The sequence below is a fragment of the Tatumella sp. JGM118 genome (genome assembly GCF_018257515.1).
GTDB lineage: Bacteria > Pseudomonadota > Gammaproteobacteria > Enterobacterales > Enterobacteriaceae > Tatumella > Tatumella terrea.
This window is the reverse complement of sequence record NZ_JAERJR010000007.1, coordinates 57672-156111: the sequence shown is the minus strand read 5'-3', so window position 1 is coordinate 156111 and position 98440 is coordinate 57672. Positions and strand designations below refer to the sequence as shown.

The window sequence follows — 98440 nt, the reverse complement described above, 5'->3', positions numbered from 1 at the left end:
GTCGTTAGCTCAGTTGGTAGAGCAGTTGACTTTTAATCAATTGGTCGCAGGTTCGAATCCTGCACGACCCACCAATTTCAGGAAAAAGCCCCCTCAGGGGGCTTTTTTCGTTTCTGCCCCCGGGGATCCTACCGGTCATTCAGCTGGCGGGTCTTGCGCTGCGATCTGTGGCCGCCGCAGAGCCGGCATCCGTTTCTGCAACTCATACTCTCTCTGCAAAGCACACTGTCCCTTAACGGCAGGTTCAGCGGGGTATTACGGGTATAATAGCGCAGGCTCAGGCGTTTCTGTGGTGACAGCACGCTGCTCTCCGGCCGGAACAGAATCTAATACACAGGCAAATTCCCCGGCCCGGAAAATCCTCTCTCAGGAGGGGGCCTGCTTTTCACGCTGAATCTCTTCGCGCTGTCGTGAAAATATCTGCCGGAAATCCGGGGGGAGTCGGGATAATGCGGAACCCGTGCGGCTCACCGGCCTGTTTCTGCCTCCCTCCCTGTCACTCAGGGGCCGCTAAGTCCGTGAATGAGTCTCTCCGTTAAGACTGTCCTCCGTGGCCGGGTATCTGCTGGCGGTCCTCCCTGTTATGGGCACTGTACAGATACCCTGCGGTCAGCAGGAAGGGGAGCACAGGGCCGGGAGTCCGTTCCTGCCTGACAACCCGTCGTCTGCGGAGAGAGGCTCTTTCGCCTCCGTCGCCGGAGCTGCGTTTATGGCTTTGCCGTCGCTTTCTTATTTTCTTCCGCCTGCCAGAGCAGCATGACGGCATAACTCCGCCAGGGGCTCCAGACCAGCGAGCGTTGTTCTGCAGCGCGCGGTGTCAGTCCGCCGAGGGCTTTACGCAGCGCAATGTCTTCTTTAGGAAACGCATCTGTCAGCGAAAAGGCCCGCATCGCAATATATTGTGCCGTCCAGGGGCCAATGCCGGGTAATTCAGTCAGCAGTTGCGGCCCCCGGAATTGTGGATCGTGTTGCAGTTCTCTGAACAGGCCGTTCCGGGTGGCGTCCGCCAGCGCCAGAATCGCGTTGATGCGGCTTCCCACGATACCCAGAGAGCCGATATCGTCCGCGGTCGCTCCGGTTAAATCCTCTGCTGTCGGCGCGAGGCGGCTCAGCTCAGGGAAGGGGGTAACCACCGGCTGTCCGAACCGGGCCGCCAGCCGCTGACTCAGTGTCGTCGCTGCCGCGACGGTGACCTGTTGCCCGAGGATAGCCCTGACTGCCAGTTCAAACGGGTCAAAGCAACCAGGCACCCGCAGACCGGGGTTTTTCAGAACCAACGGCGCCAGCAGAGGATCCCGGGACAAATGATCGGCTATCTGGTCCGGCCTCGCACTCAAATCAAAAAGTTGCCGCAACCGCTGCAATAACACCGGTAACACGGGGGTCAGTGAGTGGCTGAACTCTACCCTCAGACAATGTTGCCGGGGATCATCCCCCACGCGGATCCACCCCCGGCACTGGCCAATCGCCAGGGTGCGCAGGTAATACTCACCGTCTATCCACTCAACCTCTTTAATACTGCGCCTGGCGAGAAAACGGAGCAGGGCAGACCATGCAAAAGGCGGCCGATAAGATAACCGGACTTTTTCCGTCTGATGTTGCTGCGGATCCGGCAGGGCAGGCAGACTTTTTCTGAAGGCTGTCGGGGCCAGATGATAATGTGTCACAAACGCGGAATTGAACTGACGGATACTGCCGAAGCCACTGCTAAATGCAATGGACGTCACCGGTAGCCGGGTCTCGGTCAGCAATTGGCGGGCAAGTTTTAGTCGCCGGCTCTGACGTAATTCCTGCGGGCTTATCCCCAGTTGCTGATGCAGAATACGCCTGAACTGACGTTCACTGAGCGAAAAGCGTCTGGCTATTTCCGGCAGATGACTGTCGCTATCCAGCAGACCGGCTTCAATAGCATCAATGAATTGCTGGCAGAGTGAAGCCGCCTGGTCTATCGGTGCGTTGCCGGGGGCGAGCTCTGGCCGGCATCTCAGGCAGGGCCGGTAGCCGGCTTTTTCAGCCTGTTCAGCATAGCGAAAAAAATGACAATTTTTACGTAAGGGCTTACGCGCCGGGCAGACCGGCCGGCAGTAAATGCCGGTTGTCCGTACGGCGACATAAAATAGTCCATCAAACCGGCTGTCCCGGCTGACCATCGCCTGATAAGCACTCTCTTCATCATTCATGGTTCTCTCCTGTTCAGGCGCTCAGCGTATAAGTATAACGCCTGACTGGCTGGCGGTTTCCGGACAGGGAAACTAAATAATCCGCTGTCCGAAAACCGCCGGTGACCCGGCGCGAACGTGGCATAATGTTCAGCATCGTGCAGCGCAGGGAGATGTTATATGTACTATTACAGATTATTGCTGACACCGGTCGGTGAACTGACCCTGATTGCCGGGGAGCAGGGGCTGGCCGCTGTGGCCTGGGAAAATGAACGCCCTTCACGCATCCGGGCATTTCCTGAATTACGGGTCACGGATCATCCGGTGCTGGAACGGGCAGCACAGCAGTTAACAGAATATTTTGACAGCCAGCGACAAACCTTTGATTTACCGCTACAGTTTGAAGGCACAGCTTTCCAGTGCGAGGTATGGCAGGCATTGAGAGAAATTCCCTACGGTGAAACGCGGAGTTATCGTGAGATAGCCGGGCGTATCCATCGCCCGAAAGCCATGCGGGCGGTCGGCGCAGCCAATGGCAGAAATCCGCTATCGGTGATCGTTCCCTGTCACCGGGTCATTGGCGCCAACGGGAGTCTGACCGGTTTTGCCGGCGGACTGGAGGTTAAGCAACAATTACTCTCGCTCGAGGCGAAGAATTACCTGACGCACGTCAGTTAATTCAGGAGGTTCATTCCCGGGGCGGTGTTTAATTTATAAAACAAAACTGTGTTATCAGTAAATATTGTGGCATTATCCGGTTTCTTGGTTTTTTATAGTAAACAATCGGCGTCCGGCGTCACCCGGAGGAGAGAGGATGGATTTTTTCAGTATTAACCATTTGCTGGTTCATATTCCTATCGGCCGGGGAGGGTATAACCTCTCCTGGATTGAAGCGATAGGAACGCTCTGCGGTTTACTTTGTATCTGGCTGGCCAGTAAAGAAAAAATTATTAATTATCTTTTTGGCCTGATCAACGTCACTTTGTTTGCACTGATTTTCTTCCAGATCCAACTCTACTCCAGCCTGTTGCTGCAGATCTTCTTTTTCCTGGCCAATATTTATGGCTGGTATGCCTGGACCCGCCATGCGGCCGGCAGCGATCCCACCTTATCTGTCCGCTGGATGTCACGCCGACAGACACTGGTCTGGCTGGTCGTTGTGGTGATTGCTATCGGCTTACTGACCCGCTTTATTGACCCCGTTTTCGGCGCTCTGTCTGCCACCATGGTTAAGTTGCTTCAGCTGGCCGGTTTCAGTGTGTCGGTACCCCCGTTACAGCCAGACGCCTATCCGTTCTGGGATGCCTGCATGACCGTTCTGTCGGTGGTTGCGATGGTATTGATGACCCGTAAGTATGTGGAAAACTGGCTGCTATGGGTGGTGATCAATCTTATCAGTATCGGTGTCTTTGCCCTGCAAGGGGTGTATGCGATGTCTCTGGAGTATGTCGTACTGACCTTTATTGCTTTAAATGGTTGCCGTTTATGGATAGCCAGTGCGCGGGAACATCATTCCCGCGCGCTCAGCCGCCCTTAATGATGTAACGATCCCTCATAGTCCCGGGAGTGGTGGTGATCATCATTCCCGGACTCCGCTTCGGTGCCTAACTGACATTCCGGCTGCGTACATTCCTGATATTCCAGCTGTACCGTCGCATGGGTGATTGAATAATTTTCTTTAAGCCAGTTATGGATACGGCCGAGTAATGCATCCTGCTGGTAATTCGGGATAACTCTGGCATGCAGCGTCAGAAGCGTTTTTTCGCCCACCTGCCAGAGATGAACGTGATGAACATTACGTATTTCCGCAATATTCAGCGTCAGCTGCCGGCTGAGTTTATCAATATCAATGCTGGCCGGGGCATGTTCCAGCAGTTCACGCAGACTGTCGCGTATCAGCTGCCTGGCGCTATTCAGCACCAGCAGGGATACCAGAATCGACAAAATCGGATCAAAGGGTGTCCATCCGGTCCATAAGATCAGTAAGGCGGCAACAATCGCCCCGGCAGAGCCGAGCAGATCACCCAGCACATGCAGTGCCGCGGCCCGGACATTAAGATTTTCTTTTCCCTGCCCCTGCTTCAGAAGATAAAAACAGAGAATATTTGCCAGTAATCCGGCCACGGCAATCCCCAGCATCAGCCCGCCGGCCACCGGTTGCGGGGAGCGAAAGCGCAGCAGAGCTTCCCAGACAATCAGTAGAATGATCACCAGTAACGCGAGGGCATTAACAAAGGCCGCGACGGTAGTCAGCCTCAGTAAGCCAAAAGTCTGATGTTTTTCCGGAGTGCGCTGTGAGAAGTGGGTCGCCAGTAATGCCAGTAATAAGGCGCCGGCATCGGTCAGCATATGTCCGGCATCGGCCAGTAAGGCCAGAGAGCCTGAGAGCCAGCCGCCAATGACTTCCACCAGCATAAACAGCGTGGTGACGATAAAAGCGGCCAGTAACCGGGAGCGGTTAACACTGGCAGGGGCGTGCTGATGTGAATGAGCCATAGGAAAAATTCATCCTGGTGGTGGTTATTGTTACCCTGTCCGGCCCTGAAGACTCGCCAGACAGCCTGTAATAAGATGTTATCAGTATGGCATAGGTTGCCCGGACCGGGTGGCGGTGGCAGGGCCATCCGGGGGGTTGTTTAACACCTGTGAGTGGTTTAACAGTCAATCTTCTTTAAAGTGAGCAGAATAGCAAGGTTAAAGCTAATTTACTCTGACCGCGCTGCAGGCTAGAGTGATAGGGATTTTCTACATTCATTTTTTTTGGAACCGTTATGAACTACCAGAATGACGATTTAAGGATTCGGGAGATTAAAGAACTGCTCCCGCCAATAGCATTGCTGGAAAAGTATCCGGCCTCTGACGCGGCGGCGGCGACGGTTTTTGAATGCCGTCAGGCCATCCAAAAGATTCTGCAGGGAACGGATGATCGCTTGCTTGTGGTGATCGGTCCTTGTTCAATCCATGACCCGCAAGCGGCTCTGGAATATGCCAGTAAATTACGAAAGTTGCGCCAGCAACTGTCGGGTGAACTGGAAATTGTTATGCGTGTCTATTTTGAAAAACCTCGCACCACCGTTGGCTGGAAAGGATTGATCAATGATCCGCAGATGGATGGCAGCTTCCGGATTAATGAGGGTCTGAGAATTGCCCGTAAACTGTTATCAGACATTAATGATACGGGCTTGCCAGCCGCCGGTGAATTTCTGGATATGATCACCCCGCAATATCTGGCAGATCTGATGAGCTGGGGGGCTATCGGTGCCCGCACCACCGAATCACAGGTGCATCGTGAGCTGGCGTCCGGACTGTCCTGCCCGGTCGGGTTTAAAAACGGTACCGACGGTACGATTAAAGTCGCTATCGATGCGATTAATGCCGCCGCTGCGGGGCACTGCTTCCTGTCAGTGACTAAATATGGCCATTCAGCGATCGTCGAAACCTCCGGAAACCAGGACTGCCATATTATCCTGCGTGGCGGTAAAGCACCGAACTACCGGGCGTCTGATGTGGCAGAGGTCCGTGAGGGATTAGTCCGCGCCGGTCTGGATCCAAAAATCATGATCGATTTCAGCCACGCCAATAGCTCTAAGCAGTATCAGAAACAACTGGAAGTGGCGACGGATGTTGCCGGACAAATTGCCGGCGGGGATCAGAGCATTATGGGCGTGATGATCGAAAGTCATCTGGTGGAAGGGAATCAGAGCCCGGAGGCCGGAACACTGGTGTATGGCCAGAGTGTCACCGATGCCTGCATCGGATGGGAGGCTACCGAACAGGTGTTACAGCAGCTTGCACAAGCGGTTCGTACCCGTCGCGCAGAGTAATGCCGGGTTAAAAAAAACGGCCGGAGCATCCGGCCGTTTTATCAGAACCTGCAGAGGCCTGAGAAATTATTTTGCTTTACCCTGATTAGCCACCGCCGCGGCTTTCGCTGCGATTTCATCGGCATCACCCAGATAGTAACGTTTCAGTGGTTTAAAGTTTTCATCAAACTCATACACCAGAGGAACACCGGTCGGGATATTCAGCTCCAGAATTTCATCTTCAGACATTTTATCCAGATATTTGATCAACGCGCGCAGAGAGTTACCGTGTGCGGCGATAATCACCTTCTCTCCGGTTTTCAGGCGCGGCAGAATAGCGTCTTCCCAGAACGGGATCACACGTTCAATGGTCAGTGCCAGGCTTTCTGTGGTCGGGAGTTGCTCTTCGGTCAGGGAAGCATAACGCGGGTCATGGCCCGGGAAACGTTCATCGCTGCGCTCCAGCTCCGGCGGAGTCACAGCAAAACCACGGCGCCATTGTTTTACCTGCTCATCACCGTATTTTTCGGCGGTTTCCGCTTTATTCAGCCCCTGTAAGGCACCGTAATGACGCTCATTGAGACGCCATGATTTTTCAACCGGCAGCCAGACCTGGTCGAGTTCGTCGAGAACACTCCACAGCGTGTGGATCGCACGCTTAAGCACAGAGGTATAGGCGAAGTCGAAACTGAAACCTTCTTTCTTCAGTAATTTACCTGCGGCCTTTGCTTCTTCGCGGCCTTTATCAGACAGGTCCACATCGTACCAACCGGTAAAGCGGTTTTCCTGATTCCACTGACTTTCGCCGTGGCGTACCAGAACAAGCTTAGTTACTGCCATCGCTTAACTCCTTAATGCTTTTAACGTTCTATGATTATGGAAACTGTGTCTGTGCCGGAGACAGGCCGGACAATAGGACTTTACCATAGCGGAAAACAACGGCCGGTGTAAGTCCGGAGCGGGTTGTCCGCAGTATATTTCGTCAACGGGCTATGCAGGGATCAGCTGATAGCGGGTGACAGAGTGCAGTTTTTCACCAGGCTGTAACCAGCAATCCGGTTGCGGCCATTCAGGGTGATTAGGCGAATCCGGCAGGAACCCAGTCTCCAGGGCGATCCCCTGATAATTCCGCCAGGTTCCCTGACGTGCCGGTGTACCGTCTAAAAAATTCCCTGAGTAGAATTGTAAGGCCGGGGCTGAGGTCGCGACCGACAGACTCAGCTGATTATCCGCGGACCACAGTCGTGCCGCCTCTGTTAAGTGATTTCCCTGATGACTGAGCAGATAGCCGTGGTCATATCCCCCGACGGTCTGCTGATCGGTATCCTTCAGAAAATCATCGGCGATCGTTTTTGGCTGACGAAAATCAAACCCGGTGCCCTCTACCGGGTGTAACCCGCGTTCAGGAATACCTTCACGGGTAACCGGTAAATAGTGATCTGCCTCTATTTTTAACCGATGTTGACGGGCATCACCTTGACATGCATCAAGGTTAAAATAGGCATGATTCGTCAACGCGACCGGACAGGGCTGATCCGTTTCAGCCTGATAGGTAATGATCAATGCATTGTCATCCGTCAGTTGATAGTGCACCTCTGTCGTCAGATTACCGGGAAACCCCTGATCCCCGTCCGGGGAGTGCAGACGATAACGCACCTCTGTCGGGGACTGACTGACTATCAGCCAGCGGCGGTGGCTGAACCCTTCCGGGCCGCCATGCAACTGGTGAGGAGGCTGGTTCGGGGTCAGGGAATGCTGAGTCCGTGTCAGAAAAGACTGAGCAATCCGGTTCGCATAACGGCCCACACAGGCCCCCAGATAAGCCGACTGCTGCAGATAATCTGCAGGGGTCGCGCATCCGAGAAGGGCTTCACGTACACTGCCATCGCTCAGAGGCACTCTGGCGGACAGCCAGGTGGCCCCCAGATCCATAAAGGTGACATCCATCCCATTGGCATTCCGTAATACCGTCACCCGTAACGGCATGCCGTCGGGGCCTGACGCGTCGTGTGTTAACATTCGCCGGCTCCTTCTGAGGCATGACAGACATAAAACGTTTCTTTAATGCCGGTTCTGGCTTCGTACTGTCCGGCAACGGCGTTACGGACCTCTTCCACCTTATGCTTAGGGATCAGCGCAACCACACAGCCACCAAATCCCCCCCCGGTCATCCGTACACCTCCTTCGTCACCGATCACCGATTTCACGATTTCGACCAGCGTGTCTATCTGCGGTACCGTGATTTCAAAATCATCCCGCATTGAGGCGTGAGAATCGGCCATCAGACGTCCCATAGTGACTAAATCACCCTTGCTGAGTGCTTCGGCAGCATCCAGGGTACGTTGATTCTCGGTCAGAATATGGCGGACGCGCCGCGCCACGACCGGATCGATATCTGCGCTGACGGCGCTGAACCGGGCAAGCGTCACATCGCGCAGAGCCGGCTGGTTAAACAACCGGGCACCGGTATTACATTGCTCTCTGCGGGTGTTATATTCACTGCCCACCAGAGTGCGTTTGAAATTAGAGTTAATAATGACCACGGCCGCGTTTTCCGGCATCGGTACGGCGCGCGTCCCGAGAGTACGGCAATCCAGCAGCAGGGCATGATGCCGTTTGCCCAGCGCGGAAATCATCTGATCCATAATGCCGCAGTTACATCCGACAAACTGGTTCTCGGCTTCCTGACTGATCAGTGCGATCTCCGACGGCGTGAGTGGCAGTCCCCATAATTGCTGTATGGCCGTTCCCGTTACCACCTCCAGCGAGGCGGATGAACTGAGCCCGGCCCCCTGTGGCACATTCCCGCTGATGACCATGTCCATGCCGCCGAATCCGTCCTGCCGCTGACGCAAATGGCGGAATACCCCCCGGATATAGTTGGCCCAGATAGGTTCCTGCACCGGCACTATCGGATCATCGAGAGAAAACTCGTCCATCGCATTGTCGTAATCGGCAGCGATGACCCGCACCCGGTTATCCTGACGCCGGGCACAACTGATCACCGTCTGGTAATCGATAGCGCAGGGGAGCACGAAGCCATCGTTATAGTCCGTATGTTCACCAATCAGATTAACGCGACCGGGTGCCTGAAACGTGCGGTCAGGCGAATACCCAAACGCCTCTCTGAAAAGAGTGACTGTGGTTTCCTGTAGTTGCATATCAGTTTGCCTCCCTGTAATGAATATCGCTCACTGCCCGTAATTGTCCGGCAGCCTGTTCCGGGGTTAAGTCCCGTTGTGACTCGGCCAGCATTTCATAACCGACCATAAATTTACGCACGGTGGCCGAGCGCAATAGCGGCGGATAGAAATGGGCATGTAATTGCCAGTGACGGTCAGAGTCACCGGTAAACGGTGCGCCGTGCCAGCCCATGGAATAGGGGAATGAGCACCGGAAGAGGTTATCATAGCGGCTAGTCAGTTTTTTCAGGGCCATCGCCAGATCACTGCTTTGTGCCGCAGATAATTCGTTCAGACGTAAGACCGCGGTTTTCGGCAGCAGTAAGGTCTCGAAAGGCCAGGCGGCCCACCAGGGAACCACCGCCAGCCAGTGCTCTGTTTCCACCACAGTCCGTTGTCCGTCAGCCAGTTCACGTCTGACATAGTCCAGTAACAGCGGGGAACCCTGTTTTTCAAAATACTCGCGCTGCATACGATCTTCCTGCAACACTTCATTGGGCAGGAAACTGTTAGCCCAGACCTGACCGTGCGGATGGGGGTTTGAGCATCCCATCGCGGCGCCTTTGTTTTCGAACACCTGAACCCAGGGCCATGACTGTCCCAGTTCGCGGGTCTGTTCCTGCCAGGTACGGATAACTTCCGCAATCGCGTCAGTGGATAACTCCGGCAGCGTTTTACTGTGATCCGGCGAAAAGCAGATCACCCGGCTGGTGCCGCGGGCACTTTCACAGCGCAGCAGAGGATCCCCGTTTTCCGGGGCCTGCGGGGTATCGGGCATCAGGGCGGCAAAATCATTGGTAAACACCCAGCTACCGGTATAGTCAGGATTTTTTTCTCCGCCGATACGCGGGTTACCTGCACACAAAAAACAGTCCGGATCGTGGGCGGGGAGTTTTTCTTCTGAGGGCGTTTCCTGTGCCCCCTGCCAGGGACGCTTAGCACGATGCGGGGAAACCAGTATCCATTTACCGGTCAGCGGGTTAAAGCGGCGGTGCGGATGATCGACCGGATTAAATTCAGACATAATATATTCCTGAGAATGGCCTGGCGACAGGGTCAGAAAAGCCTGCCTCTGATAAAGAGTATAGGCTGGATTGGCGATCAGTGTGGATCAATGTAAACGTTTACACAAGAAGGATTACTCTGTTTTTAGCGATTTTTGCCGGTGCCGGTGAGTGGGGGATAACAGGGATGAGAAAACGACGGGAAGGGGGTTCCCGCCGTCGCCGGGTCAGGAAGCCAATGTCTCCTGCAGATAAGTGTAGCGTTGTCCGTCAGCCACAAAGCTCAGACGGTGGGTAATACAGTCCGGGGCATCTTCGGCATGGTGGGAGACAAACAGTAATTGCGTACGCCCCTCACCGATCAGGATATTGATGAACCGCCGAACCAGTTGCCGGTTAATCGCATCCAGTCCCTGTAAGGGCTCATCCAGAATCAACAATCGCGGATGTTTGACCAGCGCCCTGACAATCAGCACTAAACGTTGCTGTCCCCAGGACAAACTGTGGAAGGGTGCATCCCCCAGAGCATTATTCATGCCCAGTAACGCCAGCCATCCGGTGGTGAGTTGCTGCTGCCGGTCAGATACCGCTTCATATAAGCCGATAGAGTCAAAGAAACCGGACAGAATGACGGTTCTCACCGACGCACTGACCCGGTATTCCAGATGCAGGCTGCTGCTGACATACCCGATATGCTGTTTAATATCCCAGATAGTTTCACCGCTGCCACGGCGGATACCAAATAATGTCAGATCATTGCTGTAGCCCTGCGGATGGTCACCGGTGATCAGGCTAAGCAGGGTTGACTTACCTGCCCCATTCGGCCCGATAATCTGCCAGTGCTCTCCCGGACTGACCTGCCAGTTAAGACCATCAATCACCGGTTTATCTTCCCACGAGACCCGGCCATTACGCAGAATAACCGGGGGGATCACGTCCTGATCACTGTGCAGCGTGGCGGGGTTATCCGGCGGGGGTAAGGCCACGGAGCTCAGATTCTCACTGTGCGCCAGCTGGGCGACCAGCGCCTCTGCCAGCACCTGCTGACGGGGGCCGGTATAGCTCAGGGTGCATTCTGCCAGAACACCGACATGATCAATAAATTCCGGAATATCTTCGAAACGATTCAGTACCAGAACTAACGTCGTCCCCTGCATATACAGACTGTTCAGTAACCGGGTCAGATTCTGCCGGGAAAGCACATCCAGGCCATCGAAGGGTTCATCGAGCACCAGCAGATCCGGCCCGGCCATCAGTGCCTGGCAGAGGAGGGTTTTACGGGTTTCCCCGGTGGACAGAAATTTAAAGGGGCGATCCAGCAGAGACCGGATCCCCAGCAGGTCGCTCAGTTGCAGGCAACGGGCCTCATCCTGCACACTGTCCATGATAATTTCGCGGGTTAACCGCCCCTGATCGTTCTCCCCTTCACTGAACAGATCGGTATTACTGCGTTGCCACTCATCGGCCACCAGTCGCGAAAGCTGTTCCAGTGACAACCGGGTCACCCTCTGGAAGTCGCCGGTCAGTTCACCCCTTTCCGGCGGCAACTCCCCGGCAATGGCTTTGGCCAGTGATGATTTCCCGCTGCCATTAGTGCCGACAAACGCCCAGCTCTCACCGGCGCGGATATTCAGTTGTTCAATCTCAAGCGTCCGGTGTTTACCTAAACGGAATGAGCCTTGCGAAATATGCAATGATGCCATGTTGTATACCATTTTACGCACTGTTTTACACAGTTGTATCCGGCAGACTGGCGGATGTCAAACGTTCAGGTTACGCGATTATCGTCACCGCGAAGATTAATTCAGGCTGGCCAGCAAGGCATTGGCGGCATCAAAACTGGCCCAGGCGGACTGGCCGGCGGTAAAACCAGTGTCTCCGGGCGGCAGAGTGGCGCAGAGCGCCTCGCCATTTGCTAGTTGCATCAGAATTTCGGACCCGGCGGGGCCGGGGGTGATAGCGGAAATCGTGACCGGAAACTGATTTTCCTGCGTCGTCGGGCGGTGATGGACGTTCAGCCAGCGCGCCTTAATCAGTACCAGCACCTCTTTATCCGGTGTCAGTTGTAACCGTTCACCACTCCCGTGGGTAATCGTCACCTGCACACGGGTCTTTTGATCACCCAGTAATACCGTGATCGTTTCCAGCACACCGTCTGTATGCCGATCGGCCACGGTACCGAATAACTGATTACGGGCACTGGTTTGTAGCGAAAAGCGGGAGATGGCACCCAGCAGACTGTTCAGAGGCAGGCCGTCTTCCTGTAGCACATCAAACGCTTTCTGCTGTATCTGTTCCAGTAACTGATATAACTGCAGCATCCGTCGGCCATAGACGGTGAGGTGGGCACCGCCACCGCCTTTCCCCCCGGCAACCCGTTCGACAATGGTCTGTTCCGCCAGGGTATTCATAGCATCAATCGCATCCCAGGCGGTCTTGTAGCTGATGTCTGCCAGCCTGGCCCCCCGGGTGATGGAGCCGGTCTGTTCGATGGCCAGCAGCAGCCTGATGCGCCGGGGGTCGGCAAACAGTTTGTTACTGAGATGGATGACCAGAGAGATATCTGCCTGCATGATAATTCCTTTCCGGGGTTCACCTGACGCGTATCATCGGCGGAACAGGCGAGCGGCCGGGGAGTAATGAAATATAAAAGCACAAAAAGCAATGGGCATTCGTCGGGGCAGCCGATAAACTACCTCTTTTGTAAACAGACTGAGGTTCATATGCTGGAACTGCTGCAAAGCCTGTTGATGGCCATTATTATGGTGCCGGTTGTAACGGCCCTGATTCTGGGATTAATTTATGCACTGGGTGAGTTGTTTAACCTGATTTCAGGTTCCCGTCGTAATGATGACCAGGCGTCTCATTCGACGACCCACTGATTGACACGATGCGACCTGTCCGCAGGGGGCAGGCCGCCTCTGTAAACCGCGCGGCCTTATAACACCTTCTGATAGATTGCCCCGGCAATCGACGGATGATCGTTATCACCAATCACCCAATCGGCTCTGGCTTTAATTGCATCATCCGCATTCCCCATCGCCACCCCAAGACCGGCACTTTCCAGCATACTCAGGTCATTATAGTTATCACCGAACGCAATCACATCCTGCATGGAAAACCCCCGACGGGTCAGCCACTGCTGCAGACGTTTTCCTTTACTGTTCCCCTGCTGAGCGATATCGACCTGGTCCACCCAGGACCATTCACAAGTCACGCCGGCTTCGTCGGTGATGTGCTGCACAAATGCCTCCAGTTGCGGTTTATCCTGATGAGACAGGGCAAATTTCCACAGCCGCTCAGCCTGACGTGCCGCCTCACTCAGTGAAGGTACCTGACGGAACACCGGCCGCTGTGCTTCCGGCAGGGTTTCGCCCCATGCCCGTGTACGAATGACGTGCGGGGTAGGTTGCTGGTAAAGCATGGCATCATCCGCATACAGCAGGCCCGTAATATTGTATGCCTCCAGGCTGCGGATGATCAGCTCTGCCTGATCGGCAGTCATAGGATCATTGTCTGACACCCGCTGCTGAGGATAATCATACAGATAGGTACCGTTGCAACAGACCGCCGGAGTGGTTAACTGCAGTGCCTGATAAAACGGATGAATTGCACTGTGATGACGGCCGGTGGCAAGAATAATTTCGACGCCGGACTGCTGTGCTTTGTGAAGCGCTTCCAGGGTTTCCGGCAGGATAGTTTTTGCGGAATTCAGTAACGTCCCGTCCAGATCGAGGGCAATAACGCGATAGCTCATAAAATCTGTACCTGCAGATGATGTGTTTCACAGAGTTTAACCCGGTCACGAAGGGGCTACCAAAAAAGAGGGCATCAATAAATCATTTTTTGCTCTGGCATATTGCGATAGAGTGGGGTAAACCCGAAAAAGACATATTCCAGGTAAGGAGAATACATGCAACAAGTTATTTATACCGCCAGCCCCGAAAGTCAGCAAATTCATGTCTGGCAACTCTCTGAGGCAGGAGCGTTGACTTTATTGCAGGTGATTGATGTCAACGGGCAGGTACAGCCTATGGTCGTTCATCCGGATAAGCCGGTGCTTTATGTGGGTGTGCGTCCCGAATTTCGCGTTATCGCTTATCATATTGGCGCGGAAGGGCGTCTGACCGAAGCCGGTCAGGCGGCACTTCCGGGCAGCCCGACCCATCTTTCCACCGACCACCAGGGTAACGCTCTGTTCACCGCGTTTTATCATGACGGGTTAATCAGTGTCACTCCGCTCGATGGTCAGGGATTGCCGCAGGACGTGAGTCAGGTGATCAGCGGGCTGGAGGGTTGTCACTCCACGAATATCAGCAACGATGATGCTCTGCTGTTTGCTCCGGCCCTGAAGCAGGATCGCGTCTGTGCTTTCCGCTGGAACAGTGAACATCAGCTGACCGAGCCTGCCAGCGCAGAGATCCCTACAGTCGCCGGTGCCGGCCCACGTCATATGGCGTTTCATCCGGCCGGGCGCTATGCCTATCTGGTGAATGAACTCGACAGCACGGTCAGCGTCTTAAAACTGACCCCGCAGGGCGCAGAAACCGTGCAGACTCTGGATATGATGCCTGATGATTTCGATGAGACGCGCTGGGCGGCGGATATCCATCTGACCCCGGATGGCCGCTTTCTTTATGCCTGTGACCGTACCAGCAGTACCATCACCGTATTCTCTGTCAGCGCAGACGGTGCAGTCCTGACCATTGAAGGACACCAGCCGACAGAAACACAGCCCCGTGGCTTTAATATTGACGGTGAAGGCAGGTTTGTGATTGCTGCCGGGCAAAAATCGCATCATATCGAAGTCTATGCCATTTCTCAGCAGAATGGCCTGCTCACGCCTCTTAACCGCTATGCGGTTGGCCAGGGCCCGATGTGGGTGACGCTCTATTCGCCGGCGGTGGCTTAGTCTCTGACTCCGGCCTGCGATGACGGCCGGGGAGGTTAGCGGAGGCACCGCCAGCACAGGCTGGCTGTTCCTGCCATTCCCGGCTGACATTATTCCGAAGGGCTTCTTACGGTGAAGCCCGTTATACTCCCGCCAGAGCATCCTCTGTCCTGTCTTACCTTCAAAGAATAAACGGTCCGTCGCTTACCCTCTGCCGTTATCCCGGCAACCCGGTGACCGTATTTACGGTTTGGCAGCAGATCTCCGTGGTCTGCTGAGGGGCTCTGACAGATAACGCAGGGCCGGACCACCGGTGACTGGCGAACCGGGGGCCTGCAGTGCCCGCTAATTTTTTGCATGGCCCGCCCTGTGTTGGTTTTGCCGGCATCCCATCGTGGGTGAATACCGCTACCGGCGGTTGATGCGGGGGCGGCATCGGTGATCCTGCTGACCGGAACGTGCCAGAGGGCGGGGTCTCGCAGGGCGGAAATATCGCCCTGCGGGGGGATGAGTCAGGCGCTGTCAGTCACTGAATAACTCAGGATGTTCGACGGCATTACGGATAGCGGCGGTCAGTTGAGCCAGTTCCTGCGGCTGAATAATATAAGGGGGCATCAGATAAATCAGCCGACCGAACGGACGGATCCAGACCCCCTGATCCACAAAGAATTGCTGAATTTCGGCCATTTTTACCGGCTGATGACATTCCACCACCCCGATGGCACCCAATACCCGAACATCTGCGACCTGAGGGTGACTTTTCAGCGGCATCAGATTAGCACAGAGCTGGCGTTCAATCGCCGCCACCTGTGACGACCAGTGACCTTCTTCGAGCAGTTCAATACTGGCACAGGCGACAGCACAGGCCAGCGGGTTCCCCATAAAGGTCGGCCCGTGCATAAAGCAGCCGGCAGGGCTGAGGCTGATTTTTTTCGCCACCTGCTCACGGGTCAGGACCGCAGAGAGTGTCATTGTGCCTCCGGTCAGTCCTTTCCCCAGACATAGAATATCCGGGGTAATTCCCGCATGCTCGCAGGCAAATAACCGGCCGGTCCGTCCAAACCCGGTGGCAATTTCATCGGCGATCAGTAATACCCCGTAATGATCACACAATTCACGCATCCGCCGCAGATAGCCGGGATGATAAAACCGCATGCCCCCGGCCCCCTGCACAACAGGCTCCAGGATCACGGCGGCCAGAGAAGCATGGTGAACCTTAAGTAACTGTTCAGCCTCATCCATTTCCCCGTCCTGCCAGCAGCCATCGAAACGGCTTCGGGGAGCCGGAGCAAACAGATGTTCGGGCAGATAGCCCTTCCATAAGGCATGCATCGAATTTTCCGGATCACACACCGACATCGCGGCAAAGGTATCCCCATGGTAGCCATGACGAATGGTCATAAATTTTTTACGCGGCTGGCGATCACCTCTGTAAAACTGGACGGCCATTTTCATCGCGACTTCCACGGCTACTGAGCCGGAATCGGCCAGAAAAACCTTATCCAGTCCGTCGGGAGTGATACGAACGAGTTTCCGGCTCAGTTCTATGGCGGGCAGATGGGTGATACCGCCGAACATCACGTGAGACATCCGGTGTATCTGATCTGTCATGGCCTTGTTCAGGCGCGGATGATTATACCCATGGATCGCCGCCCACCAGGAGGACATTCCTTCTGTCAGCGTACGGCCATCGGCCAGTGTCAGGGTCGATCCCTGCGCTGAGACCACCGGGTAACAGGGCAGGGGATCGATCATGGAGGTGTAGGGATGCCAGATGTGTTGACGATCAAATTGAAGATCTTCGGCTGTTAACATAGACTTGTAAACCAAAACTAAAAGATTTAGTTTACAAGTATACGCATAATCATCGTGGTTGTTAACTATCCGGAGCATGTCATGTCACAACGCTGGACCTTATCCCGCGCGAACGCACTGTTTGAAAAACCCTTCCTTGAACTGATGTTTGAGGCACAACAGGTCCATCGGCAACATTTCGATCCCGGTAGCGTGCAGGTCAGCACGTTACTGTCGATCAAAACCGGTGCCTGCCCTGAAGACTGTAAATACTGCCCGCAAAGTGCCCGTTATAAGACCGGACTCGAATCCGAAAGACTGATGGAAGTGGAGGAAGTTCTGGCATCGGCCCGCAAGGCCCGCCAGGCCGGATCCGGCCGGTTCTGCATGGGGGCGGCCTGGAAGAACCCAAATGATCGGGATATGCCTTATCTGGAGCAGATGGTCGCCGGGGTAAAAGCGATGGGCATGGAAACCTGTATGACGCTGGGGACTCTGACCCCGGCACAGGCGGAGCGGTTAGCCGGGGCCGGACTGGATTTTTATAATCACAATCTGGACACCTCTCCGGAGTTTTACGGCAGTATCGTCACTACCCGCAGTTATCAGGAGCGCCTGGATACCCTGGGGACCGTCAGAGATGCCGGGATCAAGGTCTGCTCCGGCGGGATCGTCGGGCTGGGCGAAACGGTGAATGATCGTGCCGGGCTGCTGGTTCAGCTGGCGAACCTGCCGGTCCCGCCGGAAAGTGTCCCGATCAATATGCTGGTGAAAGTGAAAGGCACACCGCTGGCCGATAACGACGATGTCTGTCCGTTTGATTTTATCCGCACTATCGCGGTCGCGCGCATCATGATGCCATCCTCCTATGTCCGACTGTCGGCAGGCAGGGAGCAGATGAATGAACAGACACAGGCCATGTGTTTTATGGCCGGCGCAAACTCCATCTTTTACGGCTGTAAATTACTCACTACCCCGAACCCTGAAGAAGATCATGATATGAAATTGTTCCGGAAACTGGGGCTCAGAGCGGAGCAGAGTGCGACCGGCCAGGGGGATGTGGCCCGGGAAGAGGCACTCCGGCAGGCAGTGCTGGCCGCCGATACTCCGATGTTTTATAACGCGGCGGCGCAATGAGCTGGCAGCAACGCCTGAGTCAGGAACTTCAGCAACAGCAGGAGGCCGGGCTCTGGCGGACACGCCTCCCGGTCACACCGCTGTCCGGAGGACGGATCCGTGCCGGCGGGAAAGAATTTCTCCATTTCTCATCCAATGATTATCTCGGGCTGAGTCATCACCCGGAAATCCTCTCGGCCTGGCAGCAGGGGCTTAGCCAGTGGGGCGCCGGGGCCGGCGCTTCCGGACATGTCACCGGCCATACTCCGGCTCATCAGCGGCTGGAATACACCCTGGCCGGATGGCTGGGCTTCCCGCGGGCGATACTGTTTCAGTCCGGATTTGCCGCGAATCAGGCCCTGATTTTTTCACTGGCACAAGGCCAGGATCGGCTACTGGCCGACAAACTGATGCATGCCTCGTTGATTGAGGCCGCGCATCTGAGTCCGGCTACCCTGCGTCGTTTTCGTCATAATTCGCTGAGCAGCCTGACGCAATTACTTCGTACGCCCTGCGACGGAGAAACACTGATCGTCACCGAGGGGGTGTTCAGTATGGACGGTGACCAGGCACCGCTGGCCGGACTCCGGCAACAGGCCGACCGCTCGGGGAGCTGGCTGGTCGTGGACGATGCTCATGGATTAGGAGTTTGTGGTCATCAGGGGCGCGGGAGTTGCTCACAGCAACAGATCCGCCCGGATATCCTGGTGGTGACTTTTGGTAAGGCAGTGGGCATCAGCGGGGCCGCTATCCTTTGCGGGGCAGAAATGGCGGACTCCCTGCAGCAAAAAGCGAGACATCTGATTTACAGTACGGCAATGCCTCCCGCACAGGCGGTCGCCATCGAAACGGCACTGAGTCTGGTGGCCAGCGGTGACGGGCTGCGGCAGAAACTGCAGCAGAATATTGCCAGTTTTCGTCAGCTGGCGGCAGAGCTACCCTGGCCGCTGGCGCCGTCAGAGAGCGCCATTCAGCCGCTGATCATCGGCGATAATCAGGCGGCTCAGCAGCTGGCGATGGCTCTGCGCCAGAGCGGGATCTGGGTGAATGCGATACGGCCTCCGACCGTTCCGCCAGGCAGTGCCAGACTACGGATAACCCTTTCCGCCGCCCATCAGCCGGAACAGATCAGACAATTAGCGGAGCAACTGTATGCAGCGGCCCGCTGACACGCGTGACCCTCAGGCCCTGAGCAGGGATAAAACCGCCATCGGCCGGGCTTTCGGCCGGGCGGCAGCCACTTACGATAGCTACGCAATACTGCAGCGTCTGTGCGGGGATCGGCTACTGGAAATCGCACCGCTTTGCCCGCCAGGCAGGGTACTGGATGCCGGATGTGGCAGTGGCTGGTACAGCCGGTATTTTCGCCGTCAGGGGCATTTTGTCACTGCACTGGATATTTCATCGCAGATGCTGGCCTTTGCAAAAAAACGGCAGGCCGCTGACGGCTATGTGCAGGCCGATCTGGATGCCTTACCTTTCAGGCAAGGCAGTTTTGATCTGGTGTGGAGTAATTTAGCCTTGCAGTGGAGCAGCGATTTGCAGCAGAGCCTCGGCCGGTTAGTGTCTGCATTAGTCCCCGGCGGATGTTTACGCTTTTCCACGCTGCTGGCGGGCTCGTTACCGGAGGTCGATCTCGCCTGGCAGGCGCTGGATGGCAGCACACATATTAACCGTTTCCTGACCAGAGAGGCCGTTGAGCAGGCGACGGCCGGCTACGGAATTTCGTTGTCCGCTGAAACGGTCACATTACATTTCCCGGATGCGAAATCCGCACTCTGGTCACTGAAAGGGGTGGGGGCCAGCCATCTCCATCAACGGAGCAACGGCAAGGCGTTAACACGGCAGCGTCTTGCACTGCTGGATGCGGCCTGGCCGAAAGATGGTCAGGGCTACCGGTTAAGTTATCAATTACTGTATGGAGTCAAAGGATGAAAAATTGCTGGTTTATTACCGGAACCGACACCGATGCCGGTAAAACGGTGGCAACCTGTGGATTATTACAGGCAGCCACTCAGCGGGGCTGGCGGGCGGCGGGCTATAAACCGGTAGCCTCCGGGTCGGAGATGACCGCGGAAGGTTTACGTAACCGGGACGGGCTGCTGCTGCAACGTTATAGCCTGCCGGGGCTGCGCTATGCTGAGATTAACCCCCTGATTTTCGGCGAAGCAACGTCACCGCATATTGTCAGCCAGGCAGAGAACCGGCCGATAACCGCACAGGCTATGTCGGCAGGCTTACAGCATCTGAAAAAGAGCGCGGACTGGATTGCCGTGGAAGGGGCGGGTGGCTGGTTTACCCCGCTGGGGGAAGACTTTCTTTATCCCGACTGGGTGGCTCGTGAGCAGCTGCCGGTGATTCTGGTGGTGGGGATGAAGCTTGGCTGTATTAATCATGCGCTACTGACCGCCCGGGCGATAGAGGCTTCAGGACTGGTCATGGCGGGCTGGATAGCCAGCAATGTACAGCCGCCGCAATACCGGCATCAGCCGTACCTGCAAACTCTGATACATTCTCTTCCGGCTCCTTTGCTGGGAGAAATACCCCACTTTACTGACGACCAGGCGATTTCATCCTGTGGTCAGTATCTGGATCTGCCGGAAAGTGTCAGGTCAGCCACTTATTGATCATGCCCTCATCCAGCTGGGCAACCCGGCCGGTGGCAACATTCCGCCCGCGATGCAGTAATAAAAAGTAGTCCGCAACGCGGCGGATAAAGGAGATCCTTTGCTCAAGCAGCAGGATGGTCATACCGTACTGATGATTCAGGCAACGCAACAGGTTGCCCATATCTTCTTCCAGCCAGGGCGACATACCTTCCGTCGGTTCATCGAGGATCAGCAGCTTAGGTTGTAATACCAGGGCCCGGGCCAGGGCCAGTTGCTGCTGCTGGTCCAGAGAAAGATCCCCACCGCGCTGGTGACGCAGGTCATAGAGATGCGGGAAAAGGTCAAAAATCATCGGTGGGATCGCCAGCGGTCCGTTACTGCGGGCCGCTTTCAGGGCAATCATCAGATTATCTTCCACGCTCATCTGGGAAAAAATATGGCGGGCCTGAGGGACATACCCGATGCCCATTCCGGCACGTTGTTCTGAAGGTTGCAGATTCAGATCCCGGGGCGGGGCATTTTTTTCCTGCCAGGTCATGGTGCCGCTGTTGACCGGCAAATAACCCATAATGCAGTTAACGAGGGTGGTTTTACCCATCCCGTGCTGACCGAGCACAGCAGTGCATGAGCCTGGCATCAGATCCAAATCCACATCCCAGAGCGTATGGTTTTGGCCGTAAAATTGATTGATTGCACGTAAACTCAGCATCTGTTGAACTCCTCTCGTAATAAACAAGGCCTGGCGAATAGACATGGGCTAACCGGTAGTCCATGCCATCCTTCCCTCCGGCGACAGCTTCACTCTAACCAAGCAATAACCGGGCCAGTTTTTACAATCACCGAAAATCGGGTGCCAGCCTGAGAGGGCAAGGGCTGCACTGCGGCTGACTCAGGGTGACGGGGCAGGTTAATAAAGGGTTGCACTTTGTCGGTGCCTGTATGCGGGTATGGTGGTGCAGCAAAAAGGTGAAAAAGAGATAAAATCTGAGTCAGGGTGCTTGACTGTAGTCAAAAATAACGACCGGGTCGCCATGACTGATGCTTTTAAACCCGTCGTATAAGGGTAAAAAAAACTTAAAAAAAAATTTTTTTACCGGCATTTTTGGCCGCAAATACTTTATGCACAGCAGGCCCCCTCTGGGCTAAAATCAGTTATCCACCATTCCTGTGGATAACTATGTGCATTAGCATCGTAAAACAGCGCTGACGCAAGGAAATATGCGGGCTGGCATCAGGCTGGCTGTAAACCGGGCTTTTATTATTATTCTTATCTATTCAACTAGTTAATTAAAAGCAAGCCTTCGGGGATCGCCTCCCGGAATTCTGCCATGGCTTTATGACAATCGCTTGACAAAAGGTAAAGGAACAAAGTTCCGGTGGATAACCTGACCGGCGGGAATTTCAGCAGGGATAACGGTTTGTTTTACAGGTTAGGCTGTTAAGTTTTTTTTAACATAACTGGCTGGATATACAGTACAGGAATTGGCATATTTTCCGTCAGCGGGTAAAATAGTAACCCCGCACCGTCAATCGCAACAGGCAGGCAAACGATGAGCAAAGTGTTTAAACTCCATTCTGAATTCAGTCCCTCCGGTGACCAGCCGGACGCTATCCGGCAACTGGAGGAAGGTCTGGAAGACGGTCTGGCACATCAGACCTTGCTCGGGGTCACCGGATCAGGCAAAACCTTCACGGTAGCCAATGTTATTGCAGACCTGAATCGCCCCACCATGGTACTGGCCCCGAATAAAACGCTGGCGGCACAATTGTATGGTGAAATGAAAGCGTTTTTTCCTGACAATGCGGTGGAATACTTCGTCTCCTATTACGATTATTATCAGCCGGAAGCTTATGTTCCCAGCTCGGATACTTTTATCGAAAAAGATGCCTCGGTGAATGAGCACATCGAGCAGATGCGCCTGTCCGCCACTAAGGCCTTGCTGGAACGTAAAGATGTGATTGTGGTGGCCTCGGTCTCGGCTATTTATGGTCTGGGTGACCCGGATCTGTATCTTAAAATGATGCTGCATCTGACCCGGGGGATGATCATCGATCAACGCAGTATCCTGCGCCGGCTGGCAGAACTGCAGTACACGCGTAATGACCAGGCATTTCAACGCGGGACCTTCCGCGTGCGCGGGGAAGTGATTGATATTTTCCCGGCGGAATCGGATGAGATTGCCCTGCGGGTGGAGTTATTTGATGATGAAGTCGAACGGTTATCGATCTTCGACCCCCTGACCGGGCAGATTGCACAGACGATACCGCGATATACGGTCTATCCGAAAACGCACTACGTGACCCCGCGTGAGCGTATTGTTCAGTCGATGGAAGAGATTAAAACGGAACTGGCTGACCGGCGCCGGGTGTTACTGGAAAACAATAAGCTGCTCGAAGAACAGCGTATTGCACAGCGTACCCAGTTCGATCTGGAAATGATGAATGAGCTGGGCTACTGCTCCGGGATCGAAAACTACTCGCGTTATCTTTCCGGGCGGGGGCCGGGTGAGGCACCGCCGACCCTGTTTGACTACCTGCCTGCAGACGGTCTGCTGGTGGTCGACGAGTCCCACGTGACTATTCCGCAGATAGGCGGTATGTATCGCGGGGACCGTGCCCGTAAAGAAAATCTGGTGGAGTACGGTTTCCGACTCCCGTCAGCGCTGGATAACCGGCCACTGAAATTTGAAGAGTTTGAAGCTCTGGCTCCGCAAACTATCTATGTTTCTGCAACGCCCGGGGCCTATGAGCTGGAGAAATCCGGCGGGGAAGTGATCGAGCAGGTGGTTCGTCCGACCGGATTGCTTGACCCGATCATCGAAGTCCGGCCGGTGGCGACTCAGGTGGATGATTTGCTCTCTGAAATTCGTCAGCGGGTCACCCTGAATGAACGGGTTCTGGTGACCACGCTCACCAAACGTATGGCCGAAGATCTGACCGAATATCTGGAAGAGCACGGTGAAAAGGTACGTTACCTGCACTCGGATATCGATACCGTCGAACGTATGGAGATTATCCGTGACTTGCGTCTCGGGGAGTTCGATGTGCTGGTGGGGATTAACCTGTTACGCGAAGGGTTAGATATGCCGGAGGTGTCTCTGGTCGCGATTCTGGATGCGGATAAAGAAGGCTTCCTGCGTTCGGAACGTTCATTGATCCAGACCATCGGACGCGCAGCACGTAATATCAATGGTAAGGCCATCCTCTACGGCGACCGCATCACCCCATCGATGGCCAGGGCTATCGATGAGACCGAACGCCGTCGTGAAAAGCAGGAAGCCTGGAATGCGGAACACGGCATTGTGCCGACCCGGCTGAACAAGAAAGTCACCGATATTCTGGAGATGGGCCAGTCGGCCGGCAAATCGAAAGGGAAATCACGGGACAAACAGAGTGGCCGTCGTCCGGCCGGCGATGGCGGCGAGTATGCGGCCTTAACGCCACAGGCAATGCAGAAAAAAATCAGCGAACTGGAATCCCGTATGCAGCAGCATGCGATGGATCTTGAGTTTGAGGAGGCGGCACGGGTCCGTGATGAATTACACGAACTCCGTGAACTGTTTATCGCGACCTCTTAACCTCACTCCGGCCTCCGGGTCATCAGCTGATGGCCTGGACGGCTTTTTCCAGTGCAATATGCAGCAACTGGCGATCATGGCGGTAGCGAATATCTCCGGCTTCCAGCGGATGGCGGATGATTTTTCGCCCATCCAAAGCCACCGTCTCGGTGGAGGGGCTGACCACCACGGCATCGATCACCCGACGGCCAATGACCTGCTCCATTTTCATCAGTTTATCGGCCACACTCAATGTGCCGGCAGGGCTCATTTCCCGGCCGAGATTACCGATAAAGATCATCGGGGCGGGGGTGCGCCGGAGTGCTGTGGCCATCTGCTCAAGCAGCAGGACCGGCATCAGACTGGTATAAAAACTGCCAGGCCCAATCAGAATCAGGTCGGCTTCGGCAATGGCACTGACGGCTTCACGGGTTGCCGGAACCTGCGGACAGAGTTCAAGGGTCGCAGGGGTTTCTGTCATGGCATCAATGGCGGTTTCGCCGTACACCGCATTCCCTTCGCTGTCGCTGGCGACCAGGTCGACCGGTTGTTCTGACATGGGGATCAGCAGGGCATCCACCTTCAGAACATTGCGGATGAGGTTAATGGCTTCCAGCGGGCGCACACTCAGATTATCCAGCGCTTTCAGCATCAGATTACCGAGGTTATGGCCCGCCAGTTCTCCGCTACCGCTGAAACGGTATTCAAACATGGCAGAGGCAATACCGGGTTCGGTGATCAACTGGTTCAGGCAGTTTCGCATATCGCCCCAGGCGATACCGCCTTCGGAACGGCGGATCCTGCCGGTCGAACCTCCGTTATCTGTGGTGGTCACTATCCCGGTCAGTCTGGAGCCGAGGAATGAGAGCGAGGACATCACACGGCCTAACCCATGTCCTCCACCGATAGCCACAACACGATCCAAATCTGCCAGCGTGCGGTTCATAACACTCCTTAAATGCGCTGCCATCCTGAACGGCAAAAGTTTTGCAGAATAATGGGTAGGATAAATCAACATCTTCGGTTATGCATAGCATGATGAACAGAAGATAAATCTGTGTTTATGCTGTCTGACATCAATCGCCTGCGGATAAACGGCATGGTGCAGATCGTGCATTCGCGCTAGAATTACTGACAGACGATTATCTGTACGGATAATTTACACTCAAAGCCCGTCTGACCTAAGTGTCTTTGCGAATACGGCGGTCGGGCCGCAGTGATAAACTGCCAGGGTGTGGGAAGAAATGACCGCATCTCCCGACTTGGAAAGGTGTTCCTGTGTCTTCGTTAATTGATACCTTTGACAGGCGTTTTTACTATCTGCGTCTGTCCGTGACCGATGTCTGTAACTTTCGCTGTACCTACTGTCTGCCGGACGGTTACCGGCCGCAGTCTGTCCGTAACAAGGGCTTTTTGTCGCTGGATGAAATCCGCCGTGTCAGCCGGGCCTTTGTGGCGGCCGGGACGGAGAAGATCCGCCTGACGGGGGGGGAGCCCTCATTACGGCGGGATTTCACGGAGATCATCGCTGCGGTCAGGGAAAATCCCGAACTGCGCAAGATAGCGATGACAACCAACGGTTATCGGATGCAGCGAGACATTCAGCAGTGGCGTGATGCCGGACTGACCGCCGTTAACGTCAGCATCGACAGCCTGGATGCCCGCCAGTTCTATGCCATTACCGGGCAGGATAAACTTCACCAGGTGATGAGCGGGATAGATGCCGCCTTTGAGGCCGGCTTTGCGCAGGTTAAAGTTAACACTGTGCTGATGAAAGATCTCAACAGCCATCAGCTCCACACGTTTCTGGACTGGATAAAGTCACGGCCGATTCAGTTGCGCTTTATTGAACTGATGGAGACCGGTGAGGGGAGTGCATTGTTCAGAAAACATCACGTCTCCGGAGAGGTTATCCGTCAGCAACTGCTGCGTCTGGGCTGGCAACTGCAGGTCAGAGCAAAGGATGATGGCCCGGCACAGGTATTCTCACATCCGGAGTATCAGGGCAGCATCGGTCTTATCATGCCGTATGAAAAAGACTTTTGCCTGAGCTGTAACCGGCTGCGGGTCTCGGCCATCGGCAACCTGCATCTCTGTCTGTTCGGTGAGCACGGAATACCGCTGCGCGATTTACTGGCAGATGATCAGCATCAGGATGAATTACTGGCCAGGATCCGTCACAGCCTCGGCCGGAAAAAACAGACCCATTTTCTGCATCAGGGAAATACCGGAATCACGCAGAATCTGTCGTTTATTGGTGGATAGTCAGGAGAGACAGAATGAGTAAATCCCCGCAAGCGTTTGTGCCGTTATCCGTGGCGGTCATGACCGTCTCCGATAGCCGCGATGCCTCGCAGGACAGTTCCGGTGACTATTTAGCCGGAGCCGTCCGGGAGGCGGGCCATCAGGTGGCAGAACAGCTTATCTGTCCGGATAATCGTTATCACCTCCGGGCGGCTGTCTCCCGCTGGATTGTCAGTGAGCAGGTGCAGGTCATTATTATCAATGGCGGCACCGGCTTTCACCCTAAAAACAGTACGCCAGAGGCCATCGAACCTCTGCTCGATCGCCCCATCGAGGGGTTTGGTGAATTATTCCGGATGGTCTCGTATGAAGACATCGGTGCGGCTACCCTGCAGTCACGGGCACTGGCGGGCCTGGCCAATCAGACACTGATCTTTGCGCTGCCCGGTTCGACCAGTGCCTGCCGTCAGGCCTGGGAGCGGATTATCTGCTCACAGATCGATGCGACCACCCGCCCTTGTAACTTTGTTTCCCAGCTTAAGAAAATCTGATTATGTCCCAACTCACCCATATCAACCGTGCCGGCGATGCCCATATGGTCGATGTCTCGGCCAAGTCTGAGACAGTACGTGAAGCACGTGCAGAAGCGTACGTTTGTATGCATCCGCAGACCCTGCAGATGATCATTGACGGAAGCCACCACAAAGGCGATGTCTTTGCCACCGCCCGGATTGCCGGTATCCAAGCCGCCAAGCGGACCTGGGAGCTTATCCCCCTCTGTCATCCGCTGATGCTTAGCAAAGCAGAGGTCACTCTGACCCCGTTACCGGAGAGTGCCCGGGTGCATATTGAGGCCGTCTGCCGGCTGACCGGGAAAACCGGCGTGGAGATGGAAGCGCTCACTGCGGCGTCCGTCGCTGCACTGACTATCTACGATATGTGCAAAGCCGTGCAGAAAGATATTGTGATCGACGGCGTGCGGCTGGTCAGTAAAACCGGCGGTAAATCCGGCGATTTCAGGGCAGGTGAACATGATTAATGTGTTGTTCTTTGCCCGTGTTCGTGAACTGGCCGGATGTTCAGATCTCGGGGTCGCGGCCGGTTACCCGGATGTTGATGCCTTACACCAGCATCTGGTCGCCCGGGATGGGCGTTTCGCACTGGCTTTAGAGAAAGAGAAACTGCTGGTGGCCGTCAATCAGACCCTGGTACCGTTCAGTCATCCCCTGAATGACGGGGACGAAGTGGCTTTCTTTCCGCCTGTGACCGGAGGTTAAACGGTGACGAGTCATACCATGATCAGGGTCGGGGAAGCACCGTTCTCCGTCGCCGACGTTTACCAGTGGCTGTCCGCCAGTGATGAGGACGGGGCTATCGTGACTTTCACCGGAAAAGTGCGTAATCATAATGCCGGTGACAGTGTCGCGACCCTGACACTTGAGCATTATCCGGCAATGACAGATAAAGTACTGCACGAGATTGCCACCCGCGCACGGGAACGCTGGCCGCTACAGCAGGTCGCCATTATTCATCGGGTAGGGTGCCTGGCGCCCGGCGATGAGATTGTGCTGGTCGGCGTCAGTTCCGCGCATCGCAGCAGTGCTTTTGCCGCAGCCAGTTACATTATGGATATTCTGAAAACGCAGGCCCCTTTCTGGAAACGGGAAGCGACTGCGCAGGGGGATCGCTGGGTGAGTTCACGGGAAAGCGATGCGCAGGCGGCCAGGCGCTGGGATGAGTCCCGGTGAGTGTGTTATCTGTGGTTCCGCCAATCCGCTCTCTGTGGCCGTCATTACCGGGGTGTGCCGGTCTGCGACGTTACCCTGTGCTGTTATGCGCCGCACTCCTCACCCTGGCAGGTTGCAGCCAGCATCAGCCCTCCGTCCCGGCCGAAAAACCCGCAGTGGTGAAGGCCCGGGTGCAGCACTTACTTCCGCCGGCGGCCAGAGATAAAGCCGGCTGGTCGGAAGATATTTATCAGGCCTTCAGTCATCAGAAACTTTCTCCGTCAGCACAAAATCTTTGTGCGGTGATTGCCGTTGCCGGACAGGAGTCCGGGTTCAATGCGGACACACCGGTGAGTGGTCTGCCCGCTATCGCGATGAAAGAGATTTATCGCCGCGCTGCTGCACTCTATATCCCGCAATTTGTGGTGGATACGGCCCTGAAAATCCCGTCGCCGGATGGGAAAAGCTATGCACAACGTCTGCATTCGGTGCGCAACGAGCAGCAGCTGAGTGCCATTTTTGATGACCTTATCGGCACGGTGCCGATGGGGCAGCGGTTATTCGGCAATCTGAATCCGGTGCATACGGCCGGTCCGATGCAGGTGAGTATTGCTTTCGCCGAACAGCATGCTGCCGGTTATCCGTGGCCGGTGGATAAAACACTGCGTCGTGAAGTCTTCAGTCGCCGGGGCAGCGTCTGGTTTGGTACACTGCATCTGTTGGGCTATCCGGCTGACTATCCGTCGATGATTTATCGTTTTGCCGATTATAATGCCGGCTGGTATGCCAGCCGGAATGCAGCGTTCCAGGCCGCCGTAATGCAGTTAACCGGCCGCCGGCTGGCATTGGATGGTGACCTTATACGTTATGACGGTGACGGGGTCGGCAGCACGGAAAAAGCGGTACTGAGTCTGCAGGGCCGTCTGGGGATCAGTGCTTCCTCCCTCCGTCATCAGCTGACTCTGGGGGAGGACCCTGAGTTTTCCCAAAGTGACGTCTGGAAACAGGTCTTCCGGCTGGCGGATAAACAGAATGGCCGTGCACTGCCGCGGGCCAGATTGCCCGGCATCGAACTGGAAAGCCCGAAAATTACCCGTCAGCTGACGACAGCCTGGTATGCTGAGCGGGTAAATACCCGTTACAGACAGTGTCTGGCGCGGGAATAACCCTTCACTGGCGCAGTCACCGTGATTTGTGCCAAACTTAAGCACCGGTTTAATTTAGTAAAGAGGTGGAGCATGGAGCGATATCAACGTCAGGATAATTCAGCGTTACAACGGGCCGGTTCCGGCCTGCAAACTTATATGGCTCAGGTCTATGGCTGGATGACCTGCGGGCTGTTACTGACGGCGTTTGTCAGCTGGTTTGCTGTCAGAACTCCCCGCGTCATGGAGTTTGTATTCTCCAGTCAGATCACCTTTTTTGGCTTGATCATTCTTCAGCTGGCGGTGGTTTTTGTCCTCTCCGGCATGGTGCATAAGATGAGCGGGGCACTGGCGACCGGCCTGTTTATGCTCTATTCGGCGCTGACCGGACTGACCATGGCCAGTATTTTTCTGGTGTATACCTATTCATCGATTGCCAGCACTTTCTTTGTCACTGCCGGCATGTTTGGTGCCATGACTCTGTATGGCTATACGACTAAACGTGATCTCAGCAAGATGGGCAGTCTGTTGTTTATGGCGCTGATCGGCATCCTGGTGGCTTCTCTGGTGAACTACTGGCTGAAGAGCCCGGCGTTAATGTGGGCAATTACCTATATTGGTGTGGTGGTCTTTGTGGGGCTGACCGCCTATGACACCCAGAAACTGAAATATATGGGTGAGAATATCGATATTAACGATAAAGAAAATCTTCGTCGTTACAGTATCGTCGGCGCACTGACGCTGTATCTGGACTTCATTAACCTGTTTATGATGTTGCTGCGTATCTTTGGTAATCGCCGCTAATTGATGTTCATTTTGTGCCGGGGCCTTAGGGCCCCTTTTTTATTGCCCGTTTTCCACGGCGACAGGCCGCAAAACACCCCCCTGGCGTTATTCCGGTCCGATAGCATTCCGTGTATTCCGGGGGATCAGCGGCTGCGTACAGCGATAAAAAATATTCTGCTGCAACACACTGAATTCAGGGGCTTCGGGAGGCATAACTCACTGCCGAAATTTTGCATAATTGCAAAAAATTCAAAAAAAGTGATTTTTGTGGCATAATGCCACACCTGAGTAAATGCCGGATAAGCAAAAACTGGTGTCTGAATCACAAAAAAACACCCGTAAAAATTAAAAAACAGGCTCTTTTTTTAAAACTGGATTAGTCTGAATAATCCTGACCGGCGATGCCGGTGTGCATGGGCGGCTTAACAGTCTGCCAGGAGAGAAAAATGAAATGGTCTAACCGTGTTCAGATTATCACTGGGCAAACCTGCTTCCATATTGCAATGCATCTGAGTGTTGTTGTGTTCCTGATTTGGGGATGGAAACACCGGTTATTAGCTGAAGTCAGCGCGGGTCTGGTGGCGGCTTACGTCATCGTTCTGGTCGCGATGATGGTGACGCAGCGTATCGCACGTCTGCGACTGATTGGCGATTATCTTGAAGAAGCCAGCACCACGTATTACTTCGGTGCGGCAATGTTAACTCTGTTGTTACTGTCCCGTGTGGTCCACAACCCTTTACTGGTGGGTGCGCTGGGAGTTGTCATGCTGGTCGGTCCGGCCCTGATCTCCTTACTGGCTAAAGAGCCGGTGCGTCACACCGAAAATAAACGCAGCTAATCTTTCTTACTGACGGACAGTTTACTGTAGCCGGGACGGGTTTTTACAGACCGGTGCTATTGATAGGTAATGGCACTCGCGCAGTGCCCCTAACTCTGGTAGACTGCCCGTATTATGCATCGTAGTTTTTGCCACTGACTCATCTCTGAGTCACATAACACTACCCCCTGAAAACTGCGCCGTAAATTTACGGTCAGGGCGTTCCGGAGTAACTATTTCCCATGTCTTTTGAATCTCTCGGCCTTAGCGCCGACATCCTGCGTGCTGTCAGCGAACAAGGCTACAGTGAACCTACACCTATTCAGCGTCAGGCGATCCCTGTTGTGCTGGCAGGGGGGGATTTACTGGCAAGCGCTCAGACGGGTACCGGTAAAACCGCCGGCTTTACCCTGCCAATGCTGCAACGGTTATCCACCACCCCGCCGGTGGCTAAAGGACGTCGTCCCGTACGCGCCCTGATCCTGACACCGACCCGTGAACTGGCGGCTCAGGTCGGGGAAAATGTGCGTGAGTACAGCCGTTATCTGAACATGCGCTCACTGGTCGTCTTCGGCGGGGTCAGCATTAACCCACAGATGATGAAACTGCGTGGCGGGGTCGATATCCTGGTCGCGACCCCGGGCCGTCTGCTGGATCTTATGCATCAGAATGCGGTCGATATTTCTACCGTTGAAATTCTGGTACTGGATGAAGCTGACCGGATGCTGGATATGGGCTTTATCCATGATATCCGTCGGGTACTGGCTAAATTACCGCCACGCCGACAGAACCTGTTGTTCTCAGCCACCTTCTCAGATGAGATCAAAGCGCTGGCCGAAAAACTGCTGGATCGCCCGTCCCTGATTGAAGTGGTGCGTCGTAATACCGCGTCTGAACAGGTCAGTCAGCAGGTTCACTTTGTGGATAAAAAACGTAAGCGGGAACTGCTTTCGTATCTGATTGGTCGTGATAACTGGCAGCAGGTGCTGGTATTTACCCGTACCAAGCACGGGGCTAACCATCTGGCCGAACAGCTGAATAAAGACGGTATTACGGCGGCAGCTATTCACGGTAATAAAAGCCAGGGTGCCCGTACCCGGGCACTGGCTGATTTTAAAACCGGCGCAGTGCGTGTACTGGTTGCGACCGATATCGCGGCCAGGGGAATTGATATCGAAGAACTGCCTCATGTAGTGAACTACGAACTACCGAATGTGGCGGAAGACTATGTTCACCGTATCGGGCGTACCGGCCGTGCGGCATCGACCGGTGCTGCCTTGTCACTGGTGTGTGTTGATGAACATAAACTGCTGCGTGATATCGAGCGTTTACTGAAGCGTGAAATCCCGCGTCTGGCGCTGCCTGGTTTTGAGCCGGATCCGTCTATCAAAGCCGAGCCCATCCAGAATGGCCGTCAGGGAGGACGTGATCGTCGTCCGGGTGGTGGCGGACAGGGGCCCCGGGGTCAGTCTTCCCGCAAACCTGGCGGTGATAACGGTAAACCCCGGATGAATACTGGCAGCCCGCGGCCGCCACGTCGTTCGCAGGGGCCGAAAAAGACCGAACGGACCTGATAACGATGCGGGTATTACTGGCGCCGATGGAGGGCGTGCTTGATTCTTTAGTCAGGGAACTTCTTTCAGAAGTGAATGATTATGATCTGTGCATTACGGAGTTTCTCCGGGTGGTGGATCAGTTATTACCCGCAAAATCGTTTTACCGGCTGTGCCCGGAGTTGCATCATCACAGCCGGACCTCGTCCGGCACCCTGGTCAGGATCCAGTTGCTGGGGCAGCATGCCGGCTGGCTGGCCGAAAATGCGGCTCGTGCGGTTGAATTAGGATCTTACGGGGTGGATCTCAATTGCGGTTGTCCTTCCAAAATGGTCAACGGCAGTGGTGGTGGTGCTACCTTACTCAAAGATCCCGATGTGATTTATCAGGCCGCTAAAGCCATGCGCGAGGCGGTACCCGCAGAATTACCCGTCACGGTAAAAGTCAGGCTGGGCTGGGATTCGAGTGCGCGATGCCTCGAAATTGCCGATGCCGTTGCCAGCGCCGGTGCGACAGAACTGGTGGTTCACGGCAGGACGAAAGAAGACGGTTATAAGGCGGAGGCCATTAACTGGCCGGCGATAGGTGAAATCCGTCAGCGTTTATCTATTCCCGTTATCGCCAATGGTGAAATCCGCGATCATCAGAGTGCCATGCAATGTCTCCGGGTGACCGGATGTCATGATGTCATGGTGGGCCGCTGGGCGCTGAATGTGCCGAATCTTAGCCGTGTCATCAAATATAATGAGCCGCCGATGGCCTGGCCGCAGGTAGTTCAGCTGCTGAATAAGTATTGTCAGCTGGAAAAGCAAGGGGATACCGGGTTATATCATCTCGCACGCATCAAGCAGTGGCTGGGTTATCTCCGTAAAGCGTATCCGCAAGCCAGCGAACTTTTCAGTGATGTCCGCCCTCTGGCGACATCGGGGCTTATCGCCTCGGCGATCGCGCGGGCAGCCGATAGTCTGTGCTGAAGACAATGCGTTTTACGGTTGTCGTATTACGCCATCAGACGCTATGATTAAAGGATTCACCCTCAATCTCCGGATGTTTTACTTATCATGGCTGAATCTGCAGTGCTGGGCCGGACTCAGTTAAACCTACGTATTCTTTCTGTCGTTATTTTCACTTTCTTCTGCTATCTGTCTGTCGGCTTACCCCTGGCGGTACTGCCCGGGTTCGTCCATCATAACCTCGGCTACAGTTCCTTTATTGCCGGTATCATTATCAGTTTGCAGTATTTCTCTACCCTTATCAGCCGGCCGCAAAGTGGTCGCCTTGCCGACAGTATCGGGCCGAAAAAAGTCGTGATGCTGGGCCTGGTGCTGTGCGGAATGAGCGGCGTGATGACGATTATCGCGGCTATTCTTGCCGGCCGTCCGATGCTGAGCTTACTGCTGCTGGCGGCGGGGCGTATTTGTCTGGGGTTCGGCGAAAGTTTCAGTAGCACGGGAGCAACCCTGTGGGGGATGAATCTCGTCGGTCCGGTACATACGGCGCGGGTGATCTCCTGGAACGGGGTGGCGACCTATCTGGCTATGGCGATTGGCGCACCGCTGGGGGTATTACTCGATCAATGGATGGGGATCAGTGGCTTTGCCGGACTGGTGGCACTGATGGCCGTGCTGGGTTTTGTCTTAGCCAGTAAAAAGCCGGCCATTATCGTGACCGTCGCTAAACGTGTTCCCTTTAGCCAGGTCTTCCGGCGGGTGTGGATTTTCGGGCTGGGACTCAGTGCCGGCACCATTGGTTTCGGGGTGATTGCGACCTTTATCACGCTCTATTTCGGTAGCCGGGGATGGGGCGGAGCCGCGGTGACGCTGACCCTGTACAGCCTGGGATTCACCGTTATCAGGCTGGTATCGGGCAATGCTATCAACCGTTTCGGGGGACTGAAGGTTTCACTGATCTCCTTTCTGGCGGAAGGGGTCGGGCTGTTTCTGCTCTGGCATGCGGATTCGGTACTGACCGCCGATATCGGCGCTTTTCTTACCGGCTGTGGTTTCTCGCTGATATTTCCAGCGCTGGGCGTGGAGGCGGTGAAACAGGTTGAACCTCAAAGCCAGGGGGCCGCCCTTGGAACTTACTCTGCCTTCCTGGATTTCGGTCTGGGGATCACCGGACCGGTGGCGGGTCTGCTGATGAATTTCGCCGGGATCCGATCCGTCTATCTGGCGGCAATGCTGGTGGTTGCCGGAGGGGTAGTGCTGATGATCCGCTTACTCCGGCGGGATATCATCAAGCCGGTCTGAGGCATTTTAAGCAGGCCGGACAGGCGGCGTCAGAGACAGGTTGCTGTCTGCCCCGGAACTCCGCATCAAGCTCTTTTCGTCCCTCATTGGGACCCCCTTTTGATTTCCTGTTGAACCTTTGCAGTTGCCAGACCGCAAGGTGTTTTAAAAATCAAAAGGGGTTTTTATATACGGCCCAAAGCTGAAAGCTTTACGGAACCCCCAGCCTGGCTGGGGGTTTTCTGGATACAATAAAAAGCCCCGCCAGAGCGGGGCTTTTTATCAGAACTTAGGGCAGGGCGTGGAGGATTTATCCGGCCGTTGCTGCCTGAGGCTGCTCCGTGATCACATTGGCACCCTGTGGAGTATTCGGTGTCAGCGGTTCTTCTTTAGGCTGTGCTTCAGAAGTCTCTGCCACCGGTTGAGGTGTCGTGTTTACCGCATTGCCGACGCCATTAATTTTTACCGGCATTCCGGAACGCGCTTTCAGTGCAGCATTCAACACATTCTGGTTAATCCCCGGGTCGGTCAGCATTTTGCTGATGGCCGGTGTAAGGGTTAACGGCACTTCCGCGTTGGAGGTAAACTGCGCTTCGGTGGTAGACAGCGGGTTATGCACTTCAATATAACGCGACCCGTCAGGCTCTACTGCGACTTTGACGGGCTGATCGATAAATTGCACACGGGTACCTACCGGCACATTTTCAAACAACCATTTGATATCGTCAGCACGCAGACGCACACAACCGTGGCTCACGCGTAAACCGATACCGAAGTTAGCATTGGTGCCGTGAATAGCGTACAGGCGACCAATATAGAGCGCATACAGACCCATCGGGTTATCCGGTCCGGCAGGGAAGACGTCCGGCAGGTTCTGGCCATTAGCTTCATATTCTGCATGCATTGCTTTTGTCGGTGTCCAGGTCGGGAAAGGACGCTTATGCTGCACACTGGTCACCCAGTTCAGCGGGGTATCTTTACCCAGTTCGCCGATACCGATAGGCAGAACCACGACACTGTGCGTGCCTTTCGGGTAGTAGTAGAGACGCATCTCGGCGCTATTGATCACAATACCTTCGCGCGGTGCATCCGGCAGGATCAATTGCTGAGGGATGATAAGTTTGCTGCCACCGCGCGGCAGGTAAACATCTACCTTCGGATTGGCCTCCAGCATATTACTCAATCCCATCTGGTATTGAGAGGCGAAAGCTTCCAGTGGCAGTTTATTGTCCTGCGGCAGAGTGAGTTCAAGGTTCTCACCGATAAGACTGCTGTTTGCCGGGGGCAACGGATAAAGCACGGCAAATGCAGAGTGGCTGTAAGCCACTAAAGCCAGTGCGAGTGATGCGAACGCGCGAATGCTATTTTTCATATTTATTCAGTATATTAGTGCCTGAAGCGGGCGTGTTAATAGTAATGTACGGGGCCGTTAATAATCGCTGGCTGCACAGTATATGCGCTTAAACGAATCTCCGGAACCTGCATTTTATAGCGGAGCATTTTACTGCAGAGCGTCTTCCGTCAAACACCCGGTTACTGCTGTTTCCGCTGTTTTAAAAAGCGTATCCCTTTCCAGACTATGTACAACACCACGGCCAATCCTGCAACCCAGAACAAAGGTTTCAGATAGTTATCCAGTTTATCGAGCCATGGAGCGATTAGCTTTCCGGCAAAGTATCCCAGACTGACGAACAACATCGCCCAGACAAAGGCGCCGATCACATTAAAAATCAGAAAACGGCGCGGAGACAGCTGGCTGGAACCGATAATAATGGGGCCGATGATCCGGAAGCCATACATAAAACGGACACCAATCACAAACAGGCTGGGATGACGATGAATAAGCTGTGTGGCTTTTTCCACTTTATCCTGATGGTTTGTGAACCTGGAAATAATTCGGGTGCCATAACGCTTTCCTAGCCAGTAGAGTAACTGGTCACCAATAATGCCGCCAGCCATCGCCGCCGCGACAACGCCGGCAAAATGTAATAATCCCTTATGGGCTGCGACGCCCCCAAGCAGAACAAATGTTTCACCTTCCGCGACACAACCTATCAGTAGCGCAAGATAACCATAGTGTGAAATCAAAGAGTTAATATCAATATGCAACGCTGAGGTCCCTGTATTGTTCAACGGTAAGGTAAGTTTACACGGCATTTCGTTCCGGTGCGATGATGTTCCCGGGATCACGCGGCAGTAAACCGGCTAATTTTGTCAGACTTACTTACAAATTCCGTGGTCCTCAAATTTCCGTTACTTTAAGTTTTTTTGTGATGATCAGCGTATGATGCTGCCGCCAGCTAACCACTCGATAATACCGGGCGGCGGCCTGTGTCTGCACAGTCATAAAAAACATCACGGTATCATTAATAACATGTCTTTAAATTTACGCCATTCTTTACTTATTTTTGCATTAATTTCACCGGCGACCCTGACCGTATTGCCTGCGAGTGCTGAGCGCAGCACTCCCGATGTCAATGCCGCGCTGCAGCCCCGGATAGCGTCCGGCAGTGCGATGGTGCTCGATCTTAAAACCAATAAAGTCCTCTTTTCCAGCCATCCGGACCGCGTCCGGCCTATCGCCTCCTTAACCAAACTGATGACCGTTATGGTGGTGCTGGATGCGAAACAGCCGCTGGACCAGATCATTAATGTGGATATCAGCCAGACACCGGAAATGCGCGGTGTGTTTTCGCGGGTGAAACTGAACAGTGAAATCAGTCGCCGCAATATGATATTGCTGGCGCTGATGTCGTCAGAAAACCGTGCAGCGGCCAGCCTGGCGGCACACTATCCCGGAGGATATCAGGCCTTTATCCGGGCGATGAACGCTAAGGCGCGCACTCTGGGGATGACGCAGACTCACTATGTGGAACCGACCGGGCTGTCGATACACAATGTGTCTACGGCGGCAGATTTGGTGAAATTACTGAAAGCTACCGAAAAGTATCCGCTGATCGGTGAACTGAGCCGGACCCCGGAAGATACCGCAATCTTCAGTCATCCGTCGTACGCACTGCCTTTCCGTAATACGAATCATCTGGTTTATAATAAAACATGGGACATCCGGTTAACAAAAACCGGTTACACGGATGAAGCGGGGCATTGCCTGGCCATGCGCACAGAAATTAATGGCCGGCCGGTGGCATTAGTGGTGCTCGATGCTTTCGGAAAATATACCCATTTTGCTGACGCGAACCGCATCCGTAGCTTTCTGGAAACCGGAAAATCAGCGCCGGTACCGGCGTCTGCGCTGGCGTATAAGAAAGAGAAAGCGTTATAACATGTCCGGACATGCCGGGTACCCTGCCCGGCGTGTTTTCCGTACCATTCCGATGGCATGTCCCGGAATAATTCACTACAACTGATTCTCTGATCATTTTTGACAACTTCACCGTAATCGTTCCGGGGTATAAGGTCATTATGCGTATTTTCCCGACCCTTCTCAGCGTTATGTTACTGCTGTTCACCTGTCAGTTTTCTGCGATTGCGCTGGCTGATACGACGGATTCTGCACAGGCAGAGCCGGCTCCTCATATCGATGCGGGCCGTGAACTGGCTAAAATGCAGGTGATCCTCGATAAAATTAAGGGCCAGGTCTCCGGGTCGACTCCGGATGTCACCCTGAGCCAGCTGAATGATATGGCACAGGACCTCTCGGACAATGCCAATACGCTGGCCCAGAGCCTGCAGCCCCAAAGCCAGAAAATAGATGCACAGCTGGCGGTGCTGGGTCCGGCTCCCGCACCGGGCAGCGGTGTGAAAGAAACCGCCGATGTCACCAGCAAACGACGGATACTGGGAGAGCAGAAAAAAACACTGGATAACCAGATAAAGCAGGCGACCGCGCTGAAGAACGGTGCGCTTAACCTGTCTGCGCAGATCCTTAACCTGCGCCGCGACCAGCTAAGAACACAGCTGGCCCTTAATTCCGGCAGTATCCTGTCGGCAACGTTCTGGCAACCCCTCTATGACAGCAATTCTTTTGACCAGGAAAAATTAGAGCGCTTCGGTCAGGAATTACTGGATACCGCCGCGCTTTCATGGAGTCCGGATGCGCGGATCGGCACCATTTTCTGGGTACTGGCCGCAATACTGGTGATGTATCCGGGACGCCGTTATGCGGAAGAATTTCTCGCCTGGGTCAGCATCCATAAGATGCCTGAAGGGCGTCTGAGGCGCAGTTTTCTGGCAACCGCCATCGCCTTAACCACACTATTGGCCATCGTACTGTCATTTAACTTTATTGCGCTGGCGTTTACCCGTAATGAAACGGCCGGTGACGATGTGCAGGAGTATGTGTCACGACTGGTGCAGCTGAGTATTATCTGCGGCCTGATTGCAGGGCTGGGACGTGCCTTCCTGTCCACACGGCGACCGACCTGGCGTCTGGCGAATATCAGTAATGGGGTGGCGAATGCATTGAAGCCTTTTCCGACCCTTATCGCTTTGATGGTGTGTATTTTCCAGGCGATGGAATCGTTTAACTACACTGTCGGTACCAGTGTCAGTACCACCATCTTCGGTAACGGGCTGACCGCGCTGGTGATTGGTCTGTTTGCGGTAATGATTGTGATACGTATTAATCGTACCCGCCGCCGGATTCAGAACGATGATACACCCGCCGAAACACGTTCCACCCTGGCCGGAGTCATTGAACTGTCGCTGTTCCTGGCCGGAGTGTCTATCCTGGTGGCATTACTGATCGGTTATGTGACTTTCGGGCGTTTCCTGAGTTATGAGGTGGTTTGGATTGGGATCCTGCTCAGCTCTTTTTATCTGCTTACCCGCCTGACGACAGACAGTTGCGAGGCAATATTCTCCACCGGAAATGCATGTGGCCAGCGCGTGCAAAGTACACTGGATATTGATGAGCGCTATTTATATCAGATAGCCTCATTATTATCGGCATTACTGAAATCCTTTCTGGTGTTATTGCTTATCTTCGCGTTATTGAATGGCACCATCTCCTCGACCTCTCCGACTGAAATGCTGCAAAAAGCGATTGCATTCTGGGGCGGGAAAGGGCTGGAAAAACTGAATATCGTCCCTTCGCAGGTGGTCACAGCCGTGATTCCGTTAGTGGCCGGCATTTATGTTCTGCGGGCGGTCCGTCGCTGGCTGGATCAGGATTTCCTGCCCAAGACCGAAATGGACAAGGGGATGCAGGTTTCTATCATCACCTTGTTTACCAATGTCGGTTATGTGCTGGTGATCCTGCTGGCGCTTTCGGTGATGGGGGTGCAGTGGAATAAACTGGCCTGGATTGTCAGTGCGCTGTCGGTCGGTATCGGTTTTGGTTTACAGGAGATCGTTAAAAACTTTATTTCCGGTCTGATTCTGCTCACCGAACGTCCGGTAAAAGTCGGCGACCTGGTGGGGATCAGCGGTTATGAAGGGGATATCCGTCGTATCAATGTCCGGGCGACCGAAATCCAGCTCTCGGATAAATCGACGGTAATTGTCCCGAACTCACAGCTGATCTCACAGAATGTCCGTAACGCCACGATGGGAAATGCCGAGGGGGTAGTGACCATCCCGCTGGTATTCCCGCTCGATATTGATCCGGTGAAAGTGAAAGACATTTTACTGGGAGTTTATCAGGATAACGAACGTATCCTTGAAACTCCGGCACCGTCGGTCAGTTTTAAAGATCTTTCCGCCCAGGGGATCTCACTGAGTGTGACCGGGAATGTGGCTACGCAACGGCAGATATCCTCGGTGAAAAGTGAGTTACTGTTCGAAATTCTGGTGCGGTTACGCCACTCCGATGTACCGTTATCTTCTCCGCAGACGATGGTTATCGAACAGAAGAAAGAGTCGTTAATCCCCGGACCGACGGAATAACCGGCTATCTCTTTGATCGGGCTTGCAGTTCAGGGGCCCGTTCACTCCCCGTAATACGCTCTGCATGCTATCCTTTTCAGGACCGACCCTATCCCGGTTCAGTATAACTCTGTGCCGGTCCCTGACAGCTGCCCGTCTCTGAGAGCCTGACTATGAAATGGTTTTACCCGTTACTGGCGATAAGTTTTTCGATCCCTGCCGCATTGGCAGCCAGCCCCGCAGGCTCCGGTGTCCCGGATGAACAGGCACGGGATGCGTTTGTCACCCGGCTCCTGTCACAAATGACACTCAATGAAAAAATTGGTCAGCTCAGACTGATAAGCGTAGGCCCGGATAATCCGAAGTCTGCCATCCGTGACATGATCCGCCAGGGGCAGGTCGGGGCAATTTTTAACACGGTTACCCGACCGGATATCCGTGCGATGCAGGATCAGGTGATGCAGTTGAGCCGGCTGAAAATCCCGTTATTTTTTGCTTATGATGTGGTGCATGGACAGCGAACGATATTTCCTATTCCGCTCGGTCTGGCCGCCAGCTGGGATGTGAATGCGGTAAAAACCGTTGGCCGTATTTCAGCCTACGAGGCGGCGGATGACGGGCTGAACATGACATGGGCACCGATGGTGGATGTCAGCCATGAACCCCGCTGGGGCCGGATGTCGGAAGGATTTGGCGAAGATACCCTGCTGACTGCGCGGATGGGGCAGGCGATGGTGACCGCCATGCAGGGAACCAGCCCCGCCGACCGCTATTCGCTGATGACCACGGTGAAACACTTTGCACTCTATGGGGCCGTCGAGGGCGGACGGGAATATAACTCGGTCGATATGAGCCCTCAGCGTATGTTCCAGGAGTATCTGCCTCCTTATAAAGCGGCTCTGGATGCCGGCAGTGGCGGGGTCATGGTGGCACTGAACTCCATAAACGGGGTTCCCGCCACGGCCGATGGCTGGTTATTAAAAGATATCTTACGTCAGCAGTGGAAATTTAAAGGCATCACCATCAGTGACCATGGTGCCATTAAAGAGCTGATTCAGCACGGCGTCGCCAGTGACCCTGAGGATGCGGTCCGTATTGCTATTACGTCCGGCATTGATATGAGCATGAGCGATCAATATTACAGCCAGTACCTGCCGGGGCTGGTCAAAAGCGGGGCGGTCACCCTGGCGGAGATCGACGATGCTACCCGCCATGTTCTGAATGTGAAATATGATATGGGGCTATTCAGTGACCCTTACCGGCATCTCGGCCCGGCCAAAGATGACCCGGCAGATACCAATGCAGAAAACCGTCTCCATCGTCGTCCGGCCCGCGATGTCGCCGCTGAAACCCTGGTATTGCTGAAAAACCGGCTGGATATCCTGCCGTTGAAAAAGCAGGGCACGATTGCGCTGATCGGACCGCTGGCAGACAGTCAGCGGGATATTATGGGGAGCTGGTCAGCCGCCGGGGTGGCAGGCCAATCGGTGACCTTACGTCAGGGAATGGAAGAAGCTCTGCAGGGGAAAGCGACGTTACTCTATGCTAAAGGCTCAAATATCACGGACAACCCGCAGGTACAAAAATTTCTGAACAGCTATGAACCTGCGGTGACGGTAGATAAGCAATCCCCGCAGCAACTGATAGAGAATGCGGTCGATATGGCGCGTAAAGCCGATGTGGTCGTGGCTGCGGTCGGTGAATCTCAGGGGATGGCCCATGAAGCCTCCAGCCGCAGTGACATCCGTATTCCGCAGGCCCAGCGCCAGTTACTGGATGCCTTAAAAGCCACAGGGAAACCACTGGTGATCGTGCTGATGAATGGCCGGCCTCTGGATATCAGCCATCAGGCCGATCAGGCCGATGCGATTCTGGAGACCTGGTTCAGTGGTACGGAAGGGGGCCATGCCATTGCTGATGTGCTGTTCGGCGATGTGAATCCTTCCGGAAAGTTACCGGTAAGCTTCCCGCGCTCTGTCGGACAATTACCGATATATTATAACCATCTGCCCACCGGCCGACCGTATAACTATCTGCATCCTGATAAATATACTTCACACTATTATGACGCGATCAATGGTCCGCTCTATCCGTTTGGGTATGGCCTGAGCTACACCACTTTTACCGTCTCTCCGGTCACACTTTCAGCACCGGCTTTCAGTGCCGGAGGCAGTCTGCAGGCCAGCGTGACGGTAACCAACACGGGTAAACGGTCCGGAGCGACCGTGGTTCAGATGTACCTGAATGATCCGGTCGCCAGCCTTAGCCGTCCGGTCGAGGAATTAAAAGATTTCCGCAGAATACAGCTCGATGCAGGGCAGTCACAGCGTGTCAGCTTCAGGATTACCACGGACGAGCTTAAGTTTTGGGACCCGCAGATGCACTATGTGGCAGAACCCGGAAAATTTAATCTGATGATAGGACTGGATTCGGTCAGAACGCAGAAAACAGTCTTCACCCTGCGCTAATGTATCGCCGGCCCTGCGCCGGCGGTCTGTTTCCCCTGATGAGACGGCAGGAGAGGTATGATCCGTAACAGAATTGCCCGGCAGGTGTCGCGTCTTAACGGCTTGTCACTGAATGAGTTTGACCTCAGCCAGCCGCCCGGCGATCCGGGATTATTCGGCCCGGGGAGTATGGTCTGGGAAGTTCATGGCGACTTTCCCTCCATGCTCTGTGGCGGGATAGCCGCGCTGCTTCTGCAGATGCAGCATCCGCTGGCACTGGCCGGCGTCCGGGATCATTCGGACTTTCGGACTGATTTGTTCGGGCGCTTGCGCAGGACCAGCCAGTTTATTGCGGTCACCAGTTTTGGTAACCGCCAGGATGCCTGCACTCTGATAGAGAAAGTGAAAAAAATCCATCGGTATGTCACCGGGAAAGACCCCCGGGGGCGGGAATACCGGGCAGATGACCCGGCGTTGCTGACCTGGGTCCATGTCGCCGAAACTTACAGTTTTCTTGCCGCTCACCTGCGCTACAAAAACCCGTTGCTGAGCCGTGAGGAACAAGACCGCTATTACCGGGAAGCGGCACTGACCGGACAGGCGCTGGGAGCCACGCATATTCCGGTGACAGTCACAGAAGTGGAGGAATATCTGCAGGCGATGCGGCCTCAGCTCTGTATTGATGAGCGAACCTGTGAAGTCAGCCGGTTACTTTTTTCGGCCCCGGCACCCTCTGTCGCAGCCCGTCCGGTCATGGATATTATGCTACGTGCCGGAGGCGATCTGCTGCCTGAATGGACATCGGTGCCTGGCAGGCCACCGGCCAGCCGCTTAAGGCGACAGATGACACGCTACAGTATGCAGGGGGTGGCGGCGCTGTTGCGCTGGGCAGTGACCGACGGGGCACGCGCTAAAGCGATACGCAGGGCAGCGTTATCGGCTGAGGGATGATGATTCACTGCATGCTGACAGCAGTGTATAATCATTAAAGATTTTTTAAGGAATTCTTATGTCAGCGATCGAAGTTATTCTTGTCGATAAAAACGATACTCCGACAGGAAAAATGGAAAAACTGGAAGTGCATGAAAAAGGATTATTGCATCGCGCGGTGACCGTCTATGTCTTTAACCGCAAAGGAGAGTTTCTGCTCCAGCGTCGGGCGGCCAGTAAATACCATTGCGGAGGGTTGTGGAGCAATACCTGCTGCGGTCATCCTTTTCCTGGCGAAGGGACGCAGCAGGCGGCAGAACGGCGTTTACGTGAAGAAATGGGGCTGAGCCTCTCTCTGCACCCGGTGTTCGAGATTAGCTACAACATGCCGTTACACAATGGTCTGACGGAACATGAATACGGGCATATTTTTTTCGGTATCACTGACGAGCCGCCGGTACTGAATATTGAAGAGGCTGATGCGTGGCGATACAGCAACGTGAAGGCGCTGCAACGGGAAATGGCCGCCAGTCCTGAGCGCTTTACCCCCTGGTTTATTTATACGTTGTCAGAGGCGATTGCCCATCACCCCACCTTCATGGCTGCGGACCCGCCTTGTGACTCCTGAAGACGGGGCAGGCCCGGAACTTACGGGGGTCAGGACCTGAGAATAATGGTATAGCCTACCAGCATCAGGCCGCCCATGCCCCCGACAGCCAGCAGCAGGAAAAGAAAGGTAATGCCGATTTTTTGCCAGTTCATGTCCGTGCTACTCCGTTAACAGAAAAAGAGACTCCCGGGCCAGGATGATCGGTCTGCACTCTTTACCGTAACGCGGCAGAGGAAGACGCTGACCCGTGAAGTGCTTCAATCTTATAACCACTCTCCTGCCATTCTGCCAGCAGATTTTGCTGTCCCCGGGTGAGTGGATTATCGGTCCATAAAAAGATCTGCATACGGGGTAACAGTTGCGGGTCAGTCAGCTTGAGTGGTTCAGCCAGCACCGTCACCCGCCAGTTTTGTTCTGTTAAACGCCAGCTTTCGAGCCACAGACGGAGGCGGTCACGGTTAGACCAGCCGATAAGCAGGGCATCTTCACCGGCACGTTTACGCGTGGCTGCCAGCGAAAAACTGACATAATCGATCAGAACACCATCCAGTAAACTGCTCATATAGGCGGCCGTATGCTGGTTCAGCATCAGCCTCTGACGGACCGGAAGAAACACCTGGTCTATCAGTACGCCCGCCGGGTTATCTTTCCCGAGAGAATAAATCCACTGACGCAAGCGTGCCGGGTGATTATTCCGCAGTACAGACAGCAGTTCATCCTGACGTAATGCCCACTCACTGCAGGTCTCGGTAGCTTCTCCCTCCAGTAATGCTTTTACTTTGGCGGGCGGTAATCCGCTTTCAATCCAGCGTTTAATTTCCAGTATTTTCTGCCGGTCCGCTTCGCTGTAGAGACGGTGGCCACCGGGCGTCCGGTGCGGCGTAATCAGGCCATAGCGCCGCTGCCAGGCGCGTAAGGTGACCGGGTTAATGGCACAATCTCTTGAAATATCACCGATTGTGTAATACTCAGACTGGGACATATCGTAGTTATCCTGACACAGATCCGGTAACTATTATAATCTAACATGCGCGATGAAAAAAACTATTGCGTCCATCCCCGGCAGAACAATCGCACCGGACGACACAGTGAATTGCGGGCAAATTTACTCTCAGGACTGCCGTCAGGCGCCATACTGTGTAAAAATACAGGCTGATTCTTCTGGCAGATGGTCGTTATGGTTCTGACACCCGCATTAAAATTACAAATCGGTGAATGGTATAAATTGCTACAGACACAGGTCGCCGATTTTATCCCCCGTCTGCCACAACGTCAGATGATTGCTGAAGTGGCAAAAACGCTGGCGGGGGAAGACGATCGTCATCTGGTGATTGAAGCGCCGACCGGTGTCGGTAAGACTCTCTCTTATCTGATCCCGGGGATCGCGGTTGCCCGATCAGCAGAAAAGAAGCTGGTGATCAGTACGGCTAACGTCGCCCTGCAGGATCAGATCTTTGATAAAGATCTGCCGCTGTTAAAAAAGTTTATTCCGGACCTGACGTTTACGGCGGCCTTCGGGCGACGCCGGTATGTCTGTCCGCGCAACCTGGCATTCACCACGGCTGAACCGGACACGCAGGGAGATTTATTCCTCTATCTGGAAGAGTCAGCGGGGACCCGGCCAGCCATTTCCGGTGAACAGCAGCAACGGGAACAGAAGGTCTGTAGCCGGCTGGAAAGCTCCCTGAAATCCGGAGCGTGGGACGGACTCAGAGACCATTGTGATGAACAGATCGATGATTCGTTATGGTTACGGCTGTCGACCGATAAAAACAGTTGTCTGGCTCACCATTGCCAGTGGTATAAAGAGTGCCCGTTCTTCCTGGCCCGCAGGGAAATAGAGCAGGCAGAAGTGGTCGTCGCCAACCATGCCCTGGTGATGGCGGCACTGGAAAGTGATGCGGTTCTGCCCCCGGCGAAAGAGATGTTGCTGGTGGTCGATGAAGGACATCATCTGCCAGAAGTCGCGCGGGATGCACTGGAAATGAGCAGTGATATTTCACCCGCCGGCAGTGCGCTGCAGCTGGATCTGTTTATTAAATTTATCGGTACCCTGCGCAGCTGGTTTACCTTTAAATCGCCGCCGCCGCTGGCAAGCCCCGGAAGACTGGAAGAGCACTGTGGCGGGGTCCGGCAGTTAATGCAGGAAATGGCGGAAGAATTTATGCCGCTATTATCGGAGGTATCGCAGGGGAAGGCAGAACACCGCTTTATTCTGGGGGAATTACCGGAAGAAGCGACCGCACGCTGTCAGCAATTATTTAAACTCTGTGACGGGCTGCGCGGGTTATGTGAATATCTGATCAATGCCCTCGGTGAAATGACCGGCAAACAGGATATAGTCAGGATCCATCGGGGGTTATTACAGCTGAACCGTTTTCAGGGCTGGTTTGAATCGCTGAGTAAATTATGGTGGCTGGCGGGGCTGAACCAGTTGTCCGGGGCACCGGTATCAAAATGGCTGACGGCAGAATGGCTGGAAGAAAAATGTCATCTTTTTTTCCATTGCGCCGGTATCCGGGTCAGTGAGCAACTTGAAAAACTGTTATGGCGTAAAGTCCCCCATGTTATCGTGACCTCTGCAACATTACGCTCACTGAACAGCTTTCGCCGTTTCAGCGAAATGTCCGGTCTGAAAGAGTCGGCCGGGGACCGCTTTGTTACCCTCGACTCTCCGTTTAATCATCTCAGTCAGGGAAAATTAGTGATCCCTGAAATGCAGTATGAGCCGCGACTGGCAGAGGAAGCGTTGCACATCGCTGAAATGGCGCGTTATTTCCGTCAGCAGGTCAAAGAGAAAAAGCATACCGGCAGCCTGGTGCTGTTTTCCAGTGGCCGGGCCATGCAGCAGTTCCTGGCCCATGTGACCGATTTACGGCTGATGCTGCTGGTGCAGGGGGATCAGCCCCGTTCCCGTCTGATCGCACTGCATCGGCAACGGGTCAGCGAAGGTCAGCAAAGTGTGCTGGTCGGGTTGCAGTCTTTTTCTGAAGGACTTGATTTAAAGGGGGAACTGCTGACCCAGGTACATATTCATAAGATAGCGTTTCCGCCCATCGATAGTCCGGTGATCCTGACCGAAGGCGAATGGCTGAAAAGTCAGCAGCGTTATCCGTTCGAAATCCAGAGTCTGCCAGGCGCGTCCTTCACTCTGATACAGCAGGTGGGCAGGCTTATCCGTAGCCATCAATGCTTCGGCGAGGTGGTTATTTATGACCGGCGATTATTGACCAAAGCCTATGGGAGCCGCTTACTGGCAGCCTTACCGGTTTTTGCTATTGAACGACCGGAAATTCCGCCCCCGGAATCGGAGCAGACTGTCAACCGTCGCGGAAAACTCTCCGCGGCACCGCGTAAGAAAGCGGTTACCCGTCGCCCAAAGCGTTAAATTTTACAGACCATGACCTTCAGTGATCACAGGCAGGAAAACAGGATGGATATCACCCGTATAGTTAAAGAAATCGGGCGGGGTAAAAATCACGCCCGCGATCTGGATGAGTCAACCGCCTATCAGCTCTATCAGGCAATGCTGAATGATCAGCTGGATCCGCTGGTCCTGGGTGCCGTATTAATTGCACTGAGGATCAAAGGCGAAAGTGAGGAAGAGATGCGCGGATTTTACCGCGCCTTGCAGGAGAAGTTGCCCCGGCTGAAGCCACCGAAAAACCGGCCGATACCGGTCGTCCTGCCGAGTTATAACGGTGCCCGGCGTCAGGGAAATCTGACACCGCTGCTGGCCTTATTACTCGAAAAAGCCGGTTTTCCGGTGTTTGTGCATGGTATCAGTCACGATCCGACCCGTGTCACCAGCGAAGCCGTTTTTGCTGAGCTGGGTATTTTTCCGGCGGGAAGTCCCGAAGAGGCACAATCATTACTCGACCAGGGCAATATTGCTTTTATGACCATCGACGGCTGGTGTCCGGCCCTGGCCGGTCAGCTGGCACTGCGCTGGCAGCTGGGATTACGTAACAGTGCTCATACACTGGCAAAACTGGCGACACCTTTTGCCCCGGCAGAGGGACTGCGTATTTCTGCCGTCTCGCATCCGGAATATATCGCGAAAGTAGCGACATTTTTTCATCAGTCAGACGCGCCGGCCTTATTACTCAATGGTTGCGAGGGGGAGGTTTATGCTAACCCGCAACGCGGACCGGCACTGTATTCAGTGGATGGCCGCCATCCGCTACCGGAATTGCTGAGTGAACGTCAGCCTGAAGCCAGTGTTTCTCTGCCATTGTCTAAATCGGCCGCAGATACTGCCCGCTGGATCTCGGCAGTGCTGGCCGGGGAGCTCCCTGTCCCGCAACCTCTGCGATTACAGGTGGCCTGCTGTCTGGTGATCAGTGGACAATGTGCCGGTGTGGAGGAAGGGCTGGCCAGGCTCCGGGCCTGCGGATACTGATCCCCCGGAGATTTCCGGTCATGCGATGGCAGTTTTCGCCTGAGCTTACTAAGTCACGCAATAAATGATGAAACGGTATGATTAAAAAAAATAAAAAGACGACGCTGCATCCCCGCAACCGCTATCAGGGAAAATATGATTTACCTCTGTTGTGCGAACTCAACCCGCAGCTGACTCCGTGGCTGACAACGACACCGGCGGGAACAACCTCAGTTAATTTTGCCGAGCCTGAGGCGGTCAAAGCGCTGAATCAGGCGTTGCTGAAGCAGTATTACGACATCAACTGGCAATTGCCGGAAGGTTTTCTCTGCCCGCCGGTGCCCGGAAGAGCAGATTACCTGCATTTTCTGGCAGATTTATTAGCCGCCGATCTGCAGGGCACGCTGCCGGCCAGCGCCGATGTTTTAGATATCGGGTGCGGAGCGAACTGCATTTACCCGCTGATTGGGGCAGCGGAATACGGATGGCGCTTTACCGGTTCGGAAATTAATCCGCAATCATTACGTTCCGCCAACAGTCTCATTGCGGCCAACCCCGGGTTACAGCGCCTTATCCGCCTGCGGCATCAAAAAAATGCGGGCAGGATATTCGGTGGCATTATCCATAAAAACGATTTCTTCCATCTGACCCTCTGTAATCCTCCGTTTCATCGTTCGGCGGAAGAATCGTTGCAGGGGAGCGAGCGTAAACTGAAAAACCTTGGGATAGATAAAGAAAAAGGGCTTAACTTTGCCGGACAGCACCATGAACTGTGGTGTGAGGGCGGAGAGCGGGGCTTTATCGGCAATATGATCCGTGAGAGTCAGCAATTCTCGTCTCAGGTTGTCTGGTTCAGTACGCTGGTCTCAAAGCAGGAAAACATCAAGCCGCTGAGCGGGTTATTACGGGATGCCGGGGTGGAAGATTTGCGGGTTATTGAGATGGGACAGGGGCAGAAGCAGAGCCGTCTGCTGGCATGGAGCTATCTGACCCCTGAAAAGCGGGCGAAGCGCTTACGTCACCGTCCCGCCTGAGGCTTGCGGATATCACTCAGCAAGAGCGATATCCGCGACTGTTACTCAATTATTCGATGTTTGATTCGATAAACCACAGGAATTTATCCAGGTCGCGGGAGGCAGCAGTGAAGATGTCAGCAGTATCTTCATCCGGCACTTCGGTGATGGCTTTACGCACATCATTCGCGACCAGCGCATAACGCTCTGCCAGTGCATGCAGGTGTTCCTGTACGCTATGTGCATTCAGCGGATAGCTTTTCAGTGGGGTTTTATCGGCCACAACCTGTGGCGTGCCCAGAGCGATGCCCCCTAATTGCACAACACGTTCTGCAACAATGTCCTGGTGATCAGTAATGGTGGTACGGAAACCATCCAGCATTTCATGAACGCCAATAAAGTTTGCGCCACGCATATTCCAGTGTGCTTGTTTGGTGATCAGAGACAGATCAATGAGCTCAATCACTACGCGGTTCAGGATGCTGATGGTCGCCAGTTTGTCTTTATCGCTGACATCATTGCGGGTGTAAATCAGATCAGAAGCCTCAGTTTTGACCAGTTTTGCGGTACTCATAATATGATTTCCTCTCTTAGTCGATGTTGCCAGTTCGATATTGAATGTGCGAATAAGTATAGCAACTGCTGATGACTTTGCACGGTGGCGTAACCAATCGCTGTTATCGTTCTGAACAATGGCGAATAAGAGAGGAGAGGGCGGTCGTCAGGATTTCGCCGGTTTGACCCGCACCCGTCGCAGTCGATTCTTCGGCGGTTGCATGGTTAACGTCGACCCCGCAGAGGCGATGATAATGGCAGATAACCCCAGCCATTGTGGCAGGTTCAATGTTTCCCCGAGGAAAATCAGTCCTGACATGGCCGCAACGACCGGCTCAAGACTCATCAGCGTACCAAAGAGTCTGGCGGGCAGGCGGGTCAGGGCCATCATTTCCAGAGAATAGGGGATAGCATTAGAAAGCAGTGCCAGCAGCAGGGCCAGCGGGATGATTTCCCAGTGCCATAAGCCACTGGCCGCAAAGGTCAGCCCCGCCGGGACATAGATAACTGAAGCAATCAGAGACCCCGCCGCCACGGTGGCTGCACCGTGTTCGATACCGGCTTTCCGGCCGAAGACGATATAAATCGCCCAGCAGGCCCCGGCACAAATCGCCAGTAAGGCCCCTAAAGGGTCGATATCTGAAATCCCGTGTTCCAGCGGCAGCAAAAAACCTAACCCGGTGACGGCGATAACTATCCAGAAAAAATCGGTCGGCCGCCGGGAATTAGCCAGCGCAAGGGTCAGTGGCCCCAGAAACTCCAGCGCCACCCCGACCCCTAGCGGGATGGTGCGTAATGCCAGATAAAACAACATATTCATCCCGCCAAGCGCCAGGCCATAAAAGACCAGCGGGCGACGCTGCTCTTTTTTGAAACGCAGACGCCAGGGCTTAAAGATTATCCATAGCATTATCGTCGACAGCCCTAACCGGAGTGCAGCCACCCCTGGCGCACCGGCTATCGGAAACAGATGTTTTGCCAGCGAGGCGGCCCCCTGTAGTGACATCATGGCAATTAATAACAGGGCGATCGGGAAAAGCAGGCTATTATTCTTTTTATTGTCGAGCGGGGACATCGGGAGAAATCCTGTATGAAAATAACGGAAGGTGATACTGCGCGGCAGTTTATCTGAATTAAGGATAAACGCACACTGATGTCTGAATAAAATGCTATGATTTTCGTTTGTTTTTTAAGCGTTTCTGAAGGGTTAGCCTGAAAATCTGTGCGATAAGTTTAGGAATATCCCTAAAGATCTAAAAAAGCACAAAATAATTACGGGGCTGTTACAGCCTCAAAACAGCTTAAAATCATAGGATTATAGATGACTGGTAACTTTCTGTTACACGAAACGATCTGTTAGACAATAAAATCAGGGCAGAGTTTCCCACTATTTTTTGCTATATTTTCGTCGTTGTCAGGAAATAAGAAGTCGTTTCACATTTGAGGTGATTATGAAAAAAATTGCATGTCTTTCAGCACTGGCTTGCGTTCTGGCAGTATCTGCTGGTTCAGCAATGGCACAAAGCACAATTACTGGTGGTTACGCACAGAGCGATTACCAGGGTGTTCTGAACAAAGCTAACGGTTTCAACCTGAAATACCGTTACGAAGATAGCTCTAACCCACTGGGTTGGATCGGATCTTTCACTTACACTGCGAAAAACCGTACTGTAGGTGACGACTACCAGAAAGGCCAGTACTATGGCTTCACCGGTGGTCCTGCTTACCGTCTGAACGACTGGGCTAGCATCTACGGTGTTGTTGGTATCGGCTACGGCAAATACCAGCTGAATGACCAGACTCAATACCATAAACAAGATACCAGCGATGTTGGTGTTGCTTACGGTGCAGGTCTGCAGTTCAACCCAATCGATAACTTCGCCGTTGATGTTGGTTACGAGCAGAGCCGTATCCGTAGCGTTGACGTCGGTACCTGGATTGCAGGCGTAGGTTACAGCTTCTAATCTCGCCCGACACATCCTGTGTACATCAAAAAACGGCCCGACAGGGCCGTTTTTTTTTTAGGCTCAAGCGGTTAACCCCCCGTTGTTCTCTGTCGGCCGCCGTTCCTGCCGCAGAAATACCGTCGTTTTATTTTGTCCCGCGGGAAAATAACCGGTGTCTCTTCCGCACCTTATACATCAGTATGCTCCGGGCCGCATCCGGCCATTGCCTGGCGTCTCTTTTACTCTGTCAGGGACAACACCGTATCCCGGTAGCAGATGATGCAGGCCGGACTATTGTGTCGTTTTAACTGACTCCTGAACCAGGGAACCGTTAGCGGACCCGGTTTTTACGTAAGGACACTGCCTGTTCGACAGCCCGTCCATGGCGCGGGCCGGTTTGACTGAATGACTCTTCATAAGCCGCTGATGAACAGTACAGAACCCCTGCCTGTGACAGGGGGGAGTGAGGGCCGTGGGGGGCGTTATCTCAGAATCAATTAGTCGTGTAAATGGCAGGAAAAAATCACCGCAGGCTTAATCGTTGTCGTGCGGCGGGTCAGACGCTCCAGCAGAAGCTCTGCCAGCATCAACCGCAACCGGAAGGGAGAATGGCGCAGTAAGCATGCAAGCAGAGCCGTTTTACTGAACCCATCGACGCTGGTCTTCAGATGACGCTGACAACCTGTGCAGTGCGTTGTGCATTTCATATATAACCCCCTTGCGGAAACAAACCCGGTGTATCGGGAAGAAGACCGGTATCAGTCAGAACGTATCAATACGTTATTCTTACTGACAGGTATAGCATTGGCTATATGATTTAGCCATGGCTATTCAGGAAAAATTTGAGCTTCTTCTCAGCTGGTTTACAATGTGCAGCAGATTACCGGCATCTATTCAGTGATTGCCTGGGTCATAAAGAGGAAGTTGAATGAATCATCGAGCGAAAAATACGGTTTCCCGGCCGGGGCCTATTAAAGATGTCGAAGAACATGTTGAAGGGTTCCGGCAGGTCAGAGAGGCTCATCGCCGTGAACTGATCGATGATTATGTTGAATTAATCTCAGATCTGATCCATGAATTTGGCGAGGCCCGCCAGGTGGATATGGCTGCCAGACTGGGGGTATCGCAGCCGACGGTTGCCAAGATGCTGAAGAAGCTGGCCAGTACCGGTCTGGTAGAACAGGTGCCTTACCGCGGCGTTTTTCTGACGGCGGAAGGTGAAAGCCTGGCGGAACAAAGCCGGGAGCGTCACCATATTGTAGAAAACTTTTTGCTTTCTCTGGGCATCAGTGCCGAAATAGCACACCGGGATGCCGAAGGTATTGAGCATCATGTCAGTGATGAAACGCTGGAGATATTCAGAGCTTTTTATCAGTCATCGACCCGCAATATCTGAATCAGATATCAGGATCCTGCCTCTGTGAGTCTGCCGGGGCGGGCGGGCAGCCCCGGTTTATTACAGAATGGAGGCCGGGGGGAAACAATGTTTCCCATTATTTTCTTCTGACCGTTTACTGCAGTTGATTATACCTCTCTGATTTACCGATAATTACGCGTTACAGGTTATGTTGTAACCACCGTAAGTCTTCCGCCTTTACCGGGAATATCACTGTCACTGGTGGGGGAATAATTTAATCGTGCAGAATCGTGACTGATAGCGTTAATCCTTCGGTATTGCAAACGATTACCTGCAAAATCAGATTATTCACTGAGAGTGCTAATTATAATCCCGTTTTTTTTATACTGTCATAAGTTGATTAGAAAAGAAGATTTAAGTAATTAAACGCATCCGGAGGTCACGATTATCTTTTCCGGAAGTTTCCTCACGGGGATGGGCTTTCGGAAGTTACTTTGCCATCGGCGGGTGTTCACGGATAAATCATCCCACTGTTAAGTTGTCGTTAATTTTTATTCAAGGTGTAACCGATAATGCTAAATTAAGCATTAATATTATATAATCAGGACCAGGCTATTTATTTTTTTATTTAGATTAGGTAATCTCAGCGACACTGTTAATTGTACCCGGTTAAGCAAGGAAAATATGATGAGTGATGCATTTAAAGTTCTCAACAACATTCGTACTCTGCGCGCTCAGGCACGTGACCTGGCATTGAGTGATCTGGAAGAAGTTCTGGAAAAACTGACTGTCGTAGTTAATGAACGCCGCGAAGAAATTGAAGCTGAACAAGCGATGAATCGTGAGAAAGAAGAAAAACTCACTAAGTACCGTGAAATGCTGCTGGCAGACGGTATCGATCCTAACGAATTAATCGGTGCTGCTGATGTCAGCAAGAAACGTGTGAAACGTGCACCACGTCCGGCGAAATATAAATACACCGATGAAAATGGTGAAACTAAATCCTGGACCGGTCAGGGCCGTACACCTGCAGCTATCAAAAAAGCACTGGACGAAGGCAAAAGCCTGGATGACTTCCTCATCTAATCCGCTTTAAACTCCTTGTTAGTGGGAGAGCCAGTGACGTATTGTTACTGGCTTTTTTGCTTTTAACGAGTAATCTACCAGGCTATATAAATTAGCCGCCCCGGCACCACAGGTAAGGGACCTGTCCAGCGTACAGGTCATACAAGGATGCTTTAATTGCCGGGCTTGCAACAGGTTCCACCACGCTATGCCAGCCATTGTGGCTGCTGGCATATTTTTTTCCTGAGTTTGATTCATTGATAAGGCTATCCCGTGTTAGTAACCAGTAATGTGACGATGCAGTTTGGCAGTAAGCCATTGTTTGAAAATATCTCTGTAAAATTTGGCGGAGGGAATCGTTATGGTTTAATTGGTGCCAACGGCAGCGGTAAGTCGACGTTTATGAAAATCCTTGGGGGCGATTTGCAGCCATCGGCAGGTAACGTCTCTTATGATCCTAATGAGCGGATTGGTAAATTACGCCAGGATCAGTTTGCTTTCGAAGAGTTTACGGTACTCGATACGGTCATTATGGGCCACACCGAACTCTGGGAAGTAAAAAAAGAACGTGACCGCATTTATTCTTTACCTGAGATGAGTGAAGAAGAAGGTTATAAAGTCGCTGATCTTGAAGTGCTGTATGGTGAAATGGATGGTTATACTGCGGAGTCAAGGGCAGGGGAACTGTTATTAGGCGTTGGCATTCCCGTAAGCCAGCATTACGGTTTAATGAGTGAAGTTGCTCCGGGCTGGAAATTGCGTGTGTTATTAGCCCAGGCACTGTTCTCTAACCCGGATATATTGTTGCTCGATGAACCGACCAACAACCTGGATATTGATACTATCCGCTGGCTTGAGCAGGTTCTGAACGAGCGTAACAGCACCATGGTCATTATTTCACACGACCGTCACTTCCTGAATATGGTGTGCACGCATATGGCGGACCTGGATTATGGTGAGTTACGTGTCTATCCCGGAAATTACGACGAGTATATGACCGCGGCGACCCAGGCCCGGGAACGTCTTCTGTCTGATAATGCGAAGAAGAAGGCCCAGCTTGCAGAACTGCAATCATTCGTCAGTCGCTTTAGCGCGAATGCGTCCAAATCCCGTCAGGCAACATCACGTGCTAAACAAATGGATAAAATTAAGCTGGATGAAGTTAAAGCTTCCAGCCGCCAGAATCCATTTATGCGTTTTGAACAAAATAAGAAACTGTTCAGAAATGCACTGACAACAGAAGCATTAACTAAAGGCTTTGATAAAGGCCCGCTGTTCAATAAGCTGAATCTGTTACTTGAAGTGGGTGAGAAAGTGGCCATTATTGGTGCGAATGGTATCGGTAAAACGACACTGCTGAAAACACTGATGGGTGAGCTGACGCCGGATAATGGGAGTATTAAATGGTCTGAAAATGCGCAGATCGGTTATTACGCGCAGGACCATGCCTCTGATTTTGCAAATGACCTGACGGTTTTTGACTGGATGAGCCAGTGGAAACAGGAAGGGGATGATGAGCAGGCGGTACGCAGTATTCTGGGTCGGTTACTTTTCTCTCAGGATGATATTAAAAAGCCTGCGAAAGTATTATCCGGGGGGGAAAAAGGCCGCATGTTATTCGGTAAGCTGATGATGGAAAAACCGAACGTGCTGGTGATGGATGAGCCGACAAACCACCTGGATATGGAGTCTATCGAATCCCTGAATATGGCACTGGAGATGTACGAAGGTACGTTGATTTTTGTCTCTCATGACCGTGAATTCGTCAGCTCGCTGGCAACACGTATTATTGAGCTCAAACCGGAAGGGGTCACAGACTTCTCCGGAACCTACGAAGATTACCTGCGTAGCCAGGGCATTGTGTAAACAGGGCATTTTGTAAACGCCTGTCATGTGAAAACGGTTGTCTGTGTACAGACAACCGTTTTGTTATGCAGGGTCGGTACCGCAAACCTCACAGAGCGGATCCCGCCGGACACTGAACTCCCTGAAGCGGGTTACCATGGCGTCTATCAGTAACAGCTTGCCACGCGGACTTTCCCCGTAGCCGGTCAGGACCTTCAGTGTTTCCATGGCCTGCATCGTTCCTACCATTCCTGCCAGCGGAGCCATTATCCCGGCTTCGACACAGCTAAGCCCCTGATCGCCAAATAAGCGGCTGATACAACGATAACATGGCTCGTCGTCGTGCCAGCGAAACACCGAAAGCTGACCTTCCATACGAATAGCCGCCCCGGAAATCAGCGGGATTTTATGGCGGTAGCAGGTACGGTTCAGGAGTTCACGGGTCGCAACATTATCGCTGCAGTCCACCACCGCATGATGATACTTCACCCGCTCATCCGCATTCTCTTCGGCTAATGGCTGGTCATCTGTAATGAGCCTGACAAAGGGATTCAGCTTTGCCAGGCCGTTAAGCGCAGAGACGGTCTTTGGCATGCCCAGCGTTTCATCATTATGCAGGATCTGTCGTTGCAGATTAGAGACTGAGACAGTATCAAAGTCACACAATGTTATTTCGCCGACCCCCGCGCTGACAAGGTAAGGGGCAACAGCACAGCCTAAACCCCCCAGTCCGACAATCAGTACCCGGGAAGCTTTTAGCTGTTCCTGCCGCTCAAAATCAAAATCTTTCAGTACGATTTGCCGGTTGTAGCGGAGGATTTCTTCATCGCTGAGAGTCACGTCCATTCAGTCGTCCAGCAGGTAATTAAAGGGTTCAATCCGGACGGTTTCCCCTTGCTGAACATCGTTCCGTTCACGTTCCAGCACAATAAAGCAGTTGGCTTTTATAAATGAACTGAACACATGCGATCCCTGATGTCCTGCCGGAACGACCTGTAACCGGCCCTCAGCATCGGCGGAATAATATCCGCGCTGAAAATCCATCCGCCCCGGAGTCTTACGGATAAAGCTCCCGGCAGTTGCCTGCAGTAAGGCTGAGGCTTCTTTGTGGTTAAGGCCCATCAGGGTGTTTAGCATCGGCTGAACCAGTTGACAGAAGGTGACCACGGCGGAGACTGGGTTACCCGGCAGGCCACAGAACCAGCTTTCAGACAGACGGCCAAAAGCGAAAGGCTTGCCCGGTTTCATCGCCAGTTTCCAGAAGGTCACAGATCCTAAGGCCTCAAGCATATCCCGTGTGTAATCGGCTTCACCGACCGACACGCCCCCGGTACTGATGACAACGTCTGCCTGACGGTCCGCTTCTTCAAAGACCTGACGAAGTAATTGCGGATCATCGGCAACGATCCCTAAATCCACTACCTCACAACCCATTTTTTCGAGCATAAGACGAATGGCAAACCGGTTTGTGTCATAAATCTGCCCTTCCTGTAACGATTCACCGACCGGGACCAGCTCATCGCCGGTAGAAAAAATCGCAACACGCAGCCGGCGCAGCACGCTGATTTCTGCAATCCCCAGCGAGGCCAGCAGCGGAAGCGATGACACACCCAGCCGGACGCCCGCATCCAGTACCGGTTGCCCGGCACGGATATCTTCACCGGCGCGGCGAATATTTTGTCCCGCGGCGACATCGGCAGTGATCACGATACCGTCTTCGCGGGTGTCGGTCTGTTCCTGCATCACGACGGCATCGGTGCCCGGTGGCACCGGCGCACCGGTCATGATCCGGATAACGCTGCCCTGTGGCCATTCGCCGGTAAAGGCTTTACCGGCCAGCGCTTTTCCGGCAACGGCAAGCGGGGTGCCAGGTGACCGCAGGTCAGAGAGGCGAACGGCGTAACCATCCATTGCTGAATTATCAAAACCTGGCACCGCAATCGGGGAGATCACCGGTCCGGCAGTAATACGACCTGTGGCATCATTCAGTGCAAGACTGAGTTTGTCCCGAATCGGGGTCAGAGGACGCTGAATGAGTTGTAATGCTTCTTCCGGAGAAATCAGTCCGGAGGTAAAAGGTTCCATAGTGGCTCCTGCCTTAGTGAGTGCTATCAGAGCATCGGGCAGTGCGGGATCACGCACGCCGATCAGTACAGAGTTTAGGGGGAGAATAGCATTTTAAACCTCTGTCGGGACCAAAAATCGTGCCGCTGTTCCCTGTGAACGTTACCGATACTCCGCTGATAACAAGCCTGCCAGCACGCCTGTGCGGTCAGTCACGTGACTTCCGCGCAGAAGGCTCAACATACGTCCGTCTGCAGGGTGAATGTAATATCGCTGCGCCTGCAGGCTGCCGACGATGATGACTCTGGTATCAATGTCCCGGTGATGGAGTGAGTATCGGCGCTCTTCCGGTGGGTAAATTCACGCCTTAAAGCGATAACCTGCTCAGTCCGAAAAAAACTTGTTGTGCATGATCATTCGTCAGCGGGTATCTGAGGTTAAGGAGCCTTCTCCACGCGTACCGGAAGTATTTTCGCTACGGTCATCGCTATTCGGGTCATCAGAGGGGATGGCTTTATTGTCGGCAGACGGGATAAACCGGTGGATACTCTACGGTATTTCTGTATGACTCTGACGGGAGGCCTGATTTCTGCAGCACGGCGGCATGCGACTATGATCTACATTCGCCCGCGTCATCCGTCATACCATTTTTAGTGCCAGGGACTGACAGGGGCACGGTTTCCTGCGGGAAATGTGTGACCCGGAAAGACGGTCAACAGTAAATAATGGTGGTGAAGTATACAACCACGGGGTGCTTATGCTATTGATAGTATCGGGAACGAAATCAGTAGATTAAATTGTCAATCTGCACCGTTCTGCAAGGCGCCTGTTACTGTAAAGACCGGGAGCCTTTACATCCTGGTGAGTGTCTTACCGGTTTAACAACATTGGGGTTCCGGTTGCGAAGGTCAGTTCAGTCACCTGTCTATACGTTATATTTTTGAGCAAACAAGGACGGACTGTTAATGGTACATCAAACACGTCACTTTTCCCGATCCCGTGCGGTAATGGTTGCGCTGCTGCTGGTGGCACCGGCAATGAGCTACGCTGAGCAACCCTCTGATGCCCCGGCGTTAGATGCGAAGGCATGGATCCTGATGGATTATGCCAGCGGAAAGGTTCTCGCTGAATCTCATGCCGATGACCGGCTTGACCCGGCCAGTCTCACCAAAATGATGACCAGTTATGTGGTGGGGCAGGCATTAAAAGACGGTAAAATTAAGTCCACCGACATGGTCTCCATTGGTCAGGATGCCTGGGCAACGGGGAATCCTCAGCTGCGCGGTTCGTCACTGATGTTTCTGAAACCCGGTGATCAGGTGTCTGTCTCTGACCTGAACAGGGGAATTGTTGTTCAGTCAGGAAATGATGCCTGTATCGCGCTGGCGGACTATGTCGCTGGCAGTCAGAGTGCATTTATTGACCTGATGAATAACTATGTCAAACGACTGGGACTACAGAATACCCATTTCTCCACCGTGCACGGACTGGATGAACCGGGTCAGTACAGCACTGCACGCGATATGGCGTTAATCGGTCAGGCACTGATCCGTGATGTGCCGCAGGAGTATGCGTTAAACCAGGAAAAAGAATTTACGTTTAATAAAATCCGCCAGCCTAACCGCAACCGCCTGTTGTGGAGTACCGATCTGCATGTCGATGGGATAAAAACAGGCTATACCTCAGGCGCCGGAAATAACCTCGTTGCCTCGGCGACTGCCGGTGATATGCGACTTATTTCTGTGGTACTGGGCGCGAAAACCGATGCCAGCCGCTTCCGTGAAAGTGAGAAGCTGCTTAACTGGGGCTTCCGTTTCTATGAGACCGTATCTCCGCTGAAATCGGACAAACCTTTTGTGCAGCAACGGGTCTGGTACGGAGATAACCGGATGGTTAATCTGGGGGTAATCAATAACACCGCCGTGACCATTCCCCGCGGACAGATCAACAACCTGAAAGCGTCCTATACGCTTAACTCACCGGTACTGGAAGCTCCGCTAACCCGCGGTCAGGCCGTGGGGACGGTTAATTTTCAGCTGAACGGTAAAACGATTGAGCAGAAACCTCTGGTGGTGATGGACGAGGTCAAAGAGGGCGGCTTTATCAGTAGGATCTGGGACTTTATCAGCCTGCAGATCAACACGTTGTTTAAACGCTGGTTTGGCTAAACTTACCGGCCGGGCGACGGGGTTACCGTCGGCCCGGCCAGGTTATCAGTGACGCACCCAGCCTTTTTTAATTAACGGGCCGAACACAAAACGATAGACATCGCTGGCGAAAGACAGAAAACGGTCGCCATAAATACTCCACCCCAACTGAGATGCCACGCAACCGAGCATCCCGACCAGAAATCCTCCCAGCATATCCAGCGGCCAGTGAACCCCCAGATACACCCGTGACCAGGCGATAGCGATACCGATGGCCAGTAATACGACACCTGACCAGAGTCTGTGCCAGAAGATAAAGGCCAGCGCAAAGGTAAAAATAATGGTGCCGTGATCGCTCGGGTAGGAGCCATCTGCACTGTGACTCAGAAACTGATAGCCCAGGCCGACAACAAAAGGTCGCGGATGAGGATAGAAAAAGGCCACCACGGTCGCTATGGCCAGCGCGTAGATCAGTGCCGTGCCGGTTTTCAGTACCAATACCCGCTGCCGGGAAACCTGGTTGTCCGGGCCCCATAACCACAAGCCGACAATCAGTAGCGGAACAATGGCAATCAGGTCTCTGGCGAAAAACAGTGCCAGTTGAATCAGTGCGTGAGGGGAGTCGGGTGTGGCATTAATCCATAGAAACAGAATGTGATTCAGGTGTTCCATTGTTTTGAGCGATCCTTATGGGCAGTCAGCGCGGGCAATTTGTTACAAATTGACGTAAAGCATACAGTGAAGAGCTTAAGATTTGCTTAACAGGATAAAACAACGTCATAAAAAGTAAATAATCCGGTTCTTATTTCTTGTGTATCTGTGCGTTAACACCTGTAACGCACAAAGCGTTAATGTGGCAGCCGCGGATGATGAAGGGAAAAATAGAGAATAAAAACAGTGGACTACTGTGTTATGGCGGGGTAAGCAAAGGCACCCGTCGTGAGGCAGGGTGCCTGAAGAGCTCGTGGCGGGAAGCGTCAGTTAATCAGTGGCCAGATAAGCACAATCAATGTCCCGGCCAGGGTCAGCAATACGTTTGCGATGGCATACGTCCCGGCATATCCCAGTGCGGGAATGCTGCTGCGTGCGGTATCAGAAATGATTTCCATCGCCGGTGCACAGGTTCTAGCCCCCATTAATGCCCCGAACAACATGGCTCTGTTCATCCGCAAAAGATACGCCCCCACCAGGTAGGTGATCACCACCGGAATAAGACTGACCAGCAGACCGCAGGCCAGCATTTCAAGCCCGTCTCTGCCTAACCCCTGATTAATTCCGCTACCGGCACTCAGCCCGACGCCGGCCATAAATACCATCAGCCCGAACTCTTTCACCATCGTCAGGGCGCCCTGCGGGATGTAACCGAAAGTCGGGTGGTTAGCCCGTAAAAAGCCCAGCAGAATGCCTGCAAACAGTAATCCGGCGGCATTACCGATGCTGACATTAAAATTACTGAACTGGAAAGTAATCATCCCTATCATCAGCCCGACAATAAAGAAGGCACAGAAGGCCAGTAAATCGGTCACCTGGCTATGGATCGCGATAAAGCCAATCCGATCGGCAATACTTTTTACCCGTTTGGCCTCACCGCTCACCTGCAGGATATCGCCTTTGTTCAGCAGGATTTCATCATCTATCGGCATTTCTATCTGGTTACGGATCACGCGGTTCAGAAAGCAGCCATGATCTGTCAGTCTTAATTTACCCAGTCTTTTATTCACGGCATTGTGATTTTTCACCACAATTTCTTCGGTCACGATACGCATATCGAGGAGATCGCGATCGAACACTTCCTTGCCGTGGCGGAAGCTGGGATCCAGCCTGGCGTGTGCATCCGGATATCCCACCAGAGAGATATCGTCACCTTGTTGCAGTACTGCATCCCCGTCGGGATTAGCCAGAATACCATTGCGACGGATCCGCTCTATATAGCATCCGGTATGACGGTAAATCCCCAGTTCCCGGAGGTTCTTACCGCCGGTCCATTCGACCAGTTCCTGGCCCACACGATAAGCCCGGATCACCGGTAAAAAGACTTTACGCTGGCTGTCTGCATCCAGTCCCCGTTCACGGGCAATCTGTTGCGCGCTGGTAGGTAAATCCTGGTGCTGTAGTCGCGGCAGGTAGCGGGCACCGAGAATAAGACTAACCAGTCCCACCAGGTAGGTCAGGGCATATCCCAGGCTCAGATGATCCTGCATCAAATTCAGCTTACTGCCCTCTGTAACACTTTGGCGTAGCGTGTCACCAGCGCCGACCAGAACCGGAGTGGAGGTCATTGAGCCTGCGAGCATACCTGCCGTCAGTCCGATATCCCAGTGGAATAACCGGCCAAGGCCGAGTGCCAGCACCAGTGCAGTAACCACCATCACCAGTGCCAGCATAAAGTAGTTCTTACCGTCACGGAAAAAGATAGAAAAGAAGTTAGGCCCGGCTTCCACGCCGACACAGAAGATGAACAGCATAAACCCGAGGCTCAGTGCATCGGTATTAATAGAAAAGTGTTGTTGTCCGAGCAGTAAAGACATGACCAGTACCCCGATAGAACTGCCTATCTGGATACTCCCGAGGCGGAGTTTACCCAGGCATAGCCCGAGAGAAAGGACGACAAATAATAACAAAACGTCATTGGAGCTCAGGAGGTTGGCGACGTTAATATTCACAAATTGGCTTCTTATCCGCAAAGGAACGAGATGAGTAAATACCTCTGAACGCTGGCGCTCAGCGGCAGATATAAAGTCAGCATTCTAAACGCATTTTCGGCAACAGACTATGACGGGAACATGAAAAAACCGCGGGAAGGATAACGCGCCCGGGAAGCGGCGCGCATATTGCAGAGAGATTACTGAAACAGACCCAGGTGCTCTTTGGCATAGGCTTCAAATTCGGTAAAACCACCGACATGTTGCTGATCAAGGAAAATCTGCGGTACGGTTTCTACCGGTTTACCGACGGTTTTTTCCAGGTCAGCTTTGGTGATCCCTTCCGCATGGATATCGATGTAGCGGTAGCTGAAGTCTTCGCGATCTTCGGTTAACTTTTCGGCAAGGTCTTTAGCGCGAACACAATAAGGGCAACCCGGACGACCAAAAATAACTGCAAACATGGCACTCTCCTGAGTGATTTAGAGAAAAACAGATAACAAGCCACTATGATGCCTGTCTTCAGTATGAAAGGAAAACAGGAAATCCCTGTTGCTTTGAATGTTACTATCAATCGACAACGACTGGCGATGCCGGGCGCACAACCGGTTAACAGGAATATAAAGAGATGTCTGATACTACACGCCTGCCGCGATACCTGATTATTGCCGAACTTGCCGGAGGTGTTCTGGTGCTGCTGTCGATAGTGCTGATTAACAGCCACGGCCGCCTGACCGGGGGAGAGGACAGCCACATGCTGGCAAAAATCAGCCTGACAGCCGGTATCCTGCTGATCCTGCCGGCAGTGATCACACTGGGTTACCGTACGCTCCGGGCGATACTGGCGAGTTCACCGGCAAAGAAATAATACCCCTCTAACTGCAACAGAAAGGAGATACTTATGACCCCGACGATCGACCTGTTACGCCGGCATCGTTCAATCAGGGCGTTTACTGACCGTCAGATCAGTGATGAAGAGCGTCATGCGATCTTTTCGGCAGCTCAGTCTGCCTCCACCTCCAGTTTTTTACAGTGTTCATCTATCATCCGGGTGACGGATCCGCAAAAGCGAAATCGTTTGTCCGAACTGGCGGGGCCTCAACCCTGGGTGAGTGAGGCGGCGGAGTTTTGGGTCTTTTGTGCTGACTTTAACCGCCACCAGCAGATCTGTCCTGAGGCCGGGCTGGGGCTTGCGGAGCAGTTATTGTTGGGTTGTGTTGATACGGCGCTGATGGCGCAGAATGCGATGGTGGCTGCGGAGTCACTGGGGTTGGGCGGTGTCTTTATCGGCGGTTTGCGCAATCATCCTCATGAAGTGACCGATCTGCTCTCATTACCGCGTTTTGTGCTGCCTCTGTTCGGGCTGTGCCTGGGCTGGCCGGATGCCGACCCGGAGGTGAAGCCCCGGTTGCCGCTGAGCCTGCTGGTGCACGAAAACAGTTATCAGCCGATGGATAGTCAGGTGCTGGCCGGCTATGACCAGCACATTCAGGAATACTATCAGCAGCGGGGCAGTAATAGCCGCCAGGAAAGCTGGAGTGAGATGATCCAGCGTATGATTGTCAAAGAGAACCGGCCGTTTATGCTGGACTTCCTGCATCAGCAAGGCTGGGCGACACGTTAACGTGTGATTCAGCTCCGCTACGCAAGGACACCCCTGCGCCACGGAATATTTTCCTCCGGGGGGCAGGGGGAGTGATAAATACAACAGTTAACAGATTTTCGGGCGCTGAGGATCACAACACCGGCAAATGTTGCGTTACAGGGCGACGAAATTATTCACCGGTCATAGCGTTACAGGGGATTTTTGCGTAATCTGTTGCGCCTGATGATTAAGCCGGAAAAAAATGATGGACGCTCTTGTCACACCTGACCTTGAAATGCTGCGCGACTGGATGGATAAAACCACGATTGAATGGTTTGAATGTGGCAGCTGTCAGGCTCTGCACTTATCTGCAATGCAGAACATTGATGGGGTGTTTGATGCAAAACTGGATATTATCGACAATGTGATTCTGGTGACCGTGAGTGCCGAAGTCAGATCGTCAGCACTGCTTACGCTGGTGGGGGAAATTTCCCAAATCAATGCCAGTTCGCTGACGGCAAAATGTTTTCTGGATATTCAGGATGACAGTTTACCCAGGCTCATCATCTGTCAGTCCCTTAGCATCGGCAATGGCCTGGCCTTATCCCAGTTCTCCTTTTTTATGCAGCAGAGCGAAGAGCAGTTATCCATGATCATCATGGAGCTGGCGGCTAACCATTTACTGGTCACCGCTGAAAACAGTGCTTCCCTGCATACTGCACAACCGCTGTTACACTAAAGCTCTGCGCGCACGGGGCATTCCATTGTCATAGACCGTCCGGCCCGCCGCCCCGGGTCCTGGCTCCGCAGTTTTTCGCGGGCAGGCAATCTGTGCACGAATTTCCCCGGCCTGCGGAAAGCCTGCCTCGATAGAATAAGCTGAATCTTCAGAGCTGCCAGTCGCGGGCAGGCAATCTGTGCACGGGTCATGCTGCTATGGGTCTTAAGGGTCCGGCGGCTATTCACTCTGTTATTCACCCGCAGAGGTGACGTGTCTGTGCAGCTCTGCGGAATCCCGGGCTGATAACGGGGCCGTATAAAATCGAAAGGTAGGCCTGAAGTGATAACGGGATCCCGCCCGCATTTTTGTTGCCACTTATCCCCTGGTCATCAGGTTAAAGGATACACTCCGCCGGAAGTATTTTTGCACTGACCGTAACCCTAAACCGGCTTGCCACGGTCACGTTAACCTGGCGCAGGGAGGATGGTAAAAACGGGGGCTGATGGACGGTATTGACGTAAAATGTGCCTCAGCCCGTCACCCGACACGATACTTTTCTCTCATCCCGGCAGGCCCGGATGAGTCTTCGACGGTCTGTAAAGGAGGTACAGCAGATGCCAGGATCCAAGGTCTTTCTCCCGCAGGCTATCCCGGCCCCGGTGCTGGCCGCCGTCATCTCGATTATTGCTACGCGTTTGTTTAATTTGCTGATGCTGGTACTGCTGTTCAGGTCCGACACGGGCGGCACTCTGAGCGAAATACTCCGTCTTAGCCTGCTGCCGGATTATCGCTTACTGTTTATGCTGATGGGCGGGGTATTTCTGTTCGAAGCGGGGAGTGTACTGATGCTGCTGAGGGGAAGCTACCGCTGGCGGACTCTGTTTATCTGCTGTCAGTGTCTGGTACTGTTACTGATCCTTTTCAGGGGCCGGGGCGAGGGCCTGTCGTGTTTGCCGGGTATCGATCCTGCTGACAGCCACCATTTCGTCCGGCATATCCTGCTGCAGAAGATACCCGATTTATTGATTATCCTGTTGTTATGTGTACCTGCCAGCAGTCGTGCCTTCTTCAGACGGGTCCCGGGGCCGGCGGCTGGTCACGGAGAGCAGGAGAGATAACTGCGGGGCCGGAGGTTTCCGGCCCCGCAACGGAAGGTCAGCTACGACGCTCAAAACGTAATGCGTAATATTCCAGACCCCGCAACAGCAGAGTCAGGAGCCCGTTAACACACAGGTAGATGATCCCTGCGGCCACAAACACCGACACATCGTAGGTACGCCCATACAACAGTTGCCCTTCACCCATGACATCCATCAGCGTGATGGTATAGGCCAGTGATGTGCTTTTAAATATCAGCACGACCTCATTGGAATAGGCCGATAACGCCCGTTTAAAAGCGTAGGGCAGCAGTATTCTCATGGTCTGATGACGGCTCATCCCCAGCGCAGCACAGGATTGCCATTGACCTTTCGGGATGGCTTTCACCGCACCATAAAAAAGCTGTGTCGTATACGCGGCACTGTTCAGCGAGAGTGCGAGAATGGCACAAAACCAGGGCTGAGAGAGCAGGGACCAGAGCCATGGGTAGTGCTCTAACTGCGGAAACTGCCCGGGGCCGTAATAAATCAGGAAAATCTGTACCAGCAGCGGTGTCCCGGTAAACAGGGTAATATAGATATTCACCACCCGCCCCGCCAGCGGCTTTTTCAGTGCAAGGATCAGGGTGAAGCCTACCGCCAGCACCAGAGCTATCAGTAAAGAACTGAGCGTCAGGAACAGGCTGGTATGCAGACCTTTCAGTAACTGAGGAAAGTATTCTGCCATTATGCAGACTCCTGGTCGAAACGGGTCGCACGTTGTTCAATTCGCCGTAAAATGTACTGACTGAACAGCGTGATGATCAGGTAAATGGCGGCCGCCAGCAGATACCAGGTAAACGGTTGCTGGGTACGGGTGGCAATACTTTTGGTCTGTAGCATTAAGTCATTAACGCTGATCAGCGAAACCAGCGCAGTATCTTTCAGCAATACCAGCCACTGGTTACCCAGTCCCGGTAAGGCATGACGCCACATCTGCGGTAAAATCAGCCGGTAGAAGATGGTGAATTTTTTCATCCCCAACGCCATACCGGATTCACGTTGCCCCGCGGGAACGGCTTTCAGAGCCCCGCGCAGGGTCTGGGAGGCATAGGCCGAATAGAGCAGCGCCAGAGAAATCACACCGCAAAGAAACGGGCTGACATTAAAATCAGTGATATTCATCTGAACATGCAGCCGGGTCACACCGAGCGGGATGTCAAAACCATCGGAGAGCGTCAGCAGCAACTGGGAAGATCCGAAATAAATCCCCAACACCACCAGGATCTCCGGCAGACCCCGCAGTAATGTTACCAGTACTGTCCCGGGCCAGGCGAAGATCTTAAAACGCAACGATTCCCAGCCGGCGAACACTATCGCCAGTAACAGCCCGAGCACTAATGCGCAGACGGCAAGGCCGACGGTCATCCCGGCGGCGCTTGCGAGTGGAAATAACTCACTCATTGGCGATTACTGCTGGAACCATTTGTGGTAGATGGTCTGGTAAGTGCCGTCGGCTTTCACTTCGGCCAGGCCCTGATCCAGTTGTTTTTGCAGAGCAGAATTCCCCTGACGGACCGCAATCCCTAAACCGGTACCGAAATAGTCTTTATCGGTGACTTTATTACCGACACTGCTAAGTTTGGGATCTTTCTTCAGCCATTCATTCACCACGGCAGTATCACCGAACACGGCATTCACTCGACCGTTTTTCAGGTCCAGCATCGCGTTCTGATAGCTGTCATAAGGCACCATGGTGATCTCAGGATGCTTATCGGTAAGGTATTTCTGATGTGTCGTGCCGTTCTGAACCCCGACGCGTAAGCCTTTTAAGGCGGCAATGCTGGCAACTTTGCCTTTCTGTGCAATAAATAACGCGGAGTTATCGTAATACGGTTTGGTGAACAGCACCTGTTTTTCACGATCAGGTGTGATATCCATCCCGGCCATAACCACATCATAGCGACGGAATTTCAGGCCCGGGATCAGGCTGTCAAATGACTGGTTAGTGAATTCACAGGTGGCATCGATCTTTTTACAAATCGCATCCGCCAGATCAACATCAAAGCCCTGGATTTTATTATCGGCCCCGACAAATTCAAACGGAGGATAAGAGGCTTCGGTCGCAAAATGTAAGGTTGTGGCTGCGGAAGCACTCAGGCTGGCACCGGCAAACAGGGCGGCTAAAAGAATTTTTTTCATAATGAGTCCCGGATTAATGTGAAAGATAATGTGCGAACTGAGGGGTCTGCGGGTGAGTGAAACGACTGGCATCACCCTGCTCAATAATATGTCCGTTTTCCATGTAAACCACTTGGCTTGCCGTCTTACGGGCAAATTCCACCTCGTGGGTCACGATAACCTGCGTAATATTGGTCCGTGCCAGCTCGCGAATAATATCGACGACCTGTCCGGTGATTTCCGGATCCAGCGCGGCGGTAGGCTCATCGAAAAGCAGCACCTGAGGCTCCATCATCAATGCCCTGGCAATAGCAACACGTTGCTGTTGCCCCCCGGAGAGGTGCAGGGGAAAACGATCGGCAAACGTGCTGAGTTTAAGACGTTCAAGCAGTGCGCTGGCGCGCTGACGAGCCGCCGTTTTATTCAATCCCAGCACACGACAGGGCGCTTCCGTCAGGTTCTGCATGACGGTCAGATGAGGCCACAGATTGTACTGCTGGAATACAATACCGACATTACGCCGTAACTCACGAATAGCCTGCTCAGAGGGCTTATCCCGGAAGTTAAAGCGGTTACCGGCGATGGACAGTTCCCCGGTACGCGGCATTTCAAGCAGATTGAGTACCCGCAGGAGCGAGCTTTTACCCGCACCGCTTGGGCCGAGCAAAACCATCGTTTCACCCTGCGGACAATTCAGTCCGATATCAAACAGTGCCTGGTGATCGCCGTAAAAGCAATTTATCCCGTTTAGTTGAATACTCATGCGTAAAAATTGAATAGTAATAAAGTAGGACGAATAGTAACGTCGCCAGCATAGTTATGCAATTCCGGGCGCTGGAAATTTATTTAAATACGCGTCAGAGTCAAAAAAGCAGCACAAAATTTTGTCAGTCAGCGGAGGCTTGCGTATGCTTTAGCCTGTTTATTATCGCTTTTTGGCGGGGACGCATGAAAAAAATCTGGTTATGGAGTGTACTGCTGTTAAGCGGTTGCCATTCAGGCACCGGAGACCCTCAGGTGTTTACCGTCGATCATCATCTGAATGCCCGAAGCCAGGAACCACGGGTGAAAATGGTCGTCATTCACTATACGGCTGAAGATAATGCCAGCTCACTGCGCCTGCTCAGTCAGGGGGATGTCAGCGCACATTATCTGATAACCTCCCCCGATGGAAAGTCAGCCCCCGCGGTGACCGTTTATCAGCTGGTGCCGGAATCCCGTGTTGCCTGGCATGCCGGCGTGAGTGGCTGGCGCGGCTATACCCATCTGAACAGTATTTCGATAGGTATAGAGCTGGTTAATCCCGGGTATTACCGCAAAGGCGGCATGACGACCTGTACCCTTTACCCGCCATCGCAACTCTTAGCGCTGGAAAGCCTTCTGCAGACGCTGGTGAAGCGTTATGCCATCACTCCGGTGAATATCGTCGGCCACAGTGATGTGGCACCTTCACGAAAACAGGACCCCGGCCCCTGTTTTCCATGGCACAGTCTGGCAAACGCCGGGCTGGGTGCCTGGCCGGATGCGGGGACTGTCTCACAGTTTCTGGCAGGGCGTTCAGCCAGAGCCCCTGCAGACCCCCGGGTGCTGATAGCGTTACTGTCCCGTTATGGTTATCCCGTCACCGATCCTGCCTCACAAAGTGAACAGACCCGGCTTATTCGCGCCTTTCAGATGCATTTCCGGCCGGCAGGGGTGACCGGCAAAGCCGATGCTGAAACCGAAGCTATTGCGCGGGCATTGCTCAGTAAATACGGCACCCTGCACTGACGCGGCCGGGCCGGGGCTATTGCTGTAAAAAGGCCTTCCAGGCCTCGACGACTTTCTGAAGTGCCGGGCGGGGGGTATTCAGGTGAGTGACCAGACGCGTGCCGTAGCCAAAGCTGATACGAATATTCCGTGCATCCATCCATTGCTGTAACGGTGCAATCTGTGCCTCCGGCAGGCCGATAAACAGCATATTTGTCTGCCGGCTAATGACTTCGATACCGAGCTCCGTTAATTCAGCCGCCAGCCAGCGGGCGTTTTCGTGGTCTTCAGCCAGTCTCTCCACATTATTGTCGAGCGCATAAATCCCTGCGGCGGCCAGAATACCGGCCTGGCGCATCCCGCCTCCGGTCATTTTTCGCCAGCGACAGGCTTCTTCAATAAACTCGTGACTGCCGCAGAGCAGGGACCCGACCGGTGCCCCCAGACCTTTTGACAGGCATATCGACAGCGTATCGCAGTACCGGCTTAACGCGTCCAGTGGCTGACCACTGGCAACAGCCGCATTAAAAATCCGCGCCCCATCGGTGTGTAAGGCCAACTGATGCTGACGGGAAAAAGCAAAGACTTCGGCCAGCCAGTCAGAAGGCAGCACTTTTCCATGATGAGTATTTTCGATGCTGATAAGGCGGGTTCGGGCAAAATGAATATCACGGGGTTTAATGGCCTCACGGACAATGTCCAGCGGCAGGGTGCCGTCCGCATTTTCCATCACGGGCTGGGGCTGGATACTACCTAACACTGCCGCGCCACCGGCCTCATAGCGATAATTATGGGCATGCTGCCCGGCAATATATTCGTCGCCCCGCTGACAATGGCTGAGCAATGCCACCAGATTCGCCTGAGTTCCGCTGGGAAAGAAAAGGGCCGCCTGCTTACCGCTCAGTGCAGCGGCTTTTTCCTGTAGCGCGTTGACTGTCGGGTCATCACCGTAAACGTCATCTCCTGTCGCGGCTGAGGTCATTTTACGTAACATTTCAGCCCCGGGCTGGGTCACTGTATCACTTCGTAAGTCAATCACATCAGGCTCCGTCGTCAGTAAAAAATCAGCAGGCCGGCCACTGTCCGTTGCCGGCCTTACCCTTTTACCGCAGCCAGTTCGTTTTCGCCAGACCCATCACCTCATTCCCGCGGCCATTAATGATGGCCCGGATCATATACAGACTGAAACCTTTCGCCTGCTCAAGTTTTATTTTCGGCGGGATCACCAGTTCATCACCGGCGGTCGTCACGTTCACCAGCACCGGGCCCGGATGATCAAAGGCCTGTTGCAGCGCATCGGGCAGGGCAGACGCTTTCTCCACATTAATCCCTTTGATATTACAGGCCGCCGCGATGGCAGCGAAATCCGGATTGACCAGTTCAGTACCATCGGTCAGAAAACCGCCGGCCTGCATTTCCATGGCAACAAACCCCAGGACACTGTTATTAAAGATGATCAGTTTTACCGGTAAGTTATGTTGCGCAATGGAAAGTAAATCGCCCATCAGCATGGCAAACCCGCCATCTCCGCACAGAGCTACCACCTGACGCTGCGGGTCGACCGACTGAGCCCCCATTGCCTGCGGCATGGCGTTGGCCATCGAACCGTGGTTAAACGACCCCAGCAGGCGGCGGCGACCGTTCATTTTCAGATAGCGGGCCGCCCAGACGGTCGGGGTACCGACATCGCAGGTGAATACCGCATCTTCACTGGCCAGCAAACTGATCTGGCTGGCCAGATATTGCGGGTGAATGGCTTGTTCGTCATCAGGGATCGCTAAATCATCCAGGTCCCGGCGCGCATCCTGATAATGATTAATGGCCCTGTCGAGATGTTTCCGGTTCTGTTTTTCCTCCAGACGGGGAAGCAGCAGCATCAGCGTGGCTTTCACATCCCCCGTCAGCGGAAGGTCGACAGGGCAGTGTGCCCCCAGGCTGCCTGCAGAAATATCGAGCTGAATGATTTTCGCATCGGTGGGATAGAAAGCGCGATAAGGGAAGCGAGTCCCCAGCAGCACCAGCGTATCGGCTTTCTGCATGGCCTGATAGCCGGAAGAGAAACCAATGAATCCGGTCATTCCGACATCATAAGGGTTATCGTATTCCAGATGCTCTTTGCCACGCAGTGCATGCACGATGGGGGCTTTCAGCTTTTCAGCCAGCGCGGTCACTTCGGCGTGTGCACCCGCACAACCGCTGCCACACATTAGCGTGATATTTTCGGACTGATTCAGCATGGCGGCCAGCGTTTCGAGCTGTAACAGCGGAGGGACGGAGATCGGCGCTACCGGCGGGTACCAGGCGGGTGTGGCTTTTTCCGGCGCCGGCTCCAGGGCCACATCGCCGGGTAAAACGATGACGGAGACGCCGCCTTCCACGACAGCTTTTCGCATTGCAATGGCCAGCACCTGTGGTAACTGCTCCGGATTCGTCACCATCTCACAATAATGGCTGCACTCCTGAAAAAGGGATTGCGGGTGAGTTTCCTGGAAATAACCACTGCCGATTTCGCTGGAAGGGATATGCGCCGCGATGGCCAGCACCGGCACCTTGTTGCGGTGACAGTCAAACAGTCCGTTAATGAGATGCAGGTTACCCGGGCCGCAGGAGCCGGCGCAGACCGCGAGCTGGCCGGTGATCTGAGCTTCAGCACCGGCGGCAAAGGCGGCGACCTCTTCATGACGGGTGGACATCCACTCAATGGTCCCCAGCTTATTCAGGCTGTCACTGAGGCCATTCAGGGAGTCGCCGGTGACTCCCCAGATACGTTTTACACCGGCAAGTTCCAGACTTTTTATAAGAAATGACGCAACCGTATTTTTCATTACTGACTCCCTGGAATAAAACCGGTCCGACCGGGACGGTTATGAGTACGAATAATGAACAAAATTGTAGCGTATCTGGCAATAATTGCCCGGAAAAGCGCGGAACGTGATCGTTACCGGCGCTCAGGCGGAAAAGAACGCGATCATGATCGGAGCCAGCAGACTCATAATAAAACCATGAACGATCGCCGCAGGAACAATCCCGGATCCGCCGGCGCGTTGCAGTACCGGCAGGGTAAAGTCCATGGAGGTCGCGCCGCATAATCCCAGTGCTGTCGACCGATAACGGCGGATAAGCAACGGGATCAGCATCATTGAGATCAGTTCCCGTAACAGATCCACCAGAAAAGCGCTGTTACCAATCACCGGCCCGAACGCATTGGTCATTAAAATACCGGACAGAGAATACCAGCCGAAACCACTGGAAAGTGCCAGTCCGGTTTTCACCGGTAATCCGAGCAGCAGGGCGGCGAGTATTCCTGCGGGCAGAGAACTGACCAGCACGATGGCCGCGACGATCACGCCCTGACGGTTAAACAGGATTTGTCGCAGGTTCATACCACTGCCACGTAACTGGATACCTACCAGTAACAGCAGCAGTAACAGGGCATATTCCCCCGCCCGGGTGGCATTTTGTAAGACCGGCCAGTGGGTTAGTCCGATAAGAAATCCGGCAATCACAACACCGCACATTTTCAGTGAGTCCAGAAGCATATGCAGCCGGGAAGGTAGCGGGCCGGAAGCATGAGCAGCCGGTGAAGGGACGATACGGTCAAATAATCTCAACGCCAGAAAATTACAGACTAAAATGCAAAGAGCGCAGATCAGAGTGATCCGGACAATCACCATCAGGTTCGCGGTCAGATTGTCCACGAATGCCAGGCTCACTCCCATAAATAACAGAATAATGTAGACCATGCGGGTCAGTGCGTAATTCGCGGCTTTCAGAATACCGGGACGCCGTACAGGCAGCAGGTAACCCGCAACCAAAGGAATGAGAATAATGAGTAAACCGGAATACATAAGAAGCCCAGCAAAGGTAATTATCAGAGAATCAGGTTATCTGATTGATATTGGTCAGTAAATAAAATACTGATGGCTGTTTTCCGGCCTGTTAGTTTTTTCTTATGGAGTCGAATTCCCCGATGATGCTGAAACAGATCGAGATCAGAAACTTTCGCGGTATCGCGTTTTTATCTCTGTCCTTCCGCCAGATTTCCCTGCTGATTGGTGAAAATGCCTGGGGTAAATCCAGTTTACTGGATGCGCTGACCCTGATGATGTCGCCTGCGGCCGGGAGTTCATGCCTGACAGAGAACGACTTTTTCCGCCCGCAGGACGATGAGCCTGCCAGGACCTGTCTGATCGAACTGACTTTCGGACCAGAGTCCCCTGACGGCAGTCTGCCGGCAACGTTAGCAGCGCTGCTGCCTGCAGATCCTGCCGTTCGCGGGCTGCGTTTCAGCTTCAGTGCCTGCCGGACAGCGCAGGGGATGACTCAGGGTTTTTCCTTTCCTGACTATCCTGACGTAACAGAATCCGTGGTGTATCGGTTGATACAACATGTCAGGGTGTTGTGTCCGGTGCTGCGATTACGTGATGCCCGCTTCAGCCCGCCGGGACTTGCCGGGTCAGCCGGTGGAGAGGGCGTCCGGGCTGCTGAGTTACCCCTGGCGGGGAGGGCACCGGAAGGAGAAACTCTGCAGGGAGCGGAGGTGCTGCAACAGGCGCTGAGTCTGTTGTGCCGGTTATCCGGACATTACTTCCATATCCGTACCGGGGGAGTATTATCTGAATTGCCGGTATCAGCGGAGAAAAACGATCTGCTCTGGCAGCAACTGAATACACTGAACCGGAAACTGGCCAAAACCGCCCGGCAGGATCGGGCGCCGATCCTGCGTGCCCTGCTGATGTTACTCGCCGGTACGCCCTCAGCCGGAACCCTTCCGGAGGGTGCCCGTCCGTTGATCCTGCTCGAAGACCCGGAAACCCGTCTGCATCCGATGATGCTATCGATGGTATGGCAGTTTCTGGCACTGTTACCGGCACAGAAGGTGGTGACCACTAACTCGTCTGATCTGGTCTCTATGGTGCCACTGGAGAGTATTTACCGTCTTGACCGGTACCAGCAAATCACCCGCTGCTGGCATATTCCTGATGAAGGCATGTCCCGCGATGAGTTGCGAAAAGTGACCTTCCATATTCAGGTGAATCGCCCGACGGCGCTGTTTGCCCGTTGCTGGCTTCTGGTGGAGGGAGAAACCGAAGTCTGGCTGATTAATGAACTGGCCCGGCAGACAGGGTTTTCTCTGGCGTCGGAGGGGATCCGCGTGGTTGAATTTGCCCAGTCCGGGCTGAAGCCACTGTTACGGTTTGCGGCACATATGGGTATCCGGTGGCACGTTCTGACGGACGGGGATGAAGCAGGGGCGAAATACGCCGCCATCGCGACCAGCCACCTGACAGATCAGCAGGCGGAACGGCATCATCTCACCCGCTTTCCGGCGCCGGATATTGAACATTACTTCTACCGCAACGGATTTGCTGAGGTTTACCGGCAGGCTGCTCAACTCCCTGAACATGGACCGGGCGGGGTAAAACGAGTGATCACCCGCGCAATACAGCACAGCTCCAAACCTTCGCTGGCGATAGCGGTGGCCAGTGAAGTGGCAGAGCGGGGCAGTCAGTCGATTCCGTGGTTACTCCGGAAAATGATAGGCCGGGTACGGGGACTCGCCCGGGGCCGGTACGGCTGAGTCATCCGTTTAACATGCTGTGCGAGACAGGCTTGCACAGCAGGGGTAATTATGACAGATTGACTACAGTTTCATTGACAGGAACGATCAGGCTGGCCTGATTCCCTTTTTCACCTTCACTGGCATTGTAGCTCACCTTCTGGCCTGCTTTCAGTGTCTTATACCCTTCCATCTGAATGGTGGAGTAGTGCGCAAAAATATCTTCACCTCCGGCTTCCGGGCAAATAAAACCGAATCCCTTGGCATTGTTAAACCATTTTACAAATCCTGTTTCCATGTGATGATGCCTCTCACCTGAATTGCAAAAATGAATCAGGGTGGCCGGGGAGCCACCTGATGATAAAACAGACAAACCCGTCGCTACGACTATCTCTTCACCGGCACGGATCGTCAAGAAATTACCACAGGCCGGGCAGGGATAATTTCTCAAACTTTGAAGCAGTTAACGCTATACGGACTTTAAAACCGCAGCAAACCGCCCTGATCAGGAGCATGCAGACTGCGCATCATTTTGCCGGCATGATAGACTTAACTGAAGAATTCTCTACAGAGTCACAGGCACACTTCAGTGGATATTATGGCGAATACAAACGACTGGCTTAATTTTGAACACCTTGCTGATAACACCGTTCGTGAGGAACTGAAGCCACCGTCAATGTATAAAGTTATTTTGAACAACGATGACTATACACCGATGGAATTTGTTATTGACGTACTGCAAAAGTTCTTTTCTTATGATATTGAACGCGCAACGGAACTCATGCTGAAAGTCCATTACGATGGCAAAGCGATCTGCGGGGTATTTACTGCCGAAGTGGCAGAAACAAAAGTTGTCAGGATCAATCAGTATGCCAGAGAAAATGAACATCCTTTGCTCTGTACTCTGGAAAAATCTGATTAAGCCACCATATCTGTAGGCAGACATCAGAGCGTGAATCGAGGAGGTGCTTTATGCTCAATCAGGAACTGGAACTCAGTTTAAATATGGCTTTCGCCAGAGCGCGGGAGCACCACCATGAATTTATGACCGTGGAACACCTATTACTGGCGTTGATCAGTAATCCGTCCGCCCGTGAGGCCCTCGAAGCCTGCTCGGTAGACCTGGTGGTTTTACGTCAGGAACTCGAAACCTTCATCGAAAAAACGACCCCGGTCTTACCGGACACTGACGGTGAACGTGATACTCAACCGACACTGAGTTTTCAGCGGGTATTACAACGCGCCGTGTTTCATGTGCAATCTTCCGGCCGCAGTGAAGTCAATGGGGCGAATGTCCTGGTGGCTATCTTCAGTGAACAGGAATCTCAGGCCGCGTATTTACTGCGTAAGCATGAAGTGAGCCGTCTGGATATTGTGAACTTTATCTCTCATGGCGTCCGTAAAGATGAGGGTGAGAGTGCGCCTGCTCCTGAAAACCAGGCCAACAACGAAGAGCAGAGTACAGGCGGGGAGGAACGTATGGAGAACTTCACCACCAATCTGAATCAGCTGGCCCGGGTCGGCGGTATCGATCCTCTGATCGGCCGTGATAAAGAACTGGAAAGAGCCGTTCAGGTTTTATGCCGCCGCCGGAAAAATAATCCGCTGCTGGTAGGGGAATCCGGTGTCGGTAAGACGGCGATCGCCGAAGGTCTCGCCTGGCGTATTGAGCAGGGTGATGTGCCGGAGGTGATGAAAGACTGTACTATCTACTCACTGGATATCGGTTCTCTGCTGGCCGGGACGAAGTATCGCGGCGATTTTGAAAAACGGTTTAAAGCGTTGCTTAAGCAACTGGAGCAGGATGAAAACAGTATCCTGTTTATCGATGAGATCCATACCATCATCGGTGCCGGTGCTGCTTCCGGCGGGCAGGTGGATGCCGCTAACCTGATCAAACCGCTGCTTTCCAGCGGTAAAATCCGCGTGATGGGCTCGACGACGTATCAGGAATTCAGCTCGATCTTCGAAAAAGACCGTGCGCTGGCCCGTCGTTTCCAGAAAATTGACATCACTGAACCATCAGCCGAAGAGACCATCCGCATCATCAACGGTCTGAAAGCGAAGTACGAAGCACACCATGATGTTCGTTATACTGCTAAAGCCGTTCGTGCGGCGGTAGAACTGGCGGTGAAATACATTAATGACCGTCACCTGCCGGATAAAGCCATCGATGTGATTGATGAAGCCGGTGCCCGTGCACGGTTGGTCCCGCAGAGTAAACGTAAAAAGACCATCAATGTTCAGGACATTGAAAGTGTCGTGGCGCGTATTGCCCGTATCCCTGAGCAGAGCGTTTCAGCCACAGACCGCGATACCCTGCGTCAGCTGGACTCACGGCTGAAAATGCTGGTGTTCGGTCAGGACAACGCAATCGATGCGCTGGCGGAAGCAATCAAAATGAGCCGTGCTGGTCTGGGCCATGATCATAAACCCGTGGGTTCCTTCCTGTTCGCCGGTCCGACCGGGGTGGGGAAAACGGAGGTCACGGTACAGCTGGCGAAAGCTCTGGGCATTGAACTGTTACGCTTTGATATGTCGGAATATATGGAACGCCACACGGTCAGCCGCCTGATTGGTGCGCCTCCGGGCTATGTGGGCTTTGATCAGGGCGGGTTACTGACGGATGCGGTGATCAAACATCCGCATTCGGTCGTGCTGCTCGATGAAATTGAGAAGGCTCATCCGGATGTCTTTAATCTGTTACTGCAGGTGATGGATAACGGGACACTGACCGATAATAACGGACGTAAAGCAGACTTCCGTAATGTGGTGCTGGTGATGACCACTAACGCCGGCGTACGTGAAACAGAGCGTAAATCTATCGGGCTGATCCATCAGGATAATACGACCGATGCGATGGAAGAAATCAGGAAGACCTTTACCCCTGAATTCCGTAACCGGCTGGACAATATTATCTGGTTTGATCATCTGTCGACCGGGGTCATTCATCAGGTAGTCGACAAGTTTATTGTCGAACTGCAGGCCCAGCTGGATCAGAAAGGCGTGTCTCTGGAAGTCAGTGACGGCGCACGGGACTGGCTGGCTGAAAAAGGCTACGACAAAGCGATGGGTGCCCGTCCAATGGCCCGTGCCGTACAGGAAAACCTTAAGAAACCGCTGGCGAATGAATTACTGTTTGGCTCACTGGTTGACGGGGGATCGGTGAAGGTGGCACTGGATAACACCAGTAATACATTAACCTATCATTTTGAAAGTGCGGAACAGCGTAAAGCGGCAGGAACGGTACATTAATTCCGTATTTGCCAGGCAGTCATAAAACAAAAGGCCGGAATATCCGGCCTTTATTATTTGTACCTGAATAAAAACAGGTTACTGACTCTTAGCGACTACGGAAGACAATGCGGCCTTTGCTCAAATCATAAGGAGTCAGCTCAACGGTGACTTTATCACCGGTCAGGATGCGGATGTAGTTTTTACGCATTTTACCGGAGATATGAGCGGTAACCACGTGCCCGTTTTCGAGCTCAACGCGGAACATGGTGTTAGGTAACGTATCCAGTACGGTACCCTGCATTTCAATATTGTCTTCTTTGGCCATCGAATCCTCTGAATGGACTAGCTAAATTTGAATCGGCAAGATAATGCCCAATTCTGGTATCTATGTAAAGAATTGTTGGTGTAAATACCAACACTCCGCTATGCGGCATGTAAAAACATGCGCAGTGCAAATAAATTCGGGTGTTCTGACGTTAATCGGGGATATTTGCAGAATCGTGCATCTGAATAGCAAGTCGGGGGAAAACCTTCCTTGATGTTCATCAGTGTACCAGCAGAATCTCCATCAGGGCGCATCGGAAAACACCTTCTGAAGCGCGAACGACATAACAAGCACACGGAGTCTAACACTTTCCGGGTGAAATGTCTGTAAAACATTAAAAGCCTGCTTATCCCAGCTCAGCCGTTTGCCAGCAGCCGTCCGACAGCGGGCGCGTCCGGAGTAAGGCAACCTGTTGCAGATAGGCCTCGCGCGGGATCTCTGTCGCTCCCAGGGAGGCAGTATGCGGGTTCAGTATCTGGCAATCAATTAACTGTCCGCCATGGGCGCTGAAGTGCCGGCAAAATAGCATCAGCGCAGTCTTTGAAGCATTCGGCCGGGTGCTGAACATCGATTCGGCGCAGAAGAGCTGGCCGACGGCCATCCCATATAATCCGCCGATCAGATGCCCGTCCTGCCAGACCTCGACCGAGTGTGCATCGCCTCTCTGCGATAAAGCCAGCCACGCCTCGATCACCTGCTCAGTGATCCAGGTACCGTCTGTTCTGTCGGCAGCACAACCGCGGATCACCCCACCGAAGTCCCGATCCACGGTGACCTTATAAGGTGAGTGACGATGAAAGCGGGCCATACTGCGGCTGAGATGAAATGCCTCAGGGTAAAGTACCGCCCGCGGATTCGGTGACCACCATAACAACGGGTCCTGTTCCGAGAACCAGGGAAAGATACCCTGCCGGTAGGCTTCCCGCATCCGTGGCCAGCTAAGGTCTCCGCCAAACGCCAGCAGACCGTCAGGTTCTGTCAGTGCCCGGGATGGCGGGGGAAAGCTCAGTGTATCAGCCGGTAACTGTGGCAGGATCAATGGCATCCGCGATGACCTCACTCTGATTCAGACGCTGAGTAAACTGCCAGTAGCGACCACGAGCACGGAGCAGCGTGGTCGTGTCACCCTGTTCTATAATATGGCCGTTCTCCATCACACAAACACGATCCATGGCCGCCAGGCCGGTCAGACGATGTGTCACCATAATGACGGTTTTATCCCGGGTGACACGCGCCAGAAGCGCCAGAATATGCTGTTCGGTGGTGGCATCCAGCCCTTCGGTGGGTTCATCCAGTAACCAGAGGTCTCCCCGATGGAGCAGTGCCCGGGCGATGGCTAAACGGCGTAATTCCCCTCCGGAGAGTGTCCGGCCGCCTTCGCCTAACCAGTGATTAAGCCCGTCATTTTCCAGCAACTTCTCAAGACCGGTCTGTTGCAATACGTCGACCAGCGCTGCATCGCTACTGTCAGGGGCAGCCAGTCTGAGGTTGTCACGCAGGGTCTGGTTAAATACGGAGACACGCTGGGTCACTACGCTGGTCCTGCGACGAAGCGTTGCTTCATCCCACTGTGGCAGAGGGGACTGGTTGAAGAAAATTTCGCCCTGTGCGGGGTCAGCCGCACGGGTCAGTAGTTGCAGGAGTGTTGACTTACCGCAGCCGGTAAAACCGAGCAGCGCAATTTTTTCACCCTGAGCCACGGACAGGTTCAGTCCGTTAATCACCGACCGGGGTTGTCCTGGATAGCTGAATCCCAGACCGGTGATCCGTACGGCAATCCCGGGATGATTATCTGCCACTATTTTCTGCGGAAACTGTACCGGGGGAGTCTGTCCTAAAATTTCACTTAAGCGTGAAGCTGCAACCATCACCTTCGAGATATGCAGGAAAGCGGCAGCCACCGGCCCCAGGGACTCAAACGCCGCCAGGATGCAAAAAGTGAACAGTGCCAGCCAGGTGGGGTCGGTAGACGCGGAGTTGAGCAGCAGGGAACCCAGTCCCAGTATCAGGCAGACCGTCAGCCCGGTAATGAACATCAACAGGCTCTGCGATGCGGCGTTAAGCGACTGCTGTTGCCGTTCGGCCTGATAAATAGACTGTCCGGTGGCCGCCAGTTGTTGTTGCCAGCGTTGAGTGTGCTGATAAATCTTCAGTTCCGCCATACTGCTTAGCCAGCGGGTCAGTTGCCGGCGGTAACTGGCCTGTGTCAGCGCCATTGCCTCACCGGAACCTTTACCCAGGTGGTAAAAGAGGGGAGGGAGTAATAATAACGTCAGCAGCATCACCAGGCCCGCGACCAGTGCCAGCGGCAGGTTCAGGAAACTCAGTCCGAAGGTGACAACGATAATGACACATAACGCCCCGGCGAGAGGGGATAGCACCCGCAGATAGAGATGGTCCAGGTGGTCAACGTCTGCAACAAAGCGGTTCAGTAAATCGCCCTGATTAAACGGTAACAGCCCGGCAGGGGAGAGCGGGAACAGCTTACTGAACGTGTAAACGCGAAGATGCTGCAGTACGCGGAATGTGCCGTCGTGACTGACCAGTCGCTCGAAGTAGCGTGCCACGGTGCGGATAATGGCAGCTCCCCTGACACCGGCCGCGGGCAACATATAGTTAAAACTGTATAGCCCGGCCGTCCCGGCGACCGCCGAAGCGGCCAGGAACCAGCCGGACAGCGTCAGTAAACTGATACTTGCCAGCAATGTCAGCAGAGCCAGCACCAGGCCCAGCCCGAGCAAAAAGCCATGGCGTTTCCAGAGGCGTAAAAACGGCAGTAAAGTTTTCATAGCGTTATCTCCCCGTGACGCTGAGCTAACATGTCCCGGAACGGCCCCGGTGTCACGGCGAGCGCCTGCCAGCTGCCTTTCTGAATAATTTTTCCGCCCGCCATCATCCAGATCTCGTCCCAGTCCTGTACTCCTTCGGGCTGGTGAGTGATCATCAGTGTCGTCTGCAGTAAGGAGGCTTCCGTGAGTGCATGCATCACATGTTGCTCGCTTTGTCTGTCCAGACTGGCGGTTGGTTCATCCAGCAGCAGCAGTGCTGAAGGCAGTAACAGGGCCCTGGCAACCGCAACACGCTGGGCCTGGCCGACTGATAACCGGACGGCATCATCGCCGGCAGGAGTATCAATCCCCTCAGGCAGGTCGGCGATAAATTCATTGATTCCACTGCATTCCAGCACCCGTTGAAACTGCTGTCTGTCACAGGGGCGATCCAGGGTGATGTTATCGCGCAGGGTCTCTGCCGGCAGCCGCGGGTTCTGCCCGACCCAGGCCAGTTGTTGCTGCCAGTGATCCGGGCGAATATCCCGTAATTCTGTGCCGTCGACAGTGAGAGACCCCTGGTAAGGAAGAAAGCCCAGCAGGACATTGATCAGCGATGTTTTACCGGCACCACTCACCCCGGCCAGCACAACGCGCTTGCCTGCCGGCAGAATAAAATTGAGCGGCCCGGTTAACGGTTCTCCTGTAGCTGTCATAGCAATCAGATCACGTGCGACCAGGGTGCAGGGCCCGGACCTGTCCGGGGTCAGTGTTCCGGTGCTCTGGCTGGCCGCTTCAGTGTCACTGAGGAAGGCCTCCAGCTGATCGGCAGCGCCGATAGCCTGAGCTTTGGCATGGTAAAAATTCCCCAAATCCCGCAAAGGCTGGAAGAACTCCGGCGCCAGGATCAATGCCAGGAAACCGGCAAACAAGGTGACGCCACGGTGATAATCACCAAAATGCAGTACCCCCAGATAGGAGAAGCCGAAATAGACAGCCACCACGGCGATGGAAATGGCCGCGAAAAACTCCAGTACTGCCGAAGACAGAAATGCCAGTCGCAGGACTTCCATGGTACGCAGACGAAATTGCCCTGTACTGTCGGCGATAGCCGCCTGTTCTGCCCGACCCCGGTGAAACAGGCGAAGTGTTTCCAGCCCGCGCAGGCGGTCAAGGAAGTCTCCGCTGAGACGGGCGAGGGCCTGGAAGTTTCTGCGGTTGGCTTCTGCCGCCCCCATACCGACCATGGCCATAAATAACGGGATCAGTGGCGCGGTACAGAACAGGATCAACGCCGCAGCCCAGTTAAGGGGTAACAGCGTGATCAGGATCAGCACGGGGATCAATGTTGCCAGGCTCATCTGTGGCAGATAACGTGCATAGTAATCCTGCATATTATCGATTTGTTCCTGCAACAGGGTGGTCCAGCTACCGACGGCCCGGCTCGTCGTTCCGGCAGGGCCCCGGGCCTCCAGACGTAAAATAATCTGCTGGCGGATAGCCTCGCGGATGACGCTTCCTGCACGGAAACCCGCCATTTCCCGCAGGTAATGCAACAGGCTTCGCCCGGCAAAGCAGGCCGCCAGCGCAACCAGCAAGCCTGGCGTATCACCGGCAGGGTGATGACTGATAATAAAATTCTGCAATATGCGGGCGATGATCCCGGCCTGCGTGATAATCAGGAGTGCACTGAAGACACCGGTAATAACCGAAAGGCGTAACCAGCGGCGTCCGTAATGGCGCTGTTCTTTCAGCCAGCGTACTAAATACTGTTGACGGGATTTATTCATGGAATTCTGCAAAGTGAATGTCAGACACCAGAGGTGTAAAGTAATACCCCTTGTAAAAGTGCAGGTACTTTAGCATGCGGAACAGTAAAAAGGCGACAGTTTCGCTGTCGCCTTAGGAAATCATTCAGTGTTCAGGGAAGAACTAGGCGTCTGTGCCGAGACCGTCTAAATAACGTTCTGCATCCAGCGCTGCCATACAACCGGTACCTGCAGAGGTGATTGCCTGACGGTAGGTATGGTCCATCACATCACCGGCGGCAAAGACTCCCGGGATACTGGTCTGAGTTGCATTGCCCTGCAGACCGGACTGTACCACGATATAACCGTTGTTCAGTTCAAGCTGGTCAGCAAAAATAGCGGTGTTCGGGCTATGCCCGATGGCAATAAATACCCCGGCCACGTCGATCTGCTCAGCTTCAGCATTATCCTCTGTCGGACGCAGACGTGCTCCGGTCACTCCCATCTCATCCCCGGTGACTTCTTCCAGGGTACGATTAGTGTGCAGAACGATATTGCCGCTGGCAACTTTTTCCATCAGCCGGTCAATAAGGATTTTTTCGGCACGGAAGGTGTCACGACGATGGATAAGATGAACCTCAGAGGCGATATTCGCCAGGTAGAGGGCCTCTTCGACGGCCGTGTTCCCGCCACCGACTACAGCTACTTTTTGCTTACGATAAAAGAAACCGTCGCAGGTCGCACAGGCGGAGACACCTTTGCCTTTAAACGCTTCTTCCGAAGGTAAGCCAATATAACGTGCCGATGCGCCGGTGGCGATAATCAGCGCATCCGCGGTGTATTCACCACTGTCCCCGACAAGACGGAACGGGCGTTGTTTCAGGTCGACGGTGTGGATATGGTCGTGAACGATTTCGGTATTAAATTTTACCGCATGTTCATGCATACGCTCCATGAGTCCGGGCCCGGTCAGCCCCTCAGGATCACCCGGCCAGTTTTCTACCTCTGTCGTGGTGGTCAGTTGCCCGCCTTTTTCTACCCCGGTAATCAGTACCGGATTAAGGTTTGCACGCGCAGCATAGACAGCTGCGGTGTAACCGGCAGGGCCGGAACCCAGGATCAGAAGTTTACTGTGTTTGGCCATGCTTTTTTCCTCAATAAAACAAACCGCTGACAAATATCTGCTGATTGTAGGCAAACGCGGCGACGAAAAAAAGAGTCCGGTCGCTGAGATTAGCGATTAATGTGAACGTCGAAACTAATCACTCTCTGTAAAGATCACCCAAAGGGATCAGTCTGGCGTGTGACGGGAGTTGAAATGGCTGAAATTACTGGCTGAAAATTTATATTCACCGCAGACGGCGGAATGTTGTACTGAAATTGGATGTTTTACTTTGACAATCGCCTGTTGTTTTGCGAAAACATGAGGTGAGACAAATAAAGTTCAGCGAACAGGAACCCGCGCAGGCCGCAGCTTCTGAGCGCAGGATAAATAAACCTGAGTTGTTTTTGGGCTGTTTCATCGTGGACAGACAGTGAAATGTACCGAAAACAGCAAATATACAGGCATTGTTTCAACATAACTCAGGCCCTTCGCCGGTGACAGGTGGAAGGGCAGGTAGTCTTGGGAAGGAAATGAAGAGAGAAAATAATAATGACAGATAATAAGAAACGCCCTGGCAAAGATCTGGACCGCATCGACAGAAATATCCTCAACGAATTGCAAAAAGATGGCCGTATTTCTAATGTCGAGCTCTCCAAACGGGTAGGGTTGTCTCCGACGCCCTGCCTTGAGCGTGTCCGCCGTCTGGAGCGTCAGGGGTTCATTCTGGGGTATACCGCACTGCTTAATCCGCACTATCTGGACGCATCACTGCTGGTTTTTGTTGAGATTACTCTGAATCGTGGCACGCCTGATGTGTTCGAGCAATTTAACACCGCCGTCCAGAAACTTGAGGAAACTCAGGAGTGTCACCTGGTTTCCGGCGATTTTGACTATTTGCTGAAAACGCGCGTGCCGGATATGTCCGCATACCGTAAGCTGCTGGGGGAAACCTTGTTACGCCTGCCAGGTGTTAACGATACCCGCACCTATGTAGTGATGGAAGAAGTAAAACAGAGTAACCGGTTAGTGATTAAAACTCGCTAAATCAGGCAGGTGCAAAACCTGTGGCAATTAGGTACACTCCTGTGAATTCATACAGGAACAGTGCTGACTGATGGTGCTGTTCCTCTCTTTAGTTGACAGGCACCTGGAGAGTTCTCTTGAGCCAGGAATATACAGAAGATAAAGATGTATCTTTAACGCCACTGAGTAGTGGACGACGGCTGCTGGAAGCATTACTGATTCTGGTGGCACTTTTTGCCGTGTATTTGATGGTCTCGCTGGTCAGTTTCAATCCCTCTGACCCGAGCTGGTCACAAACGGCCTGGCATGAGCCTATCCATAATCTGGGTGGCCGGCCGGGGGCCTGGATGGCGGATACCCTGTTATTTATCTTCGGGGTGATGGCCTACGCCATTCCGGTAGTGATCATTGGCTTATGCTGGATTACCTTCCGCCATCGTAACAGCAAAGAATTCATCGACTGCTTCTCTATCGGCCTGCGTCTGATAGGTGTGCTGGCACTGGTGGTCACCACCTGTGGTCTGGCAGCAATCAATGCTGATGATATCTGGTACTTTGCGTCCGGAGGCGTGATTGGCAGCCTGGTCAGTAGTGCAATGGCCCCGTATCTTAACCAGATGACCGGAACGCTGGTCCTGCTGTTTGTCTGGGCCGCCGGGATCACCCTCTATACCGGGTGGTCATGGCTGACGATTGCTGAGAAGATCGGCGGGGTCATCATGTCCGTTCTGACCTTCGCGAGCAACCGCTCCCGGGGGGATGATCGCTGGCACGATGAAGACGAGGACGAAGACGAGGCGATTGCCCCGGTGTCCCGCAAAGAGACGGCGCAGGATGTCACTGAAGACGATCCTCTGTTCCGCTCCAAAGCCTCTCCGGCCGCCGGATCGCCTGCGCACGGTAATACAGTCTCTCAGTCACAGGATGATGAACATGATCCGCTGTTTTCAACGCCGGTTTCTGCGTCGGAAACGGATGACAATGACCCCTTATTTACCTCTTCTGCCTTCGCCTCAGTGACGGAGGAGGAAGAAAATGATCCGCTATTCAGTGCACCCGTCGCCGGGGCTGGACCGATCATCCAATCTCCTGCCGCGCGGCAACCTGCACCGGAGTCATCCACAAGGCCGGAAAACCGTCCTGAACCGGTCGTCGCTGCCGATGCCTACAGGGCACCTGCTCAGGTGAAAGCCACGCAGGCCGCAGAGCCACCACTTTACCGCTTCGATGTGCCGGATACGGTGGCATCTCAGCCGACGCCAGCAGCTTCTCCGTCTGCGGCACCCCAAGCCTCCGGGGTTACTTCACAGGTTCAGACAACCCGGCCTGATACTCAGCGGCCGCCGGCAGTTACCCCTCAGGCACCGGTTGCGCCGGCGACGCCTGCCGCAGTCAATGCTCAGACCGTGGCTGCCACTGTAGTGAAACCGGCAGGGCAGTCGCCATTTGCTGTGGCCGCCAGTATGGGTAAATTACAGCCCCCTGCGACGGTGACAGAATCAGCGCAACGAAGTGCTAACCCTCAGGTAAAACGCGGAGTCGGTGGGCCGGAACTGCCACGACCGAATCCTGTCCGTTTGCCGACCCGGCGCGAAATGGCCTCTTATGGCATTAAATTACCTTCACAACGGATGGCAGAAGAAAAAGCACGTGAAGAGGAATTACAACGTCAGCTGAATGCGCAGATGCCGGAGACAGACGAGCTTTCGTCCGAACAGAGTGAATTCGACCAGGCGGCGCTTCGGCAGGCTTTTACCGAGCAGCAAAAGGCGCGCTATGGCGAGGACCATGTCACTGCCACACCTGACGAAGAAGATGAACTGCAACAGGCGTTGCTGGCACGTCAATTCTCGGAGCAACAGCAGCAGCGGTATCAGACGCCGGCTGAGGATGTTACCCGGGTCAGTGCTGACCACGTTGTGGCCTCTGCGCCGCTCTCCTCAGAGGCTATTTCTGCGTTTGATTTTTCACCGATGGAAGAGCTGGTGGATGACAATCCGGCAGAGCCTCTGTTTACGATTGCACCGGGTGCGGAAACAGTGACCCCGCAGACGCCGGAGCAGGCACCGTATTCTGCCGCTGGGGGTAACTCTGCGCAGTCTCCGCAGACGTCAGGCACAACAGCCCAGCCGGGGCACTCACCCTACGCAGCCCCGCAGGCACCGAAGCAGGCACCGTATTCTGCCGCAGGGGGTAACTCTGCGCAGTATCCGCAGGCGTCAGGCACAACAGCTCAGCCGGGGCATTCGCAATACGCAGCCCCGCAGACGCCGGAGCAGGCACCGTATTCTGCCGCAGGGGGTAACTCTGCGCAGTATCCGCAGACGTCAGGCACAACAGCCCAGCCGGGGCATTCACCATTCTCATCCCCGCAGGAAGCCGCTTCTCAACCGCCAGCTGCTCAGGAACAGCAGAGTCTGTTCCATCCGTTCCTGGTTCGCCATGAACAGCCATTGGAAAAACCGTCGACACCTCTTCCGACCATGGATTTACTGACGCCACCTCCGGCGGAAGAAGAACCGGTTGATATGTTTGCTCTGGAACAAACGGGTAAACTGGTCGAGGCAAGACTGAATGACTTCAGAGTGAAAGCAGAAGTTGTCGGTATTTCACCGGGACCGGTGATCACCCGTTTCGAGCTGGATCTGGCTCCTGGCGTGAAAGCCGCCAGGATTTCTAATCTCTCACGCGACCTGGCCCGTTCGTTATCTGCTGTTGCGGTCCGTATTGTCGAGGTTATCCCTGGCAAGCCCTATGTCGGCCTGGAATTACCGAATAAGCACCGTCAGACAGTTTATTTGCGTGAAGTACTGGACTGCGCAAAGTTCAGGGATAATCCTTCACCGCTGGCGATTGTGCTGGGGAAAGATATTGCCGGTCAGCCGGTGGTTGCCGATCTTGCGAAGATGCCTCACCTGCTGGTCGCGGGGACCACTGGCTCAGGGAAATCTGTCGGTGTGAACGCCATGATCATCAGTATGCTGTACAAGGCAACGCCTGATGAAGTGCGCTTCATTATGATCGACCCGAAAATGCTGGAACTCTCTGTCTATGAAGGCATTCCGCATCTGCTGACTGAAGTTGTGACAGACATGAAGGATGCCGCCAATGCGCTACGCTGGAGTGTCGGAGAGATGGAACGGCGCTACAAGCTGATGTCCGCACTGGGCGTACGTAACCTTGCCGGTTATAACGAGAAGATTGTACAGGCTGAAGCTATGGGCCGGCCTATTCCGGATCCGTTCTGGAAACCGGGTGACAGTATGGATACTACGCCGCCGGTTCTCGAAAAGCTGCCTTACATTGTCGTGCTGGTGGATGAGTTTGCGGACCTGATGATGGCGGTGGGTAAAAAGGTCGAGGAACTGATTGCCCGTCTGGCACAGAAAGCCCGCGCCGCCGGTATTCACCTGGTCCTGGCGACGCAGCGACCGTCGGTCGATGTGATCACCGGGCTTATCAAAGCGAATATTCCTACGCGTATTGCATTTACCGTTTCAAGTAAAATTGACTCCCGCACCATTCTGGATCAGGCCGGGGCGGAGTCATTACTCGGAATGGGGGATATGCTTTATATGCCACCTAACTCCTCGATGCCGGTCCGTGTGCATGGAGCCTTTGTCCGTGACCAGGAAGTGCATGCCGTGGTCCAGGACTGGAAAGCCCGTGGCCGGCCTCAATATATCGACAGCATTACTGCCGGGGATGAGAGTGAAAGCGGAACCGGTGGCGCTGATGGTAATGGTGAAGAACTGGACCCGTTATTCGACCAGGCCGTTGGTTTCGTGGTTGAAAAACGTCGTGCTTCTATTTCCGGTGTTCAGCGACAGTTCCGTATCGGTTATAACCGGGCGGCCAGGATTATCGAACAGATGGAAGCGCAGGGAATAGTTTCCGAGCCCGGACATAATGGTAACCGGGAGGTGCTGTCACCCCCTCCGCACGAAATGTAAGTTCCGATAACAGGTTGTTATCCTGATGGGCCAGAATTTTCTGGCCCATTGTTTATCTCTCCCGGTATCCCCATAGTAATACTCAGAATTCAGTTTTTTCTCCTGTCGGAATATACCGGCAGAGACTACGGTTAACAGTGCACAGCCGGAATGAAAGTTAAGGAATAATTACAGATGAAAAAATTGTTGATTGCTACAGGTGTTATCAGTCTTATGATTTCAGCCGCTGTCCGGGCCGACGATTCAGCCAGTCTGCAGACACGTCTGGATAAGGTAAGTAGTTTTCATGCGCAATTCAGTCAGAAAGTCACGGATGCTTCAGGCAACAACGTGCAGAACGGTGAAGGTGAATTGTGGGTCCAGCGTCCGAGCCTGTTCAACTGGCATATGACCGCTCCGGATGAAAGTACCATTATTTCCGATGGCAAAACGTTATGGTTTTATAATCCCTTTGTTGAGCAGGTAACGGCGACCTGGGTGAAAAATGCCACCAGTAATACACCGTTTATGCTGATTGCACGTAACCAGCCCTCAGACTGGAAACGCTATAATGTGAAACAGCAGGGCGATAATTTCGAACTGACGCCGAAGAGCAGCGACGGTAATCTGAAGCAATTCACGATAGATGTTACTCCGGGCGGCACGATCCGTCAGTTCAGTGCGGTTGAACAGGACGGGCAACGCAGCAGTTATCAGCTGAAAAGCCAGCAAAATGGGGCGATCAGTCCGGATAAATTTAAATTTACTCCTCCGCAAGGGGTAACGGTGGACGATCAGCGTCAGTGAGGTGAATGTGGATACACTTTCTCTGGACTTTTCTGTCAACGAATTTCAGCCGCTGGCCGCACGTATGCGGCCACGAACCCTGGCTGAATATGGGGGGCAGCAGCATCTGCTGGCCCCCGGAAAACCCCTGCCCAGAGCGATCGAAGCCGGTCATTTACATTCCATGATCCTCTGGGGGCCGCCGGGAACCGGTAAGACGACATTGGCAGAGATTATCGCCCGGTACGCGAATGCCGGTGTTGAACGTATATCTGCGGTCACCTCCGGGGTTAAAGATATTCGTGAGGCCATTGCCAGAGCAAGTCAGAGCCGGCAGGCGGGTCGCAGGACCATTCTTTTTGTGGATGAGGTGCACCGCTTTAATAAGAGTCAGCAGGATGCTTTTCTGCCGCATATTGAAGACGGCACCATAACCTTTATCGGCGCGACGACAGAAAATCCCTCTTTTGAACTTAACTCTGCACTGCTTTCCCGGGCCAGGGTCTATCTGCTGAAATCGCTGACGGTGACTGATATTGAGGCAGTGCTTACACAGGCAATGTCTGACAGTGAACGCGGCCTCGGCGGACAGGATCTGCAATTACCGGATGATACCCGGAAAATGATCGCGGAGTTAGTGAACGGGGACGCTCGTCGTGCATTGAATACGCTGGAGATGATGGCGGATATGGCAGAACCTGATGCCGGAGGGAAGCGTATACTGACCCCGGCATTATTAACCGAAGTCGCCGGCGAACGTACCGCCCGCTTCGATAATAAAGGTGACCGGTTTTATGATCTTATCTCAGCGTTGCATAAATCCGTTCGCGGTTCTGCCCCGGATGCTGCCCTTTACTGGTATGCACGTATTATTACCGCAGGCGGTGATCCCTTATATGTCGCCCGTCGTCTGCTGGCGATCGCGTCAGAAGATATCGGTAATGCTGACCCCAGAGCCATGCAGGTCGCGCTAGCCGGCTGGGATTGTTACACCCGAGTGGGGCCGGCTGAAGGGGAAAGGGCGATCGCACAAGCGATAGTTTATTTATCCTGTGCACCAAAAAGTAATGCGGTCTATCAGGCGTTCAATGCAGCGATGGCGTCTGCAAGAGAAAATCCTGATTATGATGTTCCGGACCACCTGCGTAATGCGCCGACCCGGTTGATGAAAGAAATGGGCCTGAAGAAAGGTTACCGTTATGCCCATGATGAACCCAACGGATATGCCGCTGGCGAGGAGTATTTTCCGCCTGAAATGGCCGGTTCGCGCTATTATTCACCAGTTGAACGCGGTCTGGAGACGAAAATTGCAGAAAAGCTGGCATGGCTGACTGAACAGAATCAAAATAGCCCGACAAAACGCTACCGCTGATAAAAACATTACGGTAAGGTGAGTAGCAACGTTATTTCGTTTAGTGGATTCCTCCCAACGATTTTTTCATTTCATTAACTCATACACAGGATTAGCATGCTCGATCCCAACCTGCTGCGTAATGAGCCAGACGCAGTTGCAGAAAAACTGGCACGCCGGGGATTTACTCTGGATGTTGAAACGTTACGTTCTCTTGAAGAACGTCGTAAAGTTTTGCAGGTAGAAACCGAAAATCTCCAGGCGGAACGTAATTCACGATCCAAATCCATCGGTCAGGCTAAAGCGCGTGGGGAAGATATCGAGCCACTGCGTAAGGAAGTGAATGAACTGGGAGAGCGTCTGGAAGCGGCTAAAGCCGGGCTGGATTCTTTGCAGACCGACATCCGTAATCTCGCGCTGACGCTGCCTAACTTGCCGGCAGATGAAGTGCCTCAGGGTAAAGATGAGAACGATAATCTGGAGATCAGCCGCTGGGGTGAACCTCAGCAGTTTGATTTCACGGTTCGTGATCATGTGGATCTGGGTGAACTTTCCGGCGGGATGGATTTTGCTTCGGCAGTTAAACTGACCGGCTCACGTTTTGTGGTGATGCGAGGGCAGATTGCCCGTATGCATCGTGCTCTGACCCAATTTATGCTGGACCTGCATACGGGCGAGCATGGCTACACCGAGATGTATGTCCCTTATCTGGTAAATCAGGACTCCTTATACGGTACCGGACAGTTACCCAAATTTGGTAATGACCTGTTCCATACCCGTCCGCTGGAAGAAGAAGCGGACAGCAGTAATTATGCGTTGATCCCGACGGCGGAAGTTCCGTTGACGAATCTGGTCCGTGATGAAATTCTTGAAGAAGAGAGTCTGCCGCTTAAAATGACGGCACATACTCCTTGCTTCCGTGCCGAAGCCGGTTCATATGGCCGGGATACCCGCGGATTAATCCGTATGCATCAGTTCGATAAAGTCGAAATGGTGCAGGTGGTGACTCCGGAGACGTCGATGCAGGCACTGGAAGAACTGACCGGACATGCAGAAAAAGTTCTGCAGTTACTGGAACTCCCTTACCGTAAAATGCTGCTATGTACCGGTGATATGGGCTTCGGCGCCACTAAGACCTATGACCTTGAGGTCTGGTTACCGGCACAGGGCACCTATCGCGAAATTTCTTCCTGCTCAAATATGGCTGACTTCCAGGCCCGTCGCATGCAGGCTCGTTGCCGCAGCAAAGCGGAGAAAAAACCGAAGCTTCTGCATACCCTGAACGGGTCAGGGCTGGCGGTCGGACGTACGCTGGTAGCGGTTCTGGAGAACAACCAGCAAGCCGATGGTCGCATCCGTGTACCGGAAGTCCTGAAGCCTTATATGAACAATCTGGATTATATTGGCTGACAGATCCTGCCTGAAAAAACCTGCCCTTCGCAAGAACGGCAGGTTTTTTTTATCTGTAAAACAGTGTTCCTGTTAATAACATCTCTGCACCGTCGTGTGAGTCGCACTACCGGACACTGAATATCCCTACCGCCGGGTGTCTAATCCGGAAAAATCCGCCGCGCAGGCAGAAATACACTACGGTGTAAGCCTGACCCAGTCTGTGCCTTTATCCGTCAGATGACCACCCCGGAGTCCAGCAGTGAAGAACAGGAGCAGACCTGACATAGGCAGAATGCAAAGGGTCCGTACCGGAAAAGAAAGCGCCGGGATTTTTGCAGGCTCCACGGAATTAGGGTTTCCCCCTGAAAGGGGAGTAAATATAGCTTACCGGAGGTGTGGATTTTCAGCTTCCGAACCCTTCTATATTATAGAGGCCATAAAAGAAGGCACGTATTTTATAGTAGAAAAATAGTTAATCACCTAAACATATAGGGAGGTAATAATAATTCTTAATTAAGGTAATCCTCATAAAAATATAGAATAGCCCTCAAATATATAGGGCCCTGATGAAAACGGCAGGTGACAAACGACGTGTTAAAAAGGTAGTGTTTTATCTGGCTAAAAAACAAGCTGGATTTTTTTTTATGCGCTATTTAGTGAATAAAAAAGATACTCTGATGAATGGTTAATCAGTGCAATAAGTTTATCGTAAATTTATCGTAAATATATCGTTCTTAAATACTACCGTATGTAATTTATGCCGATATTTTAAACTGTGAAATACCTATTTATACGTTTTATTAGCTGGCTAAAAGTACTGTTCAATAGTTTTTTCCTATTAATTAATACGCCCTGATAGCAGTTTTTAATGTTCTTTTGTCTGTTTCAGTGGTTTATTGTTCTTGTTTTTGTTGTTTTTATAGTGATTGATTTCAATTAATGGCACCTGGTAGGGGGCTTGAAAGGAAGTGTCTATCAATAGATATATTTGATCAGTGATCTGCGTTGGTTTTTTATTATTGGCGAGTATAATGCAGCCGCATCATTAATCATTTGAATTGCTAATCTGTTTATTCAGATGTGCTGGCAATACTGTGGTTGACAATAAATGTCGGAAAAATAAAAAAGAGAAAAATATGTTTAAAAAATCACTGTTACTGATTTCTTTAAGTTCTTCTTTAGTTTTTACTTCAGCAAGCTTTGCAACTACCGCGACATATACTGCGCAGGCAACTGCCAATATGAATGTTTCGCTGACCGTATTAAAAGCATGTAGCATCACTGCCAGTGATATGAATTTTGGTAAACAATACAGCAACGCTGGTGATTTATCGGTGCAAACGACGGCTGCTGTAGTTTGTACTAAAAATACACCTTATAAAGTTTCTTCTGACAGTTCACATGATTATGAAATGTCGGACACTAACGGCGACAAAATTGCCTATAGTCTGTATGCCGATCAGGCCGCATCAACACCTTTTACCACCGGTACTACCGGAACAGGTACCGGTGTTGCGCAGAATATTAATATCTATGGTAAGGTAGGTTCATCGGCATTACAGGTTGCACCTGCAGGTGATTATACCGATACCGTGTTACTGAGTGTTGATTACTAATTCATATTATTTGCTGGTGTGGTATATGATGCGTTTTTTTACGGTGTTAAGTCTTTTTGTTACGACTTTCTTTATATCTGGTTCATATGCCGCCAGCCTGCAGGTTTTTCCCGTGAATATTAATTTCTCAGCGGGAGAAAATGTAAAAGCGATCTATGTTAACAACACGGGTACTGATCCTATCAGCGCACAGGTTCGTGTCTATCAATGGACGCAGCAGAATGATACGGACGTGCTGACAGAGACACAGTCTCTGGTCGTCAGCCCGCCAATGACGGCGATACCGCCGGGAAAACAGCAATTATTACGTGTCATTCTTCCTGCACCCGTGGGGCCGGCGGAACAATCTTATAAACTGGTTGTGGATGAATTGCCCGGAGCCACAGATAACAGCGGTAAACATGCTGTCAGGTTCTTGTTACGCTACACCCTTCCGGTATTTATTAATACGCCGCAGAGTGCACCTGATATGAGTGACTTCAAATTTTATCTGGATACTCATTCTGTTCCTGAAAAGCTGCGCATTGTAAATAATGGGGCGGAACATTTAAAACTGAGTAATGTTATTTTATCTTCAGGTGAGCATCAGGTAACGATTAACCAGGGGTTAATGGGGTATGTTTTAGCACATAGTGCCCGTTCATGGTCTTTGCCGAAAGGCAGGTACTCCGGTTCAACAATTACTTTTACCACTAATGATGATTCGACAACAAAAACAGTCCCGATCACACTCCAGTAACTATTTTTTATATACGTCGCTATTTCTGTCATCGTCTGTTTTTGCGGCTCCGGATGAAATGTTATATCTGAATATTACGGTCAACGGAGCCTCTGTTCCTGGCCTGTTTCAGATTTCAAAACAGGGTCAAAACTTTTATATCGCCGCTGAAGATGCCAAAAAACTAAATATTAATACTCAGCAGTTACCTTTAAAAAATAATCGTTTAGATCTGAGCAGTCAGCCGGGACTCGGTATCCATTATGATGCCCTGGGCCAGGTGCTGGAAATAAAAGCGGATAAACACTGGCTGGGCGGGGACCAAAAACTCAATAGCCAGCAGCAATCCGGTTTGCTTTCAGGTCAGCAGTTCTCTCCGGCAGTAAAAGGGATGGCACTGAACTATGATCTCTATGCCAGTCAGGATGCATCAGGCCAGGATGTTACCGCTTATACGCAGTTACGTTCCTTTGGTATTGGTCCGGGAAATTTCAGTAGCTCCTTTAACAGCCGGTTTGAAGACCTGAGGGGCAATACGGATAACAGCACCCAGCGTCTGATGACCAGCTGGAGTTATGACAATCCGGATAAACTGCTGAGTATCACCCTGGGCGATAGTTATACCGGTTCGCAATCATGGACGAATAGCGTCCGTTTTGGCGGCTTCAGCATCTCTCATAACTATAGCTTACAGCCGAACTTCAATACCTCAGCACAGGATGTGCTGTCTGATACGACAGCATTACCGTCGAGCGTCGATCTCTATGTGCAGGGGATTAAACAATCGTCAGAGCATGTGAACCCGGGCCAGTTTACCCTGACTACGACCCCCTTTTTTACCGGCAGCAACACGGCGCAGGTCGTGATCACCGATATTAATGGTCAGCAACGTGTCATCAATCTGAACCTCTATGGGTCTGATTTACTGTTGTCGAAAGGTCTGGATACCTGGAGTCTGAACACCGGCTGGGTACGTGAAAATTATAGTTATCGTTCCTTCAGTTACGATCCTGACTTTATGGCGACGGGAAACTGGCGGTATGGTCTGGCGGATCGGCTAACCCTGGAAGGGCATACCGAGCAGGGACAACCTCTTCAGAATGGCGGACTAGGGTTTAATTATCTGCTCTCCCCGATGCTGGGGATTGTCCACAGTGACTTCTCTGTCAGCCGTCATGACGGAGAGGCCGGTCAGCAATGGGGAATGGGCTGGCAGTGGTCAGATCAGCGCTTTAGCGCCTCCGTTTCGCAAACGCGACGCAGTATGGCCTATCGTGATATGTCAGTGCTGACTGAAGGTACCTTAGCCACGCATTCCGATAATGCCTTTATCAGCTGGTCTTTCACGCATATGGGTACGGTCGGAATGAGCTGGATTAACCGCCAGTATCCTGAAACACATCAGCAATATGCAGGATTTTCATGGTTTAAGACGTTCGGCCAGCGTTTCAACATTGCGACCAGCCTGACGCAATCGATGGAAGATACACGCGATAAGACGGTGTATATCAATCTGTCGTTCCCGCTGAGCGACCATCAGTATGTGTCGGTTCAGCGGTCACAGGAAAGCCAGTCGACCTATAACCAGCTAACCTGGTCACGGACGCTGGACTCCAATAAACCAGGCTGGGGAGGCGATGTGTCGGTACAAAGCGGAGATAATCCGAATACCCATGCAGACTATCGCCAGCGGACACGCTGGAGCGACCTGGAACTCGGTTATAACCGCTATAATCAGCAGAATAACTATTATGCATCAATGACCGGCGCAGTCGGTCTGTTTATGGGGCATATGTATGCGACCCGTGAGCTGGGAGATGCCTTTGCGATCGTTGATACTGCAGGGGTTCCGGATATTCCGGTGTATCTGCAGCATCGACCGGCAGGTAAAACGGATAAAAACGGCACATTATTTCTCAATGATCTGGATCCTTATTTCAGTAATGATATTTCGATAGATGTGTTGTCGCTGCCGATGGATTACCGGGCGTTGTATACCGAGCAGAAAGTGATTCCGAAGAGGGGTGATGGTGCGGTCGCCGCATTCTCTATTTACCGGACTCATGCCTTATTGATTACCGGTAAACAGGCAAACGGGACTGCGTTACCTTTTGCAGCAA

88 protein-coding genes and 1 riboswitch (1 of these 89 running past the window's edge) are annotated in these 98440 nt (G+C 53.2%); of the genes, 50 read left to right on the top strand and 38 right to left on the bottom strand.

All coding sequences use genetic code 11. The annotated features are described in order from the left end of the window. Nucleotides 1–707 precede the first annotated feature (707 nt). Nucleotides 708–2180, bottom strand: a complete 1473-nt coding sequence (locus JK223_RS09460; protein ID WP_212713933.1) for an AlkA N-terminal domain-containing protein — start codon at nt 2178–2180, stop codon at nt 708–710. A 159-nt stretch (nt 2181–2339) separates the two neighbouring features. Between JK223_RS09460 and JK223_RS09455 the strand changes: the two genes are divergently transcribed. Together JK223_RS09455 and pnuC are read left to right on the top strand one after the other, a co-directional pair. Continuing rightward, nucleotides 2340–2837, top strand: coding sequence for a methylated-DNA--[protein]-cysteine S-methyltransferase (locus JK223_RS09455; protein ID WP_212713932.1), 498 nt, complete (start codon nt 2340–2342; stop codon nt 2835–2837). 136 nt (nt 2838–2973) lie between these two features. Continuing rightward, a complete protein-coding gene (pnuC, locus tag JK223_RS09450; RefSeq protein ID WP_212713931.1) occupies nt 2974–3696 on the top strand; it encodes a nicotinamide riboside transporter PnuC in 723 nt (240 codons plus the stop codon). Here pnuC and zitB read toward each other — a convergent pair. After that, complete coding sequence (zitB, locus tag JK223_RS09445) at nt 3693–4655, bottom strand: CDF family zinc transporter ZitB (protein ID WP_212713930.1); 963 nt, start codon at nt 4653–4655, stop codon at nt 3693–3695. The genes pnuC and zitB overlap by 4 nt on opposite strands. Before the next feature lie 275 nt (nt 4656–4930). Between zitB and aroG the strand changes: the two genes are divergently transcribed. Next, nucleotides 4931–5983, top strand: a complete 1053-nt coding sequence (aroG, locus tag JK223_RS09440; protein ID WP_212713929.1) for a 3-deoxy-7-phosphoheptulonate synthase AroG — start codon at nt 4931–4933, stop codon at nt 5981–5983. 66 nt (nt 5984–6049) lie between these two features. Here aroG and gpmA read toward each other — a convergent pair whose 3' ends face one another. The 6 genes from gpmA to JK223_RS09410 form a co-directional block, all read right to left on the bottom strand. Then, entirely contained in the window at nt 6050–6802 is a 753-nt protein-coding gene (gene gpmA, locus JK223_RS09435; RefSeq protein WP_212713928.1) for a 2,3-diphosphoglycerate-dependent phosphoglycerate mutase, read from the bottom strand. A gap of 150 nt (nt 6803–6952) precedes the next feature. Further along, nucleotides 6953–7981, bottom strand: coding sequence for a galactose-1-epimerase (galM, locus tag JK223_RS09430; protein ID WP_212713927.1), 1029 nt, complete (start codon nt 7979–7981; stop codon nt 6953–6955). Beyond that, nucleotides 7975–9123, bottom strand: a complete 1149-nt coding sequence (gene galK / locus JK223_RS09425; protein ID WP_212713926.1) for a galactokinase — start codon at nt 9121–9123, stop codon at nt 7975–7977. The genes galM and galK overlap by 7 nt, the downstream gene beginning before the upstream one ends. A 1-nt stretch (nt 9124) precedes the next feature. Then, complete coding sequence (gene galT, locus JK223_RS09420; RefSeq protein WP_212713925.1) at nt 9125–10168, bottom strand: galactose-1-phosphate uridylyltransferase; 1044 nt, start codon at nt 10166–10168, stop codon at nt 9125–9127. 207 nt (nt 10169–10375) lie between these two features. Beyond that, complete coding sequence (modF, locus tag JK223_RS09415) at nt 10376–11851, bottom strand: molybdate ABC transporter ATP-binding protein ModF (RefSeq protein WP_212713924.1); 1476 nt, start codon at nt 11849–11851, stop codon at nt 10376–10378. 96 nt (nt 11852–11947) lie between these two features. Then, nucleotides 11948–12721: a TOBE domain-containing protein gene (locus JK223_RS09410; RefSeq protein WP_212713923.1), complete on the bottom strand. Its 774-nt coding sequence runs from the start codon at nt 12719–12721 to the stop codon at nt 11948–11950. Between the two features lie 150 nt (nt 12722–12871). Here JK223_RS09410 and JK223_RS09405 point away from each other — a divergent pair, with 150 nt between their 5' ends. Further along, nucleotides 12872–13030: an AcrZ family multidrug efflux pump-associated protein gene (locus tag JK223_RS09405; RefSeq protein ID WP_212713922.1), complete on the top strand. Its 159-nt coding sequence runs from the start codon at nt 12872–12874 to the stop codon at nt 13028–13030. Nucleotides 13031–13086: 56 nt separating this feature from the next. On the opposite strand, the gene JK223_RS09400 is transcribed toward JK223_RS09405, so the two are convergent. Beyond that, nucleotides 13087–13905: a pyridoxal phosphatase gene (locus JK223_RS09400; protein ID WP_212713921.1), complete on the bottom strand. Its 819-nt coding sequence runs from the start codon at nt 13903–13905 to the stop codon at nt 13087–13089. Nucleotides 13906–14061: 156 nt separating this feature from the next. Here JK223_RS09400 and pgl point away from each other — a divergent pair, with 156 nt between their 5' ends. Further along, entirely contained in the window at nt 14062–15060 is a 999-nt protein-coding gene (gene pgl, locus JK223_RS09395) for a 6-phosphogluconolactonase (RefSeq protein WP_212713920.1), read from the top strand. A gap of 501 nt (nt 15061–15561) precedes the next feature. Here the strand turns inward: pgl and bioA are convergent. Continuing rightward, entirely contained in the window at nt 15562–16854 is a 1293-nt protein-coding gene (gene bioA, locus JK223_RS09390) for an adenosylmethionine--8-amino-7-oxononanoate transaminase (RefSeq protein WP_212713919.1), read from the bottom strand. 81 nt (nt 16855–16935) lie between these two features. Here bioA and bioB point away from each other — a divergent pair, with 81 nt between their 5' ends. The 4 genes from bioB to bioD are packed head-to-tail and all read left to right on the top strand — an operon-like array spanning nt 16936 to nt 20576. Next, nucleotides 16936–17970 carry a biotin synthase BioB gene (gene bioB, locus JK223_RS09385; RefSeq protein WP_212713918.1) on the top strand — a complete coding sequence of 345 codons (1035 nt, stop codon included), beginning with the start codon at nt 16936–16938 and terminating at the stop codon, nt 17968–17970. Beyond that, nucleotides 17967–19118: an 8-amino-7-oxononanoate synthase gene (gene bioF, locus JK223_RS09380; RefSeq protein ID WP_212713917.1), complete on the top strand. Its 1152-nt coding sequence runs from the start codon at nt 17967–17969 to the stop codon at nt 19116–19118. Before bioB ends, bioF begins: the two co-directional genes overlap by 4 nt. After that, nucleotides 19102–19884 (top strand): malonyl-ACP O-methyltransferase BioC, encoded by a 783-nt coding sequence (gene bioC / locus JK223_RS09375; RefSeq protein WP_212713916.1) that lies wholly within the window; start codon nt 19102–19104, stop codon nt 19882–19884. Before bioF ends, bioC begins: the two co-directional genes overlap by 17 nt. Further along, the gene (gene bioD, locus JK223_RS09370) at nt 19881–20576 is read left to right on the top strand and encodes a dethiobiotin synthase (RefSeq protein WP_212713915.1); all 696 of its coding nucleotides are present in this window, start codon (nt 19881–19883) and stop codon (nt 20574–20576) included. The genes bioC and bioD overlap by 4 nt, the downstream gene beginning before the upstream one ends. On the opposite strand, the gene JK223_RS09365 is transcribed toward bioD, so the two are convergent. Continuing rightward, nucleotides 20557–21267, bottom strand: a complete 711-nt coding sequence (locus JK223_RS09365) for an ATP-binding cassette domain-containing protein (protein WP_212713914.1) — start codon at nt 21265–21267, stop codon at nt 20557–20559. The two genes, bioD and JK223_RS09365, sit on opposite strands and share 20 nt — an antisense overlap. An 841-nt stretch (nt 21268–22108) precedes the next feature. Between JK223_RS09365 and uvrB the strand changes: the two genes are divergently transcribed. Then, a complete protein-coding gene (gene uvrB / locus JK223_RS09360; RefSeq protein WP_212713913.1) occupies nt 22109–24136 on the top strand; it encodes an excinuclease ABC subunit UvrB in 2028 nt (675 codons plus the stop codon). Nucleotides 24137–24158: 22 nt separating this feature from the next. Here the strand turns inward: uvrB and yvcK are convergent, their stop codons facing one another. Next, entirely contained in the window at nt 24159–25061 is a 903-nt protein-coding gene (yvcK, locus tag JK223_RS09355) for a uridine diphosphate-N-acetylglucosamine-binding protein YvcK (protein ID WP_212713912.1), read from the bottom strand. Between the two features lie 204 nt (nt 25062–25265). Next, nucleotides 25266–25404: riboswitch (molybdenum cofactor riboswitch) on the top strand. On the opposite strand from yvcK, the gene moaA reads away from it, so the two are divergent. The 11 genes from moaA to JK223_RS09300 all read left to right on the top strand — a co-directional run bounded on the left by moaA (nt 25394) and on the right by JK223_RS09300 (nt 34640). Beyond that, the gene (gene moaA, locus JK223_RS09350) at nt 25394–26380 is read left to right on the top strand and encodes a GTP 3',8-cyclase MoaA (RefSeq protein WP_212713911.1); all 987 of its coding nucleotides are present in this window, start codon (nt 25394–25396) and stop codon (nt 26378–26380) included. It overlaps the preceding riboswitch by 11 nt. Before the next feature lie 14 nt (nt 26381–26394). After that, nucleotides 26395–26910, top strand: coding sequence for a molybdenum cofactor biosynthesis protein B (moaB, locus tag JK223_RS09345; protein ID WP_212713910.1), 516 nt, complete (start codon nt 26395–26397; stop codon nt 26908–26910). 2 nt (nt 26911–26912) lie between these two features. Next, a complete protein-coding gene (moaC, locus tag JK223_RS09340; protein ID WP_212713909.1) occupies nt 26913–27398 on the top strand; it encodes a cyclic pyranopterin monophosphate synthase MoaC in 486 nt (161 codons plus the stop codon). Continuing rightward, complete coding sequence (gene moaD, locus JK223_RS09335; protein WP_212713908.1) at nt 27391–27636, top strand: molybdopterin synthase sulfur carrier subunit; 246 nt, start codon at nt 27391–27393, stop codon at nt 27634–27636. Before moaC ends, moaD begins: the two co-directional genes overlap by 8 nt. A gap of 18 nt (nt 27637–27654) precedes the next feature. After that, the gene (moaE, locus tag JK223_RS09330; protein ID WP_212713943.1) at nt 27655–28107 is read left to right on the top strand and encodes a molybdopterin synthase catalytic subunit MoaE; all 453 of its coding nucleotides are present in this window, start codon (nt 27655–27657) and stop codon (nt 28105–28107) included. Between the two features lie 62 nt (nt 28108–28169). After that, nucleotides 28170–29252, top strand: a complete 1083-nt coding sequence (locus JK223_RS09325) for a DUF1615 domain-containing protein (protein ID WP_212713942.1) — start codon at nt 28170–28172, stop codon at nt 29250–29252. A 72-nt stretch (nt 29253–29324) separates the two neighbouring features. After that, nucleotides 29325–30035: a Bax inhibitor-1/YccA family protein gene (locus JK223_RS09320; protein ID WP_212713907.1), complete on the top strand. Its 711-nt coding sequence runs from the start codon at nt 29325–29327 to the stop codon at nt 30033–30035. 428 nt (nt 30036–30463) lie between these two features. Next, nucleotides 30464–30856: a YbhQ family protein gene (locus tag JK223_RS09315; protein ID WP_212713906.1), complete on the top strand. Its 393-nt coding sequence runs from the start codon at nt 30464–30466 to the stop codon at nt 30854–30856. Between the two features lie 221 nt (nt 30857–31077). Continuing rightward, on the top strand, nt 31078–32409 hold the full coding sequence (gene rhlE / locus JK223_RS09310) for an ATP-dependent RNA helicase RhlE (RefSeq protein WP_212713905.1): 1332 nt from the start codon (nt 31078–31080) through the stop codon (nt 32407–32409). Between the two features lie 5 nt (nt 32410–32414). Further along, nucleotides 32415–33362: a tRNA dihydrouridine(16) synthase DusC gene (dusC, locus tag JK223_RS09305; protein WP_212713904.1), complete on the top strand. Its 948-nt coding sequence runs from the start codon at nt 32415–32417 to the stop codon at nt 33360–33362. An 87-nt stretch (nt 33363–33449) separates the two neighbouring features. Then, nucleotides 33450–34640 carry an MFS transporter gene (locus tag JK223_RS09300; protein ID WP_212713903.1) on the top strand — a complete coding sequence of 397 codons (1191 nt, stop codon included), beginning with the start codon at nt 33450–33452 and terminating at the stop codon, nt 34638–34640. 289 nt (nt 34641–34929) lie between these two features. Here the strand turns inward: JK223_RS09300 and JK223_RS09295 are convergent, their stop codons facing one another. Next, nucleotides 34930–35991 carry a L,D-transpeptidase family protein gene (locus JK223_RS09295; protein ID WP_212713902.1) on the bottom strand — a complete coding sequence of 354 codons (1062 nt, stop codon included), beginning with the start codon at nt 35989–35991 and terminating at the stop codon, nt 34930–34932. 161 nt (nt 35992–36152) lie between these two features. Beyond that, nucleotides 36153–36728, bottom strand: coding sequence for a DedA family protein (locus JK223_RS09290; RefSeq protein WP_212713941.1), 576 nt, complete (start codon nt 36726–36728; stop codon nt 36153–36155). 265 nt (nt 36729–36993) lie between these two features. Between JK223_RS09290 and pbpG the strand changes: the two genes are divergently transcribed. The 5 genes from pbpG to idi all read left to right on the top strand — a co-directional run bounded on the left by pbpG (nt 36994) and on the right by idi (nt 44450). Beyond that, on the top strand, nt 36994–37902 hold the full coding sequence (gene pbpG, locus JK223_RS09285; RefSeq protein WP_212713901.1) for a D-alanyl-D-alanine endopeptidase: 909 nt from the start codon (nt 36994–36996) through the stop codon (nt 37900–37902). Between the two features lie 140 nt (nt 37903–38042). Then, nucleotides 38043–40466 carry a DUF3772 domain-containing protein gene (locus JK223_RS09280; RefSeq protein WP_212713900.1) on the top strand — a complete coding sequence of 808 codons (2424 nt, stop codon included), beginning with the start codon at nt 38043–38045 and terminating at the stop codon, nt 40464–40466. A gap of 152 nt (nt 40467–40618) precedes the next feature. Further along, complete coding sequence (gene bglX / locus JK223_RS09275) at nt 40619–42913, top strand: beta-glucosidase BglX (protein ID WP_212713899.1); 2295 nt, start codon at nt 40619–40621, stop codon at nt 42911–42913. Nucleotides 42914–42970: 57 nt separating this feature from the next. After that, nucleotides 42971–43843 carry an oxygenase MpaB family protein gene (locus tag JK223_RS09270; protein WP_212713898.1) on the top strand — a complete coding sequence of 291 codons (873 nt, stop codon included), beginning with the start codon at nt 42971–42973 and terminating at the stop codon, nt 43841–43843. 58 nt (nt 43844–43901) lie between these two features. After that, the gene (gene idi, locus JK223_RS09265; protein ID WP_212713897.1) at nt 43902–44450 is read left to right on the top strand and encodes an isopentenyl-diphosphate Delta-isomerase; all 549 of its coding nucleotides are present in this window, start codon (nt 43902–43904) and stop codon (nt 44448–44450) included. A 29-nt stretch (nt 44451–44479) separates the two neighbouring features. Here idi and JK223_RS09260 read toward each other — a convergent pair whose 3' ends face one another. Continuing rightward, a complete protein-coding gene (locus JK223_RS09260; protein ID WP_025902904.1) occupies nt 44480–44584 on the bottom strand; it encodes a protein YohO in 105 nt (34 codons plus the stop codon). 62 nt (nt 44585–44646) lie between these two features. After that, complete coding sequence (locus tag JK223_RS09255) at nt 44647–45414, bottom strand: MerR family transcriptional regulator (protein ID WP_212713896.1); 768 nt, start codon at nt 45412–45414, stop codon at nt 44647–44649. 195 nt (nt 45415–45609) lie between these two features. Here JK223_RS09255 and dinG point away from each other — a divergent pair, with 195 nt between their 5' ends. The 3 genes from dinG (at nt 45610) to rlmF (ending at nt 49847) form a co-directional block, all read left to right on the top strand. After that, the gene (gene dinG / locus JK223_RS09250) at nt 45610–47820 is read left to right on the top strand and encodes an ATP-dependent DNA helicase DinG (protein WP_212713895.1); all 2211 of its coding nucleotides are present in this window, start codon (nt 45610–45612) and stop codon (nt 47818–47820) included. Between the two features lie 45 nt (nt 47821–47865). Then, the gene (gene ybiB, locus JK223_RS09245; protein WP_212713894.1) at nt 47866–48834 is read left to right on the top strand and encodes a DNA-binding protein YbiB; all 969 of its coding nucleotides are present in this window, start codon (nt 47866–47868) and stop codon (nt 48832–48834) included. Nucleotides 48835–48911: 77 nt separating this feature from the next. Further along, nucleotides 48912–49847, top strand: a complete 936-nt coding sequence (gene rlmF / locus JK223_RS09240; RefSeq protein ID WP_212713893.1) for a 23S rRNA (adenine(1618)-N(6))-methyltransferase RlmF — start codon at nt 48912–48914, stop codon at nt 49845–49847. A gap of 49 nt (nt 49848–49896) precedes the next feature. Here the strand turns inward: rlmF and dps are convergent, their stop codons facing one another. Then, complete coding sequence (gene dps / locus JK223_RS09235) at nt 49897–50400, bottom strand: DNA starvation/stationary phase protection protein Dps (protein ID WP_212713892.1); 504 nt, start codon at nt 50398–50400, stop codon at nt 49897–49899. Between the two features lie 147 nt (nt 50401–50547). Beyond that, the gene (gene rhtA / locus JK223_RS09230) at nt 50548–51456 is read right to left on the bottom strand and encodes a threonine/homoserine exporter RhtA (protein WP_212713891.1); all 909 of its coding nucleotides are present in this window, start codon (nt 51454–51456) and stop codon (nt 50548–50550) included. 376 nt (nt 51457–51832) lie between these two features. Here rhtA and ompX point away from each other — a divergent pair, with 376 nt between their 5' ends. Further along, nucleotides 51833–52345, top strand: coding sequence for an outer membrane protein OmpX (gene ompX / locus JK223_RS09225; protein WP_212713890.1), 513 nt, complete (start codon nt 51833–51835; stop codon nt 52343–52345). Between the two features lie 479 nt (nt 52346–52824). Here the strand turns inward: ompX and JK223_RS09220 are convergent, their stop codons facing one another. After that, a complete protein-coding gene (locus tag JK223_RS09220; RefSeq protein WP_212713889.1) occupies nt 52825–53034 on the bottom strand; it encodes a hypothetical protein in 210 nt (69 codons plus the stop codon). 221 nt (nt 53035–53255) lie between these two features. Here JK223_RS09220 and mntR point away from each other — a divergent pair, with 221 nt between their 5' ends. Next, nucleotides 53256–53723: a manganese-binding transcriptional regulator MntR gene (gene mntR / locus JK223_RS09215; protein WP_212713888.1), complete on the top strand. Its 468-nt coding sequence runs from the start codon at nt 53256–53258 to the stop codon at nt 53721–53723. Nucleotides 53724–54371: 648 nt separating this feature from the next. Then, complete coding sequence (locus tag JK223_RS09210; protein WP_212713887.1) at nt 54372–54770, top strand: H-NS family nucleoid-associated regulatory protein; 399 nt, start codon at nt 54372–54374, stop codon at nt 54768–54770. Between the two features lie 18 nt (nt 54771–54788). Here JK223_RS09210 and JK223_RS09205 read toward each other — a convergent pair whose 3' ends face one another. Next, entirely contained in the window at nt 54789–54983 is a 195-nt protein-coding gene (locus tag JK223_RS09205) for a hypothetical protein (RefSeq protein WP_212713886.1), read from the bottom strand. Between the two features lie 39 nt (nt 54984–55022). Between JK223_RS09205 and JK223_RS09200 the strand changes: the two genes are divergently transcribed. Continuing rightward, nucleotides 55023–56615: an ABC-F family ATPase gene (locus JK223_RS09200; protein ID WP_212713885.1), complete on the top strand. Its 1593-nt coding sequence runs from the start codon at nt 55023–55025 to the stop codon at nt 56613–56615. 63 nt (nt 56616–56678) lie between these two features. Here the strand turns inward: JK223_RS09200 and JK223_RS09195 are convergent, their stop codons facing one another. Beyond that, the gene (locus tag JK223_RS09195) at nt 56679–57440 is read right to left on the bottom strand and encodes a molybdopterin-synthase adenylyltransferase MoeB (RefSeq protein WP_212713884.1); all 762 of its coding nucleotides are present in this window, start codon (nt 57438–57440) and stop codon (nt 56679–56681) included. Further along, nucleotides 57441–58679 carry a molybdopterin molybdotransferase MoeA gene (moeA, locus tag JK223_RS09190; protein WP_212713883.1) on the bottom strand — a complete coding sequence of 413 codons (1239 nt, stop codon included), beginning with the start codon at nt 58677–58679 and terminating at the stop codon, nt 57441–57443. Nucleotides 58680–59623: 944 nt separating this feature from the next. Between moeA and JK223_RS09185 the strand changes: the two genes are divergently transcribed. Then, entirely contained in the window at nt 59624–60826 is a 1203-nt protein-coding gene (locus tag JK223_RS09185) for a serine hydrolase (RefSeq protein ID WP_212713882.1), read from the top strand. Nucleotides 60827–60871: 45 nt separating this feature from the next. Here JK223_RS09185 and ybjG read toward each other — a convergent pair whose 3' ends face one another. The 3 genes from ybjG to JK223_RS09170 all read right to left on the bottom strand — a co-directional run bounded on the left by ybjG (nt 60872) and on the right by JK223_RS09170 (nt 63911). After that, entirely contained in the window at nt 60872–61477 is a 606-nt protein-coding gene (gene ybjG, locus JK223_RS09180; RefSeq protein ID WP_212713881.1) for an undecaprenyl-diphosphate phosphatase, read from the bottom strand. A 305-nt stretch (nt 61478–61782) separates the two neighbouring features. Further along, nucleotides 61783–63468: an aspartate:alanine antiporter gene (locus JK223_RS09175; RefSeq protein WP_212713880.1), complete on the bottom strand. Its 1686-nt coding sequence runs from the start codon at nt 63466–63468 to the stop codon at nt 61783–61785. A 179-nt stretch (nt 63469–63647) separates the two neighbouring features. After that, entirely contained in the window at nt 63648–63911 is a 264-nt protein-coding gene (locus JK223_RS09170) for a GrxA family glutaredoxin (RefSeq protein WP_025902886.1), read from the bottom strand. Between the two features lie 164 nt (nt 63912–64075). Here JK223_RS09170 and JK223_RS09165 point away from each other — a divergent pair, with 164 nt between their 5' ends. The 4 genes from JK223_RS09165 (at nt 64076) to JK223_RS09150 (ending at nt 66871) form a co-directional block, all read left to right on the top strand. Next, nucleotides 64076–64315, top strand: a complete 240-nt coding sequence (locus JK223_RS09165) for a DUF1418 family protein (protein ID WP_212713879.1) — start codon at nt 64076–64078, stop codon at nt 64313–64315. A 33-nt stretch (nt 64316–64348) separates the two neighbouring features. Beyond that, nucleotides 64349–65071, top strand: coding sequence for an oxygen-insensitive NADPH nitroreductase (gene nfsA, locus JK223_RS09160; protein ID WP_212713878.1), 723 nt, complete (start codon nt 64349–64351; stop codon nt 65069–65071). Between the two features lie 226 nt (nt 65072–65297). Beyond that, nucleotides 65298–65771 carry a YbjN domain-containing protein gene (locus JK223_RS09155; RefSeq protein WP_212713940.1) on the top strand — a complete coding sequence of 158 codons (474 nt, stop codon included), beginning with the start codon at nt 65298–65300 and terminating at the stop codon, nt 65769–65771. 596 nt (nt 65772–66367) lie between these two features. Further along, nucleotides 66368–66871 (top strand): YbjO family protein, encoded by a 504-nt coding sequence (locus tag JK223_RS09150; RefSeq protein ID WP_212713877.1) that lies wholly within the window; start codon nt 66368–66370, stop codon nt 66869–66871. A 37-nt stretch (nt 66872–66908) separates the two neighbouring features. Here the strand turns inward: JK223_RS09150 and artM are convergent, their stop codons facing one another. The 4 genes from artM to artP are packed head-to-tail and all read right to left on the bottom strand — an operon-like array spanning nt 66909 to nt 69773. After that, on the bottom strand, nt 66909–67577 hold the full coding sequence (gene artM, locus JK223_RS09145) for an arginine ABC transporter permease ArtM (protein WP_212713876.1): 669 nt from the start codon (nt 67575–67577) through the stop codon (nt 66909–66911). Then, nucleotides 67577–68293 (bottom strand): arginine ABC transporter permease ArtQ, encoded by a 717-nt coding sequence (artQ, locus tag JK223_RS09140; protein ID WP_212713875.1) that lies wholly within the window; start codon nt 68291–68293, stop codon nt 67577–67579. Before artQ ends, artM begins: the two co-directional genes overlap by 1 nt. A gap of 6 nt (nt 68294–68299) precedes the next feature. Beyond that, nucleotides 68300–69031 carry an arginine ABC transporter substrate-binding protein gene (artJ, locus tag JK223_RS09135; RefSeq protein WP_212713874.1) on the bottom strand — a complete coding sequence of 244 codons (732 nt, stop codon included), beginning with the start codon at nt 69029–69031 and terminating at the stop codon, nt 68300–68302. A gap of 13 nt (nt 69032–69044) precedes the next feature. Beyond that, the gene (artP, locus tag JK223_RS09130; RefSeq protein WP_212713873.1) at nt 69045–69773 is read right to left on the bottom strand and encodes an arginine ABC transporter ATP-binding protein ArtP; all 729 of its coding nucleotides are present in this window, start codon (nt 69771–69773) and stop codon (nt 69045–69047) included. 185 nt (nt 69774–69958) lie between these two features. Between artP and JK223_RS09125 the strand changes: the two genes are divergently transcribed. After that, nucleotides 69959–70780: an N-acetylmuramoyl-L-alanine amidase gene (locus tag JK223_RS09125; protein ID WP_212713872.1), complete on the top strand. Its 822-nt coding sequence runs from the start codon at nt 69959–69961 to the stop codon at nt 70778–70780. Nucleotides 70781–70796: 16 nt separating this feature from the next. On the opposite strand, the gene ltaE is transcribed toward JK223_RS09125, so the two are convergent. The 3 genes from ltaE to JK223_RS09110 form a co-directional block, all read right to left on the bottom strand. Next, entirely contained in the window at nt 70797–71798 is a 1002-nt protein-coding gene (ltaE, locus tag JK223_RS09120; RefSeq protein ID WP_212713871.1) for a low-specificity L-threonine aldolase, read from the bottom strand. A gap of 64 nt (nt 71799–71862) precedes the next feature. Further along, nucleotides 71863–73584: a ubiquinone-dependent pyruvate dehydrogenase gene (gene poxB, locus JK223_RS09115; protein ID WP_212713870.1), complete on the bottom strand. Its 1722-nt coding sequence runs from the start codon at nt 73582–73584 to the stop codon at nt 71863–71865. A 123-nt stretch (nt 73585–73707) separates the two neighbouring features. Next, a complete protein-coding gene (locus tag JK223_RS09110; protein ID WP_212713869.1) occupies nt 73708–74607 on the bottom strand; it encodes a lysine exporter LysO family protein in 900 nt (299 codons plus the stop codon). Between the two features lie 122 nt (nt 74608–74729). Here JK223_RS09110 and JK223_RS09105 point away from each other — a divergent pair, with 122 nt between their 5' ends. After that, complete coding sequence (locus JK223_RS09105; RefSeq protein ID WP_212713868.1) at nt 74730–76340, top strand: ATP-dependent endonuclease; 1611 nt, start codon at nt 74730–74732, stop codon at nt 76338–76340. Between the two features lie 49 nt (nt 76341–76389). Here the strand turns inward: JK223_RS09105 and cspD are convergent, their stop codons facing one another. Beyond that, nucleotides 76390–76617, bottom strand: coding sequence for a cold shock domain-containing protein CspD (cspD, locus tag JK223_RS09100; RefSeq protein ID WP_212713939.1), 228 nt, complete (start codon nt 76615–76617; stop codon nt 76390–76392). Nucleotides 76618–76917: 300 nt separating this feature from the next. Between cspD and clpS the strand changes: the two genes are divergently transcribed. Together clpS and clpA are read left to right on the top strand one after the other, a co-directional pair. After that, a complete protein-coding gene (gene clpS, locus JK223_RS09095; RefSeq protein ID WP_212713867.1) occupies nt 76918–77241 on the top strand; it encodes an ATP-dependent Clp protease adapter ClpS in 324 nt (107 codons plus the stop codon). A 50-nt stretch (nt 77242–77291) separates the two neighbouring features. After that, nucleotides 77292–79574: an ATP-dependent Clp protease ATP-binding subunit ClpA gene (gene clpA, locus JK223_RS09090; protein ID WP_212713866.1), complete on the top strand. Its 2283-nt coding sequence runs from the start codon at nt 77292–77294 to the stop codon at nt 79572–79574. A gap of 88 nt (nt 79575–79662) precedes the next feature. Here clpA and infA read toward each other — a convergent pair whose 3' ends face one another. The 5 genes from infA to trxB form a co-directional block, all read right to left on the bottom strand. After that, nucleotides 79663–79881, bottom strand: a complete 219-nt coding sequence (infA, locus tag JK223_RS09085; RefSeq protein WP_002211347.1) for a translation initiation factor IF-1 — start codon at nt 79879–79881, stop codon at nt 79663–79665. Nucleotides 79882–80227: 346 nt separating this feature from the next. Next, nucleotides 80228–80926 (bottom strand): leucyl/phenylalanyl-tRNA--protein transferase, encoded by a 699-nt coding sequence (gene aat, locus JK223_RS09080; protein WP_371813097.1) that lies wholly within the window; start codon nt 80924–80926, stop codon nt 80228–80230. Beyond that, nucleotides 80895–82670, bottom strand: a complete 1776-nt coding sequence (cydC, locus tag JK223_RS09075; RefSeq protein WP_212713865.1) for a cysteine/glutathione ABC transporter ATP-binding protein/permease CydC — start codon at nt 82668–82670, stop codon at nt 80895–80897. Before cydC ends, aat begins: the two co-directional genes overlap by 32 nt. Next, nucleotides 82667–84439, bottom strand: coding sequence for a cysteine/glutathione ABC transporter permease/ATP-binding protein CydD (gene cydD, locus JK223_RS09070; protein ID WP_212713864.1), 1773 nt, complete (start codon nt 84437–84439; stop codon nt 82667–82669). The genes cydC and cydD overlap by 4 nt, the downstream gene beginning before the upstream one ends. A gap of 142 nt (nt 84440–84581) precedes the next feature. Then, nucleotides 84582–85541: a thioredoxin-disulfide reductase gene (gene trxB, locus JK223_RS09065; protein ID WP_212713863.1), complete on the bottom strand. Its 960-nt coding sequence runs from the start codon at nt 85539–85541 to the stop codon at nt 84582–84584. A gap of 510 nt (nt 85542–86051) precedes the next feature. Between trxB and lrp the strand changes: the two genes are divergently transcribed. The 8 genes from lrp to JK223_RS09025 form a co-directional block, all read left to right on the top strand. Next, nucleotides 86052–86546, top strand: coding sequence for a leucine-responsive transcriptional regulator Lrp (gene lrp / locus JK223_RS09060; RefSeq protein WP_025902866.1), 495 nt, complete (start codon nt 86052–86054; stop codon nt 86544–86546). A gap of 116 nt (nt 86547–86662) precedes the next feature. After that, a complete protein-coding gene (locus tag JK223_RS09055; RefSeq protein WP_212713862.1) occupies nt 86663–90478 on the top strand; it encodes a DNA translocase FtsK 4TM domain-containing protein in 3816 nt (1271 codons plus the stop codon). A 174-nt stretch (nt 90479–90652) separates the two neighbouring features. Further along, nucleotides 90653–91264 carry an outer membrane lipoprotein chaperone LolA gene (lolA, locus tag JK223_RS09050; protein WP_212713861.1) on the top strand — a complete coding sequence of 204 codons (612 nt, stop codon included), beginning with the start codon at nt 90653–90655 and terminating at the stop codon, nt 91262–91264. A gap of 7 nt (nt 91265–91271) precedes the next feature. Continuing rightward, entirely contained in the window at nt 91272–92615 is a 1344-nt protein-coding gene (locus tag JK223_RS09045) for a replication-associated recombination protein A (protein ID WP_212713860.1), read from the top strand. A gap of 96 nt (nt 92616–92711) precedes the next feature. Next, nucleotides 92712–94004, top strand: coding sequence for a serine--tRNA ligase (gene serS, locus JK223_RS09040; RefSeq protein WP_212713859.1), 1293 nt, complete (start codon nt 92712–92714; stop codon nt 94002–94004). Between the two features lie 1076 nt (nt 94005–95080). After that, nucleotides 95081–95602 (top strand): spore coat U domain-containing protein, encoded by a 522-nt coding sequence (locus tag JK223_RS16945; protein ID WP_212713858.1) that lies wholly within the window; start codon nt 95081–95083, stop codon nt 95600–95602. Nucleotides 95603–95627: 25 nt separating this feature from the next. Beyond that, entirely contained in the window at nt 95628–96341 is a 714-nt protein-coding gene (locus JK223_RS09030; protein ID WP_212713857.1) for a molecular chaperone, read from the top strand. Nucleotides 96342–96399: 58 nt separating this feature from the next. Further along, nucleotides 96400–98440 carry the 5' portion of a fimbria/pilus outer membrane usher protein gene (locus JK223_RS09025; RefSeq protein WP_212713856.1) on the top strand. The gene runs 209 nt beyond the window's last position, so the window shows 2041 of its 2250 coding nt (coding positions 1–2041); it begins with the start codon at nt 96400–96402; its stop codon lies off the right edge, out of view.

What these genes read in the sequence shown, in the direction of transcription:
- JK223_RS09280 (WP_212713900.1), top strand. Translation starts at nt 38,043, where the DNA reads ATGCGTATTTTCCCGACCCTTCTCAGCGTTATGTTACTGCTGTTCACC.
- uvrB (WP_212713913.1), top strand. Translation starts at nt 22,109, where the DNA reads ATGAGCAAAGTGTTTAAACTCCATTCTGAATTCAGTCCCTCCGGTGAC.
- JK223_RS09400 (WP_212713921.1), bottom strand. Translation starts at nt 13,905, where the DNA reads ATGAGCTATCGCGTTATTGCCCTCGATCTGGACGGGACGTTACTGAAT.
- infA (WP_002211347.1), bottom strand. Translation starts at nt 79,881, where the DNA reads ATGGCCAAAGAAGACAATATTGAAATGCAGGGTACCGTACTGGATACG.
- JK223_RS09260 (WP_025902904.1), bottom strand. Translation starts at nt 44,584, where the DNA reads ATGAACTGGCAAAAAATCGGCATTACCTTTCTTTTCCTGCTGCTGGCT.
- JK223_RS09030 (WP_212713857.1), top strand. Translation starts at nt 95,628, where the DNA reads ATGATGCGTTTTTTTACGGTGTTAAGTCTTTTTGTTACGACTTTCTTT.
- pgl (WP_212713920.1), top strand. Translation starts at nt 14,062, where the DNA reads ATGCAACAAGTTATTTATACCGCCAGCCCCGAAAGTCAGCAAATTCAT.
- JK223_RS09220 (WP_212713889.1), bottom strand. Translation starts at nt 53,034, where the DNA reads ATGAAATGCACAACGCACTGCACAGGTTGTCAGCGTCATCTGAAGACC.
- JK223_RS09165 (WP_212713879.1), top strand. Translation starts at nt 64,076, where the DNA reads ATGTCTGATACTACACGCCTGCCGCGATACCTGATTATTGCCGAACTT.
- lolA (WP_212713861.1), top strand. Translation starts at nt 90,653, where the DNA reads ATGAAAAAATTGTTGATTGCTACAGGTGTTATCAGTCTTATGATTTCA.
- cspD (WP_212713939.1), bottom strand. Translation starts at nt 76,617, where the DNA reads ATGGAAACAGGATTTGTAAAATGGTTTAACAATGCCAAGGGATTCGGT.
- zitB (WP_212713930.1), bottom strand. Translation starts at nt 4,655, where the DNA reads ATGGCTCATTCACATCAGCACGCCCCTGCCAGTGTTAACCGCTCCCGG.
- cydD (WP_212713864.1), bottom strand. Translation starts at nt 84,439, where the DNA reads ATGAATAAATCCCGTCAACAGTATTTAGTACGCTGGCTGAAAGAACAG.
- artJ (WP_212713874.1), bottom strand. Translation starts at nt 69,031, where the DNA reads ATGAAAAAAATTCTTTTAGCCGCCCTGTTTGCCGGTGCCAGCCTGAGT.
- cydC (WP_212713865.1), bottom strand. Translation starts at nt 82,670, where the DNA reads ATGAAAACTTTACTGCCGTTTTTACGCCTCTGGAAACGCCATGGCTTT.
- JK223_RS09155 (WP_212713940.1), top strand. Translation starts at nt 65,298, where the DNA reads ATGGACGCTCTTGTCACACCTGACCTTGAAATGCTGCGCGACTGGATG.
- bioD (WP_212713915.1), top strand. Translation starts at nt 19,881, where the DNA reads ATGAAAAATTGCTGGTTTATTACCGGAACCGACACCGATGCCGGTAAA.
- JK223_RS09405 (WP_212713922.1), top strand. Translation starts at nt 12,872, where the DNA reads ATGCTGGAACTGCTGCAAAGCCTGTTGATGGCCATTATTATGGTGCCG.
- bioA (WP_212713919.1), bottom strand. Translation starts at nt 16,854, where the DNA reads ATGTTAACAGCCGAAGATCTTCAATTTGATCGTCAACACATCTGGCAT.
- dinG (WP_212713895.1), top strand. Translation starts at nt 45,610, where the DNA reads ATGGTTCTGACACCCGCATTAAAATTACAAATCGGTGAATGGTATAAA.
- moeA (WP_212713883.1), bottom strand. Translation starts at nt 58,679, where the DNA reads ATGGAACCTTTTACCTCCGGACTGATTTCTCCGGAAGAAGCATTACAA.
- JK223_RS09125 (WP_212713872.1), top strand. Translation starts at nt 69,959, where the DNA reads ATGAAAAAAATCTGGTTATGGAGTGTACTGCTGTTAAGCGGTTGCCAT.
- JK223_RS09320 (WP_212713907.1), top strand. Translation starts at nt 29,325, where the DNA reads ATGGAGCGATATCAACGTCAGGATAATTCAGCGTTACAACGGGCCGGT.
- rhlE (WP_212713905.1), top strand. Translation starts at nt 31,078, where the DNA reads ATGTCTTTTGAATCTCTCGGCCTTAGCGCCGACATCCTGCGTGCTGTC.
- galT (WP_212713925.1), bottom strand. Translation starts at nt 10,168, where the DNA reads ATGTCTGAATTTAATCCGGTCGATCATCCGCACCGCCGCTTTAACCCG.
- JK223_RS09205 (WP_212713886.1), bottom strand. Translation starts at nt 54,983, where the DNA reads ATGCCAGCAGCCACAATGGCTGGCATAGCGTGGTGGAACCTGTTGCAA.
- rlmF (WP_212713893.1), top strand. Translation starts at nt 48,912, where the DNA reads ATGATTAAAAAAAATAAAAAGACGACGCTGCATCCCCGCAACCGCTAT.
- idi (WP_212713897.1), top strand. Translation starts at nt 43,902, where the DNA reads ATGTCAGCGATCGAAGTTATTCTTGTCGATAAAAACGATACTCCGACA.
- ybjG (WP_212713881.1), bottom strand. Translation starts at nt 61,477, where the DNA reads ATGGAACACCTGAATCACATTCTGTTTCTATGGATTAATGCCACACCC.
- JK223_RS09455 (WP_212713932.1), top strand. Translation starts at nt 2,340, where the DNA reads ATGTACTATTACAGATTATTGCTGACACCGGTCGGTGAACTGACCCTG.
- poxB (WP_212713870.1), bottom strand. Translation starts at nt 73,584, where the DNA reads ATGAAAAATACGGTTGCGTCATTTCTTATAAAAAGTCTGGAACTTGCC.
- modF (WP_212713924.1), bottom strand. Translation starts at nt 11,851, where the DNA reads ATGGCATCATTGCATATTTCGCAAGGCTCATTCCGTTTAGGTAAACAC.
- bioB (WP_212713918.1), top strand. Translation starts at nt 16,936, where the DNA reads ATGTCACAACGCTGGACCTTATCCCGCGCGAACGCACTGTTTGAAAAA.
- pnuC (WP_212713931.1), top strand. Translation starts at nt 2,974, where the DNA reads ATGGATTTTTTCAGTATTAACCATTTGCTGGTTCATATTCCTATCGGC.
- JK223_RS09365 (WP_212713914.1), bottom strand. Translation starts at nt 21,267, where the DNA reads ATGCTGAGTTTACGTGCAATCAATCAATTTTACGGCCAAAACCATACG.
- moaC (WP_212713909.1), top strand. Translation starts at nt 26,913, where the DNA reads ATGTCCCAACTCACCCATATCAACCGTGCCGGCGATGCCCATATGGTC.
- JK223_RS09300 (WP_212713903.1), top strand. Translation starts at nt 33,450, where the DNA reads ATGGCTGAATCTGCAGTGCTGGGCCGGACTCAGTTAAACCTACGTATT.
- JK223_RS09255 (WP_212713896.1), bottom strand. Translation starts at nt 45,414, where the DNA reads ATGTCCCAGTCTGAGTATTACACAATCGGTGATATTTCAAGAGATTGT.
- rhtA (WP_212713891.1), bottom strand. Translation starts at nt 51,456, where the DNA reads ATGTCCCCGCTCGACAATAAAAAGAATAATAGCCTGCTTTTCCCGATC.
- JK223_RS09270 (WP_212713898.1), top strand. Translation starts at nt 42,971, where the DNA reads ATGATCCGTAACAGAATTGCCCGGCAGGTGTCGCGTCTTAACGGCTTG.
- galM (WP_212713927.1), bottom strand. Translation starts at nt 7,981, where the DNA reads ATGTTAACACACGACGCGTCAGGCCCCGACGGCATGCCGTTACGGGTG.
- ybiB (WP_212713894.1), top strand. Translation starts at nt 47,866, where the DNA reads ATGGATATCACCCGTATAGTTAAAGAAATCGGGCGGGGTAAAAATCAC.
- moaE (WP_212713943.1), top strand. Translation starts at nt 27,655, where the DNA reads ATGATCAGGGTCGGGGAAGCACCGTTCTCCGTCGCCGACGTTTACCAG.
- dps (WP_212713892.1), bottom strand. Translation starts at nt 50,400, where the DNA reads ATGAGTACCGCAAAACTGGTCAAAACTGAGGCTTCTGATCTGATTTAC.
- bglX (WP_212713899.1), top strand. Translation starts at nt 40,619, where the DNA reads ATGAAATGGTTTTACCCGTTACTGGCGATAAGTTTTTCGATCCCTGCC.
- JK223_RS09460 (WP_212713933.1), bottom strand. Translation starts at nt 2,180, where the DNA reads ATGAATGATGAAGAGAGTGCTTATCAGGCGATGGTCAGCCGGGACAGC.
- dusC (WP_212713904.1), top strand. Translation starts at nt 32,415, where the DNA reads ATGCGGGTATTACTGGCGCCGATGGAGGGCGTGCTTGATTCTTTAGTC.
- artQ (WP_212713875.1), bottom strand. Translation starts at nt 68,293, where the DNA reads ATGAGTGAGTTATTTCCACTCGCAAGCGCCGCCGGGATGACCGTCGGC.
- clpS (WP_212713867.1), top strand. Translation starts at nt 76,918, where the DNA reads ATGGCGAATACAAACGACTGGCTTAATTTTGAACACCTTGCTGATAAC.
- moaD (WP_212713908.1), top strand. Translation starts at nt 27,391, where the DNA reads ATGATTAATGTGTTGTTCTTTGCCCGTGTTCGTGAACTGGCCGGATGT.
- moaB (WP_212713910.1), top strand. Translation starts at nt 26,395, where the DNA reads ATGAGTAAATCCCCGCAAGCGTTTGTGCCGTTATCCGTGGCGGTCATG.
- JK223_RS09150 (WP_212713877.1), top strand. Translation starts at nt 66,368, where the DNA reads ATGCCAGGATCCAAGGTCTTTCTCCCGCAGGCTATCCCGGCCCCGGTG.
- mntR (WP_212713888.1), top strand. Translation starts at nt 53,256, where the DNA reads ATGAATCATCGAGCGAAAAATACGGTTTCCCGGCCGGGGCCTATTAAA.
- JK223_RS09315 (WP_212713906.1), top strand. Translation starts at nt 30,464, where the DNA reads ATGAAATGGTCTAACCGTGTTCAGATTATCACTGGGCAAACCTGCTTC.
- bioF (WP_212713917.1), top strand. Translation starts at nt 17,967, where the DNA reads ATGAGCTGGCAGCAACGCCTGAGTCAGGAACTTCAGCAACAGCAGGAG.
- artM (WP_212713876.1), bottom strand. Translation starts at nt 67,577, where the DNA reads ATGGCAGAATACTTTCCTCAGTTACTGAAAGGTCTGCATACCAGCCTG.
- galK (WP_212713926.1), bottom strand. Translation starts at nt 9,123, where the DNA reads ATGCAACTACAGGAAACCACAGTCACTCTTTTCAGAGAGGCGTTTGGG.
- serS (WP_212713859.1), top strand. Translation starts at nt 92,712, where the DNA reads ATGCTCGATCCCAACCTGCTGCGTAATGAGCCAGACGCAGTTGCAGAA.
- JK223_RS09195 (WP_212713884.1), bottom strand. Translation starts at nt 57,440, where the DNA reads ATGGACGTGACTCTCAGCGATGAAGAAATCCTCCGCTACAACCGGCAA.
- nfsA (WP_212713878.1), top strand. Translation starts at nt 64,349, where the DNA reads ATGACCCCGACGATCGACCTGTTACGCCGGCATCGTTCAATCAGGGCG.
- yvcK (WP_212713912.1), bottom strand. Translation starts at nt 25,061, where the DNA reads ATGAACCGCACGCTGGCAGATTTGGATCGTGTTGTGGCTATCGGTGGA.
- JK223_RS09410 (WP_212713923.1), bottom strand. Translation starts at nt 12,721, where the DNA reads ATGCAGGCAGATATCTCTCTGGTCATCCATCTCAGTAACAAACTGTTT.
- ompX (WP_212713890.1), top strand. Translation starts at nt 51,833, where the DNA reads ATGAAAAAAATTGCATGTCTTTCAGCACTGGCTTGCGTTCTGGCAGTA.
- pbpG (WP_212713901.1), top strand. Translation starts at nt 36,994, where the DNA reads ATGTCTTTAAATTTACGCCATTCTTTACTTATTTTTGCATTAATTTCA.
- JK223_RS09185 (WP_212713882.1), top strand. Translation starts at nt 59,624, where the DNA reads ATGGTACATCAAACACGTCACTTTTCCCGATCCCGTGCGGTAATGGTT.
- JK223_RS09295 (WP_212713902.1), bottom strand. Translation starts at nt 35,991, where the DNA reads ATGAAAAATAGCATTCGCGCGTTCGCATCACTCGCACTGGCTTTAGTG.
- bioC (WP_212713916.1), top strand. Translation starts at nt 19,102, where the DNA reads ATGCAGCGGCCCGCTGACACGCGTGACCCTCAGGCCCTGAGCAGGGAT.
- aroG (WP_212713929.1), top strand. Translation starts at nt 4,931, where the DNA reads ATGAACTACCAGAATGACGATTTAAGGATTCGGGAGATTAAAGAACTG.
- clpA (WP_212713866.1), top strand. Translation starts at nt 77,292, where the DNA reads ATGCTCAATCAGGAACTGGAACTCAGTTTAAATATGGCTTTCGCCAGA.
- trxB (WP_212713863.1), bottom strand. Translation starts at nt 85,541, where the DNA reads ATGGCCAAACACAGTAAACTTCTGATCCTGGGTTCCGGCCCTGCCGGT.
- JK223_RS09110 (WP_212713869.1), bottom strand. Translation starts at nt 74,607, where the DNA reads ATGTATTCCGGTTTACTCATTATTCTCATTCCTTTGGTTGCGGGTTAC.
- aat (WP_371813097.1), bottom strand. Translation starts at nt 80,926, where the DNA reads ATGCCATTGATCCTGCCACAGTTACCGGCTGATACACTGAGCTTTCCC.
- JK223_RS09210 (WP_212713887.1), top strand. Translation starts at nt 54,372, where the DNA reads ATGAGTGATGCATTTAAAGTTCTCAACAACATTCGTACTCTGCGCGCT.
- lrp (WP_025902866.1), top strand. Translation starts at nt 86,052, where the DNA reads ATGACAGATAATAAGAAACGCCCTGGCAAAGATCTGGACCGCATCGAC.
- gpmA (WP_212713928.1), bottom strand. Translation starts at nt 6,802, where the DNA reads ATGGCAGTAACTAAGCTTGTTCTGGTACGCCACGGCGAAAGTCAGTGG.
- JK223_RS09170 (WP_025902886.1), bottom strand. Translation starts at nt 63,911, where the DNA reads ATGTTTGCAGTTATTTTTGGTCGTCCGGGTTGCCCTTATTGTGTTCGC.
- JK223_RS09105 (WP_212713868.1), top strand. Translation starts at nt 74,730, where the DNA reads ATGATGCTGAAACAGATCGAGATCAGAAACTTTCGCGGTATCGCGTTT.
- artP (WP_212713873.1), bottom strand. Translation starts at nt 69,773, where the DNA reads ATGAGTATTCAACTAAACGGGATAAATTGCTTTTACGGCGATCACCAG.